The 111757-nt window shown below is 67.7% G+C and carries 96 protein-coding genes and 1 riboswitch (1 of these 97 cut by a window edge); of the genes, 57 read left to right on the forward strand and 39 right to left on the reverse strand.

All coding sequences use genetic code 11. From position 1 onward, the window contains the following. Nucleotides 1-130: 130 nt before the first annotated feature. Entirely contained in the window at nt 131-1540 is a 1410-nt protein-coding gene (locus tag RQP53_RS21920) for an ATP-binding response regulator (protein WP_315652839.1), read from the forward strand. Between the two features lie 15 nt (nt 1541-1555). Here the strand turns inward: RQP53_RS21920 and RQP53_RS21925 are convergent, their stop codons facing one another. The 6 genes from RQP53_RS21925 to RQP53_RS21950 form a co-directional block, all read right to left on the reverse strand. Next, on the reverse strand, nt 1556-2200 hold the full coding sequence (locus RQP53_RS21925; protein WP_315652840.1) for a response regulator: 645 nt from the start codon (nt 2198-2200) through the stop codon (nt 1556-1558). Between the two features lie 180 nt (nt 2201-2380). After that, nucleotides 2381-3850, reverse strand: coding sequence for an erythromycin esterase family protein (locus RQP53_RS21930; RefSeq protein WP_315652841.1), 1470 nt, complete (start codon nt 3848-3850; stop codon nt 2381-2383). 149 nt (nt 3851-3999) lie between these two features. Continuing rightward, nucleotides 4000-6063 carry a carbohydrate-binding protein gene (locus RQP53_RS21935; RefSeq protein ID WP_315652842.1) on the reverse strand — a complete coding sequence of 688 codons (2064 nt, stop codon included), beginning with the start codon at nt 6061-6063 and terminating at the stop codon, nt 4000-4002. Between the two features lie 339 nt (nt 6064-6402). Then, entirely contained in the window at nt 6403-6636 is a 234-nt protein-coding gene (locus tag RQP53_RS21940) for a DUF2805 domain-containing protein (protein WP_315652843.1), read from the reverse strand. A 102-nt stretch (nt 6637-6738) separates the two neighbouring features. Further along, the gene (gene prsT, locus RQP53_RS21945) at nt 6739-9501 is read right to left on the reverse strand and encodes an XrtA/PEP-CTERM system TPR-repeat protein PrsT (protein WP_315652844.1); all 2763 of its coding nucleotides are present in this window, start codon (nt 9499-9501) and stop codon (nt 6739-6741) included. 101 nt (nt 9502-9602) lie between these two features. Then, nucleotides 9603-10367 carry a PEP-CTERM sorting domain-containing protein gene (locus tag RQP53_RS21950; RefSeq protein WP_315652845.1) on the reverse strand — a complete coding sequence of 255 codons (765 nt, stop codon included), beginning with the start codon at nt 10365-10367 and terminating at the stop codon, nt 9603-9605. Nucleotides 10368-10700: 333 nt separating this feature from the next. On the opposite strand from RQP53_RS21950, the gene RQP53_RS21955 reads away from it, so the two are divergent. Further along, nucleotides 10701-12230: a tetratricopeptide repeat-containing sulfotransferase family protein gene (locus tag RQP53_RS21955; protein WP_315652846.1), complete on the forward strand. Its 1530-nt coding sequence runs from the start codon at nt 10701-10703 to the stop codon at nt 12228-12230. A gap of 3 nt (nt 12231-12233) precedes the next feature. Here RQP53_RS21955 and RQP53_RS21960 read toward each other — a convergent pair whose 3' ends face one another. From RQP53_RS21960 to RQP53_RS21975, 4 genes are all read right to left on the reverse strand, one after another. Continuing rightward, complete coding sequence (locus tag RQP53_RS21960; RefSeq protein ID WP_315652847.1) at nt 12234-13724, reverse strand: GGDEF domain-containing protein; 1491 nt, start codon at nt 13722-13724, stop codon at nt 12234-12236. Nucleotides 13725-13941: 217 nt separating this feature from the next. Continuing rightward, entirely contained in the window at nt 13942-15204 is a 1263-nt protein-coding gene (locus tag RQP53_RS21965) for an acyl-CoA dehydrogenase family protein (protein ID WP_315652848.1), read from the reverse strand. A 26-nt stretch (nt 15205-15230) separates the two neighbouring features. Further along, the gene (locus RQP53_RS21970) at nt 15231-15542 is read right to left on the reverse strand and encodes an EthD family reductase (RefSeq protein WP_315652849.1); all 312 of its coding nucleotides are present in this window, start codon (nt 15540-15542) and stop codon (nt 15231-15233) included. Beyond that, the gene (locus tag RQP53_RS21975; protein ID WP_315652850.1) at nt 15539-16279 is read right to left on the reverse strand and encodes a histidine phosphatase family protein; all 741 of its coding nucleotides are present in this window, start codon (nt 16277-16279) and stop codon (nt 15539-15541) included. Before RQP53_RS21975 ends, RQP53_RS21970 begins: the two co-directional genes overlap by 4 nt. A 111-nt stretch (nt 16280-16390) precedes the next feature. On the opposite strand from RQP53_RS21975, the gene RQP53_RS21980 reads away from it, so the two are divergent. Next, nucleotides 16391-18397, forward strand: coding sequence for an acyltransferase family protein (locus tag RQP53_RS21980; protein ID WP_315652851.1), 2007 nt, complete (start codon nt 16391-16393; stop codon nt 18395-18397). 4 nt (nt 18398-18401) lie between these two features. Here RQP53_RS21980 and RQP53_RS21985 read toward each other — a convergent pair whose 3' ends face one another. Beyond that, entirely contained in the window at nt 18402-20396 is a 1995-nt protein-coding gene (locus RQP53_RS21985; protein ID WP_434064138.1) for a monovalent cation:proton antiporter family protein, read from the reverse strand. A gap of 250 nt (nt 20397-20646) precedes the next feature. Between RQP53_RS21985 and RQP53_RS21990 the strand changes: the two genes are divergently transcribed. After that, nucleotides 20647-21918 (forward strand): Glu/Leu/Phe/Val family dehydrogenase, encoded by a 1272-nt coding sequence (locus RQP53_RS21990; protein WP_315652853.1) that lies wholly within the window; start codon nt 20647-20649, stop codon nt 21916-21918. A gap of 79 nt (nt 21919-21997) precedes the next feature. Here RQP53_RS21990 and RQP53_RS21995 read toward each other — a convergent pair whose 3' ends face one another. Beyond that, the gene (locus RQP53_RS21995; protein WP_315652854.1) at nt 21998-23389 is read right to left on the reverse strand and encodes an FAD/NAD(P)-binding protein; all 1392 of its coding nucleotides are present in this window, start codon (nt 23387-23389) and stop codon (nt 21998-22000) included. Nucleotides 23390-23559: 170 nt separating this feature from the next. Between RQP53_RS21995 and RQP53_RS22000 the strand changes: the two genes are divergently transcribed. The 7 genes from RQP53_RS22000 to RQP53_RS22030 all read left to right on the forward strand — a co-directional run bounded on the left by RQP53_RS22000 (nt 23560) and on the right by RQP53_RS22030 (nt 30666). Then, entirely contained in the window at nt 23560-24399 is an 840-nt protein-coding gene (locus RQP53_RS22000; protein WP_315652855.1) for a hypothetical protein, read from the forward strand. After that, nucleotides 24396-24770 (forward strand): hypothetical protein, encoded by a 375-nt coding sequence (locus RQP53_RS22005; protein WP_315652856.1) that lies wholly within the window; start codon nt 24396-24398, stop codon nt 24768-24770. The genes RQP53_RS22000 and RQP53_RS22005 overlap by 4 nt, the downstream gene beginning before the upstream one ends. Before the next feature lie 40 nt (nt 24771-24810). Next, nucleotides 24811-25800, forward strand: a complete 990-nt coding sequence (locus RQP53_RS22010) for a KpsF/GutQ family sugar-phosphate isomerase (protein ID WP_315652857.1) — start codon at nt 24811-24813, stop codon at nt 25798-25800. Nucleotides 25801-26010: 210 nt separating this feature from the next. Further along, nucleotides 26011-26607 carry a KdsC family phosphatase gene (locus tag RQP53_RS22015; RefSeq protein ID WP_315652858.1) on the forward strand — a complete coding sequence of 199 codons (597 nt, stop codon included), beginning with the start codon at nt 26011-26013 and terminating at the stop codon, nt 26605-26607. Continuing rightward, nucleotides 26607-27287: an LPS export ABC transporter periplasmic protein LptC gene (lptC, locus tag RQP53_RS22020; protein WP_315652859.1), complete on the forward strand. Its 681-nt coding sequence runs from the start codon at nt 26607-26609 to the stop codon at nt 27285-27287. The genes RQP53_RS22015 and lptC overlap by 1 nt, the downstream gene beginning before the upstream one ends. Then, the gene (locus RQP53_RS22025; RefSeq protein ID WP_315652860.1) at nt 27284-28054 is read left to right on the forward strand and encodes an SDR family oxidoreductase; all 771 of its coding nucleotides are present in this window, start codon (nt 27284-27286) and stop codon (nt 28052-28054) included. The genes lptC and RQP53_RS22025 overlap by 4 nt, the downstream gene beginning before the upstream one ends. Before the next feature lie 272 nt (nt 28055-28326). Beyond that, entirely contained in the window at nt 28327-30666 is a 2340-nt protein-coding gene (locus RQP53_RS22030; protein ID WP_315652861.1) for a carbohydrate binding family 9 domain-containing protein, read from the forward strand. Between the two features lie 308 nt (nt 30667-30974). Here RQP53_RS22030 and rbp read toward each other — a convergent pair whose 3' ends face one another. Beyond that, nucleotides 30975-31451 (reverse strand): RNA-binding regulator, encoded by a 477-nt coding sequence (gene rbp, locus RQP53_RS22035; protein WP_315652862.1) that lies wholly within the window; start codon nt 31449-31451, stop codon nt 30975-30977. Nucleotides 31452-31731: 280 nt separating this feature from the next. On the opposite strand from rbp, the gene RQP53_RS22040 reads away from it, so the two are divergent. The 8 genes from RQP53_RS22040 to RQP53_RS22075 all read left to right on the forward strand — a co-directional run bounded on the left by RQP53_RS22040 (nt 31732) and on the right by RQP53_RS22075 (nt 39987). Then, nucleotides 31732-32664 (forward strand): hypothetical protein, encoded by a 933-nt coding sequence (locus tag RQP53_RS22040; protein ID WP_315652863.1) that lies wholly within the window; start codon nt 31732-31734, stop codon nt 32662-32664. Then, nucleotides 32664-33446, forward strand: coding sequence for a helical backbone metal receptor (locus RQP53_RS22045; RefSeq protein WP_315652864.1), 783 nt, complete (start codon nt 32664-32666; stop codon nt 33444-33446). The genes RQP53_RS22040 and RQP53_RS22045 overlap by 1 nt, the downstream gene beginning before the upstream one ends. Before the next feature lie 14 nt (nt 33447-33460). Next, nucleotides 33461-34102: a MarC family protein gene (locus RQP53_RS22050; protein ID WP_315652865.1), complete on the forward strand. Its 642-nt coding sequence runs from the start codon at nt 33461-33463 to the stop codon at nt 34100-34102. Between the two features lie 7 nt (nt 34103-34109). After that, a complete protein-coding gene (creB, locus tag RQP53_RS22055) occupies nt 34110-34796 on the forward strand; it encodes a two-component system response regulator CreB (RefSeq protein WP_315652866.1) in 687 nt (228 codons plus the stop codon). Between the two features lies 1 nt (nt 34797). After that, nucleotides 34798-36258, forward strand: a complete 1461-nt coding sequence (creC, locus tag RQP53_RS22060) for a two-component system sensor histidine kinase CreC (protein ID WP_315652867.1) — start codon at nt 34798-34800, stop codon at nt 36256-36258. A 53-nt stretch (nt 36259-36311) separates the two neighbouring features. After that, a complete protein-coding gene (gene creD / locus RQP53_RS22065; RefSeq protein ID WP_315652868.1) occupies nt 36312-37652 on the forward strand; it encodes a cell envelope integrity protein CreD in 1341 nt (446 codons plus the stop codon). Between the two features lie 104 nt (nt 37653-37756). Next, nucleotides 37757-38236: a hypothetical protein gene (locus RQP53_RS22070; RefSeq protein WP_315652869.1), complete on the forward strand. Its 480-nt coding sequence runs from the start codon at nt 37757-37759 to the stop codon at nt 38234-38236. A gap of 101 nt (nt 38237-38337) precedes the next feature. Continuing rightward, complete coding sequence (locus RQP53_RS22075) at nt 38338-39987, forward strand: GMC family oxidoreductase (protein WP_315652870.1); 1650 nt, start codon at nt 38338-38340, stop codon at nt 39985-39987. A gap of 20 nt (nt 39988-40007) precedes the next feature. On the opposite strand, the gene RQP53_RS22080 is transcribed toward RQP53_RS22075, so the two are convergent. Together RQP53_RS22080 and RQP53_RS22085 are read right to left on the reverse strand one after the other, a co-directional pair. Beyond that, on the reverse strand, nt 40008-41384 hold the full coding sequence (locus RQP53_RS22080) for a leucyl aminopeptidase family protein (protein ID WP_315652871.1): 1377 nt from the start codon (nt 41382-41384) through the stop codon (nt 40008-40010). Between the two features lie 85 nt (nt 41385-41469). Further along, nucleotides 41470-41829: a thioredoxin family protein gene (locus tag RQP53_RS22085; protein WP_315652872.1), complete on the reverse strand. Its 360-nt coding sequence runs from the start codon at nt 41827-41829 to the stop codon at nt 41470-41472. A gap of 242 nt (nt 41830-42071) precedes the next feature. Here RQP53_RS22085 and RQP53_RS22090 point away from each other — a divergent pair, with 242 nt between their 5' ends. Further along, a complete protein-coding gene (locus tag RQP53_RS22090; protein ID WP_315652873.1) occupies nt 42072-42233 on the forward strand; it encodes a hypothetical protein in 162 nt (53 codons plus the stop codon). Nucleotides 42234-42352: 119 nt separating this feature from the next. Here the strand turns inward: RQP53_RS22090 and RQP53_RS22095 are convergent, their stop codons facing one another. Beyond that, entirely contained in the window at nt 42353-44686 is a 2334-nt protein-coding gene (locus tag RQP53_RS22095) for a DEAD/DEAH box helicase (protein WP_315652874.1), read from the reverse strand. Between the two features lie 33 nt (nt 44687-44719). Here RQP53_RS22095 and RQP53_RS22100 point away from each other — a divergent pair, with 33 nt between their 5' ends. Then, on the forward strand, nt 44720-45985 hold the full coding sequence (locus RQP53_RS22100; protein WP_315652875.1) for a hypothetical protein: 1266 nt from the start codon (nt 44720-44722) through the stop codon (nt 45983-45985). Here RQP53_RS22100 and RQP53_RS22105 read toward each other — a convergent pair whose 3' ends face one another. Then, nucleotides 45986-46930 (reverse strand): DMT family transporter, encoded by a 945-nt coding sequence (locus tag RQP53_RS22105; protein ID WP_315652876.1) that lies wholly within the window; start codon nt 46928-46930, stop codon nt 45986-45988. A 146-nt stretch (nt 46931-47076) separates the two neighbouring features. On the opposite strand from RQP53_RS22105, the gene RQP53_RS22110 reads away from it, so the two are divergent. Next, the gene (locus RQP53_RS22110; protein WP_315652877.1) at nt 47077-47556 is read left to right on the forward strand and encodes an Lrp/AsnC family transcriptional regulator; all 480 of its coding nucleotides are present in this window, start codon (nt 47077-47079) and stop codon (nt 47554-47556) included. A gap of 22 nt (nt 47557-47578) precedes the next feature. On the opposite strand, the gene RQP53_RS22115 is transcribed toward RQP53_RS22110, so the two are convergent. Next, entirely contained in the window at nt 47579-47935 is a 357-nt protein-coding gene (locus RQP53_RS22115; RefSeq protein WP_315652878.1) for a MerR family transcriptional regulator, read from the reverse strand. A gap of 98 nt (nt 47936-48033) precedes the next feature. On the opposite strand from RQP53_RS22115, the gene RQP53_RS22120 reads away from it, so the two are divergent. After that, nucleotides 48034-48879 (forward strand): alpha/beta hydrolase family protein, encoded by an 846-nt coding sequence (locus RQP53_RS22120; protein ID WP_315652879.1) that lies wholly within the window; start codon nt 48034-48036, stop codon nt 48877-48879. Nucleotides 48880-48888: 9 nt separating this feature from the next. Here the strand turns inward: RQP53_RS22120 and RQP53_RS22125 are convergent, their stop codons facing one another. Continuing rightward, nucleotides 48889-50226 carry an APC family permease gene (locus tag RQP53_RS22125; protein WP_315652880.1) on the reverse strand — a complete coding sequence of 446 codons (1338 nt, stop codon included), beginning with the start codon at nt 50224-50226 and terminating at the stop codon, nt 48889-48891. Between the two features lie 9 nt (nt 50227-50235). Then, nucleotides 50236-51144, reverse strand: a complete 909-nt coding sequence (locus tag RQP53_RS22130) for a hypothetical protein (RefSeq protein WP_315652881.1) — start codon at nt 51142-51144, stop codon at nt 50236-50238. A 120-nt stretch (nt 51145-51264) separates the two neighbouring features. Between RQP53_RS22130 and RQP53_RS22135 the strand changes: the two genes are divergently transcribed. After that, a complete protein-coding gene (locus tag RQP53_RS22135; RefSeq protein ID WP_315652882.1) occupies nt 51265-51483 on the forward strand; it encodes a TOBE domain-containing protein in 219 nt (72 codons plus the stop codon). 12 nt (nt 51484-51495) lie between these two features. After that, nucleotides 51496-52095 carry an RBBP9/YdeN family alpha/beta hydrolase gene (locus tag RQP53_RS22140; RefSeq protein WP_315652883.1) on the forward strand — a complete coding sequence of 200 codons (600 nt, stop codon included), beginning with the start codon at nt 51496-51498 and terminating at the stop codon, nt 52093-52095. 17 nt (nt 52096-52112) lie between these two features. Here RQP53_RS22140 and RQP53_RS22145 read toward each other — a convergent pair whose 3' ends face one another. The 3 genes from RQP53_RS22145 to RQP53_RS22155 form a co-directional block, all read right to left on the reverse strand. Beyond that, a complete protein-coding gene (locus tag RQP53_RS22145; protein ID WP_315652884.1) occupies nt 52113-52622 on the reverse strand; it encodes a GNAT family N-acetyltransferase in 510 nt (169 codons plus the stop codon). A 63-nt stretch (nt 52623-52685) separates the two neighbouring features. Then, on the reverse strand, nt 52686-54059 hold the full coding sequence (locus tag RQP53_RS22150) for a sensor histidine kinase (RefSeq protein ID WP_315652885.1): 1374 nt from the start codon (nt 54057-54059) through the stop codon (nt 52686-52688). Beyond that, nucleotides 54056-54727: a response regulator gene (locus tag RQP53_RS22155; RefSeq protein ID WP_315652886.1), complete on the reverse strand. Its 672-nt coding sequence runs from the start codon at nt 54725-54727 to the stop codon at nt 54056-54058. The genes RQP53_RS22150 and RQP53_RS22155 overlap by 4 nt, the downstream gene beginning before the upstream one ends. 228 nt (nt 54728-54955) lie before the next feature. Between RQP53_RS22155 and RQP53_RS22160 the strand changes: the two genes are divergently transcribed. Further along, nucleotides 54956-56014, forward strand: a complete 1059-nt coding sequence (locus RQP53_RS22160; protein ID WP_315652887.1) for a PEP-CTERM sorting domain-containing protein — start codon at nt 54956-54958, stop codon at nt 56012-56014. A 9-nt stretch (nt 56015-56023) separates the two neighbouring features. On the opposite strand, the gene RQP53_RS22165 is transcribed toward RQP53_RS22160, so the two are convergent. Further along, nucleotides 56024-56911 carry a dienelactone hydrolase family protein gene (locus tag RQP53_RS22165; protein ID WP_315652888.1) on the reverse strand — a complete coding sequence of 296 codons (888 nt, stop codon included), beginning with the start codon at nt 56909-56911 and terminating at the stop codon, nt 56024-56026. A 268-nt stretch (nt 56912-57179) separates the two neighbouring features. Between RQP53_RS22165 and RQP53_RS22170 the strand changes: the two genes are divergently transcribed. The 4 genes from RQP53_RS22170 to RQP53_RS22185 all read left to right on the forward strand — a co-directional run bounded on the left by RQP53_RS22170 (nt 57180) and on the right by RQP53_RS22185 (nt 61642). Then, a complete protein-coding gene (locus RQP53_RS22170; protein ID WP_315652889.1) occupies nt 57180-57668 on the forward strand; it encodes a rhodanese-like domain-containing protein in 489 nt (162 codons plus the stop codon). Between the two features lie 100 nt (nt 57669-57768). Then, nucleotides 57769-58749 carry a serine O-acetyltransferase EpsC gene (gene epsC / locus RQP53_RS22175; RefSeq protein WP_315652890.1) on the forward strand — a complete coding sequence of 327 codons (981 nt, stop codon included), beginning with the start codon at nt 57769-57771 and terminating at the stop codon, nt 58747-58749. Between the two features lie 57 nt (nt 58750-58806). Then, entirely contained in the window at nt 58807-59736 is a 930-nt protein-coding gene (locus RQP53_RS22180) for a family 2A encapsulin nanocompartment shell protein (protein ID WP_315652891.1), read from the forward strand. A gap of 16 nt (nt 59737-59752) precedes the next feature. Beyond that, nucleotides 59753-61642, forward strand: a complete 1890-nt coding sequence (locus RQP53_RS22185; protein WP_434064139.1) for a family 2A encapsulin nanocompartment cargo protein cysteine desulfurase — start codon at nt 59753-59755, stop codon at nt 61640-61642. 89 nt (nt 61643-61731) lie between these two features. On the opposite strand, the gene RQP53_RS22190 is transcribed toward RQP53_RS22185, so the two are convergent. From RQP53_RS22190 to RQP53_RS22200, 3 genes are all read right to left on the reverse strand, one after another. Beyond that, the gene (locus RQP53_RS22190; RefSeq protein WP_315652893.1) at nt 61732-62025 is read right to left on the reverse strand and encodes a hypothetical protein; all 294 of its coding nucleotides are present in this window, start codon (nt 62023-62025) and stop codon (nt 61732-61734) included. Between the two features lie 92 nt (nt 62026-62117). Further along, nucleotides 62118-63302, reverse strand: coding sequence for a trans-sulfuration enzyme family protein (locus RQP53_RS22195; protein WP_315652894.1), 1185 nt, complete (start codon nt 63300-63302; stop codon nt 62118-62120). Between the two features lie 26 nt (nt 63303-63328). Next, nucleotides 63329-64714 carry a cystathionine beta-synthase gene (locus RQP53_RS22200; RefSeq protein WP_315652895.1) on the reverse strand — a complete coding sequence of 462 codons (1386 nt, stop codon included), beginning with the start codon at nt 64712-64714 and terminating at the stop codon, nt 63329-63331. A 332-nt stretch (nt 64715-65046) separates the two neighbouring features. Here RQP53_RS22200 and RQP53_RS22205 point away from each other — a divergent pair, with 332 nt between their 5' ends. From RQP53_RS22205 to RQP53_RS22235, 7 genes are all read left to right on the forward strand, one after another. After that, nucleotides 65047-65889 carry an ABC transporter substrate-binding protein gene (locus RQP53_RS22205; protein ID WP_315652896.1) on the forward strand — a complete coding sequence of 281 codons (843 nt, stop codon included), beginning with the start codon at nt 65047-65049 and terminating at the stop codon, nt 65887-65889. Between the two features lie 126 nt (nt 65890-66015). Beyond that, nucleotides 66016-66714 (forward strand): amino acid ABC transporter permease, encoded by a 699-nt coding sequence (locus RQP53_RS22210; RefSeq protein WP_315652897.1) that lies wholly within the window; start codon nt 66016-66018, stop codon nt 66712-66714. 12 nt (nt 66715-66726) lie between these two features. After that, a complete protein-coding gene (locus RQP53_RS22215; RefSeq protein ID WP_315652898.1) occupies nt 66727-67473 on the forward strand; it encodes an amino acid ABC transporter permease in 747 nt (248 codons plus the stop codon). Next, complete coding sequence (locus RQP53_RS22220; RefSeq protein WP_315652899.1) at nt 67470-68213, forward strand: amino acid ABC transporter ATP-binding protein; 744 nt, start codon at nt 67470-67472, stop codon at nt 68211-68213. Before RQP53_RS22215 ends, RQP53_RS22220 begins: the two co-directional genes overlap by 4 nt. Nucleotides 68214-68494: 281 nt before the next feature. Further along, complete coding sequence (locus tag RQP53_RS22225) at nt 68495-71215, forward strand: TonB-dependent receptor plug domain-containing protein (protein ID WP_315652900.1); 2721 nt, start codon at nt 68495-68497, stop codon at nt 71213-71215. Between the two features lie 186 nt (nt 71216-71401). Beyond that, nucleotides 71402-72433: a sulfate ABC transporter substrate-binding protein gene (locus tag RQP53_RS22230; RefSeq protein ID WP_434064140.1), complete on the forward strand. Its 1032-nt coding sequence runs from the start codon at nt 71402-71404 to the stop codon at nt 72431-72433. Between the two features lie 474 nt (nt 72434-72907). Next, a complete protein-coding gene (locus tag RQP53_RS22235) occupies nt 72908-74524 on the forward strand; it encodes an SUMF1/EgtB/PvdO family nonheme iron enzyme (RefSeq protein ID WP_315652901.1) in 1617 nt (538 codons plus the stop codon). A 242-nt stretch (nt 74525-74766) separates the two neighbouring features. Here the strand turns inward: RQP53_RS22235 and chrA are convergent, their stop codons facing one another. After that, nucleotides 74767-76164 (reverse strand): chromate efflux transporter, encoded by a 1398-nt coding sequence (gene chrA / locus RQP53_RS22240; protein WP_315652902.1) that lies wholly within the window; start codon nt 76162-76164, stop codon nt 74767-74769. A gap of 204 nt (nt 76165-76368) precedes the next feature. Here chrA and RQP53_RS22245 point away from each other — a divergent pair, with 204 nt between their 5' ends. Then, nucleotides 76369-76944: a tRNA-uridine aminocarboxypropyltransferase gene (locus RQP53_RS22245; RefSeq protein ID WP_315652903.1), complete on the forward strand. Its 576-nt coding sequence runs from the start codon at nt 76369-76371 to the stop codon at nt 76942-76944. Here the strand turns inward: RQP53_RS22245 and RQP53_RS22250 are convergent, their stop codons facing one another. Next, the gene (locus RQP53_RS22250; protein WP_315652904.1) at nt 76945-78627 is read right to left on the reverse strand and encodes an NAD(P)/FAD-dependent oxidoreductase; all 1683 of its coding nucleotides are present in this window, start codon (nt 78625-78627) and stop codon (nt 76945-76947) included. A gap of 256 nt (nt 78628-78883) precedes the next feature. Here RQP53_RS22250 and RQP53_RS22255 point away from each other — a divergent pair, with 256 nt between their 5' ends. From RQP53_RS22255 to RQP53_RS22275, 5 genes are all read left to right on the forward strand, one after another. Further along, nucleotides 78884-79144, forward strand: a complete 261-nt coding sequence (locus tag RQP53_RS22255) for a hypothetical protein (protein WP_315652905.1) — start codon at nt 78884-78886, stop codon at nt 79142-79144. Between the two features lie 38 nt (nt 79145-79182). Further along, nucleotides 79183-79848, forward strand: coding sequence for a response regulator transcription factor (locus RQP53_RS22260; protein WP_315652906.1), 666 nt, complete (start codon nt 79183-79185; stop codon nt 79846-79848). After that, nucleotides 79845-81341 carry a sensor histidine kinase gene (locus RQP53_RS22265; RefSeq protein WP_315652907.1) on the forward strand — a complete coding sequence of 499 codons (1497 nt, stop codon included), beginning with the start codon at nt 79845-79847 and terminating at the stop codon, nt 81339-81341. Before RQP53_RS22260 ends, RQP53_RS22265 begins: the two co-directional genes overlap by 4 nt. A gap of 119 nt (nt 81342-81460) precedes the next feature. After that, nucleotides 81461-82336, forward strand: coding sequence for an RDD family protein (locus RQP53_RS22270; RefSeq protein ID WP_315652908.1), 876 nt, complete (start codon nt 81461-81463; stop codon nt 82334-82336). After that, complete coding sequence (locus tag RQP53_RS22275) at nt 82333-83313, forward strand: metallophosphoesterase (RefSeq protein ID WP_315652909.1); 981 nt, start codon at nt 82333-82335, stop codon at nt 83311-83313. Before RQP53_RS22270 ends, RQP53_RS22275 begins: the two co-directional genes overlap by 4 nt. Here the strand turns inward: RQP53_RS22275 and RQP53_RS22280 are convergent. Beyond that, nucleotides 83291-83827 (reverse strand): GNAT family N-acetyltransferase, encoded by a 537-nt coding sequence (locus RQP53_RS22280; RefSeq protein WP_315652910.1) that lies wholly within the window; start codon nt 83825-83827, stop codon nt 83291-83293. The genes RQP53_RS22275 and RQP53_RS22280 overlap by 23 nt on opposite strands. A gap of 4 nt (nt 83828-83831) precedes the next feature. Continuing rightward, nucleotides 83832-85070 carry an MFS transporter gene (locus RQP53_RS22285; RefSeq protein ID WP_315652911.1) on the reverse strand — a complete coding sequence of 413 codons (1239 nt, stop codon included), beginning with the start codon at nt 85068-85070 and terminating at the stop codon, nt 83832-83834. Between the two features lie 141 nt (nt 85071-85211). On the opposite strand from RQP53_RS22285, the gene RQP53_RS22290 reads away from it, so the two are divergent. The 9 genes from RQP53_RS22290 (at nt 85212) to RQP53_RS22330 (ending at nt 95370) form a co-directional block, all read left to right on the forward strand. Further along, entirely contained in the window at nt 85212-86435 is a 1224-nt protein-coding gene (locus RQP53_RS22290) for a citrate synthase family protein (protein WP_434064141.1), read from the forward strand. 215 nt (nt 86436-86650) lie between these two features. Next, complete coding sequence (locus RQP53_RS22295; RefSeq protein ID WP_315652912.1) at nt 86651-87970, forward strand: O-acetylhomoserine aminocarboxypropyltransferase/cysteine synthase family protein; 1320 nt, start codon at nt 86651-86653, stop codon at nt 87968-87970. Nucleotides 87971-88254: 284 nt separating this feature from the next. Then, nucleotides 88255-89274, forward strand: a complete 1020-nt coding sequence (locus tag RQP53_RS22300) for a sulfate ABC transporter substrate-binding protein (RefSeq protein ID WP_315652913.1) — start codon at nt 88255-88257, stop codon at nt 89272-89274. Between the two features lie 209 nt (nt 89275-89483). Further along, nucleotides 89484-90350 (forward strand): sulfate ABC transporter permease subunit CysT, encoded by an 867-nt coding sequence (gene cysT, locus RQP53_RS22305; protein WP_315652914.1) that lies wholly within the window; start codon nt 89484-89486, stop codon nt 90348-90350. 127 nt (nt 90351-90477) lie between these two features. Beyond that, nucleotides 90478-91347: a sulfate ABC transporter permease subunit CysW gene (gene cysW / locus RQP53_RS22310; RefSeq protein WP_315652982.1), complete on the forward strand. Its 870-nt coding sequence runs from the start codon at nt 90478-90480 to the stop codon at nt 91345-91347. Next, on the forward strand, nt 91344-92396 hold the full coding sequence (locus tag RQP53_RS22315) for a sulfate/molybdate ABC transporter ATP-binding protein (RefSeq protein ID WP_315652915.1): 1053 nt from the start codon (nt 91344-91346) through the stop codon (nt 92394-92396). Before cysW ends, RQP53_RS22315 begins: the two co-directional genes overlap by 4 nt. A gap of 31 nt (nt 92397-92427) precedes the next feature. Beyond that, nucleotides 92428-93351, forward strand: a complete 924-nt coding sequence (locus RQP53_RS22320; protein WP_315652916.1) for a CysB family HTH-type transcriptional regulator — start codon at nt 92428-92430, stop codon at nt 93349-93351. Between the two features lie 311 nt (nt 93352-93662). Next, complete coding sequence (locus RQP53_RS22325; RefSeq protein WP_315652917.1) at nt 93663-94424, forward strand: sulfite exporter TauE/SafE family protein; 762 nt, start codon at nt 93663-93665, stop codon at nt 94422-94424. 124 nt (nt 94425-94548) lie between these two features. After that, nucleotides 94549-95370: an HDOD domain-containing protein gene (locus tag RQP53_RS22330; protein ID WP_315652918.1), complete on the forward strand. Its 822-nt coding sequence runs from the start codon at nt 94549-94551 to the stop codon at nt 95368-95370. A 12-nt stretch (nt 95371-95382) separates the two neighbouring features. On the opposite strand, the gene RQP53_RS22335 is transcribed toward RQP53_RS22330, so the two are convergent. Further along, nucleotides 95383-96675: a GGDEF domain-containing protein gene (locus RQP53_RS22335; protein ID WP_315652919.1), complete on the reverse strand. Its 1293-nt coding sequence runs from the start codon at nt 96673-96675 to the stop codon at nt 95383-95385. A gap of 248 nt (nt 96676-96923) precedes the next feature. Then, nucleotides 96924-97125, forward strand: a riboswitch (FMN riboswitch). Nucleotides 97126-97233: 108 nt separating this feature from the next. Between RQP53_RS22335 and RQP53_RS22340 the strand changes: the two genes are divergently transcribed. The 4 genes from RQP53_RS22340 to RQP53_RS22355 all read left to right on the forward strand — a co-directional run bounded on the left by RQP53_RS22340 (nt 97234) and on the right by RQP53_RS22355 (nt 103787). Continuing rightward, on the forward strand, nt 97234-97770 hold the full coding sequence (locus tag RQP53_RS22340) for a 6,7-dimethyl-8-ribityllumazine synthase (RefSeq protein ID WP_315652920.1): 537 nt from the start codon (nt 97234-97236) through the stop codon (nt 97768-97770). 155 nt (nt 97771-97925) lie between these two features. Then, nucleotides 97926-98615: a hypothetical protein gene (locus RQP53_RS22345; protein WP_315652921.1), complete on the forward strand. Its 690-nt coding sequence runs from the start codon at nt 97926-97928 to the stop codon at nt 98613-98615. Between the two features lie 41 nt (nt 98616-98656). Then, on the forward strand, nt 98657-102805 hold the full coding sequence (locus RQP53_RS22350; RefSeq protein ID WP_315652922.1) for an SNF2-related protein: 4149 nt from the start codon (nt 98657-98659) through the stop codon (nt 102803-102805). A gap of 100 nt (nt 102806-102905) precedes the next feature. Beyond that, complete coding sequence (locus tag RQP53_RS22355; RefSeq protein ID WP_315652923.1) at nt 102906-103787, forward strand: substrate-binding periplasmic protein; 882 nt, start codon at nt 102906-102908, stop codon at nt 103785-103787. 18 nt (nt 103788-103805) lie between these two features. On the opposite strand, the gene RQP53_RS22360 is transcribed toward RQP53_RS22355, so the two are convergent. The 5 genes from RQP53_RS22360 to RQP53_RS22380 form a co-directional block, all read right to left on the reverse strand. Then, the gene (locus RQP53_RS22360; protein ID WP_315652924.1) at nt 103806-104780 is read right to left on the reverse strand and encodes an alpha/beta hydrolase; all 975 of its coding nucleotides are present in this window, start codon (nt 104778-104780) and stop codon (nt 103806-103808) included. A 138-nt stretch (nt 104781-104918) separates the two neighbouring features. Then, nucleotides 104919-105353 carry a response regulator gene (locus RQP53_RS22365; protein ID WP_315652925.1) on the reverse strand — a complete coding sequence of 145 codons (435 nt, stop codon included), beginning with the start codon at nt 105351-105353 and terminating at the stop codon, nt 104919-104921. 44 nt (nt 105354-105397) lie between these two features. Further along, complete coding sequence (locus RQP53_RS22370; protein ID WP_315652926.1) at nt 105398-106315, reverse strand: pseudouridine synthase; 918 nt, start codon at nt 106313-106315, stop codon at nt 105398-105400. Nucleotides 106316-106427: 112 nt separating this feature from the next. Continuing rightward, entirely contained in the window at nt 106428-107729 is a 1302-nt protein-coding gene (locus RQP53_RS22375) for a UDP-N-acetylglucosamine 1-carboxyvinyltransferase (protein WP_315652927.1), read from the reverse strand. 89 nt (nt 107730-107818) lie between these two features. Beyond that, nucleotides 107819-108724, reverse strand: a complete 906-nt coding sequence (locus RQP53_RS22380; RefSeq protein ID WP_315652928.1) for a TIGR02285 family protein — start codon at nt 108722-108724, stop codon at nt 107819-107821. Between the two features lie 181 nt (nt 108725-108905). Here RQP53_RS22380 and RQP53_RS22385 point away from each other — a divergent pair, with 181 nt between their 5' ends. Next, nucleotides 108906-109541 carry a DUF4124 domain-containing protein gene (locus tag RQP53_RS22385; protein ID WP_315652929.1) on the forward strand — a complete coding sequence of 212 codons (636 nt, stop codon included), beginning with the start codon at nt 108906-108908 and terminating at the stop codon, nt 109539-109541. Nucleotides 109542-109547: 6 nt separating this feature from the next. Here the strand turns inward: RQP53_RS22385 and trhO are convergent, their stop codons facing one another. Both trhO and RQP53_RS22395 read right to left on the reverse strand, forming a co-directional pair. Beyond that, on the reverse strand, nt 109548-110414 hold the full coding sequence (gene trhO, locus RQP53_RS22390) for an oxygen-dependent tRNA uridine(34) hydroxylase TrhO (protein ID WP_315652930.1): 867 nt from the start codon (nt 110412-110414) through the stop codon (nt 109548-109550). Further along, nucleotides 110407-111757, reverse strand: the 3' portion of a protein-coding gene (locus RQP53_RS22395; protein ID WP_315652931.1) for an aminotransferase class V-fold PLP-dependent enzyme. 941 nt of this gene lie beyond the right edge of the window; the window shows 1351 of its 2292 coding nt (coding positions 942-2292); the start codon falls outside the window, past its right edge; the stop codon is at nt 110407-110409. The genes trhO and RQP53_RS22395 overlap by 8 nt, the downstream gene beginning before the upstream one ends.

A 111757-nucleotide genomic window follows, 5' to 3' on the forward strand; every position in this document is an offset into this window, starting at 1 on the left:
TCGTCTTGGGTGAGTTGGCGATATTCCATGTTCACAACCCCTTCTTGCCGGATGAGGTGTGAACAGTGTCGCCACTCCCCACCTCTTTTGGAGAAGGTGTTGCACTTAGTTTGCCAAGCTGCGCCTGCTGATGGTCTTGATGAGCGGCCTGGGGGCCGGCGTCATGCAGTCGCTGAGCGCCCATCTGCCGGCGCTGTATGTGTTCTTCGGGCCGACGGTGCTGGGCTTTGCGGTGGCGGGCTCGATGGCCCAGGGGCAGTACTTCGTCGTTGCCCTGGCGCTGCTGTTGGTCTGGGTCGCGGTGAACCTGAGCTTTGCCCGCCAGATGCATCGCACCCTGGTCGAATCGCTGCACAACCGCCATATCGCCAATGCCTTGGCGGTCGATCTGGAGGTCCAGCGCGACCGGGCGCTGGAGCTCGGCCGATCGCGCAGCCGCTTTCTGGCCGCCGCCAGCCACGACCTGCGTCAGCCGGTGCATGCGCTGTCGCTGTTCGTTGGGGCGCTGGGACATAACCCCTCGAAGGAGCAGGCGCAGCAGATCCTGCGCCAGGTGGGCAGCGCCCTTGACGCGATGGGGGCGATGTTCAATGCCATGCTGGACATCTCCAAGCTCGATGCCGATCTGCTGCAGCCGGACTGGCAGACGCTGGATCTGCAGGCGCTGCTCGAGCGTGTGGCCGCCGATCAGGCCCTGCTCGCCGCCAGCAAGGGGCTGGTCTTCCGCTGCGATCTGCCGCCCGCACAGCGCTCGACGGTCTGCTGTGACCCCGTGCTGCTGGAACGCATCGTGCGCAATCTGCTGTCCAATGCATTGCGCTACACGGTGGCCGGCGCGGTGCTGCTGCGCCTGCGGGTGCGCCGCGGCCGCGCCGAGATCGTCGTGGCCGACACCGGTGTCGGCATTCCCAGGGAGCGGCGCCAGCAGGTGTTCGAGGAGTTCGTGCAACTGCCCCATCCGGAGCGTGAACGCGAGCAGGGCCTGGGCCTGGGGCTGGCCATCGTCAAGCGTCTGGTCAGCCTGCTGGGCTTGCGGCTGCTGCTGCGCTCCCGGCCCGGTCGCGGCACGGTGTTCACGCTGTGGCTGCCGCTGGCCGATGCGCCGACGGGTTCACCGCACATGCCCGAGGCCAGCGACCAGCCGCCGCCGCAGCTCGCAGAGGGCGATGTGGTGATCGTCGTCGATGACAGCGCCGATATCCGGCTGGCCATGAGCGCGCTGCTATCGGCCTGGGGCTGCCAGGTCTTTGCGGCGGCCAACGTGCGTGAGTTGATGCCGCAGCTGATGCGTCTGGCTGCGCCGCCGCGGCTGCTGCTGTGCGACTACCGCTTGGGCGAAGGCGACAGCGGCATCGCGGCCATCGAGCAGCTGCGCGACGCCTTCAACCAGGACATCCCGGCCGTGCTGGTCACCGGCGACACCGCCCCCGCGCCATTGCGCGAGGCGGTGGCCAGCGGCTTGCCGCTGCTGCACAAGCCAGTGACACAGGGCCAGCTGCGCGAGGCGATGGAGCGAGCCATCGCGATGCCGGCGGCCTGAGGGCGACGCCTGCGATCAGCCGTCGCCAGCAGCAAGGCCGGCGTCGCCGACCAGGCCCGAGGCGCGGGCGACCTCGACGGCCTGCAGCCGGTGCACGACGTGCAGCTGCCTGAACAGCGCCGAGACATGGCCCTTGACCGTCTTCTCCTGCATGCCCAGGGCCCGGGCGATTTCCTTGTTGGACTTGCCGTTGCAGAGCTCTTGCAGCACGTCGCGCTGGCGCGGCGTCATGTCGCCAAGCTGGGGCTGAAGCGGCGCCTCGGCGGCCTGGGCCATGAAGGGCGGTACATAGATTTCACCGCTGAGCACCAGTCGTACGGCTGCCACCACGGTGGCTGGGCTCGACGACTTGGGGCAGTAGCCACGCGCGCCGGCCTTCAGCGCCCGGCGCACATCGTCAGCGGATTCGGACGAGGACAGGACCAACACCGGCACGCCGGCATGCTGCTGGCGCAACTGCTCCAGCACGGCGAAGCCTGCCATGCCTGCCATGCGCAGGTCCAGCACGACCAGAGCGATGTCCTGATGCTCGGCCAGCAAGTTCAGCGCTTCGACACCATCGGCCGCCTGCAGCAGTTCAAGCCCCTGATCGATGCACTGCAGCGTGCTGGCCACCCCGGCACGCACCATCGGATGGTCATCGACGATCAGCAGCTTCATGGCGCGGACTCTAGCAGCAAGCCCGGCCATTGACCGGCGATGTCGCGGCTGCGACCCCGTCGCCTGTTCGCGCTGCGCGGCAACACGGCATTTGACGGCGCAAGTTCTTCGTCTGAACGGTGGCAGGTGTTATGGCGTGCAAAGGCGTCGCAGAGCGAGGGCGGACACACTTCGCCCGAGCTAGTTCAGGGCCTCCGGCAGGCTTGTGCGATCGATGACCAAAAGTGCGTCGTAGTTGTCGGTCAAAACCTCCTGACTTGCCGAGGAACCCCAGACGTAAGCGTTGATGGCACGCCGCTGCCAGGCGGAGTTGAGCCCGCCATGGCCTGCTGCGTCCAAGGGCAGGAAGACCGCAGCGAGCCGCAACGAGGCCAGGTAGCGCTCCATCGACTCAAAGGGGAAGGTACTCGGCACGGTGATGACCTTGCGGGCCAGGTCGTAGGTCTCACCGCGCAGCATGTAGAGGCCAACGGTATAGAGCTGCTGGCCCCAGTCCTCGGCCAGGAAGTTGCCCATATGTCGGCCACTGCCTGGGTTGACTGCCAGCAGCCGGGCGCGGCTGACGTGGGCGTTGTGGGCCCAGACGATCAGCTTTTCCTGCGGATAGATGTCGGTGGCCAGGCGCTTGATGTTGCTGGCCATGAAGCCGTCGCGGACAGTGTCCAGGTTCGGCTCGCTGATGAAGGTGCGTATGAAATCCAGCCGATCGCGAAGATTGCGGATGGTCAGCCCGGCCATCAGTCGTGCGCGCCGCACCGCCTCTGGTGACTGGTCAATGTATGGCTGCCACCGACTGGCCAGCGCGTCCAACTCTGCGGCATTCTTAGGGTATTCGTCGTCAAACGCCGAGCAGGCTTGGCCGGGGCTTTGCTGAGCGCAGTCCAGCCCCGCTTTGGCCAGCGTGATGGCCTTGCGCACTGGCGCTTCAATCCCGGCGAATTGCTGCGGGTCGGCAGCATTCAGCACCGGCGCCAGCCAGGCCAGCACCGGCTCGGGCTCGTCGTTCTTGACTGACGAGTACTGGACATCAAAGCCGGCCAGCCGCAGCGGATGCTCGCTGCTCTGCGTGGATTGGATGTAGCGGAACAACTCGGCCACTTCCTTGGTTCGCCAGACACCGAACACGCAGCTGTCGCCGGCCTGGCCTTGGCGGAGGGCCTCGTCCTGCAGCCAGCAGCCGATGATGGACGACTCAAAGGCGATCACGTTGAAGCCCTGCTTCTCATGCAGGTACTTGATCAAGCGCACCTTGGCCTGATTGAACTCCCGCGTCAGATGGCTGCTTTCGCCCAGTTGCACGATGCGCTTGCCGCTGAGCAGTGAGCCCATGAATTCAAGATCAGAGAAGTCACGGTCATAGACCAGCGAGCGCAGCGGGTGCTGGCTTGAACGCAGCCATTCCAATTCACCTGGCGCGGGCGCAATCAGCGTTGAAGGAAAGGGCAGGGTTCGCAGTTCCGCGTCGCTGAGCAGTCGGCTCTGCGTTAGGTCGACCAGTTGGCCATCGCTTTGCTGAGGCGGCGTCGTTGGGGGCGGTGCTGCGCGGTCGGGGCCGGCGCCACCCCCACAGCCCGTCAGCTGAAGCAAACACAGCGACAGCAGACAGGCGGTCAGCCGAGCCGTTCGACGGGAACCAGAACCTGCTGCCATGCCCACCCCTTGTTGATACCAATGTAATGCCACAAAGCTTACTGTTGTCCATGCAATTATGGTGTTAGTGGAAACCTTGGGTAGGGCAGGGCAGGTCTGCGCAGGCCTGCCCTGCCGCGGCTGCAGCGGCCTTTTGCGAGAGGGCGCTGTCAGTTCAGCAGCACACTGCCTTGGCGCGGATGGACGGTGATCAGCAGGCTGCCGTCCGAGGCCTGCTTTACCGGAATGGCCTGCCCGCCCTGGAAGACCTGCACCGGGCCGTCGGCCCTCAGCAGCTGCAGCGTCAGCGGCGTGGCGTACTTGACGCAATCGTCGCTCTGGTTGTCGAAGCTGATCAGCAACCCGCGCGCCACCGGCTGCGGCGGACGCAATGCGCAGTGCTCGCGCGCGAAGCGGTACTTGAGCACCTCGCTGACGGTGCCGACCCAGAGCCGGCCTTGCTGTACGGCCCGCTGCAGCTGATCGAGATGGGCCTGGTAGCTCGCCAGCGGCACCGATTCATAGTAGCCATCAGCCACTGAGTGGAACACGCGTATGCCCCAACCCTGCTGGGCCAGGGTGTCGGCCAGCAACTGGCTCAAGGAGGCCGGGTTGCCATCGGCCTGATCGGCATTGGCGTAAACCTGAAAGCGCAGCCGGAACGGGTCGCTGAAGTTGCCGTCGTTGATGCCGTTGGCCTGCCAGTAGTTCGGCATGCGGGTGCCCAGGTACTGCGGCCGGGCCTTCAGATAAGCCAGCTGGCTGTCGCTGGCGGCGTCAAACGGAAACCCGAAGAACTGCATCTGGTAACCCTGCAACTGCTCGGCCACCTTGCGGGTCGAGGCGAGGATCTCGAGATCGTCCCCGCCCCAGGGCTTGGCCGCCCAGGGCTCGTTGAGCGGATGGCCATGGTCCCAGGAATGGTTGAAGACTTCGTGGCCGCGCGCGACGAACTGCTGCAGTCGAGGCCAGTGGTAGGACCAGGCCGGGTCTCCGCATGCCCCGGGCATCACGCCAAATGCGGCGACCAGCTGGCGCTGGCTCAGCTCCTGCTCGCCGAGCTGCTGGCCGGCGTCGTTGGCCCAGCCACAGTAGTCGTCGAACATGATGCTGTAGGCAGCGTCGGCGCCATGGCGCCAGCGGCTGGTGCTGAGCTGGCTGTGCACGAACTTCAGGCTTGCGACAGCCTGCCACGCGGCGCTGTCGTCGCCCGGCGCCTCACCCTGGGTCCAGTACCGTGCCTGGTAGATCTGAGCCTGGTGCTGTACCTGTTGGCCCTTGAAATAGACCTGCTCAGGCCGCCAGGCGGCGCTGCTGCCCTGCACGCTTGGCTGCTCGACGATCAGCCGATAGGGCGGGCTCTCGCTGCAGACGTCGCCGCTGCACAGACGCAGCACGAAACGGTTCTCGCCGGCGGCCAGCGCCGCGGTGCAGCTGCCATGCTGCTGCTGTTCGCCCGGCTGGCCCACAGGCAGTGCCTGTTGCCCTTCGCAGACGGTGCTGCCCTGGTGCAGCAGCTGCCAATGATCACCGGGCGCGCCCCACCATTTGACCCAGCTGATGTTGACGCTGTCACCGGCCAGCTTGCCGACGGCGTCGATGTACTGGATCTGCGCGATGGCGGGCGGTGTGGCCTGCCACTGCAGGCTGGCCAGGCGGGCGCTGAACTCGCTGCGCCCACCAGCGGCCGTGGCGACGCTGAAGCGCGCAGCGGCGTCGGTTCCGGCGGCCCAGGCCTGCGGGCTACGCGGTCGCAGCAGCTGCGTGTCTGCGTTGAAGGGCGTCAAGGCGGACTGGATGCCGCTTTGCCAGCTGAGCGTCCTGCCATCCGCGCTTTGCGTGCTGGTCGCGCTGAGGGCGATGGCGAGCTGATCGACACGCGATTCGCCGATCGCCTGCGACAGGCTGCTGGCCAGACGCAGCTCCAGGGCGCTATCGCGAAGCTGCCAGGCGTAGCTGCGGCCTTCAATGCGCAATTCGCCGCGAATGGCGGCCTGCCCCGGCTTGCCACGCTCGACCAGCAGACCTGGCTGTTCGGCGCCGGGCTGCAGCACGCTGCTTTCCAGCTCAAGGCTCTGCACAAAGCGCTTGCCGGCCAAATCGCCATTGGCAGGGCCGAACAGGCCAAGCGCGTCATGGCCACTTTCGATGATGCCGCTGCTGACGATGGTCAGCGGCGCGGCGCTAACGGCGCAGGCCGCTAGCAAGAGCGGCGCCATCAGCGAACGGCGCATGACGGACTGCTTGATGGGAGGGATAGAGATTGCCATTGCATTGCCCGGTTAGATCCGCGTCACGCAAGCGAGGTGGCGGGTGCTTTGCTGCTCGCGGTGCTGGGAGTTGCAACCGCTGTATCGCCTTGATGCGGCGGCAGACGGTCGCGGCGTTACTGCTCAGAAGACAACGCTGCGCAGGCTAGCACCGCCACGGCGGCAACTCAATCGGTATCACATTGGTATTTACGAGCGGGCGAGCACCGCACCAATGATTTCTTGAGGAAACCTTGAGGTGCCAGGGCTGTCTGGCGCGCTCAGCGTCTCAAGCCGGCCCGCCCCGTTTTGGACAGACTTCTCTTAGCGACCGTGTGGCCATTTGGCCTTGCTGGTCGGCACCTTGGCGCTTTTGCCCTTGGCCTGCCAGAGCTTGAACGCCGAGGAGCTCAGTTCACGCTTGAGCAGCTGCACCAGTTCGCCCTGCCCCAGGCCATGCTCCATCAGCACGCGGTGGTAGGGCGGGCTGTCGGCAAAGGCGGTGGCGATGACGCGCTGAATCTCGTCGGGGCTGAGGCGGGGAATGGGTTTGGCCATGCCTGATTGTCGGTCAGGCGGCCGCACATGCGCCAGCCGTGAAGAAGTCAGCCGGTCACTTGGCGTGGAGTGGCCGGCTGCTGTCGTGCAAGCGGTGCGGCTTCAGGCGCCGCGCAGCCTGCTCAGCGCGGCTTTGTCGTCGGCATTGAGCTGCTCGGGGCGCAGGTTCTTGATCAATTCAGCGGCACCGGCCTTGTCGCCGCTGGCATTGAGCGCACTGGCCAGATGCAGGCGGATGCTGGGCACCGTTGGGGCCAGATTGAAGGCGCTGCGCAGCAGCTTGGTGGCGGCTTCCTGTTTGCCGGCTTGAGCCAGGGCCAGGGCCAGGGTGTCCATCGCATTGGGATGATTGCCCGTCATCGCGACGGCCTGTTGCGCGACCTCGACGGCGCCGGGCTTTTTGCTCTGCACCAGCGCCCATGCATAGTCGTTGAGCAGCGCCCCGTTGTTAGGTGCCAACTCGACAGCGCGCTTCCAGTAGTCAAGGCTGGCCTCGACTTGGCCGTTGGCCATGGCACGCTGGGCTGCAAATTGCAGCACGCCAGGATGCTTGGGCAGATTGCGCAGCAGGGTCGCGAGTTCACTCTCCGCGGCGGGCTGACGTTTGGCTTGATCCAGGACGCTGATGCGTGCAATGGCCGCGGCCGGTATCGCACCAGCCTTGACGGCTTCGCTGTATTGCTTCAACGCGTCGTCCAACTTGCCTTGGCGCAGCAGCACCTCACCTTCGAGCAACAGCGCCTCATTCTTCAGCTTTTCCTGCTGGCCCATTTGCTTGGCCACACTGATGGCCTCGCTGGGCTTGTCTTTGGCCACCAGGAGTGCCAGCGCGCGGTAGGCGCGGGCGTCGGTCGGATGGCTGGTCAACAGGCTGCGCAGCAGCGAGGCAGCCTCGTTGTGGCGGTTGGCGCCGGCCTCCATCTCGGCCAATTGCAGCTTCCAGTCATTGCGCAAGGGGCTGGCAGCCACGGCTTTGCGCCATGCCTCCAGCGCCGGGCTTTGCTTGCCCAGACGCTGGTAGGTAGTGGCCAGCAAGGCAACGGCAGTGGCTGGCGCGTTGTTGGCGGACGCGCCCGATTCCGCGGTGCTGATGGCCTTCTCGGGCTTGCCCGCCAGCAGATAGGCTTCGACAACCGTGTCTCGCAACTGGATGTCGTCGGGGAACTGGCTCAGCCCTTGCTCAAGCACGCTCAGCGGCGACGGGTCCGTTTGTCCGGCGCGTTCGAGTTGGGCCGCATAGGCCATGAATGTCTGCGCCGGGCTGCCCTTGGTCTTGACGGCTTGCGCATAGCGAGTCAGCAACTCGGCGCGCTGTGCTTCATTGCTTGCCAGCAACTCCAGCGCCGATAGCGCAGGTGCGTAGGCAGGGTTCTTGTCGAGCACGGTTTGAACCTGCTTGCGCGCACCATCCGCATCACCCTGGGCGCGCAGCACTGCAGCCAGGGACAGCCGCGTTTGTGCTTGCTCAGGCTGTGCCTTGACCATGTCCTCGGCAAACTTGCGGGCCTCTGCAGGTTTCCCCAGGCGCAACACGGTGGCGATGATGCGGTCCTGCAGGCCTTGGTCGGTCGTGGCCTCGGCGGCGCGCTGCAGCAGTCCGAGGGTGGCTTCGGATTTGCCGCCCTGCAACTCGGCCATGCGCAGCAGGCTGTAGGCGTCTTTGGGGTCGCTCTTCAACAGGGCTTCCAAGGCCTGTGTGGCCAAACGGGCGTCGCGGCGCTGCAAGGCAACATCGGCCTTCAGCGACAGCAGCTGCTTGTTCTCGGCATCGAGCGCCAGACCATTGCGAATCATGTCATTCGCGTCGTTCAGGCGGCCGCTGCGCAAGTACGACTGGGCCAGCAACTGGATGCGCTGAATGGAGTTCGGGTGCTTTTTGCCGATCGACAGCAAGCGCTTTTCGGCCATCAGCGTCTCGCCCTTCTGCAGCTCGGCAGAGGCGGCAATCAGCGTCGCCGGTAGGTGGTCAGGTACACCCGCAAGTACCTTCAGCGCCGACGCGTGGGCCTCTTCGTAGCGCCCGGCCCGCGCCATCAGTGCCGCGTTCAGATACTGGGTCCAGAAATAGCCAGGAGCCTGCTTGCGCAGCTTGTCGCGTTGAGCCGTCGCTTCCTCGATGCGGCCGGCGTTGAGCAAGGCCTCGCCGTATTCACCGATCAGGCCGCGGTTCCAGGGGGCCGCCTCATGCGCCTTCTGAATGGTCTTCAAAGCTTGTTCCCGCTGGCCCAGCGAGGACTGGACGCGGCTGGTCGCGCGCAAGACCCACCAGTTGGCGGGCCCTTGTGCGTTCACGGCTTCCAGCTCAGCCAGGGCCTTTTCGCGCTGGCCATCGGCCAGCAGCAACTGGGCCTTGGCCAAGGACGCGGTGGGCGAAGGCGTGACGTCTTTCAGCTCCTCGCGCGCCTTGTCCGGGTGCTGCAGGGCCAGATGACCCAAGGCCAGCACCGCGTGCAATTCGCTATTGGCCGCCGGCGTGCTCAGCTTGCGATCGTGAAACTCCTGGTCAAGCTTGGCCACATCCATGCGGTCCAGCATCAGCAACGCGATGCGCGGTACCAGTTCGTCCTTGGGCGTGCTCTTCAGCGCCTGGCGCAGCTGGTGCTCGGCACCCAGCGTGTCGCCGGTGCGCTCCAGCGCGTCCGCGAGGGCGATGCGTACCTCGAGCGAATCGGGCTGGGCTTGGGCGGCATTCTTCAGCTCCACCACGGCTGTGGCGTATTCGCCCTTGCTCAAGCTCTGCTGGCCCTGAGCGAAGTGATCTGGCTTGCTGCAGGCCAGCAGCAGCGCCAGGCTCAGCAGGCTGAGGCGGCCGGCATGGCGTGGCAGACGGTGGGCGGTTTGGGTGCTGCGGAGTGTCTGAGGCATGGGCGATTCCATGAGCGAAGGCCACAAGGACAAAGGCCCGCTATTCGCGGGCCCGGCGTAAAAAAGGCGCCCCGGGAGGCGCCTTCATCTTACAAGCCAGCTCAGGCTGCCTTGGCCTTGCGGCGGCGGCTCAGGCCAACGCCGGCCAGTGCCAGACCGACCAGGGCCAGCGATGCGGGCTCAGGCAGGGTGGTGTCGCCAGGGCCGCCGGAGACGGTACCGAAGCCGTCCAGGTAGACGTAACCAGCGTGGCCGCCGTAGGGGCAGTCAGCAGCCAGCAGGCTCAGCGTGTAGTCGTGACCAGCGGTGACGTTGATGGTCTCGTCGATCCACTTGGTGTAGAACCAGCTGCCGGTCTGGCTGAAGATCGCGCCGTTGGTGGCCGAGTTGTACGAGATCGTCGTCAGCACCGAGTTGGTGGTGTTGTCGGTCAGCGTGATGGTGAAGTTGTCGGAATCGGTCGCGCCGTGCGAAGCCTGCAGAACGGCAGCCCACGAGAAGTTGATCGACGTACCGGAGTAGTTCGTGACCTTCTGTTGGATCAGCGAAACGCTGTAGTTGTTGACAGCGTTGTTGGTACGCACGGCGTGGTTGCCGTAACGGACGGTGCTCAGGCCGGTAATGGCATCAACGCCACCGACGTTGGTGATGTCGTGCACGCCGTAGGCGGCGTTGTAGTAGGCGCCACCGGGCAGATAGTTGGCCGGGGTCAGGTCGGCCATATTGGCGGTGTTCCAGTAGCCAGCGCCAGTGGTCCAGCCGGTCAGGTCGCCCGACTCGAAGCCGCCGTTGTTGAAGCTGCCAGCGTGGGCAGCGCCGGCGGCCAGCAGGGCCACGCTCAGCGCGATTTGTGTCTTCTTGATCATGTCACTCACCTATGTTGATTAAACCGAAAGCGAGTCCCCGCCTGGGAACTGTAAGCAGTAGAGCAGCTTCCATGCCAAGGGCGTCCCACGTTCTTGGGGGGGTATCAAAAATCTTTTCAATTTCAACGACTTAGAAAGCAATCATTGGAGATATATCGCAACTCAAGACAGCGTTGTGACAGGGTTGTAAAGAAAGCCGACAGCGCGGGAGGCATACCGTCGGATTTAAGCAGCGCTCAAGTTCCTGTGGCGCGGGGCGCTATGTTGTAATGCCGCGCGCCGACTGGGCTCCCACCCCGGCGCCGGCGGGATTTGCCAATTTCTAGGATTGCCATGAACAGCCCTTTGCAACGTGCCATCCAGGCATTCCAAGCTCAGCAGTATGAACAGGCGGCCTCGGCTTTCGAGCAGGCGTTGAGCGCGGATCCCGATGACATCCAGGCCCGCGCGGGACTGGGCCAAAGCCTGTGCACGCTGGGGCGCCTGCATGAGGGGCTGGCGCTGTTGAACGAGGCCGGCGGCGATCTGCTGGATCTGGCCGAAGATGATGGCCAGATTGGCTATGTGCTGGAGATCGTCCAGCAACTGCAGCAATTCGGTGATTTCATCTCGTCCCATCAGCTCTGCGATGCCGCCGTGAAGCTGGCGCCGGAAGACGCGCGCGGGCTGCAGCTGCTGGCCGTTGCGGCAGCTCAGTTGAACAAGAAGACCGAAGCACTCGATGCCGCGCAACGCGCCGTCAGGCTGCAGCCGGACAATCAGATGTTGCAGGTACTGCTGGCCAGTGTCGAAGCCGATGGCGGCCAAGGCGAGCTGGCCGCCCAACGCCTGCAGGCCCTGTTAGCGCGGGGCCTGGCGCCGCGCGAGGCCTTTCGCGCCCACAAGGAGTTGGCCCGGGTACTCGACAAGCAGGGCCGTTTTGACCAGGTTTTTCCCCATCTGCATGCCTCGACCAAGGCCAGCCAGAGTCTGCCCGAGTACCAGCGTCATCCGGTGAATCTGCTGCCGATGATGATCAAGAGCCACCGGCTCGGGTTTGATCGGGAACTGCTGCAGCGCTGGAAGGGCGCTGCATTTGCCGCCGAAGCGCCGGCGCCCGTGTTTCTGATCGGCTTCTTCCGCTCCGGCACAACGCTGACACAAGAAGTGCTCGACGCCCACCCGCGTCTGCATGTGGCGGATGAGGCCGATTTCGTCGCGGCCATGCATCGCGAGTTGCATCGCCTGCAGCCCGGACCGGCGAGCACGGCCGACAAACTGCGCCGACTCGATCTGGACGGCATTCAGCATTTACGGGCGTTCTACTGGCAACGGGCCCGCGACCGGCTGGGCCCGGATCTGCAGACCGACGGCTTTGTCGACAAGTTCACGCTCAATACCGTCGATCTGGGCCTGATCAGCTGTGTATTCCCCGATGCGCGCATCGTCTTTGTGATGCGCGACCCGCGCGACGTGTGCCTGAGCTGCTTCATGCAGCTGATGGCGCCATCGCCGGCGACCGTCCACCTGCTGGGCTGGACCAGCACGGCCGAGCTCTATGCCCAGGTGATGGGCTGGTGGATGCATGTGCGCGAGTTGATGGCGCCCAGCTATATCGAGTTCCGCTATGAGGACACGATTGCCGACTTCGAGGCCACCTTCCGCCGCGTGTTCGATTTCCTGGGTCTGGACTGGGACCCGGCGGTGGCCAGCTTCCATGAGCGGGCAGCGAAGAAATCGATCGCCAGCCCCAGCCGAGCCCAGGTCGCGCAGCCGCTGTACAGCTCCTCGGTGGCGCGCTGGCGCCACTTTGGCAGCGAGTTCAAACACATCGAGGCCTTGCTGACGCCTTTCGTCAAGGCCTTTGATTACGAGGCCTTTTGATCTTCAGGCGCTCAGCGGCCCGAACACCATGCGCGCACGGCCTGCCTGTTTGGCCTGGTAGAGCGCCGCGTCAGCGTCCTGCACCAGCGTTTGCGGCCGCTGCTGCACATCGGCCACGCAGGCGGCAACGCCAATGCTCAGGCTGACCCAAGGACGCACCGGAGAGGCGGCGTGGGCGATGGCGGCCAGGCGCAGGCTGTCCAGGCAGCGCTGCGCGACCACCTTGGCGCCTTCCAGCTCGGTGTCGACGAGCAGCACGACAAACTCTTCACCGCCGTAGCGGCAGACCGATTCGATGCTGCGCCCGACACAGGCGCTGAGCAGGCTGGCGACGCGCCGCAGGCAGTCATCGCCGGCCACATGGCCGTAGTGGTCGTTGTATTGCTTGAAGTGATCGATGTCGACCAGCAAGAGCGCCAGCGGCTTGCCGGTGCGCGCACTGCGTTGCCATTCCTGGATCAGCAACTGGTCGAACAGGCGGCGATTGCCGACGCCAGTCAGGCCATCGGTGGTGGATTGGCGCGCCAGCAGCGCATTGGCCTCGCGCAGCCGCATTTCCTGGCGCTTGCGGTCGCTGAAGTCGGTGATGATGCAGACGAACAAATGGGTGGTGGCCGTCTTCACCTCGGCCACATTCATCTGCACCGTCAGCTCATGGCCCTCGCGATGTCGGGCGCTGAACTCCCGCTGCCTGCCCAGCAGGGCTTCCGGCTGCAGTTGCTCGGCGGTGGTCTGGGCGTTGCCTATCAGCATGCTCAGGTGCGCGCCCTGCATTTCCTGGGCGCTGAAGCCGAACAGATGCTGGCAGGCCGGGTTGACCTCGAGCATATGGCCCGAGGTGTCGAGGGTGACGATGGCGTTGGTGGCGGCGTGGATCAGCGCCTGCAGATGGGCCTGGCTGGCGGCCAGGCGTTGCTGTTCGTGGACCAGATCGCTGACGTCCATGCGCACGCCGACGATGCCGCCGCCGGGCATGCGGCGCTCATAAATGCGCAGCCATTTGTTGTCGTGCACCCGCTGCAGCAGGGCCTCACGCTGCTGGCCGCGCACCGTCTTGCGCTCGGCGATCCAAGCCTCTTCCCGCCCCTGGGCCTCAGGAATACCACCGCGTGCCAGCGAAGCACGCACCAACTCTTCGAAACTGGCGCCGCGTTCGAACTCGCGCAGCATATGGGGATAGATCTCGACCAGGCGGTGGTTGAAGGCAATCATCCGGTCGCGTTCGTCAAAGATCTCGACACTGGCGGGCAGCGCGTCAATCGCTTCGTCCAGCTGGTCGCGGGCGCGCTGCGCCAGCTCACGAGCCTGCGCCATGGCGATCCAGGCCAGGCCGCCCAGCAGCAGGCTGAGCACCAGGCCCGCCGCGCTCAACCATGCGAGGGCCTCGCCGTCGTTCTTGCCGTAGAACGACTGCAGCAGCAGCAAGACCTGGACAATAAAAACCGCGCCCATGGCCACCTGGGGCCACCGGCGCAGCGCGTTCGAGCGAAACATCCTCAACTCCGGAACATTGGCTCGCGAGTGTGGCCTCGCCGAGCGTGAGACGCCATGCCTGCAAGCCCGTGTCGGCGCATCACCGTGTGCAATGCGTCACCAAAATTCAAAGCTGCCGGCGGCGAGGGCGCCACCCTATCAGTCGTCCAGTATCAGATGCCCTTATCCCCCTAAAGAGTGATCGCGTAAACCCTAGGTGCCTCGGGCTGGTGTCGGTTCAGGCGCCGCGGGTCACCGGCATCGCGATCTTGTTCGGATCCAGCTTCATATGCCGGGCCAGTTCCAGCTTGGCCAGTGAGTTGCGGTGGACTTCATCCGGGCCGTCGGCAAAACGCAGCGTGCGCTGATGCGCCCACATCAGCGCCAGCGGCGTGTCGTCGGACACGCCGGCACCGCCATAGACCTGCATGGCCCAGTCGATCACCTTCAGCGCCATATTCGGCGCCACGATCTTGATCATCGCAATCTCGGCCTTGGCGACCTTGTTGCCGACGGTGTCCATCATGTAAGCCGCCTTCAGCGTCAGCAGGCGGGCCTGTTCGATCATGCAGCGGGCCTCGGCGATGCGCTCCTGGGTAACGGTCTGCTGGGCAATCGTCTTGCCAAAGGCGACCCGCTTGATCGCGCGCTCGCACATCAACTCCAGCGCCCGCTCGGCGGCGCCGATCGAACGCATGCAGTGGTGGATGCGCCCGGGGCCGAGCCGGCCCTGCGCGATCTCGAAGCCACGCCCTTCACCCAGCAGGACGTTGGAAGCCGGCACGCGCACGTTCTTCAGTTCGATCTCCATATGGCCGTGCGGCGCATCGTCATAACCGAATACCGGCAGATGGCGCTTGATCGTGATGCCCGGCGTGTTGGCCGGCACCAGCACCATCGACTGCTGCTCATGGCGGCCGGCCTCCGGGTCGGTCTTGCCCATCACGATGTAGATGGCGCAGCGCGGATCGCCGGCACCGCTGGACCACCATTTGGTGCCGTTGATGACGAAGTCCTCACCGTCGCGCTCGATGCGGCATTGGATATTGGTGGCGTCGGAGGAGGCCACCTCGGGCTCGGTCATCAGGAAGGCCGAGCGGATCTCGCCGCGCAGCAGCGGCATCAGCCAGGCGTCCTTGTGGGCCTCGCTGCCGTAGCGTTCGATGGTTTCCATATTGCCGGTGTCAGGCGCCGAGCAGTTGAAGACCTCGGCGGCCCAGGACACGCGCCCCATGATTTCGCACAGCGGCGCGTATTCCAGATTGGACAGGCCTTCCGGCGCGCGGCTCGACTGCGGCAGGAACAGATTCCACAGCCCGGCGGCGCGCGCCAGGGGCTTCAACTCCTCGACCAGCCGGGTCGGGATCCAGGCATTGCCGGCGCGCCGGTTGGCCTCGACCTCCTCGTGGAAGCGCCGTTCATTGGGGTAGATGTGCTGGTCGAAGAAGGCCAGCAGGCGCTCGCGCATCGCCTGCACCTTGGGGCTGTAGTCGAAGTCCATGGTTGTCGTCCTTCCGGAAGATGGGGTCAGGTCTTGATCTCGGCGAGCCGGAGTTGCGGCTGCAGATCGGTATAACGGCTGATATGCGCAGCCAGCTGCGGGCCGGCCTGGGCCAGCGCGGCACGGGCCTGGTCCAGTGTTTCAAATTGAGCTTGCGTGACGACGATGGCCTCGCCCTCGCGCGGCCCGTTGGGGTGGATCAGCCGCAAGGCCTCTAGCCGGGTCAGGCCCAAGGGGCCCAGCAGTTCGCGCGTTAGCGCCAGATGTTCGGTCTCGTAGATCTGGTGGTCGAAGCGGGCGCCGTCGCGCCAGACATAAGTGCCGGTGATGCAGATCATCGTGGTTCCCGGTTTGAGCGGTAGCGCAGGTACTGCTCAAGCAGCGCTTCCATGGTGGTGTGGCGTTCGTCCACATGAAGCGCGCCGGTCGGCGCGAAATTGCTGACGCGCAGCAGCCAGTCGCCGGGCTCGCTGCCAACGTCGATCACATTGATGCAGGCCGGCGATTGCACGATGGAGCCGAACATCAGCCGCTGGCCACCGCTGAGCGCATGCGAGATCAGCGCGGTATTGACGACCCCATGCAGCACCAGCAGCGCGCAGTCCCAGCCGGGGTCTGAACGCAAGCGGCCAATGGCCGGCAGCACACGGTCGAGCAGCTCGCCGATGCTCTCGCCGTGCAGAAAGCGTTGCCCCTCGTGCAGCTGGCCGCTGTGCAGGCCGGTGAAGGCCTCGTGCAGATCGGCCTCGCTGATCTCGCCCAGCCGGCCGCCGCGAATTTCCTGGAACTCGGGCCAGACCTCGGGCTGCAACTGGCTCTGGCCACTGTGCTCCAGCACCAGGGCGGCGGTCTGCACGGTGCGCGGCAGGCCACTGACGATGACGCGGTCAAAACGCACGCCCTCGGCCGCGAAATGCCGGCCCGCGGCCACCGCCTGGGCGCGGCCCTGCTCGTTCAGCGAAACCTGCTCGGGCAGGACAGGCTTGCCAGCGCCATCGAAATAGCTGACCGCACCATGGCGCATCAGATAGATGCGGCGGCGCTGTAGGCTTGGGGGGGTGAACGCGTCGGTCATGATGGGCTTGGCCTTGGCGGCGAGTGTGGCGCAGGCGCACAGGCTTGGCTGTCGCACAGGCGGCAGTCAACAATGCGGGCCCTGCTCGCTGCCTTGCCTCCCGTCCTGCCGATGTCTCAAGTTCCTGCCGCTGCCCCGCCCGACGAAGCCCGCGAACACGGGCTGCGTTGGGACATCCAGGCGCTGCGCGGCCTGGCCGTGCTCTGGGTGCTGCTGCACCACGCACAGCTGCCGGGCGTGCCCGCCGGCTATCTGGGCGTGGACATCTTCTTTGTCATCTCCGGCTTTCTGATCACCGGCCTGATTCAGCGCGCCCAGGACGCCGGCCGATTCAGCTGGCGCGAGTTCTATTGGCGCCGCGCCCGGCGCCTGTTGCCGGCCGCCTACCTGACGCTGGCGGTCTGTGCGCTGCTGGCCCCCTGGCTGCTGAACGCGCTGGAGCTGCAGGACTACCGCCAGCAGCAGCTGGGTGCCCTGCTGTTCGGCAGCAATCTGGTGCTGTGGCTGCAGAGCGGCTATTTCGAGGGCGCGGCCGAGCTGAAGCCGCTGCTGCATTTCTGGTCGCTGTCGGTCGAGGAGCAGTACTACCTGCTGCTGCCAGCCCTGCTGCTGTGGCTGGGTAGGGGGCGGCGTCTGCTCGGCATCACCTTGCTGGGACTGCTGAGCCTGCTCGGCTGTCTGTGGCTGGCACGCCTGCAGCCGAGCGCGGCCTTCTACCTCCTGCCTACACGGGCCTGGGAGCTGGCGCTCGGGTCGCTGGGAGCCTTGTTGATGGCAGGGCGTCGGCCAAGCCCCGCCTGGCTGGCAGTCTGGCGCTGGCCGGCCATGGCGGTGCTGCTGCTGGCGCCACTGTGGCCGGCGCCGGGGCAAGTGGGGCCGCACCCGGGCCTGCTGGCCCTGCTTGTGGATCTGGCCACGCTGGCGCTGCTGTGCGCCGCGGCGCCGTCGGAACAGGGCCGCGCGGCGCGCTTGCTGCGCCCCTTGCGCTGGCTGGGCGATTGCAGCTATTCCCTGTACCTGTTGCACTGGCCGCTGCTGGCGGCGCTGAACAATGCCTGGGTCGGGCCCACCAGCGCCGAGGCGATGCTGCCCTGGCGCCTGGCCGCGCTGCTGCTGTGCCTGCCGCTGGCCTGGGCGATGTGGCGCTGGGTTGAGCTGCCACCGCGTCGTTGGGCGCTGCCGCTACAAGCACGTGCTTGGCTGGCCATCGCGGCAGCCAGCGCTGTGTTGGCGCTATTGCCCTGGTGGTCGCAGCTGCAGCCTGCGCTGCCGCAGGCAGGGCAGGACTACGCGACGCTGCGCCGCCCCAATCACGGCCTGGCCGCCGCCTGCGATCATGAGCAGCCCTTCAGCGGTACAGCGCCCTGCCGCACGGCGGTCAAGGCCGGCTGGATGGTCTGGGGCGATTCCTATGCAATGGCGCTGGTGCCAGGTCTTGCCCCGCTGGCGCCGGGCCTGCTGCAGGCGACCAAATCCTCCTGCGGGCCGCTGCTCGGACTGGTGCCGTTCAAGGCCAGTGTGGCGCGTGGCGAGACCTTTGCACGGCCCTGGAGTCAGCAATGCCAGGCCTTCAATGCCTCGGTGCTGGCCTATCTGGCCGGTGACGCTGATGTCGACGTGGTCGTCCTGTCCAGCCTGCTGGAGCAGTATGTTGACGGCACGCGCTACCAGGCACTGCAGGGTGAGCAGCTGCAGGCGGCCAGTGTCGATGCGGCCTTGCTGGCCTTGCGGCACACCGTTCAAGCGCTGCGCCGACTGGGCAAGCGGGTGATTCTCATTGCGCCGCCGCCCTCGGCCGGCTTTGACAGCTCGGCCTGCCTGGAGCGGCAAGCGCTGCGCCGCTGGACCCTGGGCACTGCGGCCGACTGTTCGCTGGACCGCCAGGCGGCCTCGCACTACCGGGCTGCGGTGCAGGCCTTTCTTGACCGGGCCGAGCGCGAGGCCGATGTGCCCGTGCTGCGCTTCGAGCCGGCCTTGTGCGATGAACAACGCTGCCGCACGGCTGCCGCCGACGGTCTGCCCTATTACCGCGATCTGGGCCATCTCAGCATTGAAGGGGCGCAGCGCCTGCTGCCCGCGCTGGGTTGGGGCGCGGCGATCGCGCAGCAGTCCCGTTGAAGGCTCAGGTGCGCAACAGCTTTTCTTCCGCCAAGGCCAGCGCCTCCGGCACGCCGGCCAACACCAGGGTGTCGCCGCCGGCCAGCAGCAACTCGTCGCTGGCGCTGACCACCGCGCCGTTGCTGCGCCTGACCGAAACCACGCTGACGCCGGTGGCGTGCAGCGCCAAGAGGCCCAGCGGCTGCTGGACATAGCTGCTGGCCTGGGGCAGCGTCACCGAGCGCAAGCGGGCCTGGTCGCGCTCCTCGACAGTGTCGTCATCGGCGCCATGGAAGTAGCCGCGCAAGAGGCCATAGCGGGCGTCGCGGGCATCGCGGGTCAGCCGGATCACGCGGCGCATCGGCACGCCGACAAGGGCCAGCGCATGGCTGGCCAGCATCAGCGAGCCCTCCAGCGCCTCGGGCACCACCTCGGTGGCGCCGGCCGCGCGCAGCTTTTCCAGATCGCTGTCGTCCAGCGTGCGCACGATCACCGGCACATGGGCGGCGTGTGAGCGCACCAGGCGCAGGATCTTCAGCGCCGAGGCGGTGTCGTGATAGCTGATCACCACCGCGCTGGCTCGCGCCAGGCCGGCGGCCATCAGGCTTTGCAGCCGGGCGGCATCGCCGAAGACCACGCTCTGGCCGGCCGCCGCGGCCTGGCGCACCCGGTCGGGGTCCAGGTCCAGTGCCATATAGGGGATGTGCTCGCCCTGCAGCAGCGTGGCCAGGTTCTGGCCGCTGCGGCCGTAGCCGCAGATGATCACATGGGCATCGGCCTTGATCGCCTTCTTGGCAATCGTCGTCAGCGCCACCGATTGCAGCAGCCAGTCGCTGGCGGAGAGCTTCATCACGATGCGGTCGCTGTACATCACGATCAGCGGCGTCAGCAGCATCGAGATCACCATGCTGGCCAGCACCGGGCTGACCCAGGCCGGCGCCAGCAGCTTGTGCTGGGCGCCCAGCGTCAGCAGCACAAAGCCGAATTCGCCGGCCTGCGCCAGATAGAGGCCGGTGCGCAGCGACACGCCGCTGGGTGCCTTGAACAGCCGCGCCAGGCTGGCGATCAGCACGAACTTGAACAGCAAGGGCAGCACGGTGAACAGAATCACCAGCGGCCATTGGCTGATCACCGGCCGCCAGTCCAGCTTCATGCCGATGGTGATGAAGAACAGGCCCAGCAGCACGTCGTGAAAGGGCCGGATATCGGTTTCCACCTGGTGCTTGTATTCGGTCTCGGCGATCAGCATGCCGGCGACGAAAGCGCCCAGCGCCAGCGACAGCCCGGCATGCTCGGTCAGCCAGGCCAGGCCCAGCGTGACCAGCAGCAGATTGAGCATGAAAAGCTCTTCGCTCTTGCGCCGCGCCACGAGTGTGAGCCACCAGCGCATCGCCGTCTGGCCGCCAACGAGCAGGATGCTCAGCAGCACCGCCGCCTTGACGCCGGCCCAGGCCAAGGACTGCATCATCGTGCCGCCATCGCTGTTCAGCGCCGGGATCAGCACCAAGAGCGGCACCACGGCCAGATCCTGGAACAGGAGCACGCTGATGACGCGCCGGCCATGTTCGCTCTCCAGCTCCAGCCGCTCGGCCATCAGCTTGACGACGATGGCGGTCGAACTCATCGCCATCGCCGCGCCGAGCACCAGGGCGCCCTGCCAGGACAGCGTCCAGGGCCAGCCCATCATGGCAAAGCCCCATTGCAGCAGCGCCTGGCCGAGCAATGTGCCGATGATGCTGATCAGCACCTGCAACAGCCCCAGGCCGAACACCAGCGTGCGCATGCTGCGCAGCTTGGGCAGATTGAACTCCAGGCCGATGACGAACATCAGGAAGACGACGCCAAACTCGGCCAGATAGCGGATGCCCTCGGAATCGCCGGACAGCGCCATCGCGTTCGGGCCGATCAGCACGCCCACCGCCAGATAGCCCAGCATCGGCGGCAGCTTCAGCGAGCGGCAGACCACGACACCGAGCACAGCGGCCACCAGATACAACAGGGCAAGGTCCAGCGAGCTCATCATGGCCGCCATGGTAATGCGAGGCCCTGGCTCGACAGCTGATGCCGGGCCGCTTTGCTCATGGCTGCAACAGCGCCAGAGGCGGTGCCTTGATGCCTCCGGAGTGCTGGCGAAACTGTGCATTTCGGCGCAAACTCGGCACCTTATGCGCAAGCTGCATAGGCGAATGTGCACTTGGCTTTGGAAATGCTGGCGTCCCCAATCTGGTTCGCGATACCGTTCGCGTCACCAAAAAATTACGGAGCAGTACATGCCCAATCTGTCTTTTGTCTCGCCGACGCGCAACAGTCCCTGGGGTACCTATCTGTCCCAGATCGACGCCGTTGAACCCTATCTGGGTCATCTGGCACGCTGGGTCGAGACGCTGCGCCGCCCCAAGCGCGCGCTGATCGTCGACATCCCCATCGAACTCGACAACGGCACCATCGCCCACTATGAAGGCTATCGCGTCCAGCACAGCCTGACGCGCGGCCCGGGCAAGGGTGGCGTGCGCTACCACCCCGATGTGACGCTGGAAGAAGTGATGGCGCTGTCGGCCTGGATGACGATCAAGAACGCCGCGGTCAACCTGCCTTACGGCGGCGCCAAGGGCGGGATTCGTCTGGATCCCAAGACCTTGTCGATGAAGGAACTGGAAAAAGTTACACGCAGGTACACCAGCGAGATCGGCATCATCATCGGCCCGCAGCAGGACATTCCGGCGCCTGACGTCAACACCAACGGCCAGATCATGGCCTGGATGATGGACACCTACTCGATGAACACCGGCGCCACCGCGACCGGCGTCGTCACCGGCAAGCCGATCCCGCTGGGCGGCTCGCTGGGCCGCGTGGCTGCCACCGGCCGCGGCGTGTTCGTGATCGGCCGTGAAGCGATGCGCCGCCTGAACATCGCGATGGAAGGTGCGCGCGTGGCGGTGCAGGGCTTCGGCAACGTCGGCTCGATCGCCGCCAAGCTGTTCGCCGCCAATGGCGCCAAGATCGTCGCCGTGCAGGACCACACCGGCACCATCCTGAATGAAAAGGGTGTCGATATGCAGGACCTGCTCGACCACGTGGCCAAGACCGGCGGCGTGGGCGGCTTCAAGGGTGCCGATCGCATCGACAACGAGAACTTCTGGGACGTCAAGACCGATGTGCTGATCCCCGCGGCCCTGGAAGGCCAGATCAGCGCCGAGCGTGCCCAGCGCATCTCGACCCGCCTGGTGCTGGAAGGCGCCAATGGCCCGACCACGCCCGATGGCGACCAGGTGCTGGCCGACCGCGGCATCATCGTCGTGCCCGACGTCATCGCCAACTCCGGTGGCGTGACCGTGTCCTACTTCGAATGGGTGCAGGACTTCTCGTCCTTCTTCTGGACCGAAGACGAGATCAACGTCCGCCTGGACAAGATCATCACCGGCGCCTTCAAGGGCATCTGGGAGACCTCGGAACAGCACCGCATCTCGCTGCGCACGGCGGCCTTCGTCGTTGCCTGCACCCGCGTGCTTCAGGCCCGCGAAGAACGCGGTCTCTACCCCTGAGGCGAAGTGACGCACAGACCGGCCGCGGCCGGTCATGCACGCACAATTCGCAAGACGGCCCTCCTCGGAGGGCCGTTTTTCATGGCGCTGTGCAGGCCTGGGCCAGGCGCTCGGCAAAGACGCGCAACTCGGGCACGGCGGTCGCTTCCCAGTGCTGCGCCTTCAGCAACGGGCCCAGGTAGAACAGCCCGGCTTGAGGCCGCCCTTGCGCATCGAGCAGGCGCAATCCGGCGTCGGTGTGCAGGCCCAGGCCCAGCGGGCAAGGCTGCAGCCGGCCTTGCTGCTGCAGCGCCGCCAGCAGCGGCGAGCGTTCGGCGGCAAAGCCGCTGGCGCTGCCGGCCGTCGGCCCCGAGCAGTTGAGGATGCGCGCGGCCTCGAAGCTTCGCGCCTCGCCACCGCCACGGGGCCGCCAGCTCAGCCGCGCACGGCCGCCGTCCAGCAGCTCGACCAACTGCAAGCGCCCGGCCACGGCACACAACTGGCCGCTGGCCCGCGCTGCCTCGAGCACGGCGATGGCGGACGGCGCGGCGCGGTGGCGGTGCACATCCCACAAGGCCTGCAGATGGCGCAGAAAGCGGGCCCGGTCGCTCAGATCGAGCCGGCTCCAGCAGCTGGCGGTGTGGGCGCGAAAGGCGCCCAGCACATCGCGCCAGTCGCGGCCCAGTGCCGCGGCGCGGCGCAGCTCGGCGCGGAACAGCCGGGTCATCTGGCGCAGCGTTTGGGCCTCGCGGGTCAGCGCGTGGTCGAGCTGCCAGTTCGGCGGCGGCAGTTCGTTGGCGCGGTGGCCCAGCGGCTGCAGGCCGCGGCGCGACAAGGCCAGCAGCGGGCCACGATGGCCGCGGCGGCGCAGCGACAAGAGCATGTCCAGCATCGTCAGGCCGCTGCCGATCAGCGCCACCGGCGCTTCGGCGTCGAGTTCGTCCAGCGCGCTGGCTTGCCAGGGGTCGTTGATGTAAAGCCCGGCCGGCAATTGCTGCAATGCCGGCAGCGCGGCACGCGGCGCGAAATGGCCCAGCGCCAGCACCACCGCGTCCACGTCCAGCGTTGCGCTGCTGCCGTCAGCGCAGGTGTAGCGCAGCCGCTCGGCGCCGCTGGACTGTGTCTCCAGCTCCTGGACCGCCGCCACGACGCTGTGCACGGTGACACCCGGATGCTCGGCCTGCGCCGCCTGCAAGCTGGCCTGCAGGTAGACGCCGTAGAGCCGCCGCGACACGAATTCATGGCCGTCACCGGCCAGGCTCTGCGTCTGCAGCCAGCGCTGGAAATGGCCGGGATCCTGCGGGTAGAGGCTCATCCGTGCCGCCGGCACATTGAGCTGGTGCTCATCGGACTGGGTGCCATAGGCCAGGCCGCGGGCCATGCTGCCCGAGGCGTTGAACAAGTACAGCTCGCTGCCGGCGGGCAGGCGCGCCAGCAACTGGCAGGCCGCGGCGACACCACTGAAGCCGGTGCCGATGATGGCGACTTTCATTCCTTGCTCACTCTCAGGTCTGGAGTCCGATCGGGCGCCAGGCCTTGTGGGCTCGGCGCGCTGGCGGCGATTCTAGGCACCGCCGAAGCCATGGCTTTGGCCTGGCTTAAGCTTTCGCTCCCTAGACTGCACGTGCCGCCACCCGATCCCGCACCAGCGCGCAGCCCACCATGCCTCGTTTTCCCTTCAAAGTCTGTTTGCCTGGCCTGTTGGTGGCGACATCGTGTACGGCATTCGCCGAGCTGCCGGCCGAAACGCCAGCCCAGCTGGAGAAGGTCGAAACCACCGGCGAGGCGCGCATCGAGCGTGAGCAGAAGACCGTTGCGCAGCTGCTCAAGGCGCGCCTGGCCTTTGACAAATACCGAGCACTGGCCCCAGCGGCGCAGTTCTTTGTGCGCCTTTACCCACGGCGCGACCCGCGCGATCTGGCCGATATCGCGCTGGAGCTGCGCAGCCGCGCCGGCCGCCAGTCGCTGGCTTTGGACGAGCAGCAGCGCTTTGAGATCGACCCGGCCTGGGCCGGTTTGCCCGATGACGCCATTGTTCGCAGCAAGCTGGCCGAAGGGCGGCTGGCCTGGCACCCGGATGTGCGCACGCCGGGTCTGCCTCCGAACACGCGGCGGCTTGGCGATCTCCGCCTGGAATGCCATGTCGACATCTATGGCGCCGATACCTTGGTGCGCGGCATCAAGTTGCCGGCCTTCTACGCGGCGCGGGCCCTGACCGATGTCTGCGCCAGGCTGAAGCTCTACGGACATTTTGCTGATCGACCCGTTTTCGGCATCACCTTGGTCCATGGCAGCCGCCGCAAGAGCCTGCCCTACGAGAACCTGCATGGCAGCCTGGTAGCGCAGGACAGCCCGATATTCGGCTTGGTCGACTGGGCCTACTGGCTGCGCGACCGCATGTACGTCGTGCCGCTGGACGATGCCAGCTGGCCCGACGACACCTTGCTGGAGTTTGAAGACATGGATGAAACCGCCTTGGCTGCCGATGGAGGCGCACGATGAGCCGCGCCCTGCTTACCGCGCTGGTGGTGGCGCTGGCCGGCTGCACGACGGTGGGCAACGGCCAGATGAAGGCGCTCGACGCGCAGCAGGCCGCGCAATGGCTGCAGCCGGGGCGCACCAGCCGGGCCGAGGCCGAACAAAAGTTGGGCCGCGGCAGCGTGCTGCGCTTCGAGTCCAGCGGCTGGGAGACCTGGCACTATTTCTACAAGGATGGCCTGCCCAAGTTCCTGGATTTCGTGCCCGTCGTCGGTCTGGTCACCGAACGGGTGGAGAGCGGCTCCAAGGAGCTGGTGCTGCTGTTCGACCAGCATGGCGTGCTGCGCAAATACGCGCTGCGCGAGCAGGGCCTGGGGCTGAAACCGCAGTTCTGAGCTCGCTGCTGGTGAGGGCCTGCTTGCTACACTGCCGGCCATGACTCATTCCCAGCGTTTTGACCCCGCACGAGCGGTCGAGATGGCCAAAGAGGCCCTGCAGATCGAGGCCCAGGCGCTGCAGCAGATGGCGCCGCGGCTGGGCGACAGCTTCGCGGCCGCCGTTCATGCGGTGCTGGCCTGCGCCGGCCGCGTGGCCGTGATGGGCATGGGCAAGAGCGGCCATGTCGGCCGCAAGATCGCTGCCACGCTGGCCTCCACCGGCACGCCGGCGCTGTTCGTTCACCCGGCCGAGGCCAGCCATGGCGATCTCGGCATGGTCACCGCCAAGGATGTGGTGCTGGCCCTGTCCAATTCCGGCGAGAGCGATGAACTCAACGCCGTGTTGCCGGTGCTCAAGCGCCTGGGCGTGGTCATCATCGCGATGACCGGTCGCGCCGACTCCAGCCTGGCCCGCCACGCCACCATCGTGCTGGACAGCGGTGTTGCCAAGGAAGCCTGCCCGCTGAACCTGGCGCCAACCGCCAGCACCACGGCGCAGATGGCGCTCGGCGATGCGCTGGCCGTGGCCCTGCTCGACGCTCGCGGCTTCCGCGAGGAAGACTTTGCCCGCTCGCATCCCGGCGGTGCGCTCGGCCGCAAGCTGCTGACGCATGTACGCGACCTGATGCGCAGCGGCGAGGCGCTGCCGCGCGTCAGCCCCGACACGCCCTTCACCGAGATGATGCGCGAGATGTCGGCCAAGAGCCTGGGCCTGGCCATCGTCGTCGACGCCGAAGACCGTGTGCAGCGCGTCTTCACCGATGGCGATCTGCGCCGCTTGATCGAGCGCGGTGTTGATCTGCGCGGCCTGAAGGCCGGCGAGGTCGGCTCGACGAACCCCAAGTCGGTGCCCGGCGATGCGCTGGCCGTCGAGGCTGCCGACCTGATGGAGTCGGCCCGCATCACCGTCGTGCTGGTGCAGGATGGCGAGGGCAAGCTTCAAGGCGCCATCCACATCAACGACTTGATGTCGGCCAAGGTGATTTGATGGTCCACCCCCTACGCGCTGCGCGGCTCTGCGAGCCGCGTCAGGCCACTGGCCTGACCCCTCGGCAGGCACAAACGGCCAGCCGTTTGTGTCCGGCCTCGGCCCCCTCGAAGGGGGCACGCCCGCAGGACCGGCAGAGCCGGATCCTCGGGCGTCGCTGGGTTTTTCTTTGGACTGCCATCCCTGATTGCCACGATTGCGGCTGACACCATGCCACTGACACCTGCACTGCGCTTTCCGACTGAACTGCTGCTCAAGGCCCAGGGGCCAGGTCTTGCCCCTGAGGGCGGCATCAAGGCGGCGATCTTTGATGTCGATGGCGTGCTGACCGATGGCCGCATCTACATCGCCGAGCAGGGCGAGAGCTTCAAGGCCTTCTCGACGCTGGATGGCCATGGCCTCAAGCTGCTGGCGCAGGGCGGCATCACGCCCATCATCATCACCGGCCGCGACTCGCCGGCGGTGCGCCGCCGGGTCGCCGATCTGGGCCTGCGGCATGCCGTCTACGGCGCGAAAGACAAGCTGGCCGTGGCCCAGCCGCTGCTTGATCAGCTGGGCCTGGACTGGCCGCAGGTCGCCGCGATGGGCGACGACTGGCCCGATCTGCCGCTGCTGACGCGTGCCGGATTTGCCTGCGCGCCGGCTCAAGCCCATGCCGAGGTGCTGGCCGTGGCCCACCACATCACCGCCGCCCCCGGTGGTCATGGCGCCGCACGCGAATGCTGCGATTTGCTGCTGATGGCGGCCGGCCGCTATGCCGCGCTGCTGCAGGGGCATCTGGATACGCTGGACGGAGGCACGGCCTGATGGCCGCGACGCTGGCACCGCCGCGCGCGCCCCAGGTGCGCCGCGCGCCGCAGCCGCTGATCTGGCGGTTGCAATCGCTGCTGTCCAGCTATCTGCCCCTGCTGCTGATGGCCTTTCTGGCCGCCTTCACCTGGTGGCTGGTCAAGAACACGCCGGCGCCCGACGAGCCCGGCCAGCCGCTGGCGCCGCGCCATGTGCCGGACTACCGGATGAGTGGCTTCGAGCTGCAGCGCTTTGATGCCGCGGGCCGGCTCAGCGCGCGCATCCTTGGCCGCGAGATGCGCCACTACCCGGATACCGACACGATAGAGATCGATGGTGTCGAGTTGCGCGGCCATGGCCGCGACGGCAGCCTGACGCTGGCCAGCGCCACACGTGCGCTCAGCAATGGCGACGGCAGCGAGCTGCAGCTGATCGGCGATGTGCGGGTGCGCCGCTGGGATCAGGACGGCGCCGCTCAGCAGGCCAGCCCCAAGCTGGAGCTGCAAGGCGAGTTCATGCACGCCTTCATGGCCACCGAGAAGCTGCGCTCGCACCTGCCGGTGACGCTGAAAACGGCGCGCGGCGAGGTCCGTGCCAGCAGCTTCGAATACGACAACCTGAGCGGCCAGCTGCAGTTCAGCGGCCACAGCACGGCGCGCTTTGATCCGCCGGCGGCATCGCGCAAGGCCCGACCATGAAGCTTGTCTACATCACCGGCGCGTCCAGCGGCCTGGGCCAGGCCCTGGCGCTGCACTACTACCACCAGGGCTGGGCGCTGGCGCTGGTGGCGCGGCGCACCGCCGAGATCGCCAGCTGGGCCCAGGCCCAGGGCCTGCAGCCTGAGCGTTATCGCATCTACGGTGCCGACGTCAGCGACGTGGCCGCTATCACCGGCGCCGGCCGCCAGTGCATCGCCGAACAGGGCCTGCCCGAGGTGGTGATCGCCAATGCCGGCATCAGCGTCGGCATGGACAGTGCCATCCCCGGCGATATCGAGGTGCTGCAGCGCATCTACGCGACCAACAATATTGGCCTGGCCGCGACCTTCCAGCCCTTCATCACGCCGATGAACGAGCGCCGCCGCGGCAGCCTGGTCGGCATCGCCAGCGTGGCCGGCATTCGCGGCCTGCCCGGCCATGCCGGCTACTGCTCCAGCAAGGCGGCGGTCATCAGCTATTGCGAAAGCCTGCGCGGCGAATGCCGGCCCCACGGTGTGCGCGTGCTGACCATCGCGCCCGGCTATATCGCCACGCCGCTGACGGCCAGGAACCGCTACGCCATGCCCTTCCTGATGCAGCCCGAGGACTTCGCCCGCCGCGCCTACGAGACGATTGAGGCTGGCGTCAGCTTTCGCGTCATCCCTTGGCAGATGGGCTGGGTGGCGCGTCTGATGCGGCTGCTGCCTAACTGGCTGTTTGATCGGCTGCTGAGCGGCCGCCCGCGCAAGCATCGCGACGGCGAGTAGGCGCTGCCATCGCCATGACGAATGGCAGAGGGCCGGGCTTGCTCGCTACACTGACGCTGGTCCGCCGCCAAGGCAGTGAGCCTGCCCTGCCAGATCAAGCTTTCATCCAGCGCCGCTGCGGAAGGCCGCATGTCCAAGGTTCTTCATCCCTGTTAGCTGAGCGCGCTCGCCTCAGCCCCTGAAGCGATCAGCGCCGGCCGTCATCGGCTTGGTCGCTGCCCGATGCCTTGCCGCTCGCCGCGCCGCTCGACGGCGTGACACACATGCCTCTCATGAAACACTCACTGACCAGCCTGGCGCTGGCCCTGTGCAGCTGCGCTGCGCTCGCCGGCCCCGACACGGCGGCCTTCTATCCCGAGGGGGTCAGCGGCCCGCGGGCCCTGCGCGTCAAGCACGCAGCGCTGCAGCTGGACGGCCGCCTCGACGACGCCCTGTGGGCCGAGGCGCCCATCCACGACGCCTTCGTCCAGCACCAGCCGGAGGATCGCCGGCCGGCGCGCTGGCACACCACGGTGCAGGTCGTCGTTGACGACGACGCGATCACCTTCGGCATCCGCGCCTACGACCCCGAGCCGAGCAAGATCCGCGCGCCGCTGGCGCGGCGTGATCAGGTCAAGCGCGACCAGGACTTTGTCATCGTCGTTCTCGATCCTGTCGGCCAGCGCCGCGCGGCCCAGTTTGCCCGCGTCAGCGCCAGCGGCGTAATTGCCGACGGCGTGTTCACCGCCGACGACGATGCCGAGGACTTCTCGCCCGACTTCGATCTGCAGGCCGCCGCGCAACTGCTGCCGGATGGCTACAGCGTCGAGCTGCGCTGGCCGCTGGCGGCGCTGCGCTACCCCTATGCCGGCGGCGCGCCGTGGCGGCTGATGGTCGGGCGCAGCATGCCGCGCGAAGACAGCGTGATGATGCTCAGCGCGCCGCTGACCCACGATGCGCTGAGCTTCATTGCCGAGCTGCAGCCGCTGGAGGGCCTCGGTGATCTGGTCGAGACGGTGCGCGAGCGCAGTTTCCTGCAGGTCCGTCCTGAACTCAGCGCCCGCCAGCTGCGCCGCAGCGTGTCCGAGGGTGCGGCAGACGGGCACAGCGAGCGGCATCGTGAAGCGGCCCTGGGGGCCGAGATCAAGTGGCGGCCGCGCGCCGACTGGGTGATCGACGCGACGCTGAACCCGGACTTCTCCCAGGTCGAGCTGGACACGCCACAGCTGGCCGGCAACACCCGCTATGCGCTGTTCCAGCAGGAGAAGCGGCCCTTCTTTTTGGAAAGCAAGGATGTGGTCGGTGCGGGCCAGGCCGAAGACGCCGGTGCTGCCCACAGCCAGGCGGCCTTCTACTCGCGCGCCATCACCGATCCGGACTGGGGCCTGCGCGCCACCTGGCGCGGTGTCGACGCCGAGGCGACGGCGCTGAGCGTCCGCGATGCCGGTGGGGGTCAGGTCTTGCGCGCCCATGCCTACGGCACCCGCTACTTCGAGCAGCATGGCCGTTCGCAGGCCAGCTTTGTGCGTGCGCGCCAGCAGATCGGTGAGCTGAGCCTGGCCGGGCTGGGCGCGCGGCGCGACTACGGCAACGGCCGCCGCAACAGCGTGTTCGGCACTGACTTCGCCTGGCGGGCCAGCGAGCAAGCACTGCTGCGCGGCCATCTGCTGCTGTCCGACACCACCGCCGGCTTCGATGCCCAGGGCCAGGCGCAGCGCCAGACGGCCGAGCGCGGTCACCGGCTGTGGCTGAGCTGGCGCGAGCGCAGTGCCGACTGGAACCATCTGGCCCATTTCGAACATGTGGCGCCGGGCTTTGCCAACGACAACGGCTTTGTCAGCCAGACCGGCTTCCGCCGTGTCAGCCTGGAATCGCATCGCCGGCTGGGCGCGCAGAGCTGGGCGCCGCTGGGCGAGGGCCTGCGGCTGCAGGCCTATGAGTTCGAATGGCAAATGCAGGCGCAGGAGACGCGCGCGCTGGCCGATGCGCGCGAGGGCGTGGCCGCCGGCGAACTGATCGAGCGCCGGCTGCACCCGGGGCTTTGGTTCTCGTCGGCACGCAACTTCGAGCTGTGGTCGCATCTGAATCTCGACCAGCAACGCGCGCGCAGCGCGGGCAGGCTGCATTCGCCGCGAACGCTGACGCTGGGATTCAGCGTCAGCCCGGCGCCCTGGCTGGGCCTGCTCTCGGCCGAGCTGGAATGGGGGCGACGGCTTGATGTCGAGGCCGATCGCCTGGGCCGGGGTCTGGTCTGGACGCTGGAGGCCAAGATGCGCACGCCGCTGTGGAAGGGCTGGTGGCTGGACTTCGAGCCGCATCTCAGCGGTGCCTCGGTTCGTTCACCGCAAGGCGATGCGTCGCTGAGCGAGTTGGCCGCGCAGGCGCTGGCGGTGCTGCACTTCGGGGCACGTGATTCGGTGCGTGCCACCGTGCAGCACACGCGGCTGAATCGGGTCGCCGAGCCCGGCCTGGCTGGCAGTGCCGACCGCGAGCGGCTCCTGGCGCTGATGTATCAGCACCGCCAGGGCCTGCGCAAGGTCTACAGCCTTGGTTTCACGCAGTCGCGCCAGCAGCCCGGCGCCGAGCGTGAAACCCAGTGGTTTGCCAAGCTGGCGATCGACTTGATGGACTGAGGCGAGCCGCGGAGTTGCGGCCACAAAGGCCATGCGTGAAGGCCATGAAGAGGGCTCTTTGCGCGTTAGCTGTTGATCTGCCAAAACAAACCACAGAGCCACAGAGTCGCAGAGGAATTCACAGAGGGAACAGAGGTTCGCTGCGTTTTTCTCTGTGTCTCAGTGCCTCTGTGGTTGCCTTTGGCTGCTTCCAGTACATCCACACTTAACGCCAAAAGAGCCATGAAAAAAGGCAGCTCGATGAGCTGCCTTTCTTGCTTGTGTCCTCGGCATAGATCCGCAGCAAGTGCGGATCGCCTGGCCTGGGATCAGTAGCCGCCCGAACGGCCACCGCCGCCGTAACCGCCACCGCCGCCGAAGCCGCCGCCACCGGAACGGCCGCCGCCGCCGCCGTAGCCGCCGCCACCGGAGCGGCCACCGCCACCACCGTAGCCGCCACCACCGCCGCCGCCGCCGTAGCCGCCGCCACCCGAACGACCGCCGCCGAAGCCGCCGCCGCCCGAACGACCGCCGCCACCGAAGCCGCCCGGACGCTCTTCACGAGGACGGGCTTCGTTCACGACGATGGCGCGGCCTTCGAGGGCCTGGCCATTCATGCCATTGATGGCGGATTGTGCTTCGGCGTCCGAGCCCATTTCCACAAAGCCGAAGCCCTTGGAACGGCCGGTTTCGCGGTCCATCATGACCTTTGCGGAGGTCACAGTGCCAAATTGACCAAACGCCTCTTGCAGCGATTCGTCACGCACGCTATAGGCCAGATTGCCTACGTAAAGCTTGTTTCCCATGGGGAAGCCCTTTCAATACCAAATAACCATGTGGAGCTTCAACCCATCGTGAACCATTCAACCGAAGGCGCTGCATCCAGACACAGGTAAACGATTATGGGTGAGAGGTCCAGCCGTGCGCAAAGTGCCCAACTCTCACTGTTGTTTTTCAGCTTCTGCGAGAAAACCCGCAAAAAGCCGTCACCGACCCGTGAAACAGCGCGGTTAAACCGCGGTTTCGCGGCGGCCGCCTGCCTGAGGGTGGGTCGCTATGATGAGCCGCCCTTGGCCTGACTCCCCCATGCACCGAAAACTCACCCTGCAATCGCTCAGCCGTGTCTTTGCCAGCCTGGACGCGGTGCGCAACGGCCCGGCGCTGTATGCGCTGCTGGCCACCTTTTGTTTTGCCGGCCTGCTGCTGGCCATGGCCGAGGCCGAGGCCGATTTGGCCCGGGCCGATCAGCTCTGGGGCGGCATCTGGGGCGTCTGCTCGGTACTTGTCGCTTTTTATGGGGTCAACACCACCGGCCTGATCCTGATGGACCAGGCCCAGGGCCGGCCGCTGCGTGATGTGCAGGACGCCTTTTTTGACGCCTTGCGCTGCGCCCACCGCGGCGCGCTGAGCGTGCTGGCGCTGCTGCTGATGGCGGCGCTGCTGCTGGCGCTGCTGCTGGGCCTGCTCTGGGCGGTGCGCCTGCCGCGTATCGGCACAGCGCTGTTTGCCCTGCTGGTGCCGCTGGGGGTGCTGATGCTGGGCGGCATGGCTTTGGCGGGAGCGGTGCTGGTTGGGCCGCTGACCGGGCCATCGATCTGGGCCGGGCAGACGACGCGCACGACGATTCGGATGATGCTCAGCCACATGCGCTACCGGCTGCTGGATGTGGCCGCGCTGATGGGCACGGTGCTGGCATTGACGGCGGTGATGAGCGCGGCGGTCAGTCTGGTGCTGATGGCCGGCGGCCGGGCCATGGCGCTGCTGTCGATCTGGGTGGCCGGTGTCGACGTGCCGCCGCAGCAGCTGATGGCGGGCCTGTTTGGCTATGGCCTGCGCAGCCTGGGCGCCAGCGGCCTGCCGGCCACGGCCTCCGCGACCGGCCAGCTGACCGCAGCGCTGATCGGCGGCGGCGCTGTGTTTGCGCTGGCCCTGGTGCTGCCGACGCTGCTGTACCTGCGCGGCTGCTGCGCCGTCTATCTGGCGCTGCAGGACACGCCGGTGGAAGACGCGACGCTGTGATGAGCGGCCCGCCCCGCATCGCCTCGCTGGTGCCCTCGATCAGCGAGCTGCTCGCGGCCCTGGGCCTGGCGCCGCTGATGGTGGCGCGCACCGGCTTTTGCATCCATCCGGCCGAGACCATGGCCGCGATCGCCAAGGTCGGTGGCACCAAGGACGTCAATCTAGCCAAGCTGCGCCGGCTGGCGCCCAGCCATGTGATCGTCAATGTGGACGAGAACACGCTTGAGACCGTCGAGGCGTTGCGCGCGTTCGTGCCCGAGATCATCGTCACCCACCCGAATGCGCCGGCTGACAACCTGGTGCTGCTGCAGCAGTTACTTGATGCCTTTGGCAATCAGCCCGACGTGGCGGCGCGCGCCGAGGCGCTGGCCGGCGAGCTGCGTGCCGCACTGGCTGCCTGCGCCGCGCACAGCTGGCCGGGCGAGCGGGTGCTCTACCTGATCTGGCGCCAGCCCTGGATGACGGTGGCGCGCGACACCTATATCAGCCGCATGCTGGCCCAGGTCGGCTGGCAGAGCTGGCCGGCGGTGGACGGCGGCGCGCATGGCGCGGCGCGTTATCCGCAGCTGCGTGGCGAGGAGCCCTGGCTGGCCGACATCGACCGCGTGCTGCTCAGCTCCGAGCCCTACAGCTTCAATGCCAGCCATCTGGCCGAGGCGCAGGCGCTGTGCCCGCGGGCGCAGGTGCAGCTGGTCGACGGCGAGCTGCTCAGCTGGTACGGGCCGCGGGCCGCGGCTGGCTTGCGTTACCTGATGGCCTTGGCCGCAGACGGCACCGCATAACTCACAATCAGCGCATGGACATCTACAAGCCGCTCGTCGCCCTGCTGGCCATCGTCAACCCGATCGGCGTCGTGCCCTTCTACATCCACTACACGCAGACCTTCAGCAAGGCGCAGCGGCAGCAGACGATTGCCGTCAGTGCCTTCAGCGCTTTTCTGGTCATCGCCATCAGCGCGATCGCCGGCCTGCGGGTGATCGAATTCTTCGGCATCTCGCTGGCCAGCTTCCAGGTCGGCGGCGGCACGTTGCTGTTGATCAGCTCGCTGCAGATGCTCAACGCGCAGCCGGCCGAGTCGCGGGCCGAGGACGTCAGCGAGGGCGCCAGCAAGGCGGCGTCCGGTGCCAGCATCGCCGTCGTGCCGCTGACCATCCCGCTCCTGACCGGCCCGGCGACGATCTCGACCATGGTCATCTACGCCGAGAAGACCCGCCACTGGTGGGAGCTGGCGGTGCTGGTGGGTTACGGCGTCGTTGTCGGCGCGGTGACCTATCTGGTGTTTTCCGCGGCCGGCCGCATTGCCCGCGTGCTGGGCCAGACCGGCATCAACATCATGACCCGGCTGATGGGCCTGATCCTCGCGGCGCTGGCGGTCGAACTGCTGGCCGACGGCCTAGTCAAGCTGTTCCCGGTGCTGGCCTCGCATCTGGCCAACTGAGGGGCGGGTGGTGACGCGCATCCTGCTGCTGGAGGACGATCCGGCCATCGCTCACACGGTGCAGTTCAGCTTGGAGCGGGAGGGCTGGCAGGTCGAGCACCAGAGCTGGCTGCATGAGGCCCGCCTCAGCCTGCAGCAAGCGCCTCCCGACCTGGCCTTGCTGGACCTCGGCCTGCCCGATGGCAATGGCCTGGACCTCTGTCGCGAGCTGCGCCAGCAGGGCAGCCTGCCCATCATGATCCTGAGCGCCCGCGCCGAGGAATGGGATCGCGTGCTGGGCCTGGAGCTGGGCGCCGACGACTACCTGAGCAAGCCCTTCAGCCCGCGTGAGCTGGTGGCGCGGGTGCGTGCGCTGCTGCGCCGTGCCCAGGCCAGCGCCGCACTGCCGGTGGCCAACCAGGGCGGTTTCGTCATCGAGGGCGAGGGCACAAGGCTGCTGTTCGAGGGCCAGCTCTTGCCGCTGACGCGCCGCGAACTGGGCCTGCTCAAGACCTTGCTGGCCGCGCCTTCGCGGATCTTCAGCCGCGAGCACCTGCTCGATGCCGTCTGGGGGCTGTCGGCCGAGAGCCTGGACCGCACGGTCGACACGCATATCAAGACGCTGCGCGCCAAGCTGCGCCAGGCGGCACCGCAGCGCGACCCGATACGCACGCACCGCGGCCTTGGCTACTCGCTGGAACTGGACGACGATTGACATGCGCCTCGGCCTGCGCCTGTTCTTTGCCTTCTTCCTGATCACCGGCCTGACCGCCTTCTTCGTGCTGCGGGTCTTTCTGGGCGAGGTCAAGCCCAGCGTGCGCGAGGTGATGGAAGACCTGATGGTGGACACCGCCCACCTCGTTGCCGAGGCCGCGGCGCAGGAGATGGCGCTGCTGGAGCCGGGGCAGTCACTGGCCGAGGGGCATCTGGCGCAGCAGCTCAGTGCCTATGCCAAGCGCTCGGTCGACGCGCGCATCTGGGGCTTGCGCAAGCAGAGCCTGGACTTGCGCATCTATCTGACCGATGCCCGGGGTCAGGTCTTGCTCGACAGCGATCCGCAGTCCGCGGTGGGTCAGGACTATTCGCAATGGCGCGATGTGGCGCTGGCCCTGCGCGGCGAATACGGGGCACGCACCAGCAATGCGATCGATGGCGATGAGCGCAGCGCCGTCATGTATGTGGCCGCGCCGGTGCGGGCGCCGCTGAGCTCGCCCTTGGCCGGCCGCACGCTGGGCGTGGTCACCGTGGCCAAGCCGCTGGCTTCGGTGCAGCGTTTCATCGACCGCGCCGAGCAGCGCATCCTGGTGGCGGGCCTGTCGTTGCTGCTGTTCTCTATGGCCATAGGTGTCGCGGTGACGGGCTGGCTGGTGATGTCGGTACGGCGGCTGCGCAACTATGCTCAGCAGGTGCAGGCCGGCGAACGCCAGGAGCTGCCCCAGGTGCCGGGCGAACTCGGTGATCTGGCCCGCGCGATGGAGGCCATGCGGCTGCGGCTGGAGGGGCGCGAGCACATCGAACAGACGGTGCGTGCGCTGACCCACGAGCTGAAGAGCCCGCTGGCCGCGATGCGCGGCGCCGGCGAACTGCTGCAAGACGAGCTGGCCCCGGCGGACCGCCAGCGCTTCGCCGTCCAGGTGGTCGAGCAGAGCGAGCGCATGCGCGAGCTGATTGATCGCATGCTGGAACTCTCCAAGCTGGAGTTGCAGCGGGGGCCTGCTCACCCCGAGCGGCTGCGGCTCGATGTGCTGTTCCAAGCCGTGCTGGACCAGCAGGCCGACCGCATCACGCAACGCCAGCTGCAGCTGCGCTTCCTGAAAACGGAGCCGCTGCTGGTTGACGCCGATGCCGAGATGCTGACGCTGGCGCTGAGCAATCTGCTCAGCAATGCGCTGGACTTCGCGCCGACGGGCTCGGTGCTGGAGCTGGCGATCTGGCGCGAAGGCAGCATCAGCTGCGTGTCGCTGCGCGATCATGGCCCCGGCGTGCCGGACTTCGCGATGCAGCAGCTGGGCCGGCGCTTCTTCTCCACGGCGCGTCCCGACGGCGGGGGCAAGGGCTCGGGCCTGGGCCTGGCGATCGCGATGCAGGTGGCGGCCCTGCATGGCGGCGGCCTGCAGTTCGAAGCCGCAGCACCAGGATTGCGCGTGCGCTTCACACTGGCTTCACCCACTTCCTGAAGGCTTCACCAACACTGCCGACAGTGGGCACCTTTTCGCGAGGAGCCTTCTACATGGCACGAAGCTGGTTGATCAAATCCCTGGTACTGGCCGGTCTTGGCCTGCTCTTGTCACTGGTCTTGCTGCGCATCGGTTGGCTGGTCGATGAGCGACAGGCGCGCCAGGCCGAGGCGGTGCGCAGCGTCGAGGAATCGCTCGCCGGCGCCCAGCTGATGTTGGGGCCTGTGCTGACCCGGGTCTGCACCGAACAATGGGGGGCCTGGGCCGGCGAAGGCCGCGAGCGCCAGCTGCAGGCGCAGAGCCGCCAGTTCCGGCTCAGCGCCGTGCCCGGCGATCTGCAGCTGAAAGCCCAGCTCGATCCCGAGCCGCGCTACCGGGGGCTGTTCAAGGTCAATGGCTATGCCGGCCATCTGCAGCTGGCGGCCCAGTGGCCCGCGCTCGGCAAGCTGGAGCCCCATGCGGAGCACGCCGGCGGCCGGCTGCATTGCGAGGTGCCGCGCTTGATGCTGGCTGCCAGCGATGTGCGCGGCCTGCGCAGCGTCTCGCTCAGTGCTGCTGGGCAGGCGTTGGCGGTGCGCCCAGGCACCGGGCATCCCAGCTACCCGCAAGGCCTGCATGCCGACTTGCCTGAGGTGGTGATGAATGGCCAAGCTCTGCAAGTGCAGATGCAGCTGGAACTGGCGGGCACCCAGCGCTTCGCGCTGATACCGGCGGCCGCGTCAACCCGCCTGGAGCTGCAATCGGGCTGGCCGCATCCCAGCTTTGGCGGCCGCTTTCTGCCAACGCGGCGTGAGGTCAGCGATCAGGGCTTCACAGCGCTGTGGCAGGTCTCGGAGCTGGCCAGCACGGCGGGCGACTGGGTCGAGCATGGCCGGCCCTTGCGCGGCTTGAGCAGCGGTGATCAGCTTGCCGACGCTGACAGCCTGAGCTTCGACATGGTGGACCCGATCAATCCCTATGTGATGAGCGACCGCGCCATCAAATACGGCCTGATGTTCATCCTGCTCACCTTCACCTGCGTCTCCTTGGTGGAGCTGCTTTCGGGTCGCCGTGTGCACCCGGTGCAGTACCTGCTGGTCGGCCTGGCCCAGTGCCTGTTCTTCCTCTTGCTGCTGAGCCTGTCGGAGCAGCTGAGTTTTGCCTCGTCCTACGCGCTGGCGGCGCTGGCCGCAGTGGGCCTGCTGGGTGTCTACGGTGCCAGCATGCTGGGCCACTGGCGCCGCGGCCTGCTGTTCGGGTCTGGGCTGGCCGCGCTCTATGGCGCGCTGTTCGTGCTCCTGCGCCTGGAGCAAGCTGCCTTAATCGTCGGTTCGCTGCTGCTGTTTGCCACCCTGGCCACGGTGATGATGCTGACCCGCAAGCTGGACTGGTACGCCTTGGCCGAGCTGCGCTGAAACCCCAGGCCGCCACCCCATCCGATGCCGCTACCATGCGGCCCGGCCGGTGCTGGTACGCAGCGCCGGCCGTTCCAAATAAAGAGGGTTTGAGGAGGGCTGCGGTGAAGAAGATTTTTTGGGCGCTTGTGCTGCTGGGCGCATGGTTTGCGCATGGGCGGCTGGTTTTTGCCGAAGACCGGCTGGTGCAGTGGCTGGGGCAGCACGAGGGGCAGATCTGGTCCGGCGACTCCAAGGCCTGCGAGGCCTATACCGACAACGTCGAGGTCAGTATCCGTTCCGACGAACGCGAAGGCGATTGGGAGGTGGAAGGCGGCAAGGAGGAACTCTGCGGCTACTACCACAAGGCCTCGGCGGCCTTTGCACTGCTGGACGCCAGCACACATACCGAATTCAGCGAGGTGTCGGTGCAGCGCAAGGGCTTCCCCTGGACCGAGGCCAAGCTGAGCTATGTCGCCCGCGTCACGCTGCAAATGCCCCGGCTGCCGGACAAACACATCGTCTCGCACGATCAGCTGACGCTGGTGCGCACGCTGCAGGGGCTGAAGATCAAGTCCATCGAGTCGCAAAGCGTGCAGCGCTGAGCGCGCCGCTGCAGTAGGCGGCTGGGGATGCAGCCAGCCGCAAGCTCGACTACGTAGCTTTGCGCTTGCGGCCATCGCTGGGCTGAGCCAGCATCGGGCGCATGAGCTTTGACACCATCATCGTTGGCGCCGGCACGGCCGGCTGCCTGCTGGCCAACCGGCTGTCGGCCGATCGTGGCAAGCGCGTGCTCTTGCTGGAGGCCGGCGGGCGGGACGATTACCACTGGATCCACATTCCGGTGGGCTATCTCTACTGCATCGGCAACCCGCGCACCGACTGGCTTTACAAGACCGAGCCCGATGCCGGGCTGAACGGGCGCAGCCTGCGTTACCCGCGCGGCAAGGTGCTGGGCGGCTGCTCCAGCATCAACGGCATGATCTATATGCGCGGCCAGTCGCGCGATTACGAGGCCTGGGCCGAGGCTGCCGGCGATGAGGCCTGGCGCTGGGGTCAGGTCTTGCCCTTCTTCAAGCAGCACGAGAACCACTGGCGGCTCGATGCGCCAGCCGGCGTCAGCGAGCGCTTCAAGGCCTTGCACGGCCATGGTGGCGAGTGGCGAGTCGAGCGGCAGCGGCTGCGCTGGGACGTGCTCGATGCCTTCGCCGAGGCGGCCCAGCAGGCCGGCATTCCGGCCAGCGATGATTTCAACGGCGGCAGCAATGAGGGCGTCGGCTACTTCGAGGTCAACCAGCGCGGCGGCTGGCGCTGGAACACGGCCAAGGCCTTTCTGCGGCCCACCTGCCTGGGCCGGCCCAATTTCGAGCTCTGGACCGGCGCGCAGGTGCGCCACCTGCAGTTCGATGAGAGCAGCGGCCAGCGCCGCTGCTGCGGCGCCGAAGTGATGACGCCGCATGGCCTGGAGACGGTGCGCCTGAACCCGGGCGGCGAGCTGGTGCTGGCGGCCGGGGCGATCGGTTCGCCACAGATCCTGCAGCTGTCTGGCGTCGGTCCGGCCGAACTGCTGCAGCGTCATGGCATCGATGTCGTGCAGGCGCTGGACGGCGTCGGGGCCAATCTGCAGGACCATCTGCAGATCCGCACGGTCTTCAAGGTGCAGGGCGTGAAGACGCTCAACACCATGGCCAACAGCCTCTGGGGCAAGGCACGCATCGGCCTGGAGTACGCGCTGCGCCGCAGCGGGCCGATGAGCATGGCGCCTTCACAGCTTGGCGCTTTCACGCGCAGCAGTGCGGCCAAGGTCTGGCCCGACCTGGAATACCACGTGCAGCCCTTGTCGCTCGATGCCTTTGGCGAGCCGCTGCACCGCTTCAACGCGATCACCGCCAGCGTCTGCAATCTGAACCCGACCAGCCGCGGCACGGTGCAGATCCGTTCGGCCGGGGCGGCCGTGGCGCCGGCCATTGCGCCGAACTATCTGAGCACCGAGGAAGACCGCCGCATTGCCGCGGAGAGCCTGCGCCTGACCCGCAAGATCCTTGCGCAGCCGGCTTTGGCCCGCTACCGGCCCGAGGAATACAAGCCAGGCCCGCAGTACCAGAGCGACGAGGAACTGGCGCGGCTGGCCGGCGATATCGCGACGACCATCTTCCACCCGGTCGGCACCTGCAAGATGGGCCGCGACGACGACCCGCTGGCCGTCGTCGACAGCCGGCTGCGGGTGCGTGGCATCGCCGGTCTGCGCGTCGTCGACGCCAGCGTGATGCCCACCATCACCAGCGGCAACACCAACTCACCGACGCTGATGATTGCCGAGCGGGCGGCGCAGTGGTTGCTCGAAGCACGGCGCTGAGGCTGTGCGGAGGCAAGCGATCAGCCGCCGAAACGCTCTTCCAGATAGGCCAAGAGCGTGCGCAGCGTCTGCGCTTCGCCGCCCACCGGGCGGCCGGCGCGGGCGACATCGTTCCAGGCGAACAGGTCGATGTGCAGCCAGTCCTGCTGCAGGGGCAGGAAGTACTCGAGGAACAGCGCGGCATTGATCGCGCCGGCCAGCGCATTGCGGCCGGTGTTGACGATGTCGCCGATGCTGGACGCGATGCCTTCCTGGTACGGCGCCCACAGCGGCATATGCCAGAGCGGGTCGTCGAGCTTCAGGCCCAGATCGACCAGCTCGCGGGCGGTGTCCATATGCTTGGCGAACAGCGCCGGCAGCTGGCCACCCAGGGCCACGCGGGCAGCGCCGGTCAGCGTGGCCAGATCGATCACCAGCTCGGGCTTGTGCTCAGCCGCGTAGGCCAGCGCATCGGACAGCACGACGCGGCCTTCAGCATCGGTATTGCCGATCTCGATCTGCAGGCCCTTGCGGGTCTTGATCACATCGCCGGGGCGGTAGGCATTGCCGGCCACGGCGTTTTCGACGGCCGGGATCAGCAGCTGCAGGCGCACCGGCAGCTTCAGCGTCATGATCAGGCTGGCCAGGCCGATCGCGTTGGCCGCGCCGCCCATGTCCTTCTTCATCTGGCGCATGCCCTCGGCGCTCTTCAGGTCGAGGCCGCCGGTATCGAAGCACACACCCTTGCCGACCAGGCTGATCAGCGGGTCCTTGGCGCGGCCCCAGTTCAGCTCGATCAAGCGCGGCGCCCGGTGCGAGGCGCGGCCAACCGCGTGGATGGCCGGGAAGTTCTGCTTCAGCAGCGCATCACCGACGATCTGCTTGAACTTGGCGCCATGTTGTTTGGCGATCAGCTGCACCGCGGTGGCCAGCTCTTCCGGGCCCATGTGCTCGGCCGGCGTGTTGACCAGATCGCGGGTGGCGCAGATGGCGGTGGCCAGGGCGAGGCCGCGTTCGCCGTCAACGCCAGGCGGCAGCACCAGCTCGGCCGGCGTGCGCGATTCGCGCTTGTAGACATCGAATTGGTAGGCGCCCAGCTCCCAGGACAGCGCGGCCTGCTCGGTGCTGATGGCCAGGCCCTCATCACTGAGGTAGTAGCGGCCGGCCGGCAGGGCCAGCGGCAGGGCGGCCAGTGCAAACGGGTGGGCGGCGTGGGCCACGCCGGCAAAGACCTGGCCGAGCTTGCCATCGGCACCGGGCACCAGCGCGAAGCTGTCGGGGGCGGCCACAAAGCCGACCGTGGCCAGCCAGTTCTGGGTCGGCTTGGGCAGCTGGGGTGCCAAGGCCTGGAAGGCCTGGCGATCCAGCGCAATGATGGGCGTGGCCCGGGCCACAGAGCTTTGCAGGAGGACGGTCATGGTGAGGGGCGCAACAGATGAGCGAGGCCGCGATTGTCGCCTGAGTGCGAAAACCGCCCTCCGCCGGTTTGCCGGCCGCGCTGAATCAGCAGCTGTGCTGCAGCCGGGACAGCAGGGCCTGGGCGGCCGGCCCGGCCTTGGCCGCCGGTGCATTCAGCATCGCCTCCAGCAGGCGCTGGGCGGCGCCGGGCTGGGGCAGCACCGGGCCCAGAAAGCGCAGTTCCTCGCCGACGCCGATCAGCAGCGTCGGGAAGGTTTCCACCTCCAGGTCGCCGACCAGCTCGGCATCGTCCTCGATATCAACCCAGACAAAGCGGTAGGCCGGGTTTTGCTCGCGCAGCTCGGCAAAGCTGGCGTGATAGCTCTCGCAGGTGCGGCACCACTCGGCACACAGGCAGGCGACGAGCACGGTGGCGGCTTTCGGGGACGGGGCGCTGCTGGACATCGGCCGAGCTTAGCCAAGTTCCAGCCCGTCCCCCATGAAGGCTTGCCCGACGTTGCAGCGAGGCGACGGCCGGGCGAACAGCGGCCAGGCGCATGGGTTCGTCGCCGGCGCTTTGCCGCGGCCAAAAGTTTTTGAAAATTTTTGTGAATTCGCTGTCAACCGGCCGGACGCGACCCTCGTTAGAGCGTCAACCCGCCGGGAAATCAAGCCGGCAGGCCCAGAGAGAAAAGGTCTCCGCCATGATGATGAAGTCACAACATCGCACCGAAACCCAGCCGCGCCCCATCCCGATGCCGGAGTGGAACGCCGACAAGGGTCGCAAGCACGAAGCCTTTGAATGCGGCAGCCTGGGATGCGACCGCCGCAGCCTGGCCCGCGCCCAGCGTTTCGACCGCAAGCGCTGAGCCGCCCAGCCTCCTACGGACGCCATCACGGCGTCCCGCCACAAGCGCCTCCGGGCGCTTTTGTCATTTCTGACGCGCAAATTCGGGAGAATTTACGCAAGTGAGCGCAGGCTCACACATCAATCGTCGGCATCTTCCAGCGGTGCCAGCAGCCGTTCGAGATCGGGCGCGCTGAACTTGTCGAGCCGCGTGCCGCTGTCGCTGCCCAGCACGCCCTCGGCCAGATCACGCTTCCTTTGCTGCAATTCCAGCATCCGCTCTTCGATGCTGCCCTGCACCAGCAGCTGATAGACAAAGACCGGTTTGTCCTGGCCGATCCGGTGGGCACGGGCGCTGGCCTGGGCCTGGACGGCCGGGTTCCACCAAGGGTCCAGATGCAGCACGGTATCGGCCGCGGTCAGGTTCAGGCCGACGCCGCCGGCCTTCAGGCTGGCCAGCAGCAGCGGGCATTGCAGGGCCTGGAACTGGCCGACGATCTCGCCGCGCCTGGCCGCCGGCGTATCGCCGCTGAGCAGCAGATGCGGCAGCTGCAAGGCCCGCAGTTCGGTGCTCAAAAGGCCCAGCATCTCGGTGAACTGCGAGAACACCAAGACCCGCCGGCCCTGGGCCAGCCAGTCGGGCAGGGTCTCGCGCAGCCAGTCCAGCTTGGCGCGTTCGACGCCCGGGGGCAGGCTCATGCCCTTGAGCAGATGCGGGTCGCAGCAGACCTGGCGCAGCTTGAGCATGGCGTCCAGCACGCTGATCAGCTGGCCGCCAAAGCCCTGGCGGGCCAGGATGCGGCGCACCTGATGGTCTGCCGCCACACGCACGCTTTCGTACAGCGATTTCTGCTGCCCCTGCAGGCTGACCCGCTTGATGATCTCGCTGCGCGGCGGCAGCTCGACGGCCACCTCGTCCTTCTTCCGGCGCAGGATGAAGGGGCGCACCCGCGCGGCCAGCAAGCGCGCCCGCGGCCCCTCGCCATTGACCTCGATCGGTTTGCGCCAATGGCGGGCAAAGCTGCGCGCATCGCCCAGCAGCCCCGGCAGCAGAAAGTCGAACTGTGACCACAGCTCACCCAGATGGTTTTCCAGCGGCGTGCCCGTCATGGCCAGCCGGTGCCGGGCCTGCAGCCGGCGCAGCGCCCGGGCGGCGCGGGCATGGGCGTTCTTGACTGCCTGGGCCTCGTCGAGGATCAGCAGATGAAAGGGCTGGGCCATGAGCGCGCGCAGATCGCGCCAGACTAGGCCATAGCTGCACAGCAGCAGGTCGTGCTCGGCCATCTGCGGCCACAGCGCGGCGCGATCGGGGCCATGCAGCAGCAGCACGCGCAGGCCCGGCGCCACGCGGGCGGCCTCCTGCTGCCAGTTGAACAGCAGCGAGGTCGGCATGATGACCAGGGCCGGCCGGTCCAGCCGCCCGGCCAGCTTTTCCTGCCAGACATGGGCCAGCGCCTGCGCCGTCTTGCCCAGGCCCATCTCGTCGGCCAGGATGCCGCCCAGGCCCTGGGCGCGCAGGTATTGCAGCCAGGCCAGACCCTGCAGCTGGTAGGGCCGCAGTTGCAGGCCCAGCCCCGGAGGTTCGGCCACCGGCGGTGGCGCGCCCACGGCGAGCAGGCGTTGGCCCAGCGCGCGCAGGCCGGCGTCGCCGGCGATCTGCCAGCGGCCGGGAGCCTCATCAAAGGCGGCCAGGCGGTCGGCATCCCAGTCGTTCAGCCGGATCGGGCCGCCGCGAGCCAGCGCGCTGCTGTTGCCCAGCAGATCGAGCAGCTGGCCCAGCAGGGTTTTCAGTGGCGCAGCCGGCGTGTGCAGGCGCCGACCGCCCGGCGCGCGCAGCCGGATCACGGCGGCCGGGTCGATCTCTTCCAGCAGATCGACGCGCAGCCAGCGCTTGTCGCGACGCAGCAGGTCGGCGATCAGCGGGGCCAGGTCGATCTTCTCGCCTTCGACCTCGATGCCCAGGCTGAGCAGCCAGGCACCCTGGCGCCGGGCCAGCGCGGTCGGGCTGAGTTGGCGGGCGGCGGCGGCCTCGTCGGGCGACAGATCCAGCGCCCAGGCATTGATGGCCTGGCTGTGGTGGGCAAAGCCGGACAGCAGGCGGATCTGCCAGCCCTCGGCCTCCAGCGCCGGGGCCTGTTCGTCGAGCAGATCGGCGAACTGGGCTTCCTGCACCAGCGTCCACAGGCTGCCGCTGGCGATCACCGGCGCCGGGTTTTGCCGCCACTGCAGCTGGGCCGGCTCGACCGGCTGGGCGCCCAAGGCGGCCAGCCTTTGCAGCAAGGCCGTGTGTGTGGCATCGCCGCGGCGCAGCGCCTGCTCGGGCAGGCCGCCGGCGGCCGGCAGGAACAAGCGCATCACCGTCAGCTGATCGCCGCGCGGCCCCAGCTTGCCGGCCGGACGCATGCCGAGCAGGCCATCGCCGCGGGCCCAGGTCTGCAGCTCGAGGATGGCCAGCGGTGGCAGGGGTGAAATCATGCCGGCATTGTTCCAGCTGGCGACAATGCAGCGATGAAGAAACTCGTGCGCCCGCTGTTCTGGACCTTGCTCCTGCTGCCCCTGGTCACCGTGCTGCTGGTCCTTGGCTTGGCGCTGCAGGGCGAGCCGGCGGCGCCGCTGGCCGGCAAGGCCGATGCCGAGCGGCTGCTGCAGATCAAGAGCCGGCTGGCCCGCCAGGACCCGCGCCAGCTGCCGCCCGGCGGCGTGCGCGTGGTGGCGCTGGAGCGCGCCGATCTGGAGCTGCTGATTGGCCAGGCGTTGGCGCATTTCCGCCCGGCCGGCGCTGCGCTGACGATGCGCCCGCACGAGGCCAGTCTGGCAGCCAGCATCGCCCTGCGCCGCGATGGCAGCGGCCCCTGGCTGAATCTGCGCGCCGAGCTGCGGGAAACCGGCGGCTGGCCAGAGGTGCAGCGGCTGCGGCTGGGCCAGCTGCCGGTGCCGCGCTGGGTGGCCGTGTGGGCGCTGCGCGAGCTGGTGCAGCGGATGAGCGTGCAGGCCGAGGCCGATCTGGCCGTCGATCTGATCAAGCACATCGGCTTTGCGCCGCAGCAGCTCAGCCTCAGCTACGAGTGGCGGCAGGACAGCCTAGATCAGATGCTCAGCACGCTGTGGCCGCGCCGGGACGTGCCGCTGGCCGAGGCCTACAACGGCCATCTGGTGAGGCTCTGCCAGGCGCGCAAGCCGGGCGAAGCGGCTTCGCTGGCCGAGCTGCTGCCGGCGATGTTCGAGCTGGTACGGCAGCGCACAGCCGCCGGCGCCGAGCCCGGCCGCGAAAACCTGACGGCGCTGCTGACACTGGCCCTGCATGCCAGCGGCCAGCACTGGAGCAAATTGCTGCCGGCGGCGCGGGCCTGGCCACGCGCGGCGCCGCTGCTGCTGACCTTGGACCAGCGCGACGATTTCGCGCAGCACTTCCTGATCTCGACCGTGCTCGCCATCGAAGGCGGCGGGCCGCTGGCCGATGCGATCGGTATCTACAAGGAAGTCGCCGACTCGCACGGCGGCAGCGGCTTCTCCTTCAACGACATCGCGGCCGACCGCGCCGGCACGCAGTTGGGTTTGCTGGCAGCCAGCGATCCGCTGCGGCTGCAAATGCTGCTGCTCAAACCCGGGCTGCGCGAGCTGGACTTCATGCCGGTGGTCGCCGACCTGCCCGAATTCCTCAGCGATGCCGATTTCAAGTCTCGCTATGGCGGCGTCGGTGGTCTGGGCTACCAGCAGATGCTGGCCAGCATCAACGCCCGGGTCGCGGCGCTGCCGTTCTACCGCGGGAACTGATCAGCGCTGGCTCCAGATCACGCCGGCAATGATCAGCACCATGCCGATCACCGAGGCGCTGTCCGGGAATTCGCCGAACACCGGCATGGCCAGCAGTGCGGCCAGCACCGGCGCCAAGGCACCGCCGGTGGCCGCGCGTTGGGCGCCCAGCCGGGCGATGGCATAGGAATAGCTCAGCGTCGACACTAGGCCCACGCCCAGGCCCTGCAGGCCCAGATGCAGCCAGAACTGCGAGGCCGGCAGCGCCAGCAGGCCCAGCGGCGGATGCCAGATCAGCCAGGGCGCCAGCAGCAGCAACGAGACGCAGGAGATCAGTGCTGCCGCCTCGACCGGCGCGAGCTTCGCGGCCCGCAGTGCCAGCGTGTAGTTGGCCCACATCAGGCTGCCGAGCAGGAACAGCGCATAGCCCTGGGCCAGTTCACCCTCGCCGTGGTGCCAGGCCAGCAAGGTGGCCACGCCGCTGCCAATCATCAGCAGGGCCGGCCAGCGCGACAGCGCCTGGCGCCCTTGAGCGGCGGCGGCCAGCAGGGCGACGAAGAGTGGGATGGTGCCGGGGATCAGCGTGCTGCCGTCGACCACCGGCGCATGGCGCATGCCGGTGCCGGCGACCAGGAAGTAAGGCAGGCCAGCGCCGGCGACGATGCTCAGCCACAGGCGCAGCGGCAGCGCGGCAAAGCGCTCGCGGCGGCGCCACAGCACCGGCGCAAACACCAGGCCTGCCGGCAAGAAGCGGATCAGCGCCAGCTCGGCCGGCGCCAGATGGGCACGGGCCCCAGCGCGCAGCGAGATGAAGAAACCGGCCCAGATGGCCACGGTCAAGGCCAGCGCCAGACCGCCAAGCACGGCCGGGTTGGCGAACAGGCTCGGGTTCAGTGCCTGAGTGGGCAGCGCGGCGCCGGCCGGCAGTGGGGTGAGGGTCGTGGTGGGGCGCGCGGGGGCTGGCATGGCGATTCAGGGTTACTACTAGGAAGCGGGAATTCTCGTCAGAGGGCAGCGGCTGAAATCATCAAGATCGCTGAGAAAACCGTTTGCCTGAGCCGATATTGATCAAACAATGGAAGAAAATTGGCGATTTCCACCTTTGACCCGTGATGGCATCCGGGCCGGCCACCATGGACCGCATCGACATCCAACTCTTGGAACTGCTGCAACGCGAGGGCCGCCTGGGCGTCAGCGAGCTGGCGCAACGGGTGGCGCTGTCGGCCAGCCCCTGTGCGCGCCGGCTCAAACGGCTGGAGGACGAGGGCTTCATCAGCGGCTACCGCGCGGTGCTGGACCGCAAGCAGCTGCAGCTGGCGACCACGGTCTTCGTCAATGTGCGGCTGATGCACCATCGCGAGGATGCGGTGCGCCTGTTCGAGGCGGCGATGCAAGCCATGGCCGAGGTGGTGGCCTGCCATGTGGTCTCCGGCGCCCACGACTACCTGCTTGAGGTGGTCGTCCGCGATCTGCCGGACTATGAGCAGATCGTTCGCAAGCTGCAGGCCCACCCGATGGTGCAGGACATCACCAGCAACTTCGCCATCCGCTGCGTCAAGAGCGAGGCGCCGCTGCCGCTGAAGATGCTCTGAGCGAGATGGTCATCGCTTGGGGTCAGGTCTTGCCGGGCGCGTTCAGCCGGGCCAGCATCTCGTCAACCCGCTGCAGCCGCAGCTGCTCCGCGGCCAGCCGCTCGGCGATCTGCGCGCGTTTGGCCTGCAAGGCGGCGATCAGATCCGGGCAGTGATCGGGCGGCTGGCGTAGATGCGGCAGGGCCGCGCGGATTTCGTCCAGCGTGAAGCCGATCTCCTGGGCGCGGCGGATGAAGCCCAGCTCGACCAGGTTGTGGGCCTCGTATTCGCGGTAGTTGTTGGCGCCGCGGCGCGGCGGCGAGATCAGGCCGATGCGCTCGTAGTAGCGCAGCGTGTCGCGGCTGAGGCCGGCGCGGCGTTCGATCTCGGCAATGCGCATGGCGGTGAGGCAGGGCGCGAAAAAAGCGCTTGACTGTGGAGTCGGCTCCACATCTTAAGCTGGCCGAAATGGACTGCACTCACATCAACGAGCCTCACGTGGAAGAACTCACCATCACCTGCGCCGATGGCCGCCCGCTGGCCGGCCGCTTCTTCAAGGGCAGCGCGACGCCCAGCCGCGGCCTCCTGCTGATCAGCCCGGCCACCGGCGTGCCGCAGCGCTTCTACACCGCCTTTGCGCGCCACTTTGCCCAGCGCGGCTGGGATGTGCTGAGCTGGGATGTGCGCGGCATTGCCGCCTCGCGCCAGGGCCCCGCCGCGGCCGACGCGGCCCGGCTGCGCGACTGGGGCCAGCTCGATCTGGAGGCGGCGCTGCAGCACGCGCATCAGCGGCTCGGCTACGACTGGGCGCAGATCTGCCTGCTCGGCCACAGCTCGGGCGGCAATCTCAGCGGCCTGGCACCGTCGCTGGCGCGGCTGCCGCGGATGGCGCTGATCGCCAGCGGCACCTGCCACTGGCGGCTCTACCCCAAGGCGCAGTGGCCGCGCCTGTTGCTGGCCTGGGGCCTGGCGATGCCGCTGCTCTTGCGCCTGCTCGGCCATGTGCCAGGCTGGGCCGGCATCGGGCAAGACCTGCCCCCCGGCGTGGCGCGCGAATGGCGGCGCTGGAGCCTGATGCCTGGCTATCTGTTCAGCGAGCCGGGCCTGGACACGGCCGGCTATGCGGCCTTTCGCGGTGAGTTGCTGGCGCTGTCGGTCAGCGACGACCGGGGTTTCGCGCCGCCGGCCACCGTACGCGATCTGCTCCATCGCTTCAGCGCCGCGCGCATCCAGCATCGCGAGTTGCAGCCTCGCGCCCATGGCCTGCGCCGCATCGGCCATTTCGGCTTCTTCCGCCAGCCGCAGCTGTGGCCGGAGCTGGAGGTCTGGCTGGCCGCTGGCTAACTCATACGATCAGTGCCTGCGGCCGAGCACGGCCAGCAGCAGCGCACCGATGGCCAACACCGCCACACCGACCAGCGCCCCGGCGCTGACATAGACCAGGCTGGCCCACAGCACATAGGCGCTGCAGCCGGCGAACAGCAGCGGCAGCAGCGGGTACAGCGGCACCTTGAAGGGCCGCGGCACGCTGGGCTCCCGCTGGCGCAGGCGCAGCAGGGCCAGGCCGCTGAGCGTCATGAAGAACCAGTAGACCGGCGACAGGTAGTCGACCATGGTCGAGAAGCCGTCGCGGGTGAAGGCGCCGAAGGCCACCAGGGCCAGCGCCACGCCGCTGGTCGCCAGCAGCGCCGCCAGCGGCGTGCCGCGGCGGGCGTCCCAGCGCGCCAAGTGCAGCTCGGCGGCCAGATCGCGCGCCGCGGCATAGGTGGTGCGCGGCGCGGCGATCAGCACTGCGTTCATCACCGACAGCGAGGTCAGCGTCACCAGGCCGACCATCAGCAGCTCGCCGGGCCGGCCGAAGGCCAGGCGCATCAGCGCTGCCGCCGGCGCCTCGCTGTTGGCCAGTCCGGCCAGGCCCAGCGCGCGCAGATAGGCCCAGTTGGCCAGCAGGTAGAGCGCCATCACCAGGGCCAGGCCGCCGAGCAGCGCGCGCTGGATGCCGCGGCGCTCGTCGCGCACCTCAGCCGACAGCGTGGCCGCGTCGCTCCAGCCGCCATAGGCCAGGAACACAAAGACCATGGCCTGGCCCCAGTCCGGGCCAGCGCCGCGATCAAGACTGAGCGGCGTCTGCGGGGGCAGGTCTTGCCAGGCCAGGCTGGTGCCGCCCAGACCGAGCAGCAGCAGGGCGCTGATCACCACACCCATCAGGCCCAGCTGCGTGCCCAGGCCGACGCGCACGCCCAGCGCATTGAGCAGGGTCAGCAGCCCGATCAGCGCCGCCGCCAGCCAGGCATTGGCATGGCCGCCCAGCCAGGGCCGCAGGTCCAGCACCTGGGCCAGGTAGTCGGCGAAGACATAGGCCAGCAGCGCCATCGAGCCGGTGTGGATGACGGCAAAGCGCGACCAGGCGAACAGAAAGCCCAGGCGCTGGCCAAAAGCGCGGCGCAGGAAGTGGTAATCGCCGCCGGGATCGGGAAAGGCCGCCGCCAGCTCGGCAAAGCACAGCGCACCGATGAAGGACAGCAGGCCGCCCAGTGCCCAGGCCAGGTAGAGCTGGGTGTCGCTGGCCAGCGCCTCGGCCACCATCGGCGAGGTCTTGAAGATGCCGGCACCGACGACCATGCCCACGCACAGGGCCAGTGCATGGCGGGTGTCGAGCTGGCGTTCGGGGCGGGCGTTGGTGGGCTGCATGCAAAGTGGCTAGGGTTTGGCTTGCGAAGCCGCCACGCCACGCAAGCGCTGTGCGTGGTAGGCCTCCAGCCGATCGAGATAGCGGGCGCGCGTTTCCGGCGTCATCCAGCGATCAAAGCTCTGTCGAAGCGCGGCAACGCCTTTGGGGGTGCGCAGCAGCGCGTCGATCTTGACGAGGGCCTGCCTGCCCCAGTCATTGCGCACGCAGGCGATCGCCGCGACCAGCGGCTCGCCGATACCCTGGATGGGGAGTGCAAGCAGCTCCTGCATCGTGCCGGACTGTTCGCGTTTGCGGCTCAGCGTTGAATCGAACTCGATCGTGTAGTCGGCCCGGCCGATCTGCACCATCTGCAGCAGGCGCTCGCCAAAGTCCCGCGGCGTGTAATAGCTCAGTGCCGACGGCGGGGCCTGGCTCAGCAGCGCGTCGAGCTTCGGGCCATAGCTGCGGCCTTCGATCAAGGCGCCGTGCCAGGACGGTAGGCGCAAGAGCTGGGCCAGATCGACCTCGCCCTGCGCATTGCGCGGCAGCTCGCCGATACGGCTGCGGGGTGCAATCAGCTGCACCGGCGGATAGAGATTGGTGTCGAGAAAGTAGGCGATGGCCTCGCGTTCGGGGGTACGCAAGGCGACCAGAATGCAGGCCTTCTCAGCCGAGGCCATCAGCTTCCAGCGGCGCCGCACCGTGGCCACCAGCAGCTCGTGATGTTCCTCGGGCCAGTGCTGAATCAAGTAGTCGGTCAATGGCCGCAGCAGGTGTTTATCGGCATTGGCCTTTTGCTGGGCCTCATCCACATCGAACTCGGGCAGGAGCCAGAGCATGGGTTCGGCGAGCGGCTGTTGCGCCCGCGAAGGCACGGCGACCAGGAGCGCAAGACCGGCGCCAGCCAGCAGGGCAGCAAGGTTGCGGGTGCGCATCATGGGCACAAGGATACCGACTGATGCCATATGCGGCCCGTGCATGTGAAGCTGCACTTCCCTTCCTTCCGCGATGAAGGCGGCCTGCCTAAGCTGTGGCCCATCCCGAGCAAGGAGCCCTGCATGAGCATCGCCGCCATCAATGTCCGCAACCAGTTCCGCGGCGTCGTCAAGGAGATCATCGAGGGACCAGTGGTCTCCGAGGTCGATGTACTGACGCCATCGGGCCTGATCGTCACCTCGGTGATCACGACACGTTCGGTCAAGGAGCTGGGCCTGCAAGTCGGGCGCGATGTGGTGGCCTTGGTGAAGTCCACCGAGGTCTCCATTGCCACGCTGTAAGGAGTTCCCATCATGGCCTACCGCCCCCCCCGTCTGCTGATCATTCCTGGCCTGCGCGACAGCGGGCCCACACACTGGCAGAGCTGGCTGCAGCAGCAGTTCCGCGATGCGCGCCGCGTGGTGCAGCGCGACTTCAGCAATCCGAATCTGCAGCGTTGGTCCGAACGCATCCAGACCACGCTGGAGCACGCCACCAGCGACGAAGCCAGCGACGAATGGATCGCCGTGGCCCACAGTTTTGGCGCGCTGGCCCTGGCCCATCATCTGGCCGAGCATGCCGATTCACCGATACGCCAGGCCCTGTTCGTGGCGCCGGCCGAGCCGGACAAATTCGGTCTGGCCGATTTCCTGCCGCATCACCGCCTGGCCATCCCGAGCACCCTGATCGCCAGCCAGAACGACCCCTGGATGAGCGCGGCCAGCGCGCGCCGCTGGGCCACGCGCTGGGGCAGCAGCTTCAGCAATCTGGGCGCCGTCGGCCACATCAATGCGGAGAGCGGCTTCGGGCCCTTCCCGCTGGCCAAGCGCTGGGTCGAGGCGGCCCGGGCACGTGCGGCGCGTGAGCACCGGCCCGAGCACGCCAGCTTCAGCGAGTGGTCTTTTGCGGTCTGAGGTCAGACGGATACGAATCAAGCGGCGGTGCTGAACAGCAGCAGCTCGCGCTGGTCTTCCGGGTGGTGGATCAGCCGCTCCAGCTGCAAACCCAGCCGTTTCAGCAAGGCCTGCGAGCGCAGATTGACGCGGCGGGTGGTGGCCAGGATGCGCATCAGGCCGAGGCGCTGCTGCGCATCAGCCAGCACGGCTGCGGCCGCCTCGTGGGCCAGCCCCTTGCCGGCATGGCGTTCGAGAAAGGCAAAGCCGATGTCGGGGGCGTCGAGGTAGTCACGCTGCGCCAGGCCGCACAGGCCAAGCGGCGCGCCGTCGCTCAGCCCTTCGACGACGTCAAAGCCAAAGCCATGGCGCTCCATCATCGCCATCGGCCCCTGGCGGATATAGCCCCTGGCGTCGGCCAATGTCCTGACACCGCGATCGCCGATGAACTGCAACCAGCTGGCTTGGTTGAGCAGCTCCAGCATGAAGGGAGCGTCGTCCTCGTTCATTGCGCGGACGCGCAGTCGGGCAGTCGTCAGCTCAGCCATGTCAAACCCTGGGTTGCGTTGGCGCGCATTATGCGCAATCCATGGCCTTGCCGATGGGCCAGCTCAGGCCAGCGGCAACAGCAGCCGCGCCGTCGTGCCCGGCTCGCCATGCACGAGTTCGATGTGCCCACCATGCTGGCGAGCAATCCGCTGCACGATGGCCAGGCCGAGGCCGCTGCCGCTGCTGGCCGGTCCGCGACCGTGGCGCTTGAAAAGCTGCTCGCGCAACGGCGCGGCAATGCCTGGGCCATCGTCCTCGACTTCAAAAAAGGCCTCCGTCCGCAACACGCCCGTGCGGACGGTGACGGTGCCGCCCTGGCGGCCGTGGACCAGGGCGTTGTCGAGCAGATTGCTGACCAGCTCGTGCAAGGCCTCGGCCCGCCCCTGGACCCAAGCCTCGGCCAGTTCAAAGCCGAGATCGATGCCGCGTGCTCGCGCCGCGTCGATGAACTCGCTGGCGCAGGACTCGGCCAGTCCGCGCAGGTCGAGCCGGCTCAACGATTCGCCGGCACTGGCGTCATTGCTGGCCATCGCCAGGCTCAGCACCTGAGCCACCATTCTTTGCATGCGCTGCAGCGCTGCTTCCATCAGCGACTGGCGGCGCAGGCTTGCGGCGCTGCCCGGCGCGGCGGCGTCGCGGGCCTGCAGCTGCAGCTGCAAGGCCAGATTGGCCAGCGGTGTGCGCAGCTGATGGGCGACGTCGCTGATGAAGGCCTGCTGGGCACCAGCCTGCTCGTTCAGTCGTGCCAGCAGGCCATTGAGCGCCCGGACCAGGCTTTGCAGCTCGCTCGGCAACTCGGCGGCGATGTCCAAGGCCTGCAGAGGTTCGCCATGGTTCTGGTCCAGCCGCCTGGCCAGCGCTTCCAGCGGTGCCAGCACCCGTTGGGTCACCAGAAAGACCGTCAGCAGCGCGGCCAGGCCCAAGGCCAAGCCCAGGGCCGCCGAGTTGCGCAGGATCTGAGCGGCGGCCTGCTCGCGCTTGTGGGTGGTCTCGGCAACCAGCACGCGGGCGCGCGATAGCGGACCCTGGCGGTCCAGGCGCAGGACCCGCAGCCACTGGCCGTGGCAATGCAATGACTCGGCCTGCGGTTCGACAGCCAGTGCCGTGTTGACGCAGCCGTTCAGCCAGTCTTCTCCCCAGACCAGCCGCTGCCCAGGATCGACAACGGCAAAGAACATCCGGTCAATGGCGTCGGTTTGCAACACCGCCTGGGCCGAGCTGGGAAGGTCGACGTCGAGGTCGCTGTCGCTGTCCAGTTCCAGCCGAGCCGACAAGGCAACCGCGGCATTGAGCAAGGCCTTGTCGAAGGCCTGATCGGCCAGCGCCAGGGCGGCCTGATGGTTCAGCCACAGCGCCAGGCCCAGGACGAGGATCAACGGCAAGGCCAGGCCCAGCACCAGACGCTGGCGAATCGAGCGCGACCGGCCCATGCTCATGGCCCCGCCTGCAGCAGCCGGTAGCCGACGCCGCGCACGGTGTCCAGCTGCAGCCCCAGTCCGTCGAGCTTCTGGCGCAGCCGTGACACCTGGGTCTCGATCGCATTGGCCGAGACTTCGTGGTCCCACTCGCTCAGGCTTTGCGTCAAGCGCCGCTTGGGCACGACGCGCGGGCTGCTGGACGCCAGCTCGAGCAGCACCGCCCATTCGCGCGGGGTCAGGGCCAGTGGCAGGCCGGCAGCGCTGGCCTGGCGCTGCGCGATGTCCAGGCTCAGCGCGCCGAGCTGCAGCGTCGCCGCATGCGCCAGGCTGTGACGGCGCGCCAAGGCGCGCAGGCGTGCCAGCAGCTCGGGCAGCACGAAGGGCTTGCCAAGGTAGTCGTCGGCACCTTCGTCGAGGCCACGCACGCGGTCCTGCCAGTCGGCGCGGGCCGTCAACAGCAGCACCGGCAAGCCGTCGCCACGCTCGCGCAGCCGGCGCAGCAGCATCAGTCCGTCCATATCGGGCAGGCCGAGATCAAGCACCAGCGCGTCATAGCAGGCGTCCTGCAACGCGGCCAGACCATGTGCACCGCGGCCGAAGGCGTCGACGGCATGGCCCTCGGCGCGCAGCGCCTCCAGCATGGCCTCGCGCAACGCCTCATCGTCCTCGATCAGCAGCAGTCGCATGGCTTCGGTCCGCAAGGGGTCGTGCCAGCATCATCGGTGGCGCGCCGGCCGCGGCGCAAGGCCTGTGGCTCGCGCGCCGCAGTGCCTGTCCCCTGAATCGGCAACACCAGCTCCCATCGACAGCATTTCGACAGCTTGCTCCGCCTAGCCTGTCAGACAGCTCCAGCCGCCGTGGCGGGCGACCGGGCCCTCCTCCCCGCTCAACTCTTTTGCTTGATGGAGAACATCATGTTGCGATTCACAACCGCCGGCCTCTTGCTGATGCCCACGCTGGTGCTGGCCACCAGCACCTTTGGTTCGTTGGCCAACTTCGACGCGGTCAACGACACCGGCCGAACTGCCCATGGTTTCGAGATCGAGCTGGAGGGCATAGACAGGAGCCAGATCAGCGATGTGTTCGGCTTGAACCGCAACTTCGGCACCGCCTCGCCCGGCGATGTCGAGCGCTACGGGCTGCCGCTGGTCGGCGATCTGCTCGATGGCAGCGGCAAGGTGATCGGCGTCAAGATCAGCTATCAGGCCAGCTACAGCAACGGCAGCTGGAGCGCCTCCACCGCCTCAGGCAGCTTCAACACGCCGGGCGAGAGCTGCTGGACCTTCGGCAACGTCAACTACCCCAATGTGCCCTGCGATCACTTTGGCGTCAGCACCCTGGGCGCGCCGACGGCGACCCGCTACAGCTGGCTGGTCGAGTCGGCCACCCCAGGCGTGCTGAGCAACGCCAGCGTCGCGATCCCGGCGGTCAACTTCACGCCGCCGGTGGCGCCAGCCGCGCCTGTCGTCGCGGTGATCAAGGCCCAGCAGATCGATCCGGTGGACCCGCGGGCCAATGCCTTCTGGGTCAAGATCGTGCAGACCACCTTGGCGGAGAACGCCGATCTGAACGAACTGCTCGGCGGTCATCATGCCTTCGAGAATCCAGCCATCGCGGCGCTCAATGACAAGAGCGAGATCGAGATCGAATGGCAGGTGCTGCAGCCCGGCTTTGTCGACGAGGTTTCGAAGTCGGTGCACCTCAATGGCGACGCATCGCTGGTGGTGCGCTACGAGTTCTACAAATACCTCGGCCGCTTCGATGACGAAGGCCTGGTCGACCCGATGAGCTCACAAACCCCGCATGGCAATGCGCTGAACGAGTGGGTGGGCGCCTATGTCGGCGAGCAGATCGCCGGCTTCAATGCGGTGCAGGCGGTGCCAGAACCGGGCAGCTGGCTGACGATGGCGCTGGGCTTGGCGGCGCTGAGCCTGCGCCAGCGCCGCTCAGGCAAGCCGGGCCGGTGTGCCTGAGCATCTGGGTCACGCCAGCCTGGCCTTGAAGAAGCCAATCGTCCGCGCCCATGCCAGGCCGGCGGCCTTGGCATCGAAGCGCGGCGTGGTGTCGTTGTTGAAGCCGTGCTGCGTGCCTTCGTAGACATGGGCCTCGTAGCTGACGCCGGCCGCCTTCAGCGCCTGCTCATAGGCCGGCCAGCCGGCGTTGATGCGCTCATCATTGCCGGCATAGTGGATCAGCAGCGGCGCCTTGATCTTGGCCACTTCGGCGGCCGGCGGCTGGGCACCGTAGAAGGGCACGGCGGCGGCCAGATCGGGGATCTGCGTGGCCAGGTAGTTGGCGACGCCGCCCCCGAAGCAGAAGCCAACCACACCGACACGGCCATTGCCCTCGGGCAGGCTCTGCAGCGCGCGGGCGGCGGCGACAAAATCGGCGCGCGTCTTGGCGGCGTCTAGCTTGGGGAAGAGTTCGCGGGCCTTGTCTTCGTCGCCAGGGTAGCCGCCGAGAGTGAACAAGGCGTCCGGTGCGAAGGCGATGAAGCCGTCAACGGCCAGGCGCCGGGCGATGTCTTCGATATGCGGGTTCAAGCCGCGGTTCTCGTGCACCACCAGCACCACCGGCAGCTTGCCACGGGCAGCGGCCGGCCAGGCCAGGAGGCCGCGCACCTTGCCATTGCCAGCCGGCGAATCGAATTCCTGGATGCGCGTCTTGATCCGGGCATCGTCGGGCTTGACCTGCTGAGCCTCGGCGAAGCGCGGCGTCAGCGCGGTGAGCGTGGCCAGTGCGGCTGCGGCGCTGCCGACATGGCGCTGCGCCTGGTCCAGAAAGCCACGGCGGTTGATGTCGCCGTGCACGTACTGGTCAAACAACTTCAGGATGGCGGGCGAGAAATCCTGGGCGCTCAGCTGTGGCATGAAAGGCTCCTGTCTCCGGTTGACGATCAATGGGGGCAATGCGCTGATGAGCAGCGCCGTCGCGCAGCCTAGGCCTGGCCTGCCGACCCACCAAGCACGCATTGCTCACTTGCTTATGCGCGGGCCAAGGGCGACGTCCATGCCAAGACGCTTTATATGCTCAACGTATAAAGATCGGAAGATTTGTCGCTTCTGCGCATGGCGGCTGCTTCATAAGCTGCAGGCATCGATTGGGCAGCCTTGCCCAGCTTGCCCCGGAGATCACCCCATGCCCGCCCTTGCCCCCGAACTCGAACCCGGCTCGCTGCTTGCCGAGCACCAGGCCCTGCTGGAAGCCGCGCGTGCCAGCGCCCGAGCCGCCGGCCTGCCCTATGCGGGCGGTGTGACGCCTCCGCAGGCCTGGGCGCTGGTACAGGCCGGTGCTGCGCAGCTGGTTGATGTGCGTTCCGGCGAAGAGCGCAAGTTTGTCGGCCATGTGCCGGGCAGCCAGCATGTGGCCTGGGCCACCGGCACCGCGCTGACGCGCAATCCGCGCTTTGTCCGCGAGCTGGAAGCCAAGGTCGACAAGACGGCGCTGGTGCTGCTGCTGTGCCGCAGCGGCAAGCGCTCGGCGTTGGCCGCCGAGGCGGCCGCCAAGGCCGGCTTCACCCAGGTCTTCAATGTGCTGGAAGGCTTTGAGGGCGAGCTGGATGCCCGGCAGCAGCGCGGCCACGCCGATGGCTGGCGCTTCCACGGCCTGCCCTGGCAGCAGGACTGAAACCCCGTCTCCACCGCCGTCTTTACTGCCGCCTGGGCGCCGCAGCCAGCGCCGATGGCGGCTGGCCGTTCGCCCATGAATTGCGCAGGAGTAGTCCGTCATGAACGCCCCTTTGCCCGGCCTGCTGCCGGCACACAAGCCAGAGCTTGAGCTGGAGCTTGATACCGTTGTGGCCGCGCTGCGTCAGGCCCGCCAGGACTGGCGCCTGAGCCTGCAGCGGCCGCGCGAGGCCGGCGGTCGCGAACTGCCTTCGGCCGAGGCCTTGGGCAATATCGTCGAGGGCCTGCGCGGCGCGCTGTTCCCGATGCGGCTGGGCCCGCCCGAGCTGCGCCAGGATGGCGAGGATTTCTACGTCGGCCACACCTTGAACAGCCAGCTGCACGCGCTGCGGGCTCAGGTCTTGCTGGAGCTGCGCTATGTCGCCCGCCAGCACGGCCACGGCCACGGCCACGGCCACGATGAAGCGGCACTGGCCGCGCAGGCCGCGGCGCTGACCCGCGATTTCGCCCACAGCCTGCCGGCCATACGCCGCCTGCTCGACAGCGATGTGCTGGCCGCCTACGAGGGCGACCCCGCCGCACGCAGCGTCGACGAGGTGCTGCTGTGCTACCCCGGCATCGCCGCGATGATCCATCACCGCATCGCCCACCGGCTCTACCAGCTTGGCGTGCCGCTGCTGGCCCGGCTGGTGGCCGAGCTCTCGCATGCGCGCACCGGCATCGACATCCACCCCGGCGCGCAGATCGGCGCCGGCCTCTTCATTGACCACGGCACCGGCGTCGTCATCGGCGAGACGGCCGTGATCGGCGAGCGGGTGCGCATCTACCAGGCGGTGACGCTGGGTGCGCGCAGCTTCCCGACCGATGGCGAGGGCCATCTGCAAAAGGGCCTGCCGCGCCACCCCATCGTCGAAGACGAAGTCGTCATCTACGCCGGCGCCACGATTCTTGGCCGCATCACCCTGGGCCGCGGTTCAACGATTGGCGGCAATGTCTGGGTCACGCGCAGCGTGCCACCGGGCAGCCACATCACCCAAGCCAATTCCCAAAACGAAGTGCAAGTGCAGCCAGGCAAGGCCTGACCCTGCGCTGCGCTTTCTGCATTTCATCACGCCGTCACGCCACCACAAGGAGCCCCTATGGCCGATATCCAGGAACCCCAACTCGCGCTCAGCGACTCCGCTGCGCGCCAGCTGGCCAATGCCACCAAGACCGTTCCGCAACTGTCGACGATCAGTCCGCGCTGGCTCGTACATCTGCTGCAATGGCTGCCGGTGGAAGCCGGCATCTACCGGCTGAACAAGGTCAAGAACGCCAAGGACATCCGCGTCGCCTGCGCCAAGCGCGACGAGAGCGAGCTGCCGCAGACCTTTGTCGACTACGAGGAGCAGCCGCGCGAGTACTTCCTGAATGCCGTGTCCACGGTGCTGGATGTGCACACCCGCGTCTCCGATCTCTACAGCAGCCCGCATGACCAGATCAAGGAACAGCTGCGCCTGACCATCGAGATCATCAAGGAGCGCCAGGAGTCCGAGCTGATCAACAACCCCGACTACGGCCTGCTCTCGGCCGTGGCCCCGGAGCAGGTGATCTACCCGCTGACCGGCGCACCGACGCCCGACGATCTGGATGAGCTGCTGACCAAGGTCTGGAAAGAGCCCGCCTTCTTCCTGACCCACCCGCTGGTGATCGCCGCCTTCGGCCGCGAATGCACCCGCCGCGGCGTGCCGCCGCCCACCGTCAGCCTGTTCGGCTCGCAGTTCCTGACCTGGCGCGGCGTGCCGCTGATCCCGTCCGACAAGGTTCCCGTCGCCGATGGCAAGAGCAAGATCCTGCTGATCCGCGTGGGCGAGAAGCGCCAGGGCGTGGTGGGCCTGTTCCAGCCGGGCCTGGCCGGTGAGCAGAGCCCCGGCCTGTCGGTGCGCTTCATGGGCATCAATCGCAACGCCATCGCCTCCTACCTGATCTCGCTGTACTGCTCGCTGGCGGTGCAGAGCGATGACGCCCTGGCCCTCTTGGATGACGTGGAGATCGGCAAGTACCATGAGTATCCAGATACTTACAAGTAAGGCCCCCGAGACGCCTGTGGCGTCGCCCCCCCAAGGGGAAGCGTTCGGCTTGGGGCGGCCCGGCGCCGAACAGCCCACTTCGATCGCCGACCTTGGCTTGCCCGATATCGGCACGCTGAGCCGTCTGGCCGGCGAGTTCTTCGCCGCCTTGCCCAATGGCGAGCCCAGCCCGAACTTCGTGGCCCAGGCCGCGCCGGCCAAGCCCGAGCCTGATCTGGACCTGCGCGACGACCTGACGCCGCAGCTGGATGCCGCACCGGCTGGTCAGGCCCACGCGGCCCAGGCACCGCGCCAGGGCGGCGTGGCCCAGGGCGTGCCCGAGGCCTATGCCGCGGCGCTGCCCTCGGCTCTGCCCTCGACCTCGCACCCCAAGGAACCGCAAGGCGGGGGCGCCCCGGCCAGCACTTCGCCGGGCGGCTATTACTTCGTCAACGAGGCCACGCATCCGGTGACAGCGGCCGCTGCGCCCCTGCCCGAGCCTGAGGACCGCATCACTGCGCAAGCCTTTGGGCTGCCTGGGCAGGACACGCTCAAGGCCCTGCTCGGCGGCGTGCACAGCAGCCAGCCCGGCACCACCGAGCTGAGCGGCAGCCGCGACGAAAGTGGTGGCTACTACTTCGTGCAGCCGGCCCAGGTGCAGGCCCATGAGGCGCGCGCTGGCCAGCCGCAGACGCAGCCTCGCAGTGCGCCCGGCGGCTTCGATGTGCAGGCGGTGCGGCGCGACTTCCCCATCCTGCAGGAGCGCGTCAACGGCAAGCCGCTGGTCTGGCTGGACAACGCGGCGACCACGCAAAAGCCTAGCCAGGTGATTGAGCGGCTCTCGTATTTCTACGAACACGAGAACAGCAATATCCACCGGGCCGCGCATGAGCTGGCGGCGCGGGCCACCGATGCCTATGAAGGTGCGCGCAACACCGTGGCGCGCTTTCTCGGCGCGGCCTCAAGCGAAGAGATCATCTTCGTGCGCGGCGCGACCGAGGGCATCAATCTGGTGGCCAAGAGCTGGGGCGCCAAGCACATCGGCGCCGGCGACGAGATCATCGTCTCCCACCTGGAGCACCACGCCAATATCGTGCCCTGGCAGCAGCTGGCGGCCGAGAGGGGCGCGAAGCTGCGGGTGATCCCGGTCGACGACAGCGGCCAGATCCTGCTCGACGAGTACCGCAAGCTGCTCAATCCGCGGACCAAGCTGGTGGCGGTCACGCATGTCTCCAACGCGCTGGGCACGATCACGCCGATCAACGAGATCGTCGCTCTGGCCAAAGCCGCCGGCGCACGCACGCTGGTGGACGCGGCACAGTCGGTCTCGCATCTGCGTGTCAATGTGCAGAGCCTGGGCGCAGACTTTCTGGTCTTCTCGGGCCACAAGGTCTTCGCACCCACGGGCATCGGCGTCGTCTACGGCCGCCGCGAGGTGCTGGAGGAGACACCGCCCTGGCAAGGCGGCGGCAACATGATCGCCGACGTGACCTTTGAGCGCACCGTGTTCCAGCCGCCACCGGCTCGCTTCGAGGCCGGCACCGGCAACATCGCCGATGCCGTGGGCCTGGGCGCGGCGCTGGACTATCTGCAAAAGCTGGGTCTGGAAAACGTGGCGAAGTACGAGCACGACCTGCTCGACTACGCCACCCACAAGCTGCTGCAGATCCCGAAAGTCCGCCTGGTGGGCACGGCCTTGCGCAAGACCAGCGTGCTGTCCTTCGTGATCCCGGGCCACAAGACCGAGGACATCGGCCGTGCGCTGAACGAGGAAGGTATTGCGGTGCGCTCCGGCCACCACTGCGCCCAGCCTATCCTGCGCCGCTTTGGCCTCGAAGCCACGGTGCGGCCGTCGCTGGCCTTCTACAACACCTGCGACGAGATCGACCATCTCGCCGCCGTGGTGCGAAGGATTGCCGGACGCTGAACGCGATCAGCCTTCAGGCCCACAGCCGCCGGCATGCGCTGCAGCCGGCGGCTTTCTCTTGCGCGCTGCCTGCCTGAGCACAAGCCGGCTCAGGGCTGCTTGGGCGCTTCGGCCTGCAGCTTGTCGATCATGGCTACCGCGTCCTTCAGCCCCAGGCCGGTCTGGCGCCGGTAGGCCTTGATCGCCTCGATGCGGCGCTTCGGGTCCTGGGCCAGCGCACGGACCTCGGCCGACGGCTCAATGAACTGCCCTTCGGTGATGCCCAGATGCTGCAGCAGCGCGTCAAGCTTGGCCTCGCTGCGACTCAGCCGTTCCTGAAGGTTGATGTGCTGGTAGGCCACATAGGCGATCACGGCCAGCACCAGGAGATAGGACTCGTGCATGCTTGTCTTTCAAAGCGATGGATGGCCGCGAGCATAGTGCGCGGCCTCCCGGTAGGGAAGCGGCCAGCGCCAGCACTGGCGTCGCTAAGCGCTCAGATGGCGGCCAGCCCGGCCGCCAGATCGCGCTGCAGATCGGCCACATCCTCGATGCCCACCGAGATACGCACCAGGGCATCGGTGATGCCCAGTGCGGCGCGCTTGTCGGCCGGGATGGAGGCATGGGTCATCAGCGCGGGCAGCGAGATCAGGCTTTCCACGCCGCCCAGGCTTTCGGCCAGTGCAAAGATCTGCACCCGCTCCAGGAAGCGGCGTGCGCCGGCCAGATCGGTGTCGAGCTGGGCGCTGATCATGCCGCCGAAGCCGCGCGTCTGCGCCTTTGCCAGCGCATGCTGCGGGTGGCTTTCCAGGCCGGGATAGTGCACACGGCGCACCTTGGGCTGCTCTTGCAGCCACTGGGCCAGTTGCAGCGCGCTGTCGCTGTGGCGCTGCATGCGCAAAGCCAGGGTCTTGAGGCCGCGCAGGGCCAGGAAGCTGTCAAACGGCCCGGCCACGGAGCCGACGGCGTTGTGCAGGAACTCCAGCTGCTCGCGCAGCGGCGCCTGGCGCGCTTCGCCGCCCACCACCACCACGCCGGTGATCACATCGCTGTGGCCGTTCAGGTATTTGGTGGCCGAATGCACGACCAGATCGAAGCCCAGTTCCAGCGGGCGTTGTGCCCAGGGGCTGGCAAAGGTGTTGTCGGCCACGGCATAGGCGCCATGCTCGCGGGCAATCGCCGCCACCGCACGCAGATCGGTCAGCTTGAGCAAGGGGTTGCTGGGCGTCTCGATCCAGATCAGTCGGGTGTTGGGCTGCAGCGCGGCGCGGATGTTCTCCGGATTGCTGCTGTCCACATAGGTGACGCTGAGGCCGGCGCTCTTCTTGCGCACACGCTCGAACAGGCGGTAGCTGCCGCCGTAGAGATCGTCGCTGGCGACGATGTGCGAGCCCTGGTCCAGCGTGTCCAGCACCGTGGCCATGGCGGCCAGGCCGGACGAGAAAGCAAAGCCCTGCACACCGCTTTCCAGATTGGCGACGGCGCGCTCGTAGGCCTGGCGTATCGGGTTGTGGGTGCGACCGTATTCGTAGCCCTGGTGCACGCCGGGGCTTTGCTGGCGGTAGGTGGAGGTGACGTAGATCGGCTGCATCACCGCGCCGGTCAGCGGGTCGGGCTGCTGGCCGCCGTGGATGGCGCGGGTGTCGAAGGCGAGCGCCTCTTGTGCTTGTGAATGACTCATGGTGTCTTGCTGTACTTCTTGAACGTTCAGGCCAGGCCCTTGCGGAGGTGGTTGAGCAGGTCGAAGCGGGTGACCAGGCCATAGAAGCGCTGCTCGTCGGCGATGACCGCGACCAGGCCGGTCTTCAGCTGCGCGCTGAGCCGCTCCAGGCTGGCGTTAGGAGGCAGCGTGCTGACCTCGGCGCTCATCGCGCTGGCCACGGCGTCGCCAAAGCGGCTGGCGTTTTGCTGCAGCCGGGCGAGCAGATCGGATTCATCGAGCAGGCCGACCAGGCGGCCCTGGGCCAGCACCGGCAGCTGCGAGATATCGGCCTGGCGCATCCGCGAGAAGGCGGTGGCCAGTGTGTCCTGCGGGCCGACGCTGATCACCGCGCCATCTTCGGCGCGGCGCGAGATCAGGTCGCGCAGATCGCCCTGGGCCTGGCGCTTCAGGAGCCCTTGGTCGAACATCCAGTGATCGTTGTAGACCTTGGACAGGTAGCGGGTGCCGGTGTCGCAGACAAAGGTGACGACACGCTTGGCCTCGGTCTGTGCGCGGCAGTAGCGCAGCGCGGCAGCCAGCAGCGTGCCGGTCGATGAGCCGGCCAGAATCCCCTCGGCACGGTAGAGCTCGCGTGCGGTGGCAAAGCTCTCGCTATCGCTGATGCTGAAGGCCTGGCGCACGCCCTGCAGATCGGCAATCGGCGGGATGAAGTCTTCGCCAATGCCTTCAACGGCCCAGGAGCCAGCCTCGCCGAAGGCGCCGGTGTCGATGTAGTCCTTCAGGATGGAGCCGACCGGATCGGCCAGCACCATCTCCACACCTGGCTGCACGCGGCGGAAGAAGCGCGACAGGCCGGTGATGGTGCCACCGGAGCCGACGCCGCAGACGATGGCATCCAGGCTGTGGCCGGTCTGCTGCCAGATCTCCGGCGCGGTGGTCGTCTCATGTGCCAGCGGGTTGGCCGGGTTGTTGAACTGGTCGGCGTACCAGGCGCCAGGAATCTCCTGCACCAGCCGCGCAGCGACATCCTGGTAGTACTCGGGATGGCCCTTGCCAACGTCGGAGCGGGTCAGATGCACCTGGGCGCCCAGGGCCTTGAGCTGCAAGACCTTCTCGGCCGACATCTTGTCCGGCACCACCAGGGCCACTTGGTAGCCCTTGGCACGCGCCACCAGGGCCAGGCCCAGGCCGGTGTTGCCGGCGGTGGCCTCGACGACGGTGCCGCCTGGCTGCAGCAGGCCCTGGCGTTCGGCGGTTTCGATCATGGCCAGGCCGATGCGGTCCTTGATCGAGCCGCCGGGGTTGTGGGATTCAAGCTTCAGGAACAGCTGGCAGGGGCCGGTGTCCAGCCGGTTCACCGGCAGCAGCGGGGTGTTGCCGATCAGGTCCAGCACGGCGGGACGCGGCTCCAGGGGTAGTCGAGCGGTCATGGATGAGGTCTTGCGATGAGGCAGCCGCAGGGGTGGGCGGCTGGTGTAGAGGTGAATCGCGACGGGCGGTTGTCGCCCAGCGCAACGCGACCGCGCACGTTAAGGCTCGGTTCGCCGGCGGCGAAGCGTGAATTCCTCATGAGCTTGTGCGCAGACGGTCGATGCATGGACTGGTGGCGCGGAACCCCGGCTTCGTCGACTCGGTGGCTGCATATAAGCGCCGGCTTTGCTGCATAAAACGAGCAAGCACATGCAGATCGGATCGTTGGTCGATCCTGGGGCTAACCCTAGCATTCACCGTCATCAGCTTTCACGAACCAGGAGTTCTTCCCATGCATCTGAATCGCCGCCTCCTTACCAGCAGCCTGCTGGCCCTGACCGCCAGCTTCCTGGGCTTGGGGCTTGCCCACGCCGATCAGCTGGACGACATCAAGAAGAAGGGCGAACTCGTCGTCGGCGTGCTCGGCACCGACGAGCCGAACAGCTTCATCGACCCGAAGACGCGCGAAATCATCGGCTACGAGGTCGATCTGGCCCAGGCCATCGCGAAGAAGATCGGCGTCAAGTTGCAGATCAAGCAGCTCGCCGTGGCCGCTCGCATCCCCGAGCTGCAGCAAGGCCATGTCGACCTGCTGGCCGCTTCGCTGACGCACAACAAGGAGCGCGAAGCGGTGATCGACTTCTCGCTGACCACCTTCGTCACCGGCCAGAAGGTGCTGGTCAAGAGCGACAGCGGCATCAAGAACGTTGCCGATCTGGCCGGCAAGAAGGTCGTCACCATCAAGGGCGGTACGCAGGAGCCGAACATCCGCAAGGCGGTGCCCAATGTCGACGTGGTGACCTTTGAAACCGGCCCGCAGGCCTTCCAGGCGCTGCAGCAGGGCAAGGGCGTGGCCTTTGTCAACGATGAGGTCTCGCTCTTGGACCAGCATGCCAAGCTGGGCGCCGCCCAAGCGCAGTACACCATCCTGCCGCAGAACCTCAGCGTCGAGCCGCTGGCACTGGGCATCAAGAAGGGCGAGAGCAAGTTCAAGGCACTGATCGACGGCGTGCTGCGCGAGCTGGAAAAGGGCGGCGAGGCCGAGAAGCTCTTCGTCAAGTGGTACGGCCCGGCGACCAAGCTGAAGTTCCCCAGCCGCACGTTCAAGATCGACAGCGACAAGGTGGAGGGCTGATCACGATCCAGCCATGAGCGACTGATCCTCGACACCAGATTCACACCAATGCACCGGCGTCTCTAGCGAGACGCCCCCACGCCTCAGTCGATCGATTGGGGCGTTTTTCACGCTATCCCCTGCCCCATGCCCCATCTCGACTTCACGCTGCTGCTGCAGGGCCAGTACCGTGACTGGCTGCTCAGCGGCCTGCTGGTCTCGCTGCAGCTCAGCGGGCTGACGCTGCTGGCCGCGCTGCCGCTGGCCACCGCCATCGCGCTACTGCGCCTGGCCCCGTCGCGGCTGGCGCGGGCGCTGGGCTTTGCCTATGTCGAAGGGGTGCGCAGCGTGCCGCTGCTGGTGCACATGCTGTTCTGGTACTTCGCGGCGCCGGAGGCCTTGCCGCAGGGCCTCAAGGCCTGGCTTTACGGCGGCAATATCGAGGCCGCTGCCGCGGTGATTGCACTGACCATCTACACCGCCGCCTACATGGCCGAGGACATCCGCTCCGGCCTGCGTGCCGTGCCTCATACGCAGCTGGAGGCGGCGCGCGCGCTGGGCTTCGGCTTTCTGCAAAGCATGCGCCTGGTGATCCTGCCGCAGTCGCTTCGCATCACGGTGCCGCCGCTGATCTCGCAGACGCTGAACCTGTGGAAGAACACCAGCATCGCCACCGTGATCGGCGCGGCCGAGCTGATGTACCAGGCTCAGCGGGTCGAGACCGCCAGCTTCCGCGGCTTCGAGACCTTTGCACTGGTGACGGCCGGCTATCTGAGCATTTCGCTGCTGATCACCGCACTGGCCCAGCTCTACCAATGGCGCTATCCGCTGCGCGTGGCGAGCTGAGGAGCTGCAACGATGCTTGAACTGATCGATACCTACTGGCTGTACTTCCTGATCGGCCAATACCCCAAGGGCCCGCTGGGTGGACTGGCCTTGACCTTGGTGCTGGCCACGCTGGGGCTCTTGCTGGCGCTGCCGCTGGGCGTGCTGCTGGGCGTGGCGCGGGTCAGCCCGCTGGCCTGGCTGCGCCTGCCGGTCACCGGCCTGGTGTTTGTGGTGCGCGGCACGCCGCTGCTGATGGTGGTGTTCTGGGCCTACTTCTTTCTGCCCAGCGTCACCGGGCACAAGACCGATCAGTTCAGCACCATGCTGGCGGCCCTGGTGCTCTTCGATGCGGCCTACCTGGCCGAGATTGTTCGTGCCGGCCTGCAGGCGCTGCCCAAGGGCCAGATGGAAGCGGCCCGCTCGCTGGGCCTGAGTTGGTGGCGGGCCTTGCGCCTGGTGCTGCTGCCGCAGGCGCTGCGCCATATGCTGCCCTCGCTGGTCAACCAGTTCATCTCGACGATCAAGGAAACCTCGCTGGGCACCATCATCGGCCTGTCGGAGCTGTCCTATATCGCCAACCAGATCAATGCCCAGGTGCTGGTCAAGCCGATGGAGGTGTATCTGACGCTGGCCGGCAGCTACTTCATCCTCTGCTTCGGCCTGTCGCGGCTGGCCTATGCGCTGGAGCGCCGGCTGAATGCCGCGCCGCGTCCGCTGCCCGAGCGCAGCGATGCCGGCTCGCCCGTCCCTTCACCACAAGGCCTAGCCCCCCAATGATTCGCTTTGACCGCGTCAACAAACGCTACGGCAGCTACGCCGCGCTGACCGACATCAATGAACAGATCCAGCGCGGCGAGGTCGTCGTTGTCTGCGGGCCCTCAGGTTCGGGCAAGAGCACGCTGATTCGCACGATCAACCGGCTGGAGCCCATCCACTCGGGCCGCATCCTGCTCGATGGCCAGGACATTCATCGCCCCGGCCTGGACGTCAACGCCTTTCGCTCCGGCATCGGCTTTGTGTTCCAGCAGTTCAATCTGTTCCCGCATCTGAGTGCGCTGGACAACTGCAGCCTGGCGCCGCGCCAGCTGCGCGGCCTCACGCGCGAGCAGGCCCATGAGCAATCGCTGGCCCTGCTGCGCCGGGTCGGGCTGGGCCACAAGGCCGATGCGCTGCCGGCCCAGCTCTCCGGCGGCCAGCAGCAGCGCGTGGCGATTGCCCGCGCGCTGGCCATGCAGCCGCCGGTGATGCTGTTCGACGAACCGACCAGCGCGCTGGACCCGGAGATGGTCGGCGAGGTGCTGGCGGTGATGAAGGACCTGGCCGCCGAGGGCATGACCATGGTCTGCGTCACTCACGAGATGGGCTTTGCCCGCGAGGTGGCCGACCGCGTGCTGTTCATGGACGCCGGCCAGGTGCTGGAACGCGCGACGCCGGCCGAGTTCTTCAACCGCCCGCAGCACCCGCGCGCCCAGCAATTCCTCAGCGACATCCGCACACCGTTTGCCCAGGCGGCCTGATGGCGGCCAAGCCGTTGATGCCAACTACCGCAACATCGCCGCTGCCCCTGCGCTGAGTACCCCCATCCGCCAGCGCCGGGCCGCGCGCCTGAGTTGTTTCGATATGAGTCAAGTGGCAGCGGCTTCATAAGCAAATCACCAATTCTTGCTTCCGGCATCTAAGTGGTATCCCTAGAGTAGCGCCCATGACGTCGCCGGCGAGCACAACGCCCGGCCTCGCAGGCCCGCCCGGCAACACGCTGGGCTGCGGCCCCGCCCACCCCCACAAGGAATCTCTCAAGATGCAGACCCTGTTCCCGAACAGGCTGGCGCCGCTCGCGCTGGCCCTGAGCCTGGCTTACGCGCTGCCGCAGGCGGCCCTGGCCCAAACCCCCGCAGCGGCCGAGGGCGGCACGGCGGCCGCCAAGTCCCTGGAACAGGTCGTCGTGACCGGTTCGCGGATCTCGCGGGCACGGGCCGAGGGGCCCAACTCGGTGACCGTGATCAAGAGCGAAGACCTGGACAAGCTTGGCTACAAGAACGTCGCTGACGCGCTGAATGCACTGACCGAGAACACCGGTTTCACCCAGGGTGAAGACTTCGGCAACACCTTCACGCCGGCGGCCAACGCGATCAGCCTGCGCGGCCTGGGCCCCAACCACACACTGACGCTGATCAATGGCCGGCGCATCGCCGACTATCCGACCGCCTACGAGGGCTCGGTCAACTTCGTCAACACGGCCAACATCCCCTCGGCGCTGATCGACCGCATCGAGATCCTCAACGGCGGCGCCTCGGCCATCTATGGTTCGGACGCGATTGCCGGCGTCGTCAACATCATCCTGAAGAAGCAGGCGCAAGACCTGACCCTCAACATCAAGGGCGGCGGCACCCAGCTGGGCGGCGGCGAGAACCTGCGGGCCCAGCTCAGCGGCGGCCTGCAGGGCGAGAAGTTGAGTGGCGTCTGGGGCGTGGAGCTGAGCGCGCGCCAGCCGATCTGGAGCCGCCAGCGCGACTTCATGGCCGACAACACGCTCAAGGGCGCGGCGCCAGGCGTGGTGTTCGGCCGCAAGGATGCGGCCAGCAACAAATACATCGCCCCGCCGGCCGGCAGCTGCGAGGCCAATGCCGGGCTGTTTGAGGGCTCGCTGGCGCCGGCCACGGCCAAGGCCGGCAGCTTCTGCGGCAGCGGCCGCACCTCGCCAAGCTACTGGACCACGCAGACCGGCAACACCAGCAGCAATTTCGCGGCGGTGCTGAACTACGAGCTGTCGCCGGCCATCGAGCTGTTCGCCGAAGGCCTCTTGGGCTTCAACAGCACCGAGAACAATACCCGCGGCCCGGCCTGGACCTCGGCCGCGGCCGGCCCCGGCTACTTCCGCAACAGCAATAGCGGCAAGCTGGAGATCTGGTCGCGCCGCATCGCGCCCGAGGAAATCGGCGGCGCGGCGCGCTTCAACCGCGAATGGCGCGACGTCTGGCACAACCTGGCGCTGGGCGCGCGCGGCGAGCTGGGGGCCGGCTGGAACTTCGAGGCGGTGTTCAACACCTCGGTCTATCAGAACGACACCCACACGCCGCGTCTGTTGGCCAATGTCGACGAGTTCTTCCTCGGCAAGCAGCAAGGCGTCGACGCCAAGGGCATTCCCATCTACGCGGCCGATGCCAAGCGGCTCTACAGCGCGCTGACACCGGCCGAGTTCGACAGCATTGCCGGCACCAGCGTCGGCCACAACAAGGCCTGGACGCACAACCTGTCGCTGAACGCCAGCGGCGAGCTGAGCCAGCTGGCCGGTGGCCCGCTGCGGGCGGCGCTGCTGGCCGAAGCCGGCAGCCAGGGCTTCAGCAATCGGGCCGATCCGCGCCTGGGCCAAGGGGTGTTCTACAACACCACGCAGCAGGCCGAGGTCAGCGGCTCACGCAGCCGCTACGCACTGGGCGCTGAGCTCAACGCCCCGTTCACCAAGCAGCTGACCGCCACGCTGGCCACCCGCTACGACGGCTACCGCTTTGCCGGCCGCAGCGATGGCGCGCTGACCTACAACACCGGCCTGGAGTTCCGCCCGACGAACGAGCTGCTGCTGCGCGCCCACCACGCGAGCAGCTTCCGCGCGCCGGACATGAGCTATATCTTCACCGCCGAGAGCCGCGGCTACTACGCTTCGTCGAGCGACTACTACCGCTGCGCGCAGGCCGGCCAGCCGCTGGACACCTGCGAGTTCGTCGACCTCTCGCCGGGCTTCAACTACGTCAAGACCGGCTCGCGCGATCTGAAGTCGGAAAAGGGCAAGTCCTGGGGCCTGGGCCTGGTCTGGTCGCCCAGCCAGCAGTTCGACATCAGCGTCGATCTGTGGAAGATCGCGATCAAGGATCTGGTCACCGATCTGGATTCCGACAAGATCCTGCGCGACGAGGCCGAGTGCCGCACAGGCAAGCAGGATGCCGGCTCGCCGAGCTGTGTGGACGCCGTGCGCCGCGTGCGCCGCAACCCGGCCGATGCCGTGGTCAAGCCGGGTGAGGTGATCGAGATCGCCACCAACCCGATCAACGCCGCGCGCCAGAGCACCCACGGCTTCGACATCTCGGCCAAGTACGGCTGGAAGACGGCCGACTGGGGCAGCTTCGGCGCCACCGCCAAGTACACCCGGGTGCAGGCCTACCACTATGCGCAGTTCGATGGCGACGTTGGCGCCAACCAGGTCGGCACGCACGACTTCAGCGATTGGCCCAGCAAGCTGATCACCACGCTGAGCTGGCAGCACGGCGCCTGGAACCACACGCTGACCGGCCAGCGCAACGGCAAGCTCTCCAGCGAGGACAAGAAGGATTGGGTCGGCCCGTACTGGAACTTCAACCTCAGCACCGGCTATCAGTTCAACAAGAAGAACAGCGTGAGCCTGATCGTCAACAACCTGTTCGGCGACATCCGCAAGGACCCGTCCGCCACCTGGCCCTATTACCCGGTCGGCTACTACCTGCCGCACGGTCGCCAGTTCTGGCTGGAATACAACCGGGTGCTGTGATCGCCGGCTGAACGGCCGTCTGGTCTTGCAGGCCCTGTCCTGGCCCCGCTGCGGGTCGAGGCGGGGCCTGTTTGCACGGCCACCGGCTATGCGGTTTCTGATGCAAAACTCTTGCTAAGCATTGCAGAAGTAATTGGTTCACGGGGCGCGAGGCGCTGTCTACAGTGCGGTTCATCCCCTACTGCCATGCATCGGAACATCGTGAACCCCATTCGTCGCACCCTGTCCCTGATCTCTGTCGCCGCGCTGCTGCTGGGCGCTTCGCTGGCGCAGGCCCAGCAGGTCAATCTGCTCAATGTGTCCTATGACCCGACGCGCGAGCTGTATCAAGACTTCAATGCCGCCTTCGCCGAGCACTGGAAGGCCAAGACCGGCGAGACGGTGACGGTCAAGCAGTCGCATGGCGGTTCGGGCAAGCAGGCCCGTTCGGTGATCGACGGCCTGGACGCCGATGTCGTCACGCTGGCGCTGGCCTACGACCTCGATGCCCTGCACGACAACGGCAAGCTGATCCCGGCCGATTGGCAGAAGCGCCTGCCCAACAATGCCAGCCCCTACACCTCGACCATCGTCTTCCTGGTCCGCAAGGGCAATCCCAAGCACATCACGAACTGGCCCGATCTGGCCCGCTCGGGCATCGATGTGATCACGCCCAATCCCAAGACCTCGGGCGGCGCGCGCTGGAACTATCTGGCGGCCTGGGGCTTCGCCTTGAAGCAGCCCGGCGGCACTGCCGACTCGGCCAAGGCCTTCGTCAAGCGCATCTATGCCAACACCAAGGTGCTGGACTCCGGCGCTCGCGGCTCGACCACCACCTTCGTCGAGCGCGGCATCGGAGACGTGCTGATCGCCTGGGAGAACGAGGCCTATCTGGCGGTTAAGGAGCTGGGCCCGGACAAGTTCGAGATCGTCACGCCCAGTCTGTCGGTGCTGGCCGAGCCGCCGGTGGCCGTGGTCGACAAGAACGTCGACAAGAAGGGCACCCGCAAGCAGGCCCAGGCCTATCTGGAATACCTCTACAGCCCCGAAGGCCAGACCATCGCGGCCAAGAACTACTACCGTCCGCGCGACCCGAAGATCGCCACGCAATACGCCAAGCAATTCGCGCCGGTGAAGCTGTTCACCATCGACGAGCTGTTCGGCGGCTGGCGCCTGGCGCAGAAGACCCATTTCGACGACGGCGGCGTGTTCGATCAGATCTACACGCCCGGCCGCTGATCGCCAGCCCCAGACCCCAGACCATTTGTCTCCTCGATGGCCCGTGAGCCGCCTCCTCGCGAGGCGCTCCAGCCCTCGCTTGCTCTGGCGTCAGAGCACGCCCGACCTGTTCCTCACCGGGGCAGGGCGGGCTTTTTTGCATTTGGACCGCAGCCTGGCTTTCGGCCGGACGCGGTGCAGCGGCAGATTCGTCCGCGCCTGTCGTGATTGGTGCCGGCGCATCCGGAACTCGTCGCTTGAGCCCAGCAGCGCATGCGCCGTTTTCACAGAATTCGCGCAGCTTGGCCACCTGGTCAAGTGGATCGCAGCCCTGCCGCCCAGGCGCGAAGGGCGTTTCGCCACCCGCTATGCCGCTCACCGATGCTCTCACCTACTCTGAAGTTCTCCGCCCTTGCTCTGGCCTGCGCATGCGCAGGCGCCACGGCAGTTCAGCTGCCGGCCCGCGCTGCCGCTGTCGCCTTGATCGAGCCACCGATGCGCAGCATCCCTGCCGGCGAGCTGCGCATGGGCGGCAGCCCGCGCTATGGGCAGGAAGATGCGATTGATGCCGAATCGCTGCCGGTGCACTCGGTTCGCCTGAAGCCTTTCAGCCTGGGCAAGTACGAAGTCACGGTCCGAGAGTTTCGCCAGTTCATCGCCGCCACCGGCTATCAGGCGCCGCAGCAATGCATCCATGAGCCAACGAACAACTGGTTCAGCGCTGGCCCCACACCCGGCTCCTGGGACAAGAATGCCTTGACCGACAGCGACTTCCAGCCCGTCGTCTGCGTTGGCTGGGCGGCCGCTAATGCCTATGCGAAGTGGCTCGCCAGCGAGACGGGCAAGCCCTATCGCCTGCCCAGCGAAGCTGAGTGGGAGTACGCCGCAAGAGCGGGCAGCGTCGGCAAGTACTACTTCGAGGAAAACGCCGCAAAGCCGGTCGTCTGCAGGCATGGGAATGTGTCAGACCGCGAGGGCGAGTCCGCCGCAATGAAACGCCTTGGTGCCACCTACCTGAGCTATATGGGCGGTGTCGAGCAGTGCGACGACGGTGCCGGCTTCGCGACGGTGGTGGGCATGTACGAGGCCAACCCCTGGGGGCTGCACGACATGATAGGCAATGTGGCCGAGTATCTGCAGGACTGCTGGAAGCCGGGCTATGAGGACGCGCCCAGTGATGGTCGAGCGCTGCAGACACCGGAATGCGCGATCCATGCGCTGCGCGGTGGCGCCTGGCATTGGCGCGGCGCCGATCTGCGCACCCGTGACTACCGACCCGACGATGCCGTCGGAGGCATAGAAGGCTTCCGCCTGGCGCTCGATGGGGCTGCCGATGGCCAGGCGGCCATGGGCACGCCGGCCTTCGAGCGAGAGCTGGCCGCGGCACAGCAGGCAGAACGCCAGCGCCGCGCCGCTCGGCTGCCCTTTCCGGCAGCGCCAGCCGGCCTGACGCTGAGCAACGCTGCCGATGGTCGCATCGAACTGCGATGGCAGGCGTCGGCGCAGGCAGGCCTGCTCGGCTACCGCGTGCTGCGCAGCCACAGTGCAGGCGGCGAGTTGGAGACGATCGCCAATGACGTTCAAGGCGGGCGTTATGTCGACGAGACGGCGCCGGCTCGCAAGCACAGCTATGCGGTGATGGCCTTCAATCGTGATCGCCTCAGCGAGCGCAGCGCCGTCGTCAGCACGGCGGATCTGGTCCATGTGCTGCCCGGCCGCGTCCAGGCCGAGGACTTCAATGCGATGGCCGATGTGGCCGTGGGCACGATTGCCGCGATGGAGGACGCCGATGAAGCGCAGGCCGGTCTGAACATTACCGGACCAGCCGGCGTGCCTAAGGATGCCTGGGCCGAGTACAGCATCGAGGTCAAGACGGCCGGCCGCTACCGCCTGAGCTTTCGCGCCGCCACCTTGAATGCCAACGCGGGTCTGAGCCTCAGCCTTGACGGACAACCGCTGGCCACGCAGGCCTTTGCGGCCACCGGCGGCAGTCGCAAATGGCAAGGCTTTGCGGGGCCGATCGTGGAACTCCCGGCCGGGCGTCATCAGCTGCGCTTGCTATCGCTGGAGCCTGGCTGGAAGCTGAACTGGCTGGCGTTCGAGCCGGGCTGAGTGTGCATGCCGCTCCTTGATCCGACAATCGCCGGGTACGTCGTTGCGACGCCTTGCCGGGGCAGTGACCCCGACTTCCTTCTGCGCTTCGTTCACGGCGATTGGTGCGGTGACGCATCAGGCGGGCTTCGTCCTAACAGGCGCTAGCAGCCAGGGGCAAAGGGCCGCGCAGAGGGCGAAGGCCCGGTCGAAATCGGCGCCCCCAGGGGGAGATGAGAAATCATGGACAGCCCCACCTGAGTTCAGTACCGAAGCGCCAGCCCCAGCAGCGCCGCTACCGCAATCACCTCCATCACGCCGCGCTTGAAGCGCAGCAGCGCGATGGCAGCGGCCAGCGCGATGGCGGCGGAGACAAGCTCGAAGCGGCCGCCAAAGCCCGTTGGCCACAGCAGGTGGTAGGCGAAGAACAGCGCCAGGCTGATGATGACGCCGACGACCGCGGCGGTGATCGCCGTCAGCGGCGCGGTGAACTTCAGGTCCTGGTGGGTGGCCTCGACCAGCGGGCCGCCGGCCAGGATGAAGATGAAGGACGGCAGGAAGGTGAACCAGGTCACCAGTGCCGCGGCCACCGCGCCGGCCAGCGCCGCTTGATCGGGCGCGAAGCCGGCCGCCAGCGGATGCTGGTAGGCGCCCACATAGCCAACGAAGGCCACCACCATGATCAGCGGGCCCGGCGTCGTCTCGCCCAGCGCCAGGCCGTCCATCATCTGCGGCGCGCTCAGCCAGCCCTGCTGCAGCACCGCCCCCTGGTAGACATAGGGCAGCACCGCGTAGGCGCCGCCAAAGGTCAGTAGCGCCGCCTTGGTGAAGAACCAGGCCATCTGCGTCAGGGCATTGCCTTCGCCCAGGCCCAGGCGCAAGGCGGCCATCGGCAGCAGCCAGAGCAGGCCGCCGATGACCAGCACCTGCGCCAGCCGCGGCACGCTGAAGCGGGCATGGGGTGGGCTGGGCGTGTGGTCGTCGATCACCGCGGCGCCGTAAGTTTTCAGTGCCGCGCCGCCATGGCCAGCGCCGCCCGCGCTGAACACCGCCGGCGCGAGCCGCGCGCCGGCCAGGCCGATCAAGGCTGCGGCGGCGACGATCAGCGGAAAGCCGATACCCAGCAGCGTATTGGCCGCCAATGAGGCGCCAGCAATCAGCCACAGCCAGCGGTTCTTCAGTGCCCGCGAGCCGATCCGATGGGCGGCCTGCACTACGATGGCCGTCACCGCTGGCTTGATGCCAAAGAACAGCCCGGCCACCAGCGGCTGCTGGCCAAAGGCGATGTAGATCCAGGACAGCAGGATGAGGATGGCCAGCGAGGGCAGCACGAACAGCGCGCCGGCCACGATGCCGCCCCAGCTGCGGTGCATCAGCCAGCCGATATAGGTGGCCAGCTGCTGTGCTTCCGGGCCGGGCAGCACCATGCAGTAGTTCAAGGCGTGCAGAAAGCGCCGCTCGCTGATCCAGCGCCGCCGCTCGACCAGCTCGGTGTGCATCACCGCGATCTGGCCGGCCGGGCCGCCAAAGCTGATGAAACCCAGCTTCAGCCAGAAGGCCAGGGCCTGCCAGAACGTGGGCGCGGGCGGTGCCTGGTCAAGACCTGACCCTGTGCTGTCTTCAACGGGGCTGGTGCGAGGCGTCGGCGGGATTGCTGTCATAGTGAGCGCACTGTAGCCAATGCCCACCTCGATTCGATGACGATAGGTTCTTCGCGCCCTCACTCTGTCTCACCTTATGGCGGCTGTGCACGGGTGCTTGCCATGCGCTGGGCGATAGATGTGAGCCGCTATTGACCTTCGGCGTCGCTCTCTCCTGCTTTCGACCGCATGCCAGCCAGCGCACCCAGTAGCTCCACCCGGCGAGTGCAATGCCCAGGTTGCGAACGACCGCTTCGCGCCTGCCTGTGCGCCTGCGTACGGCCGCTGGATAACCGTGTCGAGCTGCTGATCCTGCAGCATCCGCAGGAAGCGACAGAGGCCAAGGGCACGGCCGCCCTGCTCAAGCGCTGCCTGAGCCGCTGCACGCTGCAGGTGGGCAAGCAGTTCGAGCCGCCGCCCGATGAGGGTCGCTACACGCTGCTGCTTTACCCACCAAGCGCCGGTCCGCAAGACCTGACCCCGCCGCTGCAGCCCGAGCGGCTCGCCGATCCGGCCACACTGCGCCTGGTGCTGCTGGATGCCACCTGGCGCAAGAGCCTGCGCCTGCTGCATGAGAACCACTGGCTGCAGCAGCTGCCCCGGCTGCCGCTGCAAATCGACAGCGCCGCGGCGCCACTCTATGCCCCGCTGCGCCGCGCGCCGGCGGCGCACCAGCTGTCAACGCTGGAGGCCGCTGCGCTGGCGCTGCAACAGCTCGGTGAACCGGCCGCGCTGGCCGAGGGCCTGCGCGCGGCAATGGCGGATTTCGTCAGCCTGCAGCTGGCCTGGACGCGCGGCTGATCAGCCCTGCCCGAGCAGATCGCGCCCCAGCGCCTCGGCGACCTCGATGCCGTCCACGCCGGCCGACATGATGCCGCCGGCATAGCCCGCGCCTTCACCGGCCGGGAACAGGCCGCGCACATTGAGGCTCTGGTAGTCGCGGCCACGGGTCACACGCAGCGGCGAGGAGGTGCGGGTCTCGACGCCGGTCAGCACCGCGTCGTTCATGTCGAAGCCGCGAATCTGGCGGCCGAAGGCGGGCAGGGCCTCGCGGATCGCGTCGAGGCAATAGTCGGGCAGGCTGCCGCGGCCTTGTTGCTGCAGATCGGTCAGCTGCACGCCGGGCTTGTAGCTCGGCTCGACGCTGCCCAGCGCGCTGCTCTTCTGGCGCTTGATGAAATCGCCGACCAGGGCGCCGGGCGCCAGATAGCCGCCACCGCCGAGCTCGTAGGCACGCGATTCCCAGATGCGCTGAAAAGCCATGCCGTCCAGCGGGCTCACCTTGCTGCCATCGCGCTTGCCATCCTGCCGGTAGTCCTCGGGGTTGATGCCGACGACGATGCCGGCATTGGCATTGCGCTCATTGCGCGAGTACTGGCTCATGCCATTGGTGACCACGCGCTCGGGCTCCGAGGTGGCCGCCACCACGGTGCCGCCGGGGCACATGCAGAAGCTGTAGACCGAGCGACCGTTGCTGGCGTGGTGGACCAGCTTGTAGTCGGCCGCGCCGAGGATGGGGTTGCCGGCATTGGGGCCGAAGCGGGCGCGGTCGATCACGCCCTGCGGATGCTCGATGCGGTAGCCGATCGAGAAGGGCTTGGCCTCCATGAAGACGCCGCGCTCGTGCAGCATCGTGAAGGTGTCGCGGGCGCTGTGGCCCAGCGCGATGACGATGTGATCGCTGCGCAGCTGCTCGCCGCTGGCGAGCGTCACGCCGCGGGCATGCAGCTGGCCCTCACCGTCGCGCTCGATCAACAGATCGGTGACGCGCTGCTCGAAGCGGATCTCGCCGCCCAGCGCCTCGATGTCATGGCGGATCTTCTCGACCATGCTGACCAGGCGGAAGGTGCCGATATGCGGCTTGCTGACGAACAGAATCTCTTCCGGCGCGCCGGCCTTGACGAACTCGGTCAGCACCTTGCGGGTCAGGTGGCGCGGGTCGGAAATCTGGCTCCACAGCTTGCCGTCGGAGAAGGTGCCGGCACCGCCCTCGCCGAACTGCACATTCGATTCAGGGTTCAGCTTTTGCTCGCGCCACAGGCCCCAGGTGTCCTTGGTGCGCTGGCGCACCGTCTTACCGCGTTCCAGCACGATGGGCCGCAAGCCCATCTGCGCCAGGATCAGCGCGGCGAAGATGCCGCAGGGGCCGAAGCCGATGACCAGCGGGCGATGGTGGGTGTCCGTCGCATAGAAGTCGGCCGGCGCGTGGCCGACGAACTTGTAGGCCGTGTCCGGCGTCACGCGCACATGGGCGTCACCGGCCAAGCGCTGCAAGAGCGCGGCCTCGTCGTCGGCGTCGGCCAGCGTGCAGTCGATCGTGTAGATCAGCGTGATGGCCGTCTTCTTGCGGGCGTCGTAGCCGCGCTTGAAGATGTGGAAGTCTTGCAGCTGGGCGCTCTTCAGGCCCAGCCGGGCCAGGATGGCCGGGCGCAGCGCGTCCTCGGCATGGTCCAAGGGCAGGCGCAGTTCGGTGATGCGAATCATGGTGCTGGCGGGGCGTGTTGATCGCCCAAGGGTGTACGGCAGGGCACCGATTTTAGCGGCTCGACGGTCGACGGTGCTTCTCGTCTCTTCTCGGCTTGCGGCGTCACTTCGTCTACCTTTGACGCCACAGAAGCAATTCTTTGCAATCGTTTCTGGGCTCGCTTCCTAGAATCAGCGCCACGGTTGCCGAGGGCAGCCAGCAGCAGGAAGGACAGCGATGAGAACCCGATCAGCCATGCTTTGCGCAGCGTGCCTGATGGCGCTGTTCGCGCTGCAGGCTCAGCCGCTCATCAGCGCTGAAGAAGCGATGGCTGTGGTGACAGAGCGCGCGCGCGTGGCGCCTGCGCCTCGCCAAGAGTCGGTGCGCCCACTGACTGCACTCAACCCTGCCCCTCGGACCCAGGCCGAGCCGCAAGCGCCAGCAGAGGCCGAGGGATGGCGTGAAGCACTGCTCGACGCGATGCTGGCCGTCGGCCTGATCTGCGACAGCCCGGAGTGCGTGGAGCACGACGACTGAGGCAGCCCGCCAGGCGCTTTTGCGCTACCGTGGCGGCCATGCGCATCCTGCTTGTCGAAGACGATCCCACGCTGGCCCAGATCATGCGGAGCAGCCTGGCAGAGGCCGGCCATCTGGTCGATGCGGCCGAGACGCTGGAGCAGGCGCGCTATCTGTGGCGCATCCAGCCGGTCGATGCCGTGCTCCTGGACCTGAGCCTGCCCGATGGCAATGGCCTGCAGGCCCTGCGCGAGGCCCGCCAGCGCGGCGATCGCACGCCGGTGCTGGTGCTGACCGCGCGCAACCGCACCGAGGAGCGCATCGCCGGCCTCGATGCCGGGGCCGACGACTATCTGGGCAAGCCCTTCGAGCTGGCCGAGGTCGAGGCGCGGCTGCGCGCCATCGTGCGCCGCCGGCTCGATCTGGACGACCGGGTACAGCTGGGTGAGCTGCTGCTGGACCGACGCACCCGGCGCTTCTTCATCGCCGGCCAGGAGCTGGCACTACCGGCCCGCGAGCATGCGGTGCTGTGGGAGCTGATGACGCCGCCGGGCCGCGTCGTCAACAAGGCCAGCCTGTCGGACAAGCTGTCCGACTTCGACGTGGCCCTGGGCGCCAATGCGCTGGAGGTGTTCGTGTCGCGGCTGCGCAAGAAGCTGCAGGGCAGCGGTGCCGGCATCCGCACGCTGCGCGGCCTGGGCTATTTGATCGAAGTGCAGGCGTGAAGCGGCCGCCTTCATCCGCGCCGGGCTTTGCCGATAGCGAGCAGGCGCCGCTGCCCGCGACCGCGGCGCGCCGGCCCTCGCTGCGCTCGCGCCTGCTGCGCCATGTGATGGGTCCGCTGCTGCTGACCTGGGCCCTGGGCAGCGGCGTGGCACTGGGCATTTCGTCCTACTTCACCCAGCGCGCCTTTGACCGCTCGATGCTGGACGATGCCCTGCTGCTGGCCGCGCATCTGAAAGGTCAGCAAGGGCAGCTGCAGCTGCAGATCAGCGACAGCGATCTGCGCACCGTGCTCTATGACCAGAGTGAGCAGGTCTTCTTCACCGTGCTCGATGCGCGGCAGCAGCTCGTCGCCGGCCATACGGGGCTGCGGCTGCCGGCCCGCTACGACGCGAGCGATGGCGAGGTGCAGTTCGTCGATCTGCGCTTCGAGGGCCGCGATCTGCGCGCCGTCGTGCTGGCGCGCCAGCAGCCGGCACCGGTGCACATCATCGTTGCCTTGACCACCAGCAGCCGCAAGGCGCTGCTGAACCAGTTGGTGCTGTTCTCGGTGATTCCGCAGGCACTGCTGCTGCTGGCTTTGGCGCTCTGGCTGCGCCGCGTGATACGCGACGATCTGCAGCCGCTCAAGCGATTGCGCCAGCAGCTCGGCCAGCGCGATGCGGCCGATCTCGCGCCACTGCCCGCGGGTCTGCTGGAGCAGGCCGGCAGCCGCGATGTGCAGGGCCTCAGCGAGGCCATTGATGCGCTGCTGGCGCGGGTGGCGGCCGGCGTGGCGGCGCAGCGTGAATTTGCCGGCAATGTGGCCCACGAGCTGAAGACGCCGCTGGCCGGCGTGCGCGCCGCGGCCGAATATGGGCTCAGCCAGCAGCAGCCGGCGCAGTGGCGCGAGCAGCTGATGGCGGTGCTGCTGAGCCAGCAGCGGGCCAGCCATCTGGTCGATCAGCTGCTGGCGCTGGCGCTGGCCAACGAGGCCGGCAGCGCGGTGCCGCTGCAGCGATTGCGGCTCGATGAGCTGGTGCGCGAGCTGCTGCTGCGCTATCTGCCGCTGGCCGACCGGGCCGGCATGGCACTGGGCGCCAGCGGGCTGGACGAGCCGGTCTGGGTGCGCGCCGATCGTGCGCTGCTCGAGGGGCTGCTGGGCAATCTGCTCGACAACGCGCTGCGCTATGGCCGCATGGGCGTGGCTGAAGGCGCCGCGCCGCGGGCGCTGCCCAGCCCACTCAGCCCGCTCAGCGTCGACCTGCAGCGGGTAGCCGGCGAAATCTGGCTCAGCGTCAGCGACCAAGGCCCCGGCATACCGGTGACGCAGCGCCAGGGCCTGATGCACCGCTGGCAGCAGGGCCCGGCCGCCCACCAGCTCGGCGAGGGCGCCGGCCTGGGCCTGTCCATCGTGCGCCGCTATGCCGATCTGATGCACGCGCGGCTGGTGCTGGACGAAGGCGCCGATGGCCGCGGCCTGCGCGCCAGCGTCGTTTTCTCGGCGCTGGATTGAGCGCTGTCATCGAGCCGTCGCCGCCCGCTCAGTGCGTACGCTGTGCGCCTGTATGCCGAGTTCTGAGTCTGCGCCGGATCGTGGCAGGCGCTACAGTCGCCGCTTGTGTTTGGTTCACCATGAAATTTCCACTCTCTACTCTTCGCCAACGCCAAGCCTGGGTCAGCCCGGACGAACTGAATGTCGCGCCGGCGCTGCTGGGCCAGCCGCTGGCCACGCCCAAGCGTCGCGGGCTGGCGATGCTGATCGACCTGGCTGTGATCGGTGTGCTCAGCCCCTTCGGCAACTTCTTCCTGCTGCTGGCCGGTGGGCTGGCCCTGGTGCTGGCCGTGCCGCGCTTGAGCGCCGGCCTGGGTCAGCGCTGGCGCAAGGCGGGCTGGGTGATCGTCGTGCTCAGTGGCCTGTTGGGCGGTGTGGCCGCCTGGGACGAGTGGCACGGCAGCGGTGCGGTGCGTCGCGACAGCGGCAAGCCCGCCAGCGTGGCCCAGGAGGGCGTCAAGGCAGACCCTGCGGCTTCCGAGGCCGAGACCAGCGCTGAGGTCGCCGCCGAGACCGCCGGCGCAGCCGCCACCGAGGCGCTGGAAGCTCGCGTCGAGCAGTTGGAAGCCGAGCTGAAGGCGGCGCGCAAGCATCGCGGCTTCAATCTGCGCCAGCAGTTGCATCAAATGGCCGACGACATCGGCACCGGCTTCGGCTGGGCCATCGTCTACTTCTCGCTGCTGCCGGTGCTGTGGCCCGGGCAGACGCTGGGCAAGAGGCTGATGGGCCTGCAGGTGCGCGAGTTGACCAACAAACCGATGACGGTGCTGCAGGCGCTCAAGCGCTATGGCGGCTATGCCGCCGGCATGGCCACCGGCGGACTGGGCTTCATCCAACTGCTCTGGGATCCGAACCGGCAGGCCATCCAGGACAAGACCGCCCATACCGTCGTCATCGATCTGCGCGGCCCGCGCGAGCCGCGCACCGAACACCCAGAAACCGGAGCCCTGACATGAAGCTGCCACGCCGCCTGCTGGCCACTGTGCTTTCCGCCGTCGCGCTCGGCGCGGCCCAGGCCGCGCCCTTCGAATTCATCGCCATCGGCGACATGCCCTACGGCGCCCGCGAGCAGGCCTACCCGGCCTATGCGCAGCTGATCAAACAGATCAATGCCGTGCAGCCGAGCTTCACCATTCATGTCGGCGATTTCAAGAGTGGCGGCTCGCCTTGCAGCGATGAGGAGTTCGGCAATCAGCTGAACTTCTTCAACAGCTTTGCCGGCGCGCTGGTCTACACCCCGGGCGACAACGAATGGACCGACTGCCACCGCCCCAAGGCCGGGGGCTACGACCCGCTTGAACGCCTGGCCAAGCTGCGCGAGATGTTCTTCGCCACGCCACGCACGCTGGGCGCCAAACCCTTGGCGGTGGAACGCCAGAGTGAGCTGCAGCCGGCCTACGCGCTGTACCGCGAAAACCTGCGCTTCGAGCGCGAGGGCGTCTTGTTCGTGACCCTGCATGTGATCGGCTCGAACAACAATTTCGAGGCCCGCGACATCAAGGCGGTGCAGGAATTCTTCGCCCGCGACGAGGCCAACCGGGCCTGGGTACGCGCCGCCTTTGACCGCGCCCGCGCCATCAATGCCCGCGCCGTGGTGCTGGCCATGCAGGCCGATCCGCTGGAGAGCCGCAGCGCCTGGACCGACTGGCCCACGCACAGCGGCTTCAGCAGCCTGTTCGAGGGCACGCTGCTGCCGGCCGCGCAGGCCTGGGGCAAGCCGGTGCTGCTGGTCCATGGCGACAGCCACCGCTTCACCATCGACCGGCCCTTCAAGGCCGTCGACGGGCCGGACAAGGGTCAGGTCTTGCGCAATCTACTGCGCCTGCAGGTCTTCGGCGAGCAGGAGATACATGCAGTGCGCGTCAGCGTCGATCCCGAGGCCGACGATCCTTTCGGCTTCAAGCCGCTGTTCAATCCGCTGTCGCCGCGCTGAGCGCCAGCCGGTAGCGCGCGCCATTGCGGCTGACGCCGGCAATCTCGGCCAGCGCGGTCATTCGCTCGACGCAGACGAACCCCGCCTTCTCCAGCACCCGCGCCGAGGCCGGGTTGCCTTCGGCGACCAGCGCCTCCAGCGTCTGCAGCCCCCAGTGAGCGCGGGCCAGCGCGATCAGCTGCGCCAGCCCGGCGCTGGCCGCACCGCGGCCCGCCGCCTGCTGAGCGATGCGGTAGCCCACTTCGGCCCGGCCGGCCTCGATGTCCTTCAGATTGACACGGCCGACGATGGCGCCGCGTCGGTCCAGCAGCAGATTGGGGTGATAGCGACCGGCCCGGTGCTCCGCCAGCGCCTGATCGATATGGGCTTGCACGGCGTCGTGGCTGTAGAAGGCGGCACCGCGCGGTGCGACATGGCGCTCGAACCACTCGCGGTTGGCCAGCTCGAACTGCAGCAGCGCTGCGGTGTCATCGGCTTGCAGGGTTCGTAGAAGAAAGGGGCTGTGCGTGCTCATCGAATCAAGCGGTGACGGTAGGGGGTTTCAGGGGGCGGGCGCGAGTCAAGGGGCTTGAGCCCGAGGCGGCCATGGCGATGAGGGCGATCGCAGCGAGTACCAGCGTGTTGATGGCGCCAGCGCGCTCGGCCAGCAGGCCCCAGCCCAGGCTGCCCAGGGTCTGCCCTGCCGCCACCGCCATCAGGTAGAGCGCCAGCGTGCGGGCGCGTAGGCGTTCGCCAAATGCGGCCTGGGCCTGGGCATTGGCCGCGCTGACGATGATGGCCCAGGCCATGCCCGCGGCGACCATGCAGGCCAGGCGCAGCGGCAGGCTGGGCGCCAGCACCAGGCCCAGCAGCGCCAGCCCATACAGCAGCAGCGCCAGCCCAGGCAGCGTCGATGGCACGCGCCACTGGCGCCGCAATGCGGGCAGTGTCAGCCCGACCAGCACCGCGCCGCTGCCCATGGCGAGCTGCAGGCTGCCCAGCAGTCCGGCCCGGCCGTGCAGCACGTCGCGCACCAGCAGCGGCAAGAGGCTGGGCAAGGCGCTGCAGGCCGCAAAGACCGGCAGGCTGCAGCCGAGCAACTGTCGGTAGCTGGCATCGCTCCAGGCCGTGCGCAGGCCGCTGCCCAGTGCCCGCACCAGGCGTTGGGCCGAGGGGCCCGGCCGGCCGCTCAGGCGCCGCGCGCGCCAGCAGCAGGCCAGCATCGGCAGGCTCAGCAGTGCATGCAGGAGGTAGAGCCAGGCCGCGCCGCGGCTGCTGCCCAGGTGGCCAAGCAGCAGCGCGCCGATGGCCGGCCCGAGCAAGGCTGCCGCATTGAAGCTGAGGTTGTTCAGCAAGGCCAGCTCAGGCAGCTCCTCGGCCTCGACCTGGCCGGCCACGCAGGCCTGCCAAACGGGCAGCAGCAGGGCGGTGGCGATGCCGCTGCAGGCGCTGAGCATCAACAGGCCGCTGACAGGCAGTGCCAGCTGCAGCGCGGCCAGGCCGACCAGCAGCGCCAGCAAGGCGATGCCGCCATGCACCCAGAACAGCAGCGTGGCCCGATCCAGCAAATCGGCGAGCACACCGGCCGGCAGCGTCAGCAGCAATAGGGGCGCGCTGGCCAAGGTCTGCACCAGCGCGATGTCCAGCGCGGCCGGCGAGCTGCTGGCCATCAGCCAGACAGTGGCAAAGCCCTGCAGAGCAGCGCCCAGATTGCACCAGAGCTTGGCCAGGTAGAAGCGGCGAAAGGCTGGCCGGCTGAGCGGCCCGGTACTGAGCATGGCTGCTGTCTCGTGAGGTGAAAGGGCTGCCGCAGTCTAGGAAGCGGGCCTTGTCAGCGTCAATCTTGATTCGGCGAATCAAGTGGCGGCGTCGGCACGCGGCCGATGCAGGCGGTGCCGCGCAGCACCGACAATCGGGCCATGGATGGGTCAGCCAGTCACTCCAACACGCCACTGCCGGAGCGGCTGTCGGCCCGCGCTGCGGCCGAGATTCTGGGCGTCAGCCTGGCCACGCTCTATGCCTATGTCAGCCGCGGTTTGCTGGAGGCCAGTGCGCCGGGCGCCGGGCGTCGCAAGAGCTACGGGCGCGATCAGGTCTTGCAGCTGGCCGCGCGCCGTGCCGATGCCAAGCGCGCCGGCCATGTGGCCACGGCGGCGATGAGCTGGGGGATGCCGGTGCTGGAGACCTCGGTCTCGGGCATCGTCAACGGGCAGCTGCGCTACCGAGGCCGTGATCCGCTGCAGCTGGCCGAGCGCGCCAGCCTGGAGCAGACCGCAGCCCTGCTCTGGGGGCTGCCGCCGCAGGCCAATGCCTTCGAACGCTGGCTGCCATGCTGGCCGCAGGCCCAGCTGATGCCCGTACTGCAGGCCCTGAGCGAACAGCCACCACTGGAGCGCGCCAAGGCCATGCTGCCGCTCTATGCGGCGCTGACCGAGGCGAGCGCCTGCAGCGATGAGCCACTTGCGCAGGCTGTCGATCTGATGCGGGTGTTGGCCGCGCTGCTGCTGGCGCGGCCGCCCTCCTTGCAGCCGCTGCACCTGCAGGTGGCGCAGGCCTGGGGGCTGGGTGAGCTTGATGCAGAACTGATCCGCGCTGCCTTGGTGCTGCTGGCCGACCATGAACTCAATGCCTCGACCTTCGCACTGCGCTGCGTGGCTGCCACCGGCGCCAGCCTGGCGGCGTCGTTGGGCGCCGCATTGGCCGCCTTGAGCGGGCCGCAGCATGGCGGCGGCAGCCTGGCGGTTCGCCAGCTGCTGGACTCGGCCCTGGCCCGCTTGGATCCATCGCAGGCCCTGGCCGACCATGGCGACGCGCTGCCGGGCTTGGGCCATCCTCTCTACGCTGATGGCGATCCACGCGGCCGCTTGCTGTTGACGCTGCTGGCGCGCACCAGCGGAACCTGTCTGCGAAGCCAGCGGGTGCTGGCGATCGGGCAAGCAGCTGCGTCGCGCAGTGGCAGGGCACCGAATGCCGATTGGGCCCTGGGAGCGCTCGGCGCTGCGCGGCGCTGGCCGCTGCACGCCGGCAGCGTGCTGTTTGCGCTCGGCCGTTCGGCAGGCTGGATTGCTCATGCGCGCGAGCAGCAGGCGCAGGGCTCGCTGATCAGGCCGCGAGCCCGCTACATCGGGCCGCTAGGCGCCTGAGGACTTGTCGGCGTCAAGGCCGCCTTGCTTCCGCAGCACGGCCAGCGCCCGGTCATGGGCGGCCAGCATGCAGGCATTGGCCCGTCGCGTTGGACTTGCCATGCGCGGCTCCCGTGATTCGCGCACAAGCATATGCATGCATCGTCGTTCACGCCGTGCGCGTCGGGCCCTAGCCTTCGTTCCCATCACAGCAGCCAGCAGGAGGGCGAGTCATCATGAGCCAGAACGAGCAGAACCATCAGGCCAATTGGCGTTTTGAGACGCGATCGGTGCATGCCGGCTACCGGCCCGATCCAACCACCCGGGCGGTTGCCGTGCCGATCTACCAGACCGTCGCCTACGCCTTCGACAGCGCCCAGCACGCGGCCGACCTGTTCGATCTGAAGGCCGCCGGGCCGATCTACACCCGCATCAACAACCCGACCAATGAGGTGCTGGAGCAGCGCCTGGCCGCGCTGGAAGGCGGCATCGGCGCGCTGGCGCTGGCCTCGGGCCAGGCGGCCGTCACCTATGCCATCCTGACCATTGCCGAGGCCGGCGACAACATCGTGTCGTCCAGCGCGCTGTACGGCGGCACCTACAACCTGTTTGCGCACACGCTGCCGCAGTACGGCATCGAGACCCGCTTTGCCGACTACCGCCGGCCGGAGAGCTTCGAGGCGCTGATCGATGAGCGCACCAAGGCCATCTTTGTAGAGGCACTGGGCAATCCGCAGGGCAATGTCACCGATATCGCCCGCTTTGCCGAGTTGGCGCATCGCCATGGCCTGCCGCTGATTGTTGACAACACCGTGCCCAGCCCGGTGCTGAGCCGGCCGATCGAGCATGGCGCCGATATCGTCGTGCATTCGCTGACCAAATACCTGGGCGGCCACGGTGCGGCCGTTGGCGGCGCCATCATCGACGCCGGCAGCTTCCCCTGGGCCGATCACAAGGCCCGCTTCAAGCGCCTGAATGCGCCCGATGTCAGCTACCACGGCGTCGTCTACACCGAGGCGGCCGGCGCGGCGGCCTACATCACCCGGGCCCGCGTGGTGCCGCTGCGCAATACCGGCGCGGCGCTGTCGCCCTTCAATGCCTTCCTGATTTTGCAGGGCATTGAAACGGTGGCGCTGCGCGTCGAGCGCATCAGTGACAACGCGCAGAAGGTGGCCGAGCATTTGAAGGGTCATGCCAAGGTGGGCTGGGTCAACTACGCCGGCCTGCCCGAGCATCCCGACCATGGCTTGGTCAAGAAATACCTGAGCGGCAAGGCCTCGGGCGTGCTGACCTTCGGCCTCAAGCCCGGCGCGGGCCAGAGTGGCCGTGAGGCCGGTGCCAAGTTCCTGGACGCACTGCGGCTGTTCACCCGTCTGGTCAATATCGGCGATGCAAAGTCGCTGGCCACCCATCCGGCCTCGACCACCCACCGCCAGCTTTCGCCGGCCGAGCTGGACCAGGCCGGTGTTGGCGAAGACACGGTGCGCCTGTCCATCGGCATCGAACATATCGACGATCTGCTGGCCGATCTGGACCAGGCGCTGGCCCAGGTTTGAGCGGCGATCAGCTTGTCATTCGCGCCGAAGCCTGCGGCTTCGGCGCCTACCGTCCAGTCTGTGGTGGGTGTGCCCAATGGGGTGTCATAGGGGTATGGCGGGTGGCATACCCACCACGGGGCTGGACCTTTGGGCCAGGCAGAAGCGGCTTCAACCTGGCTTATCAGCCCTCCGAATAAGCATTTTCTGGATAAGCAAATACAAAAACTATCGTTCCTCGAATAAGCAAGTCTTGGCATTCTGCGGACTCTGTCTAAAAACCGCGGCCAACGCTCGAGAAACGCATGAAGCTGACCAAGCCCCTGAATTCGCTGCTGGCGACCCTGCTCGTCGCCACGGCCGCCTTGCCGGCCCTGGCGCAGACCGGCGCCGACACGCTGTTGAATGCCTCCTACGACGTCAGCCGCGAGCTGTACAAGCAGGTCAATCCGGCCTTTGCGGCGCAGTGGAAGGCCAAGACCGGCCATCAGCTGACGATCAACCAGTCGCACGGCGGCTCCAGCAAGCAGATCGGTGCCGTCATCGGCGGCCTGGAAGCCGATGTGGTGACGATGAACCAGGCCACCGATATCGACGCGCTGGCCGAGAGGGGGCTGACCCCGGCCGACTGGCGCAAGCGCTTCCCCAACGGCGCCGCGCCCTACAGCTCGACGATTCTGTTTCTGGTGCGCAAGGGCAATCCCAAGGGCATCAAGGACTGGGGCGATCTCGCCAAGCCCGGCGTTGGCGTGATCATCCCCAACCCCAAGGTCACCGGCAACGGCCGTTACAGCTATCTGGCGGCCTGGGGCAGTGTGATCGCCAAGGGCGGCAGCGAGGCGCAGGCCCGTGAGCTGGTCAGCAAGATTTTTGCGAATGTGCCGGTGCTTGATGGCGGCGGCCGCGGCGCCACCACCACCTTCACCCAACGCAGCATTGGCGATGTGCTGCTGACCTTTGAAAGCGAAGCCGAGTTGATCGAGAACGAGTTCGGCAAGGGCTTGTTCGAGGTCGTCAACCCTTCCGTGTCCATCGAGGCCGATGCGCCGGTGGCCATTGTCGACAAGGTGGCGGCCAAGAAGGGCACGACGGCCCTGGCCAAGGCCTATCTGGACTTCCTCTACACGCCGGAGGCCCAGGAGCTGATCGCCAAGAACAACTTCCGCCCGCGCGACCCGGCCGTGTTCAAGCGCCATGCACAGCGCTTTGCCGACATCAAGTTGTTCAGCGTCGACCAACTGCTGGGCGGCTGGGACAAGGTCGGCAAGACGCACTTTGCCGATGGCGGCACCTACGACCAAATCCAAGCCGCCATCAAACGCTAGGCATGGACCACCCCCTACGCGCTTCGCGCGGCCTTGCAGGCCGCGCCGAGCCAACGGCTCGGCCCTTCGGCAGGCAACGAAAGCTCCACCGGAGCTTTCGTGTCCGGCCTCAGCCCCTCAAGGGGGCACGCCCGCAGGCCCGGCACAGCCGGATCCTCGGGCGTCGCTGGGCTGAGCGCTGTGACTGCAGCGAACCGCCGGAGACTTGAATGAATACTGTTGTTTTGGGCGCCCCTGTGGCGGCACCGGCCGTCAAAAAGCGCAAGCCGCGTCGCGTGCTGCCCGGTTTCGGACCGACGATGGGCTTCACACTGTTTTATCTGTCGCTGCTGGTGCTGATTCCGCTGTCGGCGGTGTTCATCAAGTCGGCCGGCCATGGTTTTGATGCCTTCTGGGCAGCGGCCACCTCGCCGCGTGTCGTGGCCTCCTACAAGCTGAGTTTTGGTGCCTCGCTGCTGGCGGCTGCGATCAATCTGTTTTTTGGGCTGATCCTGGCCTGGAGCCTGGTGCGCTATGAGTTCCCGGGCAAGAAGCTGGTGGACGCGCTGATCGACCTGCCCTTTGCCCTGCCCACCGCGGTGGCCGGCATTGCGCTGACGGCGCTCTATGCCGGCAACGGCTGGATCGGCAAGCTGCTGGAACCCTGGGGCATCAAGGTGGCGTTCACGCCGCTGGGCATCCTGGTGGCGCTGATTTTCATCGGCCTGCCCTTCATCGTGCGCACGGTGCAGCCGGTGCTGGAGGACATGGAGACCGAGCTGGAAGAGGCGGCGGCCTCGCTGGGCGCACAGCGCTGGCAGACCTTCCGCCTGGTCGTGCTGCCGACGCTGACCCCGGCCCTGCTGACCGGCTTTGCGCTCGCCTTTGCGCGCGCCGTCGGCGAATACGGTTCGGTGATCTTCATCGCCGGCAATCTGCCCATGGTCAGCGAAATCACGCCGCTGATGATCATCTCCAAGCTGGAGCAGTACGACTATGTGGGCGCCACCGCCATCGCCGCGGTGATGCTGGTGTTCAGCTTCATCCTGCTGCTGGCCATCAATGGCTTGCAGGCCTGGAGTTCGCGCCGGAAATGACTCACCCCCTACGCGCTTCGCGCGCCCCCTCGCGGGGGCACACCCGAAGGACCGGCGGAGCCGGATCCTCGGGTGTCGCTCGAAAAAATCAGCTGGAGCCACGACATCCATGAGCGGATCAACAACAATGGCCCTGGGACAACGCCCTAGAGGCCGCTACCAGAGCAACCCCGCCACCCGCGAAGCACCCTGGGTGCGGATCACGCTGCTGACGCTGGGCCTGGCCTTTTTTGCGCTGTTCCTGCTGATGCCGCTGATCGCGGTGTTCTACGAGGCGCTGCGCAAGGGCTGGGATGTGTATTTCGCGGCGCTGGTCGAGGCCGATGCGGTCTCGGCGATCAAGCTGACGCTGATCGCGGCGCTGATCTCGGTGCCGCTGAACCTGGTCTTCGGTGTCAGCGCGGCCTGGGCGATTGCCAAGCATGATTTCCGCGGCAAGCAGTTGCTGATCACCTTCATCGATCTGCCCTTCTCGGTCTCGCCGGTGGTGGCCGGTCTGGTCTATGTGCTGCTGTTTGGCGCCCAGGGCTGGTTCGGGCCCTGGTTGCAGGCCCACGATCTGAAGATCATCTTCGCCGTGCCCGGCATCGTGCTGGCCACCGTGTTCGTGACCTTCCCCTTCGTGGCCCGCGAGCTGATCCCGCTGATGCAGGCCCAGGGGCGTGATGAGGAAGAGGCGGCCACCGTGCTGGGCGCCAGCGGCTGGCAGACCTTCTGGCATGTGACGCTGCCCAATGTGAAGTGGGGCCTGCTCTATGGCGTGATCCTGTGCAATGCACGGGCCATGGGCGAGTTCGGCGCGGTCTCGGTCGTCTCCGGCCATATCCGCGGCTACACCAACACGCTGCCGCTGCATGTCGAGATCCTCTACAACGAGTACCAGTTCGCCGCGGCCTTTGCCGTGGCCTCGCTGCTGGCGCTGCTGGCCCTGGTGACTCTCGTTCTCAAACAGTTTGTTGAATGGCGCGCCCATCGCGCCGTGAAGGAAGCCCCATGAGCATCCAAGTCCGCAACATCCACAAGTCCTTCGGCAGCTTTACCGCGCTCGGCGATGTCAGCCTGGATTTCCCGACCGGCGAGCTGGTCGCCCTGCTCGGCCCCTCGGGCTGCGGCAAGACCACGCTCTTGCGCATCATTGCCGGGCTGGAGACGGCTGACCGGGGTCAGGTCTTGCTCGACGGCGAGGACGCCAGCGACACCCATGTGCGTGAACGCCAGGTCGGCTTCGTGTTCCAGCACTACGCGCTGTTCCGCCACATGACGGTGTTCGACAACGTCGCCTTCGGCCTGCGCGTGAAGCCACGCAAGGAGCGCCCCAGCGAGAGCGAGATCAAGAAAAAGGTCCACGAGCTGCTGAACCTGGTGCAGCTGGACTGGCTGGCCGATCGCTACCCGCCGCAACTCAGCGGCGGCCAGCGTCAGCGCATCGCCCTGGCCCGCGCGCTGGCGGTGGAGCCGCGCGTGCTGCTGCTCGACGAGCCCTTTGGCGCGCTCGATGCCAAGGTGCGCAAGGAGCTGCGCCGCTGGCTGCGCCGCCTGCACGACGAGCTGCACATCACCAGCATCTTCGTCACCCATGACCAGGAAGAAGCCTTGGAAGTGGCCGATCGCGTCGTGCTGATGGACCATGGCAAGGTCGAGCAGATCGGCAGCCCGCAAGAGGTCTATGAAAAGCCGGCCACGCCCTTTGTCTACGGCTTCCTCGGCGCGGTCAACCGCTTCGAGGGCCGGGCCGAGGGCAGCGTCATCCATGTCGGCGAGCATCAGCTCAACCATGGCTTGGCTGGCGTCGGCGCCGGTCTGGTGCAGGCCTACGCCCGCCCGCATGAGCTGCAGATCCTGACCACACCGGGCGCCGAAGGCATCAGCGCCCGGGTCGAACGGGTGCTGAGCTTCGGCGCCTCGGCGCGGGTCGAGCTGACCGGCCCGAACGGCCAGCATCTGGAAGCCGAGCTGAGCCGCGAGCAGGCGCTGAGCCTGCAGCTGCAAAGCGGCCAGCAGGTGCGCCTGAACGCCACCCGGCTGAGCCTGTTCGAAGCGGCGTGAAGCGGCGACGCCAAAACGGGATACTGAAGCGATGAATTTTCAGCAGCTGCGCATCATCCGCGAGGCGGTTCAGCAGAACTTCAACCTGACCGAGGTGGCGGCGGCGCTGTTCACCTCGCAGTCCGGCGTGTCCAAGCACATCAAGGACCTGGAGGATGAGCTCGGCGTCGAGCTGTTCGTGCGCCGCGGCAAACGCCTGCTCGGCCTGACCGAGCCAGGCAAGGAGCTGGCGGTGATCGTCGATCGCATGCTGCTGGACGCCCGCAATATCAAGCGCCTGGCCGAGCAGTTCTCCAACAGCGAGCAAGGTCGGCTGACGATTGCCACCACCCACACCCAGGCCCGCTATGCGCTGCCGCAGGTGGTGGCCCGCTTCAAGGCGGCCTATCCGCGGGTGCACCTGGTGCTGCACCAGGGCAGCCCGGCCGAGATTGTGTCGATGCTGCAGTCCGGCGAAGCCGATATCGGCATCGCCACCGAGGCGCTGGACAGCGTCGACCCCTTTGTCACCTTTCCCTTCTACGACTGGCACCATGCCGTCGTCGTGCCCGAGGGCCACCCGCTGGCGGCCGTGCAGCCGCTGACGCTGGAGGCGCTGGCCGAACACCCGCTGATCACCTATCACGAGGGCTACACCGGCCGGGCGCGCATCGACGCCACCTTTGCCGGCGCCGGGCTGAGCCCGGACATCGTGATGTCGGCCCTGGATGCCGATGTGATCAAGACCTATGTGCAGATCGGTCTGGGCGTGGGCATCGTCGCCGCGATGGCGGTCGAACCGCAGCGCGACCCGGGTTTGCAACTGTTGCCTGCGCAACACTTGTTCAGCGCCAATACGACACGCATCGCGCTGCGCCGGGGGCATTATCTGCGCGGCTACGCCTATCGATTCCTGCAAGAGTGCAGGGAAGACCTGGACGAAGATACCGTCAAGGCGGCGATTGCAACAGAGTGAGTGCCTGCTAACTCCCGCTTCTGGTGCGCGGCCGCCCGTAAAAACCCCAAGTGTGTGCATTTCAGCAGATGCCTACATTTGAGGCACTCGACGCAAGCCTATGTGCGCATAGCGCCTGCCGACGGGGGCTGAGGAGACAAACTACAGCTGAGCAAATCGAAAGAATTCAGTGACACAGTCACAATTCGCGGGCACCTGAACGGTGCCCGTTTTCTTTGCGGCGGCGCTTTTGGCAATTCGCTGTTGACGTCTGTTCGCTGCAACGCCGCCCGTCCCACCACTGTCTCCACGCCACCCTGGCCTGCTCGCCGATGCTTGATCTCCTGACCGTTGCCCTGGCCTCCCTGCTGGCCGGATTTGTTGATGCGGTGGTCGGCGGTGGCGGTCTGGTGCTGGTGCCGGCGCTGTTCAGCGTCTACCCCAGCGCGGCGCCGGCCACGCTGTTCGGCACCAACAAGGGCGGCGCCATCTGGGGCACGGCCTGGGCCACGGTGCAGTACGCGCGCCGTGTCGTGCTGCCTTGGGGGGCGCTGGCGCCGGCGGCCGTGGCGGCGTTGCTGGGCAGCTTTGCCGGCGCCTGGACGGTGACGCTGATCGATCCCACGGGCCTGCGCCGCGCGCTGCCGCTGATCCTGCTGGCGGTGCTGCTCTACACGCTGGCCAAGAAGGACATGGGCCGTCAGCATGCGCCGCGCTTCAGCGGCCGCCGCGAGGCGCTGGTCGCGAGCGCGATCGGCCTCTTGATCGGCTTCTACGACGGCTTCTTCGGGCCGGGCACCGGCAGCTTCTTCGTCTTTCTGTTCGTGCGCCTGCTCGGCTTTGACTTCCTCCACGCCTCGGCCAGCGCCAAGCTGCTGAACACGGCGACCAACGCGGCGGCGCTGACGCTGTTCGCACTGAAGGGGCATGTCTGGTGGCAGGTCGCCGCGGTGATGGCGGTGACCAATGTGGCGGGCAGCCTGATCGGCACCCGCATGGCCCTGGCCCGCGGCGCCGGCTTTGTGCGCGGCATGTTCGTGCTGGTGGTCAGCGCGCTGATCCTGAAGACCGGCTGGGACGCCTTCCTGCGCTGATCCCTCACTGATGCCGCACCCCACTTGGTCGGCAAACGACAGTTACAGCCGGCCGGTGTTTCACTGGCCCGCGATGACGGCCGCAAGCGCTACCATAGGTGCGCTTCCAGCCCAGGGCCATCACATGTCAGTTGATCCACAACTCCGCGCACTCGATATCGAGATTCCTACCCAGCCTGAGGTGCTGGTCAAACTGTCCCTGCTGATGGCGGCCGAGGACATCGACCTGATGGCCATGTCGGCCCTGGTCGAGACCGATATGGCGCTGGCGGCCGCGGTGCTCAAGGCGGTCAACTCCTCGCTCTACGGCCTGCGCGGTCGGGTGCAGACGGTGCATCAGGCGCTGACCTATCTGGGTATGCGCGAGGTCGCGGCCATCACCTTTGAAATGGGCCTGCGTGCCGCCTTCCCGACCGCCGCCGAGCTGGAAGCGGTCTGGAGCCGCGCGGCCGAACGCGGCCTGCTGATGGGACGCATGGGCCAGCAGCTGGGCGTTGATCCCTGGGCCGCGCATTCGGCCGGCCTGTTCGAGGAATGCGGCAAGGCGGTGCTCTACCGCCATGCGCCGGCGCATTACCCGGCCATGCTGCGCGCGGCGTCCAGCGACAGCGAACTCACACAGCTGGAGCACACGGCCTTTGGCGTCAGCCACGATGCACTGGGTGCGGCGCTGTGCGAGAGCTGGGGCCTGGCGCCGGCCGCGGTGGCCAGCGTGCGCCACCACGTCGAGGTGCAGGCCACCCAGACCATGCCGGAGGCCGTTCAGCGGCGCAGCGTCTGCGCGATCTCAGCAGTGGTGCATGCGCTGATGAGCGATCCCAGCACGCTGGAAGAGGTGGCTCACAAGGTCGCCCCTCAAGCCCAGCTGGACGAGGCCCTGGTGCTGCGCGCGGCGCGCAAGTTCTACGAGCAACTGGTCGAAGCCAAGGATCACGGCCGCGCCTGAGGGCGCCCTTGTTCAGGCCGCCAGGCTGAGCCGATCGCGGCCGGCGTGCTTGGCGATGTAGAGCGCCTCGTCTGCGGCCTGCATCAAGGCCTGTGGGCTCAGATAGGGCTGATGCGGGCTGTAGGCCGCCAGGCCGATGCTCACCGTCACCACCTGATCCACCGGGCTGGCGCCATGCGGCAGCGCCAAGGCACGCCACTCCTCGCGCAGGGTTTCCAGCAGGCCCTGGGCCGAGGCCTGGTCGAAACCCGGCAGCAGCGCGGCGAATTCCTCGCCACCCAGCCGCGCGACCATATCGGTGTCGCGCTTGAAGCGCTCGGCCAGCAGCTGGGCAAAGCGCTTGAGCAAGGCGTCGCCGGCGGCATGGCCGTGCACCTCGTTATAGGCCTTCAAGTGGTCCAGATCGAGCACCGCCAGCGCCAGCCGGGCATGCTGGCGCTGCGCACGCTTGAACTCGCGGCGCAGCGCGTCGTCAAACTCGCGCCGGTTGGCCAGCCCGGTCAGGCCGTCGTGGCGGCTCAGCACCGCCAACTCGCGTTTCTTGGCCTCCAGTGCCAACTCGGCGGCGCGCAGCTGCTCGCTTTGACGCGCCACTTCGGCGTTAAGCGCCGCCACCCGCGCCTGCTCGCGTTGCAGCTGGGCATCGACGCTTTGCTGGACATGGTTGAAGGCGCGGTTGACCTGCTGCAGCTCCAACGGCGCACGGTCGGAGTCGGTCCAGCTCAGCTGGCTGGGCGGCTGGCTGGGATCGAAGCGCTCCAGGTCTTCGGTCATGCGGCGCAGATGGCGCAGCAGCAGGCGATCCAGCAGCAGGGCCGCGGCAAAGGCCAGCATCAGCACCAGACCGAGGTGCTGCAAGGCCGCTTCCAGCACATGGTCTTGTGCCAGCAGGGTGCGCCAGTTGCTCGGCGCCGCGACCACCTGCACTTCGCCCAGCGACTCGGCCGAGCCCGGCAGCTGCACGCTGAAATGGCTGCTCGGCCCGTCCTCCTCGCCCTCCTGGCGGGCGCTGAGCCGCTGCCCGTTACGGGCCAGCAACTCGACCCGCTGCACCGAGTGACGCTCCAGCATGCTGTTGAGCAGCTGCCGGGTGCGCTCCGGGCGCGACTCGGCCAGGCTCAACGCCAGCGGCTCGGCGTAGAGCAGCGGCAGGGCGCGCAGGTCGTCCGCAATGCGCTCGCTGCGCTGGCGCAGCTCCTGCTGCAGCTGCCAGGCGCTGCTGCCCAGCACCAAGACCAGACCCAGCAGCACGAGGCTGAACAGGGTGCGCGACTTCAGCGACGGAGCGGAGATCTGGGAGCTCATGGAAGGGCGAGAAACTGCAATCGACTTCATTGTGCGTAGGCCCTCACAGTGGCTGCAGGGGGTAACTACCGTGACCGCCGTGTAAAAGACCGGATTGCAAGGGCTTTTGGCGCTGGCGACGTCCCATTTAGACAGGACAGCTCATGCCACTTCATCTGGGTGTAAGTTTCGCGGCCGGCCGAGCCGGATCGACGACTGCCGGCTCCAACCTAGAATGCGCCGGTCGGCAGGCTACCAAAGCCCGCCGGCAGCGTTCTCAGGGCGGGGTGAAATTCCCCACCGGCGGTAGTTGCTGGCGCGGGCCTCATGTCCGTGCCGGTGAGAGCCCGCGAGCGCCCGCGGCCGGCTTCCTCAGCGGCGGCGGGGTCAGCAGATCTGGTCAGGACGGCGCTTCAGGTGCCGCCCGATGCCAGGGCCGACGGTCACAGTCCGGATGAAAGAGAAACGCGAGTTCAGGGTCACCCTGCGCTGCCGCATGGCTGATTGGCCTTGCTGCTGCACCGGGTGGCTCGGCATTTGCGCGCCCTGATTTGTGTACTGACATTCAAAAGGTCAACCATGAATCAGACTGTTCTGTCCCCGGTGGCAAGCGCCACCTCCCCCAGCGGCAAGGCCGGCAGCGGCCGGATCGCCGTGATCTGTGCGAGCTGGCATGCCGATATCGTCGGCCAATCTCGTGAGGCCCTGCTGGCCGAGCTCAAGGCCGAGGGCTGGCCGCCCGACCGGGTCGATGTCTACGAGGTGCCTGGCGCCTTTGAAATCCCGCTCCATGCGCTGAAGCTGGCCCGCGCCGGCCGGCACCGGGCCATCATCGGCTGCGGCCTCGTCGTTGACGGCGGCATCTACCGGCACGACTTCGTCGCTCATGCGGTGATCGATGGCCTGATGCGGGTGCAGCTGGACACCGAGGTGCCGGTCTTCTCGGCCGTGCTGACGCCGCAGCAGTTCCATGAGCACGAGGAGCACCGGCAGTTCTTCCATGCCCATTTCGTCAAGAAGGGCCGTGAGGTGGCGCAGGCCTGCCTGCGCACCTTGCGCTCGCTGGAGGCGCTGAGCGTGCCGGATTGGGCAGCCGACGCCGCCGAAGCGGCATAAACGCGCTTCACGATCCCGCTGCCGGCTTGTACAGTCGGCAGCAGCCCGCGCCTGAGGCGGGCCAGGGAGTCGAACTGGACATGCAAGCCGACCGGCCAAGACAGCGAGGCCTTCGCTCTGCCCGCCTGGGCCTGGCCACGTTAGGCGCGCTCGCCATGGGCAGTGCCCAAGCCGACCCCGGCTACTACCTGCTGCGGCCCTATGAGCAGGCCGGCCATGGCACGGTGGAACTGCGTTACTGGTCGGTCAAGGCCGATGCCGGCGGGCCCGCCACGCTGTGGCCCGAGCTGGGTGCCAGCTACGGCCTCAGCCGCCGATGGACGACGCGGCTGCTGGCCAGCTTCATCGGCACCGCCGACAGCGCCGTCAAGCTGAGCACGCTGAACTGGCAGAACGACTGGCTGCTCAGCGCCGCCGACAGCGACCACGAGCTGGCGCTGCACACCCAGTACATCAGCGAGCGCGGCTATGACGGTGGCTTTGCGCTGGAAATCGGCCCGGTCTTTCAAACCGAGTTCGGTCTGACGCGGCTGAACCTGAACCTGCTGCTCAGCCGCGAGTACAACGAGGACGCCGCCGCCAGCACCCAGCTCAAGTATCAGTGGCAGGTCTCCCGCCCACTCGGCCCGGGCTGGCGGCTGGGCCTGCAGGGCTTTGGCGAGCTGGGCAACTGGCTGCACTGGGCGCCGCACAAGAGGCAGTCGCACCGCGCCGGCCCGTCTTTTCAACGCGACTGGCAGCTGGCCAATGGCCAGGGCCTGTCGCTGCAGGCAGCGCTGCTCTTTGGCTCGACCTACACGCAGAACGGCAAGATGTTCTCGGCGCAGCTGCAGTGGAGCTACTGAGCAAGCCCTAGACTGCAGGGCCACTGCCGCCCTGCTGTTCCATGCCCCAAGTCGCCACTGCCCACGATCCCGTTCTTGATGCCCTGCTGTTGATGGGCGGCAGCCGTGGTGCCGGTGGCCTGGCCCTGTTCCTTCAGGCGCTGGACTGGGATCAGGCCGGCGATGTGATCGGGCACGAGGCCAGCGTCAAGCAGCGGCTGCAGCAGCTCCACAGCGAGGGTCAGGTCTTGCAGCCGCCGGGCAAGGGCTATCTGGCCGACGCCAGCGCACATGCCGAACGCCTGCAGGCCCTGCTGCGGCGGCCTGAGGCCAGTCTGTACTGGCAAGCCATGGTCTGGGCCGGTGGCGGCGGCCACGGCCGCCTGGACCCGCAGCCGCGCTGGGTCAGCCTGCGCAATCGCGGCGAGATGGTGTCCTTGCTGCGCCTGCTCTGCTTTGCCGGCCTGGATTTGCCCAGCCTGAAGGCCTTGCTGAACGGGCCGCTGCTGGAGCTGAATCAGCCCAGTCTGCTGGCGGAAGCCTTGTTGCAGCCCTGGCTGCCCGAAGCCTTCGGTGCCATCGCCGGCGAGCCGCGCGAATGGCTGCTTGCCCGGCTGCTGGCCGCCGTGCCAGCGGCCTCGGACCAGGGCCGTCAGCTGCGCGAATGGATGCAGCAGCGCGCGGCGGCGGCACCCGAGCAGTTGTCGGCACTGGAGCGCGTGCAGATCGCCGAACGCCGGCTGCTGGCGCTGCAACTTGATCAGCTGCCTGCCCTCATCGCCGGCCTTCCCGAAGCGCAGCGCGCGCTGATCGAAGCGGGCTTGCTGGCCCAGCGTGGCGACTGGCAGGCTGCGGCGGCCGGCTTTGAAGCCGCCTTCAAGCTGCTGCGCGGCCAGAGCAAGCAGCGCCGTGAGCTCTGCTCCGATGCGCTGCAGCGGTTGTATGTGCTTTCCCTGCTGGCCCAGCCCGATCCAAAGGCCTGGACGCAGGCGCGCAAGCATTGCGTTAACGAATCCGGCTCACGCAAGCCCTCGCCCTACGAGTGGTGGGGGCTGTGGGCCCATGCGATCGCGGTGCGCCTGGGCGATGAGGCGCTGGAGCCCGAGGCGCTGGCCTATCTGCCTGGGCTGGAAACCCGCGAACACGCGCTGGAACAGGCCGCCAACCGGCTGCTGCTGGCCGCCTGGCTGGGCCGCGAGGCGCCGGGCTGGCCCGCTGCCGCGGCACGGACACTGCGCGATCGCCTGCTGACGCTGGGCGAGACCTGGCTGGCCGCCTGGCTGGACGATGCCTTGCAGCGCCTGGATCTCGGCGTGGCGCCGCTCACGATTGCCGAGCGCCCGGCCGCGATGCTGGCGCCGCCGCAGGAGGCCTGGCGCGATGCGCTGGCCGCCATCGTGGCGCTCGACCAGCCGGCAGTGGCCAGCCCGGCCGCCGCCGAGGTCGAGCTGGCCTGGTCGCTGCGCCTGGACGAGGAGGCGCGGATTCAAGCCATCCTGCCCCTGGAGCGCAGCGAGGGCGCGCGCGGCCAGCTGAAGCTAAAGCCGGTGACCTGGTCGCGATTGAAAAAGCTCAGCAACCTCCTGCCCCGCGATGCGGCGGTGCTGCGCCATCTGGAGCGGCCGGCCTGGGGCGGGGTCAACAGCTACCAGCTCGACCTCAGTGCCGCGCTGCAGGCCCTGCTCGGCCATCCCGCCGTGATGTTTGATGACGCGCCAGGTCAGTGGGTGGAGCTGGTCGAGGCCCAGCCGGAGCTGGAGGTGCTGCGCCGGCCGGGCCCGCCCGAGCAGTTCGAGTTCCGCATCCACCCGCCCTTGTCGGCGGCCACACCGCCGCGCCTGTTCGATTGGCAGGGCAGCAACCCGGAAGTCGAGATTGCCAAGCGCAACAGCCAGCGCGTGCTGCGCGACGGGCCGCGGCAGGCCCGGCTGCTGCGCATCAGCGCGGCGCAGCGCCGTGTCGCCGAGCTGCTGGCCCAGGGCTGGACGGTGCCGGCCAGCGCCAGCGCCGAACTTAGCGCCGCGCTGCAGGTGCTGGCCGGGCATTTCCATCTGCACAGCGATGCCGCGGGCGGCCAGCTGGTCGAGGGCGACAGCCGGCTGCGCGCCCGCCTGGCACCGCAGGGCGAGGGCCTGACGCTGCAGCTGGTGGCCCAGCCCTTCGGCGCCTTTGGCCCGGCGGTGACGCCAGGCCTGGGCCGCGAGCGCCTGCTCTGCCTGCACGAGGGCCTGAGCCTGGCCACCGAGCGCGATCTGGCCACCGAAGCGGCGCACCGCCGCGCGGTGCTGGAGGCCTTGCCTTTTCTGGACGCCGAGCAGGCGCCGGAGCTGCCCTGGCTGCTGGATGACGCGGAGGATGCACTGCACGCCGTCGAACTGCTGCCCACGCTGCCGGCAATTGCCGCGCTGGACTGGCCCAAGGGTCGCGCCCTGAGGGTGCAGCCGGCCAGCAGCGAGGCGCTGAATCTGAGCGTCAGCAGCGGGCGCGACTGGCTGGGCTTGAACGGCAGCTTGCGTGTGGACGAGGGGCAGATCTTGTCGCTGCAGCAGCTGATGCAGCTGGCCCGCGGTGCGCGCAGCCGCTTTGTCAGCCTCGGCGAGGGGCAGTACCTGGCGCTGAGCGAGCGGCTGCGCCAGCAGTTGCACGACCTCGACGCGCTGGGTCAGCAGAAGAAGGGCCAGCTGCAGCTGCCGCTGGCCAGTGCCAGCTGGCTGGAAGACACGCTGGACGGCGTACAGCTCAGCGGCGATGCCGATTGGCAGCAGCGCGTCGATGCGCTGGCCGCGGCGGCGACGCAGCCGGTGCAGGCGCCGGCCGCGCTGCGTGCCGAGTTGCGCGGCTATCAGTTCGACGGCTATGCCTGGATGTTGCGCCTGGCCCGCGCCGGGCTTGGTGCCTGCCTGGCTGACGATATGGGCCTGGGCAAGACGGTGCAGACCTTGGCCCTGCTGATCGAGCGCGCGGCGCTGGGCCCGGCCCTGGTGCTGGCGCCGACCTCCGTCTGCGCCAACTGGCTGGCCGAGGCCGAGCGTTTTGCCCCAGGCCTGCGCGTGCAGCTTTATGGCGAGGGCGGCCAGCGGCAGGCGCAGATTGAGTCGGCCGCCGCCGGCGATGTGCTGATCGCCTCTTATGCACTGGCGCAGATCGACGCCGAGCTGTTTGCCTCGCGGCCCTGGGCCAGCCTGGTGATGGACGAGGCGCAGGCGCTGAAGAACGCCACCACCAAACGAGCCAAATCCGTGGCCGAGTTCGAGGCCGGCTTCAGGCTGGCGCTGTCGGGCACGCCGGTGGAAAACCGGCTGGCCGATCTGTGGTCCATCATGAACCTGATCAACCCGGGGCTGCTGGGCAGCGCGTCGCAGTTCAACGAGCGTTTCGCCCAGCCGATCGAACGCCAGCAGGACCCGGCCGTGCGGGCCCGGCTGCGCCGCATCGTCGCGCCCTTCCTGCTGCGCCGGACCAAGGCCCAGGTGCTGCAGGACCTGCCACCGCGCACCGAGATCGTCCATCTGGTGCAGCCCGGCCCACAGGAGCAGGCCTTTCTGGAGGCGCTGCGCCGCGAGGCCAAGCAGAGCCTGGCCAGCCAGGCGGCCGCGGGAGGCCAGGCCGGCGGCGCCACGCTGCAGGTGCTGGCCGAGCTGATGCGGCTGCGCCGCGCCGCCTGTGATCCTCGCCTGGTGGCACCCGAGCTGGGCCTGGCCGGCGCCAAGGCCGACGAGTTCGAGCGCGTCGTCGCCGAACTTGTCGCCGGCCGCCACAAGGCCCTGGTGTTCAGCCAGTTCACCGATTTCCTGAAGCTGCTGGCCGCGCGGCTCGACGCGATGGGCCTGGCCTATCAGTACCTGGATGGCAGCACGCCGGCGGCCGAGCGGGCGCGGCGGGTGGCGGCCTTCCAGCGCGGCGAGGGCGAGCTGTTCCTGATCAGCCTGAAGGCCGGCGGCTTTGGCCTGAACCTGACCATGGCCGACTATGTGCTGATCGTCGACCCCTGGTGGAACCCGGCCGCCGAGGACCAGGCCATGGGCCGCGCCCACCGGATGGGCCAGCAGCGGCCGGTGACCGTCTACCGCCTGGTCACCGCCGGCTCGATCGAGGAGCGCATCATCGAGCTGCACCGCGACAAGCGCAGCCTGGCCGACAGCATGCTCGAAGGCCAGGACCAGGCCGAGGTGCTGGACGCACGGGCGCTGGCGGCGCTGCTGCTGGGTTGAGCTTCAGCGGAGCAAAGCACAACGCTCGGGCATTGTTCGTGCCGGGCGAGGCGGCGTGCACAATGGTCTGGATGCAGGCAGGCGGTATCAGGAGTCGTGCATGAACAGGCAGCTGCCTCTGGCTCAGCGCTGGCGGTGTGTCGCCGGGGGTCAGGTCTTGCGCCTAGGGCGCTGTGTCACTTTCCTGAGCGTTGCCCTGCTCATGCTGGCCGGCCTGGCCCAGGCCGAGGAGCGCAGCCGGGTGCTGCACCTGTGCGTCGACGAATTGCCGCTCTATCCCTGGCGCAGCAACGAGGGCCATGGCCTGGCGCCGCGTGGCCTGGACTTCCTGCTGATCGAGACGGCGGCCCAGCGCCTGGGCCTGCGGCTGGAGATCGCCGCCCAGCCCTGGAAGCGTTGCCAGATCGATCTGCAGCGTGGCCAGCAGGATGCGGCGCTGGGCATGAGCTTCCGGGCCGAACGACTGGAGCTGGGCGTTTTTCCGATGCAAGACAGCGAGGCTCAGCCGGACGACGCCCTGCGCATGCGCCGGGAGCGCTACAGCTTCTACAAGCGCAGCGATCAAGGCCTGAGCTGGGACGGCCATCGCCTGATAGGTGCCGAAGGCCAGCCGCTGCGGGACTTGGTGGTCGGCGCGCAGGCCGGCTATTCGGTGGTCGAGCAGCTGCGCAGCCTGGGCCTGAAGGTGGACGACGGCACGCGCAGCGCCGAGGCCAATCTGGAGAAGCTCTTGCGTGGCCGGGTGCAGGCGGTGGCCCTTCTCGCTGGCGAGGGCGACGATCTGATCAAGCGCGATCCGCGCTGGAGCCAGTCCATCAGCCGGCTCGATCCGCCGCTGGTCGAGAAGTCCTATTACCTGGTCTTCTCGCGTGCCTTTTTTGCCGCCCAGCCGCAGCTGGCGCGGCAGCTCTGGGCCGAACTGGCCCGGGTGCGCGAATCGGCCGATTACCGGCGCGCCGAGGCGGAGCTGCTGCGCCGCTGAGGCCGCGCACCATTGGGCTCAGACGGCCGCGGCGATGCGCTGCAAGGCCCGCGTGTCGACGGCCACGTCCAGGTGCTTGAGGCCGGGCAGCACCTCCACCTTCAGCAGCGGCTGCAGCGGCTCCAGCAAGGGGGCGTATTGTTCGGCGCGGAAGATTTCGTCCTTGGCGCCGACCAGCAGCAGGCAGGGGCGGCGGATGCCGCGAACATCGGCCAGATAGTCTTCATGCGGGCGGAAGGACAGCTGCAGCCGGTAGGAGTAAGCCAGGGTGCGCGTCGCGGCGGCCTCGGGCGGCAGCGCGAAGGCCAGCACCGGCAGCTGTTGGAACAGGCGCAGGCCGAGCTTGTCCAGCAGCGTCAGCGCAATCATCCGCGGCACGTTGGCGCGCACCCAGCCGCCGGACTGCGGGCGCGCGGTCGGCGCCGCCTGGTGCAGCATCGGCGCGAGCATGACGTAGCGGTCGAACAGTTCGCCATTGGCGCCACCGGCGCTGCGCAGCGTGAAGCCGCCACCCGACGACAGGCCGACCAGGCTCAGCGTCGCTTTCGGGTGTTGCTGGCGCAGCAGGGCCACGAAGTCGGCCAGGTCATCATCGAGCTGGCCAATGTAGTCGACATCGCCGCGCCGCCCCGAGGCGCCGTGGCCGCGCATGTCCAGCGCATAGGCTTGCAGCCCTTCGGCCTGCAGATGGCGACCGATCGCATGCATATTGTGGCTGTCGCCCGAGGAGCCATGCACCAGCACCGCGATGCGGCTGGGTGCGCCAGCGGCCGCGTAGCAGCGATAGGCCAGCGCTGCACCGTCGCGGGCCCGGTAGCTTTGCAGCGGCGGCAGATCGCGGTAGTCGGCGCGTGCGCCCGCCTCGGCCAGGCTGGCCAGGGTGCTGCGCGGTGCACGGCTGGGCCAGGCCAGCAGCAGGGCGATCAGGGCGCCCAGGCCCAGCAGGCCGCTCAGCAGGGCGGTGGTGATGGTGTGGAGGAGGCTCGCGTTCATGGTCGACAGGTCCGCTCGGTGGTGATGGACGCCATCGTCACGGCCTGCAGGCGGCTGGCCCAGTGCATTGCGATGAAGGCCGGCGGCGCCGGCGCCAAGCGTCGCAGACGGTCGCAGATGGTCGCCAGCGGTGGCGCGCTACTCGACCAGGATGGCGCGGTGCTTCAGCGCCAGATGGATCTTGTCGGCCAGGGTTTCCTTGTTGAAGGGCTTGACCACATAGCCGCAGGCGCCGGCCTGGGCGGCGCGGATGATGTCGTCCTTGCGGCCCTCGGCCGTGACCAGCAGCACCGGGATCTTGCGCAGCGCATCGTCGGCCGGCTTCAGCTTGATTGCCTCCAGCATCTCGAAGCCGTTCATCTCCGGCATATTGATGTCGCTGAGCACGAAGTGGATAGGCTCACCGGACCCGACCGAGAGCTCCAGCTGGCGCAGCGCCTGCAGGCCGTTCTCGGCTTCATGGATGCGCTTGAAGCCGATCTCGCGCAAGAGGCTGGAGATGATGCGGCGCATCGTCGAGAAATCGTCGACGACCAGGAAGCAGAAGTCTTCGCGCTTGACCGTCGTTACCATGGCAGTTCGCTCCACATGGCGCACATCTTAGACAGGCTCATGCCTTAGCCAGCGGACGCCAGGCGGAGGCGCGAGAAAAAGTGACGCGCTGCGCCGCTGATCGGATCGACAAAGGCGATTTCGCGTGCCAGCAGCTGCAGCGGGGCGCTGAAATCGGCTTGAGTCTCTGCAGGCTGCAGCGTCGGGTAGATGCGATCGCCGCAGATCGGCAGTCCGAGCGCATTCATGTGCGCGCGCAGCTGGTGCTTCTGCCCGCTCAAGGGGCGCAGCTCGTAGCGGGCCAGGCCGTCAGGCAGGCGCTCCAGCAGGCGGATCTCGGTCTCGGCATTGGGCTCACCGTCGACCTCCTGCATCTGCATGAAGGCGTCAGCGCGCTCCTGCAGCCGGCTGCGCCGGGTCAGCGGCAGGGCCAGATCCTCACGCCAGGGCGCAATCGCCTCGTAGACCTTGTCGACGCTGCGCTCGCGGAACAGGCGTTGGTAGGCGTCGCGCTGGGCCGGCTGTATGCAGAACAGCGTCAGGCCGGCGGTCTCGCGGTCGAGCCGGTGGATGGGCGTCAGCGTGGCAATGCCGGTGCGCCGCGCCAGGCGGGTCAGCAGCGTCTGCTGCACATAGCGGCCCTTGGGCGTGACCGGCAGGAAGTGCGGCTTGTCGGCCACCAGCAGCGCATCGTCCTGATAGACGATGGTTTCCTCGAATGGAATTTCGTTCTCGTGCGCCAGCAGCCGGTAGTAGAAGACTCGCTCGCCATGGCGGTAGGCGGCATCGGGGGGCAAGGCCTGACCCCGCTCGTCCAGCACCTCGCCACGGCTCATGCGCGACTGCCAATCGCCGCGTTCGACCAGCGGCAGCCGCTCGGCCAAAAAATCCAGCAGCCACCGCCACGGCCCGGCCGGGCAGGCCACCGCACTGGCCGCCACGCCGTGCAGCAGCGGCAGATCAGGCTTGGGCGGTCGGGTCATCGAGTGTCACTCGCAAGACTCAAGGACCAAGCGACGCCCGAGGATCCGGCTCCGCCGGGCCTACGGGCGTGCCCCCTTGAGGGGGCGCGCGCAGCGCGTAGGGGGTGGGCTGTCAATCACCATCGACCCACTCAATGCGGGTCCCGAGGGAGCAGATGTTCTCGACGAAATGCGGATGCGCGCGGCGGATCGGCGTGGCGTTGCGGATCACCGAGCGGCCGGGGATGCTGGCGGCCACCATCAGCAGCGCAATGGCCACGCGGATGATGTAGGGGCTCTCGACCTCGGCCGCGTGCAGCGGTTTGCCGCCGAAGGTGACCATGCGGTGCGGGTCGGACAGGAAGGCGTGCGCGCCGAACTTGGACAGCTCGCTGGTCCAGCCCATCGCGCCGTCGTAGATCTTGTTCCAGAACATCACGCTGCCCTCGGCCTTGACCCCCAGCGCCACGAAGATGGGCAGCAGGTCCACCGGCAGATAGGGCCAGGGCGCCGCTTCGACCTTTTGCAGGATGTTGCGCGTGAACGGTTCCTTGACCTTCAGCGGGCCGTGGGTGATGGCACGCGACCAGCCGTCCTTGTGCTCGATCTGCACGCCGAACTTGGCAAAGGTGCGGTCGATCAGCGGGAACTGCTCGGGCTGCGAGTTCTTCACCTGCACATCGCCGCCGGTGATGGCGCCCAGGGCCAGAAAGGTGACGATCTCGTGGAAATCCTCGGCGAAGGTGAAATCGCCGCCGCCGAGCTTGTCGACACCGGTGATCTTCAGCCGCGAGGTGCCCAGGCCTTCGATCCTGGCGCCCAGCATCTGCAGGAAGCTGCAGAACTCCTGCACATGCGGCTCGGAGGCGGCGTTCATCAGCGTGGACACACCATCGGCCAGCGCGGCGCAAAGCACAAAGTTCTCGGTGGTGGTGACCGAGGCGTAGTCGGTCCAGTGGTCGTTGGCGCGCAGCTTGCCGGCCACCTGCAGGGCCAGGCCATCGCTCTGCCGCTCGACCTGGGCGCCAAAGCGCTCGAACACCTCGACATGTGGATCAATCTCGCGCGCGCCCAGCGTGCAGCCCTTGACGTCGTCCTCGATGCGGGCGGCGCCAAAGCGTGCCATCAGGCCCGGCACCAGCATGATGGACGAGCGCATTTCCTCGGGCAGGCGGTCGGTGGCCGCGTTGAAACGCGTGTCGCGGTGCTGCACATCGAGGATGCCGGTCTTGAAGTCCACCTCGACCCGGCTGCCCAGGCTGCGGAAGACCTCAAGAATCTTCTTCACATCGGTGATCTCGGTGACCCCGCGCAGCCGCACCGGTTCGGCCGTCAGCAGCGTGGCGCACAGAATGGGCAGCACGGCATTCTTGTTGGCCGACGGGATGATGCGGCCGGCCAGGGGAGTGCCGCCGTGGACGATCAGATTGGACATGAGAGGGGGGTCAAAGGGCGCTGGGGGCCTTGGGAATCAGGGCGTGGCGGCGATTATCGGCGCAAGCAGCCGGTCTTGCCGGCGCCAGGCTACTCGATCTGCGGGCCGCCGCGGGCCCGCTCGTCCATATAGCGGTTCAGGCGCTGGCGGTCGGCCTCATCGACATGCTCGCCGCGCCAGGCGCGTATCCAGGCCTCGCGCTGCGGGTCCTGGGCCAGCTTGCGCACGGCGAGATCGATGGCCTCGATCTGGCGCCGGCCTTCGGGCGTGCGGCTGCAGGCCACGGTGGCCAGCGCCGTCGTGCGGCCCTCGGCCAGCGGCAGCTTGAGCAGCTCGGGGCCGGCTTCGCTATTGCGCATGAATTCGTCAACCGCCGGCGGGTATTCCAGCGTGTAGTCCATCCGGCGAGCGCGCAGCATCGCCAGCAGATGCATGTTCTTGCCCGCGCTGACGGTCTGCGGCGCATGGGCGCCGGGCGTCTTCAGCACCGCGTCGATGCGGGCGCCGAAGGAGCGATCACGCGGCACCAGGCCGTTCAGATCCTGGCGCTGCAGCAGTTCGGCCAGCTGCACCGGCTGCCCCAGCGATTCGAAGGCGGCGGCCTGCTCGCGGCGGATGATCAGATGCACCTGGCGCGACATCAGCGCCGGATGCATATGGGTGAAGTAGAGCCAGGACAGCCGCTCGGGCGTGCGCAGATGCAGGGTCGAGCACAGCGTCTGGCCGCTCTTGACCATGGCCTCGAAGCGCGGCAGGCCGGCCTCGACGAACTCATGCTGGTATTGCGGAATCAGCGGGATGATCAGCCGCATGAAGCCATCCAGCTCGCCATTGCCCAGCTCCGACAGCTTCTGCGGCGCGCGGCCATTGAAGTAGCTGAAATGCGGTGGCACGTCCTGCACCAGCCAGCGCAGCGCGGCGGGCTCCTGCGCCGCGGCGCCCAGCGCAGCACATGCGCCCAGGGCCAGGCTGGCCAGCGGCCGCGCAAGGCGCATCAAGGCAAAGGGGCGGCAGGGACGGGGCGGGAACACGAAACAACAGCAGATCGGACCGAGGACAGGGCGATTATCGTTGCTGCTTCAGTCGCAAAAAGCAGAGCGGGGCGGCCGTCAACCCGCTTCGGGTGGCTAACGTTACAGTGGCTTGCCAAAAGCCGCCTGCACCGCCGCCGCCACCATGCAACGCCTTGCCCCGCTCGCCCTGATCGCCACCTTGCTGCTCGTCACCGGCCCGGCGCTGGCCCAGTACAAATGCAAGCAGGCCGATGGCGCCATCGTCTTCCAGCAGACGCCCTGCCCCGCCAGCAGCAGCGAGCAGCCCTTGAAGCTCTATGTCAGCCCGGCGCAGCCGCCCTCACCGGCCGCGCAAAGCGAAGCCGCCGCCCGGCTGGCCGAGGCCGAGCAGCGCGGCCGCATCCGCGAGGGCATTGCCGCCGGGCTGCCGGTGGTCGGCATGAGCCGCAGCGAACTGGAGCAGGCCATGGGCCTGCCGCTGCGCATCAACCAGATCGAACAGAGCAGCGGCCTGCGCGAGCAGCTCAGCTACCGCCGTGGCGATCGGCTGTTTCATGTCTATCTGGACAAGGGCCAGGTCACGGCCGTCGAGAACCTCGACCGCAGCGTCGCTGCCCGCGGCGCGCTCGCCCCGGCCGCCAAGGCCTCGGCCGCGGAGTCCGGCAAGACCTGCCCCTCGGCCCGCGAGATCCGCGACATCGAGATCGAGATCGGCAAGTACATGAACCGCGAGAACGCCCAGCTGCAGGCGGAGCTGAACAAGCGGCTGCTCGACGCGCGGGCCTGCCGCGGGCAGTAGGCTGGATCAGCCCTTGGGATCCAGGCGCTTGGCGCGGGCCAGGCGCCAGGCTTCGTTGGGATCGTCGCCATAGACCTGCTCGGCGCTGGTCGCGGTTTCCTGGCGCTGGGTGTCGATGGCGATGCGTTTGTCGAACACAAAGCATTCGCCCTGCCAGTCGGCCTCGGCATCGGGCATCTGCTCGAAGTAGTTGAGGATGCCGCCGTCCAGCTGGGCGACCTTGAGGCCCTGGGCCTGCATCCAGCCGCTCATTTTTTCGCAGCGTATGCCACCGGTGCAGTACATGGCCACGGTCTTGCCCTCGCGCTTCCACTCGTCGGCGTGGGTCTGCACATAGTCGGGGAAGTCGCGGAAATGGCGCACGCCGGGATCGATGGCGCCGGCAAAGCGGCCCAGCCGCCATTCGAAGCTGTTGCGGTTGTCGATCAGCACCACATCGTCGCGGCGGATCAGCTCGCGCCAGGCCTGCGGCGAGACATGACTGTCCCGCGCATCGGCCAGGCCGCTGACACCTTCGAGCCCGAAGGCGACCAGCTCCGGCTTCACATGGACCTTGAGCAGCGTGAACGGCCGCGTCTGGCCGAAGCTGCGCTTGAAATGGATGCCGGTGAAGTGGCCGCCAAACGCAGCATCGGCTTGCAGCGCCTGTTCAAACGCGTCGAGATCGGCCGCCGTACCGCCCAGCGCCGCCGTGATGCCTTCGGGCGCCAGCAGGATGTTGCCGCCCAAGCGCAGGCCGCTCGGACCGCAGCGTTCGCGCAGCCGCACGGCGATGGCCTCGGGATCGTCCAGCGCGACGAATTTGTAGAAGGACAGGTGCTCGTGCACCGGCCCGTCGGCCGCGCCAGGCAGGGGCGCCAGGGCCTCAGACATAGAGCGCGCCCTCCAGCGCATCGCTGGGCTGCGGCCACAGCGCCAAGCCGCCGTTGAGCGTGTAGGCGGCGTCGTGGCCGAGACGGCGCAAGGCCGCGGCGGCCTGGGCGCTGCGATTGCCGCTGCGGCAGAAGAACACCAGCGGCGTTTCCGCCGGCAGGGCCAGCCACTCGGGCAGGGCGTTGATCAGGCGCGACAGGGGCATGGCCAGCAGCGGCGTGCGCAGGCGGCCATCGAAATCCGGCGTCAGGCTCAGCCGCTGCTCATAGGGCTCGCGCACATCGATGACGATGGTCTCCGGCTGTTGCTGCAGCAGCACGCGCAGGCCGGCCGGGTCCAGCTCCTGCGGCGCGGCCGCGCAGGCGTCCTGGCGGGCGCCGCAGGCCAAAGTCTGGTACTCGGTCAGTGCCAATCCCTGTTCCAACGCGGCCTTGCGAGCGGCAAAGGCCTCGGCGTCAAGGCTGCCATTGAGCACGCCGGCCAGCAGTGGCTGCGCCGCCGCCTCGGCGCTCAGCGTGGTGGCAAAGCGGTTGTCGTAGTCATGGCCCGGGGCCAGCAGGGTTTGCGGGCCGATGGCGTCGGCCAGGCGCCGCAGCGAATCGGCGAACTGCAGCGGCTCGCTGACGAGGAAATCGCTGCGGCCCAGCGCACCGGGCATCACCGTGTCGCCGACGAAGGCGACGCGCACTGCCGATTCGCTGGCCGCGTCACTGAGCAGGTAGGCGCAGCTGTCGGCCGTGTGGCCGGGCAGGGCCAGGCGGCGCAGCGTCTGCTGGCCGAGCGAGAGTTGCGTCTGGCCCAGCGGCCAGCCCAGCGCATCGCGTTCGCAGGCGGCGGCCACGGCGGCCAGCGGTGCGCCGGCGGCGATGGCCGCGGCCCACAGCGCATCAGCGCTGGAGGCGTGGTCGCCATGGCTGTGGGTGTCCAGCACCGCGCACAGCTGCAGGCCCTGGCACAGCAGCGTTTGCGCCAGCCGTTCGTTGAGTTCGGGCAGCGGGTCGATGACGACGGCGCGGCGGCTGGCCAGATCGGCAATCAGCCAGCAGCAGGCGCCGTCAACGACGTAGCGCGTGATGCCCTCGCCCAGCTCGGCCGGCGTGCCGCCGGGGCTCATGCAGCTGTCGCGCAGCGCTTCGCCGCAGGCGCGGATGCGCGCACAAGCCTCGTTGATGAAGCCCTCGTCGACGGCCGGGCCGAAGGACAGGCGCACCGCCGAGGCGGTCTGCCAGTCGGGCAGACCCATGGCCTGCAGCACAAAGCTGGGCTGGGCCTTGGCGGCGCTGCAGGCCGAGCCGCCGCTGACGCGCACATCGGCGGCATCAAACAGATCGAGCAGGATCTTG

It is taken from the genome of Roseateles aquae, assembly GCF_032337115.1.
Classification (GTDB): Bacteria; Pseudomonadota; Gammaproteobacteria; order Burkholderiales; family Burkholderiaceae_C; genus Roseateles_C; species Roseateles_C aquae.

What these genes read in the sequence shown, in the direction of transcription:
- RQP53_RS21920 (WP_315652839.1), top strand. Translation starts at nt 131, where the DNA reads ATGGTCTTGATGAGCGGCCTGGGGGCCGGCGTCATGCAGTCGCTGAGC.
- RQP53_RS21925 (WP_315652840.1), bottom strand. Translation starts at nt 2,200, where the DNA reads ATGAAGCTGCTGATCGTCGATGACCATCCGATGGTGCGTGCCGGGGTG.
- RQP53_RS21930 (WP_315652841.1), bottom strand. Translation starts at nt 3,850, where the DNA reads ATGGCAGCAGGTTCTGGTTCCCGTCGAACGGCTCGGCTGACCGCCTGT.
- RQP53_RS21935 (WP_315652842.1), bottom strand. Translation starts at nt 6,063, where the DNA reads ATGCGCCGTTCGCTGATGGCGCCGCTCTTGCTAGCGGCCTGCGCCGTT.
- RQP53_RS21940 (WP_315652843.1), bottom strand. Translation starts at nt 6,636, where the DNA reads ATGGCCAAACCCATTCCCCGCCTCAGCCCCGACGAGATTCAGCGCGTC.
- prsT (WP_315652844.1), bottom strand. Translation starts at nt 9,501, where the DNA reads ATGCCTCAGACACTCCGCAGCACCCAAACCGCCCACCGTCTGCCACGC.
- RQP53_RS21950 (WP_315652845.1), bottom strand. Translation starts at nt 10,367, where the DNA reads ATGATCAAGAAGACACAAATCGCGCTGAGCGTGGCCCTGCTGGCCGCC.
- RQP53_RS21955 (WP_315652846.1), top strand. Translation starts at nt 10,701, where the DNA reads ATGAACAGCCCTTTGCAACGTGCCATCCAGGCATTCCAAGCTCAGCAG.
- RQP53_RS21960 (WP_315652847.1), bottom strand. Translation starts at nt 13,724, where the DNA reads ATGTTTCGCTCGAACGCGCTGCGCCGGTGGCCCCAGGTGGCCATGGGC.
- RQP53_RS21965 (WP_315652848.1), bottom strand. Translation starts at nt 15,204, where the DNA reads ATGGACTTCGACTACAGCCCCAAGGTGCAGGCGATGCGCGAGCGCCTG.
- RQP53_RS21970 (WP_315652849.1), bottom strand. Translation starts at nt 15,542, where the DNA reads ATGATCTGCATCACCGGCACTTATGTCTGGCGCGACGGCGCCCGCTTC.
- RQP53_RS21975 (WP_315652850.1), bottom strand. Translation starts at nt 16,279, where the DNA reads ATGACCGACGCGTTCACCCCCCCAAGCCTACAGCGCCGCCGCATCTAT.
- RQP53_RS21980 (WP_315652851.1), top strand. Translation starts at nt 16,391, where the DNA reads ATGTCTCAAGTTCCTGCCGCTGCCCCGCCCGACGAAGCCCGCGAACAC.
- RQP53_RS21985 (WP_434064138.1), bottom strand. Translation starts at nt 20,396, where the DNA reads ATGAGCTCGCTGGACCTTGCCCTGTTGTATCTGGTGGCCGCTGTGCTC.
- RQP53_RS21990 (WP_315652853.1), top strand. Translation starts at nt 20,647, where the DNA reads ATGCCCAATCTGTCTTTTGTCTCGCCGACGCGCAACAGTCCCTGGGGT.
- RQP53_RS21995 (WP_315652854.1), bottom strand. Translation starts at nt 23,389, where the DNA reads ATGAAAGTCGCCATCATCGGCACCGGCTTCAGTGGTGTCGCCGCGGCC.
- RQP53_RS22000 (WP_315652855.1), top strand. Translation starts at nt 23,560, where the DNA reads ATGCCTCGTTTTCCCTTCAAAGTCTGTTTGCCTGGCCTGTTGGTGGCG.
- RQP53_RS22005 (WP_315652856.1), top strand. Translation starts at nt 24,396, where the DNA reads ATGAGCCGCGCCCTGCTTACCGCGCTGGTGGTGGCGCTGGCCGGCTGC.
- RQP53_RS22010 (WP_315652857.1), top strand. Translation starts at nt 24,811, where the DNA reads ATGACTCATTCCCAGCGTTTTGACCCCGCACGAGCGGTCGAGATGGCC.
- RQP53_RS22015 (WP_315652858.1), top strand. Translation starts at nt 26,011, where the DNA reads ATGCCACTGACACCTGCACTGCGCTTTCCGACTGAACTGCTGCTCAAG.
- lptC (WP_315652859.1), top strand. Translation starts at nt 26,607, where the DNA reads ATGGCCGCGACGCTGGCACCGCCGCGCGCGCCCCAGGTGCGCCGCGCG.
- RQP53_RS22025 (WP_315652860.1), top strand. Translation starts at nt 27,284, where the DNA reads ATGAAGCTTGTCTACATCACCGGCGCGTCCAGCGGCCTGGGCCAGGCC.
- RQP53_RS22030 (WP_315652861.1), top strand. Translation starts at nt 28,327, where the DNA reads ATGAAACACTCACTGACCAGCCTGGCGCTGGCCCTGTGCAGCTGCGCT.
- rbp (WP_315652862.1), bottom strand. Translation starts at nt 31,451, where the DNA reads ATGGGAAACAAGCTTTACGTAGGCAATCTGGCCTATAGCGTGCGTGAC.
- RQP53_RS22040 (WP_315652863.1), top strand. Translation starts at nt 31,732, where the DNA reads ATGCACCGAAAACTCACCCTGCAATCGCTCAGCCGTGTCTTTGCCAGC.
- RQP53_RS22045 (WP_315652864.1), top strand. Translation starts at nt 32,664, where the DNA reads ATGAGCGGCCCGCCCCGCATCGCCTCGCTGGTGCCCTCGATCAGCGAG.
- RQP53_RS22050 (WP_315652865.1), top strand. Translation starts at nt 33,461, where the DNA reads ATGGACATCTACAAGCCGCTCGTCGCCCTGCTGGCCATCGTCAACCCG.
- creC (WP_315652867.1), top strand. Translation starts at nt 34,798, where the DNA reads ATGCGCCTCGGCCTGCGCCTGTTCTTTGCCTTCTTCCTGATCACCGGC.
- creD (WP_315652868.1), top strand. Translation starts at nt 36,312, where the DNA reads ATGGCACGAAGCTGGTTGATCAAATCCCTGGTACTGGCCGGTCTTGGC.
- RQP53_RS22075 (WP_315652870.1), top strand. Translation starts at nt 38,338, where the DNA reads ATGAGCTTTGACACCATCATCGTTGGCGCCGGCACGGCCGGCTGCCTG.
- RQP53_RS22080 (WP_315652871.1), bottom strand. Translation starts at nt 41,384, where the DNA reads ATGACCGTCCTCCTGCAAAGCTCTGTGGCCCGGGCCACGCCCATCATT.
- RQP53_RS22085 (WP_315652872.1), bottom strand. Translation starts at nt 41,829, where the DNA reads ATGTCCAGCAGCGCCCCGTCCCCGAAAGCCGCCACCGTGCTCGTCGCC.
- RQP53_RS22090 (WP_315652873.1), top strand. Translation starts at nt 42,072, where the DNA reads ATGATGAAGTCACAACATCGCACCGAAACCCAGCCGCGCCCCATCCCG.
- RQP53_RS22095 (WP_315652874.1), bottom strand. Translation starts at nt 44,686, where the DNA reads ATGATTTCACCCCTGCCACCGCTGGCCATCCTCGAGCTGCAGACCTGG.
- RQP53_RS22100 (WP_315652875.1), top strand. Translation starts at nt 44,720, where the DNA reads ATGAAGAAACTCGTGCGCCCGCTGTTCTGGACCTTGCTCCTGCTGCCC.
- RQP53_RS22105 (WP_315652876.1), bottom strand. Translation starts at nt 46,930, where the DNA reads ATGCCAGCCCCCGCGCGCCCCACCACGACCCTCACCCCACTGCCGGCC.
- RQP53_RS22110 (WP_315652877.1), top strand. Translation starts at nt 47,077, where the DNA reads ATGGCATCCGGGCCGGCCACCATGGACCGCATCGACATCCAACTCTTG.
- RQP53_RS22115 (WP_315652878.1), bottom strand. Translation starts at nt 47,935, where the DNA reads ATGCGCATTGCCGAGATCGAACGCCGCGCCGGCCTCAGCCGCGACACG.
- RQP53_RS22125 (WP_315652880.1), bottom strand. Translation starts at nt 50,226, where the DNA reads ATGCAGCCCACCAACGCCCGCCCCGAACGCCAGCTCGACACCCGCCAT.
- RQP53_RS22130 (WP_315652881.1), bottom strand. Translation starts at nt 51,144, where the DNA reads ATGATGCGCACCCGCAACCTTGCTGCCCTGCTGGCTGGCGCCGGTCTT.
- RQP53_RS22135 (WP_315652882.1), top strand. Translation starts at nt 51,265, where the DNA reads ATGAGCATCGCCGCCATCAATGTCCGCAACCAGTTCCGCGGCGTCGTC.
- RQP53_RS22140 (WP_315652883.1), top strand. Translation starts at nt 51,496, where the DNA reads ATGGCCTACCGCCCCCCCCGTCTGCTGATCATTCCTGGCCTGCGCGAC.
- RQP53_RS22145 (WP_315652884.1), bottom strand. Translation starts at nt 52,622, where the DNA reads ATGGCTGAGCTGACGACTGCCCGACTGCGCGTCCGCGCAATGAACGAG.
- RQP53_RS22150 (WP_315652885.1), bottom strand. Translation starts at nt 54,059, where the DNA reads ATGAGCATGGGCCGGTCGCGCTCGATTCGCCAGCGTCTGGTGCTGGGC.
- RQP53_RS22155 (WP_315652886.1), bottom strand. Translation starts at nt 54,727, where the DNA reads ATGCGACTGCTGCTGATCGAGGACGATGAGGCGTTGCGCGAGGCCATG.
- RQP53_RS22160 (WP_315652887.1), top strand. Translation starts at nt 54,956, where the DNA reads ATGTTGCGATTCACAACCGCCGGCCTCTTGCTGATGCCCACGCTGGTG.
- RQP53_RS22165 (WP_315652888.1), bottom strand. Translation starts at nt 56,911, where the DNA reads ATGCCACAGCTGAGCGCCCAGGATTTCTCGCCCGCCATCCTGAAGTTG.
- RQP53_RS22170 (WP_315652889.1), top strand. Translation starts at nt 57,180, where the DNA reads ATGCCCGCCCTTGCCCCCGAACTCGAACCCGGCTCGCTGCTTGCCGAG.
- epsC (WP_315652890.1), top strand. Translation starts at nt 57,769, where the DNA reads ATGAACGCCCCTTTGCCCGGCCTGCTGCCGGCACACAAGCCAGAGCTT.
- RQP53_RS22180 (WP_315652891.1), top strand. Translation starts at nt 58,807, where the DNA reads ATGGCCGATATCCAGGAACCCCAACTCGCGCTCAGCGACTCCGCTGCG.
- RQP53_RS22190 (WP_315652893.1), bottom strand. Translation starts at nt 62,025, where the DNA reads ATGCACGAGTCCTATCTCCTGGTGCTGGCCGTGATCGCCTATGTGGCC.
- RQP53_RS22195 (WP_315652894.1), bottom strand. Translation starts at nt 63,302, where the DNA reads ATGAGTCATTCACAAGCACAAGAGGCGCTCGCCTTCGACACCCGCGCC.
- RQP53_RS22200 (WP_315652895.1), bottom strand. Translation starts at nt 64,714, where the DNA reads ATGACCGCTCGACTACCCCTGGAGCCGCGTCCCGCCGTGCTGGACCTG.
- RQP53_RS22205 (WP_315652896.1), top strand. Translation starts at nt 65,047, where the DNA reads ATGCATCTGAATCGCCGCCTCCTTACCAGCAGCCTGCTGGCCCTGACC.
- RQP53_RS22210 (WP_315652897.1), top strand. Translation starts at nt 66,016, where the DNA reads ATGCCCCATCTCGACTTCACGCTGCTGCTGCAGGGCCAGTACCGTGAC.
- RQP53_RS22215 (WP_315652898.1), top strand. Translation starts at nt 66,727, where the DNA reads ATGCTTGAACTGATCGATACCTACTGGCTGTACTTCCTGATCGGCCAA.
- RQP53_RS22220 (WP_315652899.1), top strand. Translation starts at nt 67,470, where the DNA reads ATGATTCGCTTTGACCGCGTCAACAAACGCTACGGCAGCTACGCCGCG.
- RQP53_RS22225 (WP_315652900.1), top strand. Translation starts at nt 68,495, where the DNA reads ATGCAGACCCTGTTCCCGAACAGGCTGGCGCCGCTCGCGCTGGCCCTG.
- RQP53_RS22230 (WP_434064140.1), top strand. Translation starts at nt 71,402, where the DNA reads ATGCATCGGAACATCGTGAACCCCATTCGTCGCACCCTGTCCCTGATC.
- RQP53_RS22235 (WP_315652901.1), top strand. Translation starts at nt 72,908, where the DNA reads ATGCGCAGCATCCCTGCCGGCGAGCTGCGCATGGGCGGCAGCCCGCGC.
- chrA (WP_315652902.1), bottom strand. Translation starts at nt 76,164, where the DNA reads ATGACAGCAATCCCGCCGACGCCTCGCACCAGCCCCGTTGAAGACAGC.
- RQP53_RS22250 (WP_315652904.1), bottom strand. Translation starts at nt 78,627, where the DNA reads ATGATTCGCATCACCGAACTGCGCCTGCCCTTGGACCATGCCGAGGAC.
- RQP53_RS22255 (WP_315652905.1), top strand. Translation starts at nt 78,884, where the DNA reads ATGGCGCTGTTCGCGCTGCAGGCTCAGCCGCTCATCAGCGCTGAAGAA.
- RQP53_RS22260 (WP_315652906.1), top strand. Translation starts at nt 79,183, where the DNA reads ATGCGCATCCTGCTTGTCGAAGACGATCCCACGCTGGCCCAGATCATG.
- RQP53_RS22270 (WP_315652908.1), top strand. Translation starts at nt 81,461, where the DNA reads ATGAAATTTCCACTCTCTACTCTTCGCCAACGCCAAGCCTGGGTCAGC.
- RQP53_RS22275 (WP_315652909.1), top strand. Translation starts at nt 82,333, where the DNA reads ATGAAGCTGCCACGCCGCCTGCTGGCCACTGTGCTTTCCGCCGTCGCG.
- RQP53_RS22280 (WP_315652910.1), bottom strand. Translation starts at nt 83,827, where the DNA reads ATGAGCACGCACAGCCCCTTTCTTCTACGAACCCTGCAAGCCGATGAC.
- RQP53_RS22285 (WP_315652911.1), bottom strand. Translation starts at nt 85,070, where the DNA reads ATGCTCAGTACCGGGCCGCTCAGCCGGCCAGCCTTTCGCCGCTTCTAC.
- RQP53_RS22290 (WP_434064141.1), top strand. Translation starts at nt 85,212, where the DNA reads ATGGATGGGTCAGCCAGTCACTCCAACACGCCACTGCCGGAGCGGCTG.
- RQP53_RS22295 (WP_315652912.1), top strand. Translation starts at nt 86,651, where the DNA reads ATGAGCCAGAACGAGCAGAACCATCAGGCCAATTGGCGTTTTGAGACG.
- RQP53_RS22300 (WP_315652913.1), top strand. Translation starts at nt 88,255, where the DNA reads ATGAAGCTGACCAAGCCCCTGAATTCGCTGCTGGCGACCCTGCTCGTC.
- cysT (WP_315652914.1), top strand. Translation starts at nt 89,484, where the DNA reads ATGAATACTGTTGTTTTGGGCGCCCCTGTGGCGGCACCGGCCGTCAAA.
- cysW (WP_315652982.1), top strand. Translation starts at nt 90,478, where the DNA reads ATGGCCCTGGGACAACGCCCTAGAGGCCGCTACCAGAGCAACCCCGCC.
- RQP53_RS22315 (WP_315652915.1), top strand. Translation starts at nt 91,344, where the DNA reads ATGAGCATCCAAGTCCGCAACATCCACAAGTCCTTCGGCAGCTTTACC.
- RQP53_RS22320 (WP_315652916.1), top strand. Translation starts at nt 92,428, where the DNA reads ATGAATTTTCAGCAGCTGCGCATCATCCGCGAGGCGGTTCAGCAGAAC.
- RQP53_RS22325 (WP_315652917.1), top strand. Translation starts at nt 93,663, where the DNA reads ATGCTTGATCTCCTGACCGTTGCCCTGGCCTCCCTGCTGGCCGGATTT.
- RQP53_RS22330 (WP_315652918.1), top strand. Translation starts at nt 94,549, where the DNA reads ATGTCAGTTGATCCACAACTCCGCGCACTCGATATCGAGATTCCTACC.
- RQP53_RS22335 (WP_315652919.1), bottom strand. Translation starts at nt 96,675, where the DNA reads ATGAGCTCCCAGATCTCCGCTCCGTCGCTGAAGTCGCGCACCCTGTTC.
- RQP53_RS22340 (WP_315652920.1), top strand. Translation starts at nt 97,234, where the DNA reads ATGAATCAGACTGTTCTGTCCCCGGTGGCAAGCGCCACCTCCCCCAGC.
- RQP53_RS22345 (WP_315652921.1), top strand. Translation starts at nt 97,926, where the DNA reads ATGGGCAGTGCCCAAGCCGACCCCGGCTACTACCTGCTGCGGCCCTAT.
- RQP53_RS22350 (WP_315652922.1), top strand. Translation starts at nt 98,657, where the DNA reads ATGCCCCAAGTCGCCACTGCCCACGATCCCGTTCTTGATGCCCTGCTG.
- RQP53_RS22355 (WP_315652923.1), top strand. Translation starts at nt 102,906, where the DNA reads ATGAACAGGCAGCTGCCTCTGGCTCAGCGCTGGCGGTGTGTCGCCGGG.
- RQP53_RS22360 (WP_315652924.1), bottom strand. Translation starts at nt 104,780, where the DNA reads ATGAACGCGAGCCTCCTCCACACCATCACCACCGCCCTGCTGAGCGGC.
- RQP53_RS22365 (WP_315652925.1), bottom strand. Translation starts at nt 105,353, where the DNA reads ATGGTAACGACGGTCAAGCGCGAAGACTTCTGCTTCCTGGTCGTCGAC.
- RQP53_RS22370 (WP_315652926.1), bottom strand. Translation starts at nt 106,315, where the DNA reads ATGACCCGACCGCCCAAGCCTGATCTGCCGCTGCTGCACGGCGTGGCG.
- RQP53_RS22375 (WP_315652927.1), bottom strand. Translation starts at nt 107,729, where the DNA reads ATGTCCAATCTGATCGTCCACGGCGGCACTCCCCTGGCCGGCCGCATC.
- RQP53_RS22380 (WP_315652928.1), bottom strand. Translation starts at nt 108,724, where the DNA reads ATGCGCCTTGCGCGGCCGCTGGCCAGCCTGGCCCTGGGCGCATGTGCT.
- RQP53_RS22385 (WP_315652929.1), top strand. Translation starts at nt 108,906, where the DNA reads ATGCAACGCCTTGCCCCGCTCGCCCTGATCGCCACCTTGCTGCTCGTC.
- trhO (WP_315652930.1), bottom strand. Translation starts at nt 110,414, where the DNA reads ATGTCTGAGGCCCTGGCGCCCCTGCCTGGCGCGGCCGACGGGCCGGTG.